Below are 113,440 nucleotides of genomic sequence, written 5' to 3'. Positions count from 1 at the left end.
CTCGAGGACGCTCTTGCCCTTCTCCAGCACGCGCTCGTAGCCGGGACGCAGCCGCAGCGACGACAGGTGGTCAGCGAGACCACCGATCGTCGGCGAGTACGAGCGGCCGTTGTCGTTGACGACGATCACGACCGGACGGTTCTTGTCCGCCGCGATGTTGTTCAACGCCTCCCAGCACATGCCGCCGGTGAGCGCGCCGTCGCCGACCACCGCGACCACGTGACCGTGGGCGCCGTTGATCTGCTTCGCCTTCGCCAGGCCGTCCGCGTAGGACAGCGCCGTCGAGGCGTGCGAGCTCTCCTGCACGTCGTGCTCGGACTCCGACCGCGACGGGTAGCCCGACATGCCGCCGCGCTGGCGGAGCTTGTCGAAGCCGTCGCGGCGGCCCGTGACGATCTTGTGAACGTACGACTGGTGACCGGTGTCGAACACGATCGGGTCCTGCGGCGAGTCGAAGACCCGGTGCAGTGCCACGGTCAGTTCGACGACACCCAGGTTCGGGCCCAGGTGCCCGCCCGTCTTGGACACCTTGTCGACCAGGAAACGCCGGATCTCCTCGCACAGCTGCGACAGCTGCGCCTCGTCCATCCGTTTCAGATCAGCTGGTCCGTGCACGGACTCCAGCAGGGTCACCACGCCCACCTCACTCCTGAAGACTTCGGCTCAGTCTACGGAGACGCGACTGAGACGCTGCCTCAGCTCGTCTCAGGCACGAGCAGGGCGATGCACTCCACGTGATGTGTCATCGGGAACGCGTCGAACGCCCGCAGCTCGGCGAGCCGGTACCCCTGAACTGTGAATTCGGCCAGGTCGCGGGCCAGTGCGGCGGGGTCGCAGGCGACGTAGACGACGCGCTGCGGACGGCGTCGTGCGACTTCAGCCACAACGACCTTGCCCGCACCCTTGCGAGGGGGGTCGAGCACCACGACGTGAGGGTCTTCCACGGGCAGCCGGCGCGTCACGGCGCGTTCGACCTTGTCGGCCACCCACTCGACCTGGGACATGCGGCGGAGGTTGCGCCGGCCGTCCTCCACGGCACCGGGGAAAGACTCCACGACCAGCACGGATCCGCCTTCGCCGACCTGCCGGCCGAGCACGGACGCGAAGAGCCCCGCGCCGCCGTAGAGGTCCCACGCGCGTTGCCCCGGCTCGGCCGCGGCCCACTCCCCCACGACGGACGCGAAGGTGTCCGCGGCGGCCGGGTGGACCTGCCAGAAACCCTCCGCGGAGATTCGCCACTTTCGGTGGGCGGCGGTCTCGACGGCCGTACCGGTCCCGGCGCGTCGCGCGGTGTGTCGGCCGCGCACCTCACCCACATGACGGTTGCCGTCACCGTCCTGGACGATCGTGAGCTCCTGGGCCCGCCACTTTCGGTCGGCCACCGCCTCGACCATGCCCGGCCGGCTGATCACGCAGTGGTCGATCGGGATCACATCGTGGGAACGCAGACCGCGGAAACCGGGCGTTCCGTCCCGGTCGACGGCCATCCGGATGCGGGTCCGCCACTCCAGCGGGCCGCCCGGCAGCGCCTCGACGACGACATCGCGTTCGATCTTGCCGAGCCTCGCCAGCTGCTCGTGCACGACCTGGGCCTTCAGCTCCCGTTGCGCGTCCCACGAGACGTGCTGGAAGTCGCAGCCGCCACACATCCCGGGTCCGCTGAACGGGCACGGCGCCTCGACCCGGTCGGGTGACGCCTGCAGGATCTCCACGGCGTCCGCACGGCAGAACGAGCCACCGTTGTCCTCGTACACCGACGCCACAACTCGTTCGCCCGGCAGCGCATGACGCACGAACAGAACGCGGCCCTCGTGCCGTGCGACGAAGTGCCCGCCGTGTGCGACGGGTCCCACCTCGACCTCGAACCTGCGTCCGGTCCAGTCTTCCTTGGTCGTGCTCATCGGTCGTCAAGTCCCCTTCGGACAGCGCCGGGCGCGATGACGTCCTTGTCCTTGACCTTCACCGAGGACTCCAGCTGCCACGGCACGCTGGTCACCATCACACCCGGCTGGAAAAGCAGCCTTCCCTTGAGCCGCAACGCGCTCTGGTTGTGCAGCAGCTGCTCCCACCAGTGGCCGACGACGTACTCGGGGATGAACACCGTAACAACGTCGCGCGGGTTGTCCGTCCTGACTCTCTTGACGTAGTCGAGAACGGGCTTGGTGATCTCCCGGTAGGGCGACTCGATCACCTTGAGCGGGATCTTGAAGTTCTCCTTCTCCCACTCCTGCACGAGCCTGCGGGTGTCGCCGTCGTCGACGTTGACCGTGACGGCCTCCAGCACGTCCGGGCGTGTGGCCTTCGCGTAGGACAACGCGCGCAGCGTCGGCATGTGCAGTTTGGACACCAGCACCATGCAGTGGTTGCGCGCCGGCATCGTGCGCACGCGCTCCTGCTTGCGCAGCTCCTCGGCGACGGTGTCGTAGTGCTTGCGGATCGCGGTCATCAACGCATAGATGGCGGCCATCGCGGCGATGGCGATCCACGCGCCCTTGGTGAACTTGGTGATCAGCACGATGATCAGCACGGTCGCGGTCAGCGCCAGGCCGAACGTGTTGATCGCCTGCGAGCGGCGCATCCTGGTGCGCGCCTGCGGGTCGGCCTCGGTCTTGAGCAGCCGCTGCCAGTGCTTGATCATGCCGAGCTGGCTGAGCGTGAACGACACGAACACGCCGACGATGTAGAGCTGGATCAGCCGGGTGACCTCGGCGTCGAACGCGATCACCAGCACGACCGCGAACCCGGCGAGGAACACGATGCCGTTCGAGAACGCCAGGCGGTCGCCGCGGGTGTGCAGCTGACGCGGCAGGTAACGGTCCTGGGCGAGGATCGAGCCGAGCACCGGGAAGCCGTTGAACGCGGTGTTCGCGGCGAGCACGAGGATCAGCGCGGTGACGCCGGCGATGAAGTAGAAGCCGGGCGGGAAGTTGTCGAACACGGCGTGCGCGATCTGCGCGACCATCGTCTTCTGCTCGTAGCCCTCGGGCGCGTTGGTGATCTGCTGCTTGGGGAACTCGGCCACCCGCACGTCGGTCAGCTGGGCGAGGACGATCAGGCCCATCAGCATGACCACGGAGATGCCGCCCATCAGCAGCAGCGTCGTCGCGGCGTTGCGGGACTTGGGCTTGCGGAACGCGGGCACGCCGTTGCTGATCGCTTCGACGCCCGTGAGCGCCGCACAGCCCGATGAGAACGCACGCAGCACCAGGAACACGAACGCGAGCCCCATCAGGTGGTCGGACTCGGCGTGGATCTCCAGGCCCGAGCTCTCGGCGCGCATGTCGTCGCCCATCACCAGGCCGCGGAACAGGCCGTAGCCGATCAGGCCGAAGACGCCGATCATGAACGCGTAGACGGGGACGGCGAACGCGCTGCCGGACTCGCGGATGCCGCGCAGGTTCACCGCCGTGAGCAGCACGATGGCCGCGACGGCGAACTCCGCCTTGTGGGTCGCGACGAACGGGATCGCGGAGCCGATGTTCGCCGCCGCCGCCGAGATCGACACCGCGACCGTGAGGATGTAGTCGACGAGCAGGGCGCTCGCCACGGTGAGCCCCGCTCTGCGCCCCAGGTTGACCGTCGCGACCTCGTAGTCGCCGCCGCCGGACGGGTAGGCGTGCACGTTCTGCCGGTAGCTGGCGACCACGGTGAGCATCACCACGACGACCGCGACCCCCACCCACGGCGCCATGGCGTAGGCGCTCAGGCCGGCCACCGACAGCATCAGGAAGATCTCCTCCGGCGCGTACGCGACCGACGACATGGCGTCGGAGGCGAACACGGGGAGGGCGATGCGTTTGGGCAGCAGGGTGTGCGCGAGGCGATCACTGCGGAACGGCCGTCCGACCAGGAGGCGTTTGGCAGCGGTGGCGAGCTTGGACACGGCCAGAGCGTAAGGGGTCCGCTCACCGGGACGGGCTAATGCTCGGTAGGTTCTGCGGAGAGTTCGCCTGAGGAGGCATGTCGTGCACGTGGTGATCATGGGGTGTGGCCGGGTGGGGGCGTCCCTGGCCAGGGCTCTGGAGCGACTCGACCACCAGGTCGCCGTGATCGACAAGGACCCGCAGTCGTTCCGCAGGCTGGGCAGCGACTTCCACGGACAGCAGGTCATCGGCAACGGTTTCGACCGCAACGTCCTGATCGAGGCCGGTGTCGAGCGCGCGGGCGCGTTCGCGGCGGTCTCCAGCGGCGACAACTCGAACATCATCTCGGCGCGGGTCGCGCGCGAGACGTTCGGCGTCGAGCACGTCGTCGCGCGGATCTACGACCACAAGCGCGCGGCGGTGTACGAGCGCCTGGGCATCCCGACCGTGGCGACGGTGCCGTGGTCGACGGACCGGTTCCTGCGGATGCTGTTGCCCGAAGGGGCGTCGACCGCGTGGCGCGACCCGTCCGGCACCGTGGCGGTGCTGCCGATCGAGGTCGACGAGGCCTGGGTCGGGCGGCCGGTGCGCGAGCTCGAGGAGGCGATCGGCGCGCGGGTGGCGTTCGTGATGCGCTTCGGCACGGGTGTGCTGCCGGAGCGTTCGACCGTCGTGCAGGCTGACGACACCATCTACGTGGCGGCGCTGTCCGGCACGATCACCGACGTCGCCGCGGCGGCGCTGCAGGCACCGGAGGAGAGCTGATGCGGGTCGCGATCGCTGGTGCGGGCGCGGTGGGGCGGTCCATCGCGCAGGAGCTCGTCTCGGACGGGCACCAGGTGATGCTGATCGAGCGGGACCGGGCGCACTTCGACCCGAACTCCGTCGAGCAGGCCGAGTGGGTGCAGGCCGACGCGTGCGAGCTGTCCTCTTTGGAGGACGCGGGCATGCAGCTGTGCGACGTGGTGATCGCCGCGACCGGTGACGACAAGGTCAACCTCGTGGTGTCGCTGCTCGCGAAGACGGAGTTCGCGGTCCGTCGCGTCATCGCGCGCGTGAACGACCCGACGAACGAATGGCTCTTCACCGAGTCGTGGGGTGTCGACGTGGCCGTGTCGACGCCACGGCTCCTCGCCGCGATGGTCGAGGAGTCCGTGACGATCGGCGACGTCGTGCGGCTGATGACGTTGCGGCAGGGGCAGGCGAACCTCGTGGAGATCACGCTCGACGAGTCGACGCCGTTCGCCGGCCGGGCGGTCTCGGAGCTGACGATGCCGCGCGACGCCGCCCTGGTGACGATCCTGCGCGGCGGGCGGGTCATCGTGCCGCAGCCGGACGACACGCTCGAGGGCGGCGACGAGCTCCTGTTCGTCACGACCGCCGCCGTCGAGCAGGACATCAAGAGCGCTCTCGGGTACTAGGGCACTCAGGCCCACCAGTACTGGTTGCCGCCTCCGTGGCAGTCCCACAGTTGCACGGAGGCGCCCTGCCACCAGTTGGCGCCCGCGATCTCGACGCATCTGTTGCCGCCGAGGAACGACCGGATCCTCCCGACCTCCTCGGGCCGGGAGGCGGGCCGGTAGAACATCTGGAAGGCGTGGCTGCCCGGCTGGCAGTCGAACAGCTGCAGGTGCGCGCCGTTGTCACCGTTGCCCCAGGCCGCGGTGAGGCATCGGCCGCCGTCCGCGTTGCGCAGCTTCAGCCCGTCCCAGTACCAGCGCTGGGTGAGGGCGTTCTGGCAGTCGACCATGATCACCCCGGCGCCGTTCTGCCCGGTCGAGGCGGTCATGCACCGGCCGTTGAACTTCGACTGGACGTAGATGGTGTTCTGCGCCTGCGCCACGGAGGACGTGACGAGGACGCCGCCGGCGACGAGGACCAGTGCTGCCAATACCGCTGTCTTGCGCTTGAAAAGGTTCATGGACATCCGACGCCTGTCGCCGACGTTCTGATACACGGCAGGCTCGGCCGGTCCCGTATCTGCGCAGCGGAGGCGAGCACTTACCAGCTGTGAGCGATCCGCTGCCCCTGGTCGGGCGCGAGGGAGAGCTGCGGACCGCGCTGAGGGCGTTGGCCGTGGACGGTGCGGTGTTGCTCTCCGGTCCTCCGGGCGTGGGGAAGACACGGCTGGCTATCGAGGCGCTCACCGCCGTGCCGCATCCGGTGGTGCGTTGTTGCGCCACGGTCGCCACCTCCCGAATTCCTTTCGGCGCGATCGCGCCACTCGTTCCCACCGGTCTGCCTGCCTCGCAGAGATCGATCCTGCCGTCGTCGTCCGTGCGCGCTGTCGCCGAGCATCTCTCTCGTGGCGGACGGCGAGTGTTGTCCGTCGATGACGCGCATCTGCTCGATGACGCGTCGTTGTTGGTGTTGCAGCACCTTGTGCGACACAGGCTGATGCGGGTCATGTGCACCGCACGGCCTGGGTGGGGCATGGAGGGGCTGACCGTCGTCGGGGTCGACGCGCTGGATCGGGAGCGCGCGGACACGGTGCTGGCGGTGGCTCTGGGCGGACCGGCCGATGCCTCGACGCGGCACCTGGCGTGGGCGAACGGCCGAGGAAACCCGCTGTACATCAAGGAACTCGTGGCGGTGGGCCGGCACTGCGGCGCGTTGACCGAGACCGTGGGCGGGTGGAACTGGAGCGGGCCGCTGGAGCTGCCCGGGCGGTTGGCCGAGCTCGTGGACATGACGCTGGAGCGGCTCGCGGAGCCGCAGCGGCGGGCACTGGAGCTGCTCGCGTACGGCGAACCGCTCGAATCGTCGTTGATGCCCGTGCCGCAGGACCTCGTGGACATGGGGTTCGCGTGCGTCGGTGACGACGGACGCGCGCGCGTTGCTCATCCGCTTTACAGCGCGCGCCTGCGGGCGACATGTCCGACGTTGCGCGCGCAGGCTCATCGCCGCGCGTTGGCCGATCGGCTGGAAGCGGAGGGCGCGTTGGATCGGCCCGGTGCCGCGATGCGGGTCGCGGCGTGGCGGCTCGACAGCGGGACGGCCGGGTCTCCGGACGTGCTGGCACGAGCCGCCGAGCAGGCGTTGTCCGCACAGGACTGGGAGTTCGCCGAACGTCTCTCGCGCGCTGCCGTGGCCCGTGGGGCGACATCGCGCGTGGGGCTCGTACTGGGACTTGTGCTGATGTACCAACGTCAGCACGTGGAGGCCGAGGAGGTGCTCGCCGAGACCTTGGCGGCGGGCGGCGACGTGCTGACGATGGTCCAGGTCGGTTGTACGCGCGCGTTCAACCTGTTCTTCGGCCTCGGTGACGAGGACGCCGCCGTGGCCGTGCTCGATCTCGTGACCGCTCGGGAGTTGCCGGCGGAGTTGGAACAGGCGGTGCTGTACTTCGCGTTGACGTTCGCGCTGGAGGCCTCGCCGTTGGGATTCGCGCGGCTCGGCGGTGAACTGCTGCTCGCGGAGGTCGGCTGGGCGGAGACCGCAGGACGGCAGGTGCTGGCGCTCGCGGACCAGTTCGCGGGCCGCTACCCCGAGGCCATCGCACGGATCGAGGACAACCATCAGGCCGTGCTGATGGCGGCGGGGCAGTTTCCGTCGTTGACGAGCGGGGCTCAGCGTGTGCGCAACGAGAGCATGCTGCGGTGCGGCGACCTGGTGGGTGCGGAGACGCGGGCAGCGCGGGCGCTGGCCGAGGTGATCGAGGAGGACCGCTGGCCGGTCACGCAGGTACCGCTGCGGGTGCTGTTGAGCCAGAGCGCGCGGTTGCGCGGGAAGGCCGCGGATGCCGTGCGGATCACGGCCGAGGGCGTGCCGGACCCGTCCACGCCGCCGATGATGTGGGACGTGCTGCTGCTGGCCGAGTTCGCGGCCGGGGCGGCGTTGCGGGGGCAGTCAGATCGTGCGTTCCGCGCCCTGGCCCGGGCCGAAGCCGGGTGGCGGCCCGCATGGCGCATCACGCAGTTCGCCGTGGGAGCCGCACGGTCGTGGGTGCTCGCAGGAGCTGGACGCGTCAACGAGGCGATGCGGACCGCTCTCGACAACGCAGCCCTGGCTCGTGCGCACGGCGCGAACTCTGAGGAGATCGTGTCGCTGCACGACGCCGCACGGTTCGGCGCGGACACCTCGCCTCGTCTGCTGGAGCTCGCGAAGTCGCGCAAGGATCCGCTCACGACCGCGTACGCCTCGCACGCCCAGGCGCGCGCGTTGCGTGACCCGGCGGGACTGGAGGAGGTGGCGACGGCGTTCACGGCGTGCGGTGCGACGTTGTACGCGGCCGAGGCGCTCGCGGAGGCCAGCAGGCTGTCGCGGTTGCACGACCGGCCTCGTGACGCGGATCGGCTGGAGCGGCAGGCGTCGGCACTCGCGGAGTCGTTCGACGGCGCGACCACACCCGGTCTGGTGGTGACGAGCACACTCATCGCGTTGACTCCGCGTCAGCTGGAAATCGCGCGCCTGGCTGTGGCCGGACTGACCAACGTGGAGATCGCTGAACGGCTGGCGATCGCCAAACGCACCGTGGACAACCACCTGCACACGACGTACGCGGCGGTGGGTGTGACGGGACGGGACGGCTTGCGCGCGTTGTTCGGCCACGGCGCGTGAATCGACCTTCGGCACCCTGGCCGGGTGGGAGAGGCCCGGCTCGCGGACGAGGTCACGGCCCGGCTGGAGCGACTCGGCGGTGACAACGCATCTCCCAGAGTTCCGGGCAACGCACAACGGCCGACGCCCCCAGGTGCACTGGAATCGCGTCGGCCGTGCGGTGGAACGGTCAGTCTCTGGACTTGTCGCGGGACTCGGCGTCGACGACGCGCTTGAGCTCGTCCATGTCCGGGGTGAGCAGGTCGTCGGCGGTGCGGGTGAGCACGGCCTCGGTCTCCGCTTCGACGGCTGCCGCGGCCTTGGCCTCGGCAGCCTCTTCCGCCGCCTTGAGGCGCTTGTCCGCGCGGCGGACCGCCCAGACCGTGGCGAGGAGCGCGACGGCCATCAGCGGGTAGCCCATGCCGAGGCGGGCGACGGCGAGCCAGCCGACCTGGTCCTCGTCGTAGAGCCAGCGCTGGACCGCGAAGCGGGCGAAGAACACCAGGGCCCACACGAAGGTCGCGATGTCGTAGTCGCGGACCGAGGCCTTGTCGTCGCGCCAGGAGCGGTCTCTGCCGTTGAGGAACGTCCAGAGCACGCCGGCGAGCGGCCAGCGCACGATGATCGACAGCAGGAACGCGCTGCCGTACACCACGCTCTGCCAGATGCCGAAGAGGAAGAAACCCTTGGCCTCGCCTGTCTTGTAGGCGATGAACGCCGCCACACCCACGCCGAGCACGGCGGAGATCGCGGGTTGGATCGTTCCCTTGCGCATGGCCAGGACGACGCCGATGACGACGGCGGCGGCGAGGGAGCTGATGATCGCGGCCATCAGGTTCTTGGTCGTGAAGTTGACGATCACGAAGACGAGGACGGGCAGCGACGAGTAGAGCATTCCGCTCACGCCGCCCATCTGCTCGAGGACGGTGGGCTGCTTTTCTTCGGTCTTGACTGAGGTCATGAAGCGTTCTGCAACTCGTAATAGGGGTTGTAGAGCACCTTGCGCCCGTCGCGCACGGCGATGCGGCCTCGGGCCTTGATCGTCCGACCAGGCTCGATTCCCGCGATGCGACGGCGGCCGAGCCAGACGAGGGTGACGCCCTCGGTGCCGTCGTAGAGCTCAGCTTCCAGGGTGGCCGCCGCGTCCCGCGGGCAGAGCTCCACACTGCGGAGCCTTCCGAGGACCGTGACCTCCTCACCGGACTTGCAGTCGCAGGCCTTCACCGCGCCGACGGCCTCCGCTTTTCGCGACAGGTCGTCCGCGTCGAGCTCGGTGACGTCGCTGGTCAAGCGACGCACCAAGCGGCGCCAATAGCCGCTCATCCCCGACTCCTGCATTGCTCAGGTGGCCCCGTGGTGTGGACCGTCTGACAGTGAGGGTACGCACGAGGACCGACAATCTCGGGCGTGCCTGCTCAGAGCGTGCTGCTGCTGCCCGGAACCGCCTCGGATGAGGTTTTCGTCCGTTCTGTGTTCACCGACCCGTTGTCGCAGGTGGGCGCCATTGTTGACGCTCCACGCGTGCGCACGCTGGGTGAACGGCTGGCGGCCCTCGACAGCGCCTGGACAGGCCACCCGATCGTGGTCGGCGGCGTCTCGCTCGGCGCGCACGTCGCCGCGCGGTGGGCCGTGCGGAACCCGGGCAGGTGCGCGGGCCTCGTGCTCGCCCTGCCCGCCTGGACCGGTGCGCCGGACGACGCACCCGCCGCACTGGCTGCCAAGGCCAGCGCGGAGATCGTTGCGGACCAAGGCATCGACGCCGCGATCGCCGGCACGACCGGCTGGTTGCACGACGAGCTGAAGCGGGCCTGGCACGGCTACGGCGACCTGCTGGCCCCCCACCTCGAAGAGGCGTCGGAGTCCGCGGCGCCGACCCTCGACGAGCTCGAGACCCTCGACGTGCCAACGGGAATCGTCGGGTGCACCGACGATCCGGTGCACCCGATCGAGATCGCCAGGCAGTGGGCGGACGCGATGCCGCGGGCCGTGCTCGAGACCATCACGCTCGACGCCTACCCGCACGCTCTGGGGCGTGCGGTGCAGGCGTGGCAGCGGGCTCGTTAGCCCTGCTGCTGGATGTGCCGGGCGATCGCTTCGGGCAGTTCGACCGGCAGCGGGGTGCGGGGCGGCATCGGCTGCTCGCCGCGCACGACCACGGTGCCGCGCAGCATCTCCCGCAGTGCCTGCGAGTTCTGCTCGAAGTGCTCCTCGGGGCCCGCCGCGACACCGCGCAACATCCAGCGCGGGCCGTCGACGCCGATGAAGAGGATCTGCACGCCCTGGTTGCGCGCGGTGATCTCCTCACCCCACTCGCCGTTCTCGCGGTTGATGCGGGCGCCGTCCTCCTTGAGGCCGTCGATCAGCTCGGCACCCACCTCGCGCCACAGGCCGCCCGACTTCGGCGCGGCGAACGCGCTGACCGTGAGCTGACCAACGGACGTGAGGACGTGCACGGCGCGCACGGAGCCGTCCTGCTGGTCCATCTCGACCTGCAGCTGGGCCTCGTCCGGCATCGGCAGCAGCACCGATCCCAGGTCGAGCCGCTCCACGCCGTCCTGGGGCGCGACCGTCGAGTCCCACGGGCCGTCGACGTCGTCGAAGACCTCGTCGTGCTCGGGACCGGTCTCGACCGCCCCCGAGGAGTGACGACCGCGCTTGCGGCGCCTTCCGAACATGCCCCTACCCCTCCGCCTTCATCCGGGCGAGCACCACGTGCCCGCCGGTCGAGCCATAGCCTGCCGCACCGCGTTCCGTTTCCGGCAACTCGGTGACCTCGCGGAACACCGCGTGCTCGACGCGTTGCACGACGAGCTGGGCGATCCGGTCGCCACGCGACAGCGCGATCGGCTCCCGGAGATCATGGTTCACGAGGCAAACGCGGATCTCACCGCGGTAGCCGGAGTCGATCGTGCCGGGTGTGTTCACGACGCTCAGCCCGACCCGCGCGGCCAGTCCCGACCTCGGGTGGACGAAGCCCGCGAACCCCTCCGGCAGCGCGATGGCGACACCGGTGCCGACGACGGCGCGCTCTCCTGGTGGAATGACCACGTCCGACGTGGTGACCAGATCCGCCCCCGCGTCGCCGTAGCGGGCGTAGGCGGGCACGGGAACCCCCGGATCGAGCCGGGTCAGCAACACCTCGACGCTGGACACGGCGGCCGAGATTACCCTGACGACGTGAGTGAGACTGCCGTGACCGCCACTACGACCTTCCGCGAACGCCTGTACGTGACGTGGTGGATCTGGCCGCTGCCGCTGCTAGCGGCCGCGCTGCTGGCCGCCGAGGTGCACATGGGCTTCCCCGGCGTCCGCTCGTGGCTGCCGTACGTGATCCTGCTGCCGCTGACGGTCGCGCTGATCGCGAAGATGGGCTCCACGAAGGTGGAGGTCGCCGGCGGCGAGCTGCGCGCGGGTGACGCGCACATCCCGCTGGAGCTGCTGGGCGCCGTCGAGATCATCGCCCCCGAGGACCGCCGCCGGACCATGGGCCGCGACCTCGACCCCGCCGCGTTCGTCGTGCACCGGGGCTGGGTCAAGCCGCTCGTGCGGGTGCACGTGACCGACCCGGATGACCCGACGCCGTACTGGGTGATCAGCACGCGGCACCCCGAGGAGCTCGCCGCCGCGATCAAGTCGTGAGAAACACAACTGGGCGCCACCCGTGAGGGTGAGCGCCCAGTTTTTCTCCGGCGGACTGGTGCTGATGCTGATCAGGCGCAGTCGCGGCAGATGTACGTGCCGCCGTTGTCCTCGGCGAGCCTGCTGCGGTGGTGCACCAGGAAGCACTTCGAGCACGTGAACTCGTCGGCCTGCTTGGGCAGGACCTTGAACGTGAGCTCCTCACCGGACAGGTCGGCACCCGGGAGCTCGAAGTTCTCCGCGCTCGCGTCCTCGTCGACGTCGACGACGCCGGACTGCGTCTCGTTCCGCCGGGCCTTCAACTCCTCGAGGGAGTCCTCAGCGAGTTCGTCCGCCTCGCTGCGACGCGGCGCGTCGTAGTCGGTCGCCATCTTCTTCACCCCTGCGGTCTACGGAGACTGTTCGTGTCGCTGGTTAACGCTCCAGCGACGTCATTTGTGCCCCACGTCAAGGTGACGTAGGTCTCCCACACCCGGCGGGCAAGCCAACCCCCTTGACGTGACCGTCGGCTTGATCGAAATGTGTGCGGAGCGCGCAGAGGGTAGCTCATTGCCCGAGTGCCTCCACATCGGGTTACCCCTTACCGACCGGACGGGTGACACAACCTTTCTACGCTGGACCGATACCCTGTGCGAGAGCACGCGTGCTCCGGCGTGCAACCTGACGCCGGGCCGGTACCGTCCTGACTGTGAGCAATCAGGACGGTGCAGCGGGTCACGCCCGTCAGGGCGCACATCAGCCGGGTTGGGCCTAGGCTGATCTCAGGGGACGGATCACGGGGAGGGCTTCGAACGTGGGATCCGGATCGGGAAGCTTGACGCCTTACAAGAGGCGTCGGCCCGTGCCCGCGCTCGTCCTGTTCGCGGTGCTGTTGGTCAGTTCCGTGTTCGTGTGGGTGAAGGTGCTCGGCAACGCGAGTGACGTGGACGCGGCGATCAGGTGCAACGCGCCCGGCAACGTGGCGGCGTCGGCGTCGGCCCCGGCCGATCCCGCGGCGCCCGCGACGCCGCCGCCCCCCGCGCTGGGCACCGTGCTGGAGCACGACGCGCTGGACCGCACGAACCCGGTGCCGGTCGGCGACGTGAACTTCAAGGCGATGAACGCCTCGACGCAGCGCAACCACGCCAAGGCCGTGGCGACGATGTTCACCGAGCTCGGCCTCAAGCAGGCCGCCGAGCCCGGCAACGACCCGATCTACCCGGCGGGCGACATGAACTGCCGCGGCCAGCTGCGCTTCGGCGCGCCCGGTGCGGCCGCCGCGAGGACGCTGTCGCTGCTGGAGCCGTGCCTGGAGCTCGTGCGCGACGACCGCCAGGACGCCACCGTCGACATCGCGATCGGCAAGAAGTTCGACGAGGTCAAGCCGAACAGCGACGCCCGCAAGGTGCTCGACCAGCTCAAGGAGTGGGCCGAGCAGCAGCCGGAGCAGCAGGGCGGCCAGGTCGCCGCTGCCACCCCGCCGACCCTCAACGCCGACAACCTGGCCGGCGCCCGCGAAGTGACCTGCTGACCTGCCGCCGCGTGCCCGCTAGCGTGGGCGCATGGGGGTTGATCTTCTTCCGGACGAGCACGTCCTCTGGCAGGGCGAGCCGGCCAGGCGCACGGTGTTCACGAGACCGGACCTGCGCTGGATCCGGTTCAGCCTGAAGTTCCACGCGGTCCTGTTCCTGCTCATCGTCGCGGTGGCCGGCGTCGTGCAAGGGTGGTCGGGCTACTTCGGTAGCTGGCCCGTCGTGTTCGTCATGTGCGCGGGCTTCGCGGTGCTCAATATCGCCGAGCCACTCATCTGGCGCCGGCTCACGCTGCACCGCACGACCTACTACGTCACCGACCAACGCGTCGTGTCCGTCCCCGGCCGGCGAGCGCGGTCCGTGCGACTCACCGAGATCGTCACCCTGTTGTTCACCGAGGAGCCCGACGGCTCCGGTCAGATCCGGCTCGACGGCCGGATGATGCCGGACGGTTTCGGCAACGGGTCGGTGGGCGAGTTGATCCACGTCCCGGCCGTCCGCGAGGTCGTCGCCCTGCTCTCGGAGCTGACCGGACAGCCTGCGAAGCAACGTTGATTCGTCAACATCGACGTTGACTGGTCAACCTCGAACCAGAGCCTTTATGCAAAAGACGTTTGCGGACGACCGCAAACGTCTTTTGCACAACTAATATATTAGCATCCTGACCTGCGGTTTCAGACCTTGCCGTAGCCGGACTCGACGAGAGCGTCGTACAGGGCGTCGGCGATGCCCGGCGTCGCGGCGAACGTCGCGTCCTCCCCCAGTTCGGGCGACGAACCCGGCAACCGCACGACCGCGCCGGCCTCCGCGGCGATCAGTCCGCCGGCCGCCCAGTCCCACCGGCCGAGGCCGTGTTCCGTGTAGGCGTCGAGCCGCCCGGCCGCCACCGAGCAGAGGTCCAGCGACGCCGCGCCGGCCCGGCGCAGGTCGCGCACCCGAGCCGACATCCGCGCCCAGGCGTCGGCCTGACGCTGACGCCGATCCGCCCGGTAGGCGAACCCGTAGCCCAGCAACGAGAGAGACAGGTCCGAAGTCGCGGACACGCGCAACGGGGTGCCGTCCAGGAACGAGCCGTGCCCGCGCGCTGCGGTCCACATGCGGCCGGTCGCGGGCTCGAACACCGCGCCGGCGACGGACTCACCGTCGAGCTGTGCCGCGATCGACACCGAGTACCAAGGAATTCCGTAGAGGTAGTTCACGGTGCCGTCGATGGGGTCGACGACCCAGGTCAGCCCTTCGGCACCGGCACGGCCGTCAGGGCTGCCCTCCTCCTCGCCGAGCACCGGTTCACCGGGGCGCAACTCGGACAGACGCGTCCGGACGAGTTGTTCTGAGGCACGGTCCGCGGCGGTCACCACGTCCGTCGAAGTGCTCTTGGTGTCGAACGAGACGACGGCGGAAGCACGCATGCGCTGAACAAGAGCGCCCGCTTCCCGTCCGACGGCTGTGGCGATGTCGACGAGCGGCCGGGGATCGAACACGACCGGTTCCCTCCTGCGTCACTAGCACGGGACTATCGGACAACGTCAGGCTAATGTCTGCGCACCACGGTTACTGAATCGAAGCCAGCAGGATCTAGTAGGAAGGACCACGGGGATGGGCATCACCCGCGGGTTCGGTGTGGACATCGGCGGCTCCGGCGTCAAGGGCGGCCTGGTCGACCTCGAAGCAGGAGCACTGGACGGCGAACGCATGCGGATCCCCACGCCCCAGCCTTCGACACCGGAGGCGGTGGCGGAGGTCGTCGCGGAGATCGTCGAGAAGTTCCAGTGGGACGGCCCGGTGGGCGTCACGCTGCCGTGCGTGGTCAAGCACGGTGTCGCCTTCAGCGCCGCGAACGTGGACAAGGGCTGGATCAACTGCGACGCCCAGAAGCTGTTCGCCGAGCGTCTCAAGCGCAGGCCCGAGGACATCGTCGTGATGAACGACGCGGACGCGGCGGGCATCGCGGAGATGTCGTTCGGCGCGGGCGTGGGCAAGAACGGCACCGTGGTCCTGCTGACGTTCGGCACGGGCATCGGCAGCGCGGTGTTCCTCGACGGCAAGCTCGTCCCGAACACCGAGTTCGGCCACCTGCAGGTCGACGGGCACGACGCCGAGTCGCGCGCGGCCGCCTCCGTGAAGGAGGAGAAGGATCTGTCCTGGGAGGAGTGGACGCCCAGGGTCTCGCGGTACGTCAACGTGCTCGAGGACCTCATCTGGCCGGACCTGGTCATCGCCGGGGGTGGCGTGAGCAAGAAGGCGCACAAGTGGCTGCCGTTGCTCGAGGTTCGCACTGAAGTCGTCGCGGCCGCGTTGAAGAACGACGCCGGCATCGTGGGCGCCGCATGGGCCGCCGCGCACGGCGTCAGGCCGTAGTGAGCGTTCGACATCGAAACGTGTCCGACTCGATCTAGCTGCGGGAACGCAGGTGAGAGCGCCCCGAAGCACCTCGGGGCGCAACACCGCGTCACCGACGTCGTTACAATGGAACGCACACCCGCCAAGCAAGATCGGCGGGGAGATCCCCTGAACTCTGGCGACCGAGGTTTCGCGCCCTCTGGTCCGCCTTTGAACGACCGTCGCGAAAGGGCGTACGTGGCAGCCGCAGAAACCGCAACCCGACGCTCCAGCTCCGCCGCGAGCGCCGCCAAGACGACCAAGGCGACGGCGGCCGGCGAGGCCGAGGAGAAGCCGAAGCGCAAGACGACCGCTGCGGCAGCGAAGAAGCCCGCCGCCGCCAAGGCCCCGCGCAAGACGGCCGGCAAGGCCGATCCTGCCGCGAAGGGCACCGCCAAGACCGGCGAGGACGCCGAGGACATCGAAGGCGCTCCGGGCGCCGAGGACCTGGAGGACGTCGAGATCGTCGACGAGCCGGTCGTCGACGAGCCCGAGCAGGCGGAGGACCCCAAGCAAGAGGGCGACTTCGTCTGGGACGAGGAGGAGTCCGAGGCCCTGCGCCAGGCGCGCAAGGACGCGGAGCTCACCGCCTCCGCCGACTCGGTCCGCGCCTACCTCAAGCAGATCGGCAAGGTCGCCCTCCTCAACGCCGAGGAGGAGGTCGAGCTCGCCAAGCGCATCGAGGCGGGTCTCTACGCCGCCGAGCGCGTGCGCCGTTCCGAGGAGGAAGCGGAGAAGCTCACGCCGCAGCTGCGCCGCGACCTGCGCTGGATCGTCCGCGACGGCGAGCGCGCCAAGAACCACCTGCTCGAGGCGAACCTCCGTCTCGTCGTGTCGCTGGCCAAGCGCTACACCGGCCGCGGCATGGCGTTCCTGGACCTGATCCAGGAGGGCAACCTGGGTCTGATCCGCGCGGTCGAGAAGTTCGACTACACCAAGGGCTACAAGTTCTCCACGTACGCCACCTGGTGGATCCGTCAGGCGATCACCCGCGCGATGGCCGACCAGGCCCGCACCATCCGCATCCCGGTGCACATGGTCGAGGTCATCAACAAGCTCGGTCGCATCCAGCGCGAACTGCTCCAGGACCTGGGCCGCGAGCCCACCCCGGAAGAGCTCGCGAAGGAAATGGACATCACGCCCGAGAAGGTGCTGGAGATCCAGCAGTACGCGCGTGAGCCCATCTCGCTGGACCAGACGATCGGTGACGAGGGCGACAGCCAGCTCGGCGACTTCATCGAGGACTCCGAAGCCGTCGTCGCGGTCGACGCCGTCTCGTTCACGTTGCTGCAGGACCAGCTGCAGTCCGTGCTCGCGACGCTGTCCGAGCGTGAGGCGGGCGTCGTCCGGCTGCGCTTCGGCCTCACCGACGGCCAGCCGCGCACCCTGGACGAGATCGGCCAGGTCTACGGCGTTACGCGTGAGCGCATCCGCCAGATCGAGTCGAAGACGATGTCGAAGCTGCGTCACCCGTCGCGGTCGCAGGTCCTGCGGGACTACCTCGACTAGGTCTTACCCAGTCATACGCACACAGCCCCGCACCGGTTCGGTGCGGGGCTGTCGTGTTTTCGAGAATTGAGCACCGCCGCACTCATGTCACGGCTTTGAGAGAGGCCTTGGGGCACGCTGCGCGAGCGTTCAGCGAGGCCCTCGGGAGCTGAATGATCACGGTCCCGCGTCCGAATCGTGGGACGTTCGTGACCTGTTCGCTGCGGGCGGACAAGGGCAACCGATATCACACTCCCGGTCGCACGCAACCGACCGGATGGCCGGAACACACTGCTCCACCAGCGGGTTTGCGGTTGCTCAGCGTGCGTGTCAAGACGGTGAACCGGTGGCGAACACGGGTGTAGTTCTGCTGCAGGCGGGTAAATCGCATAGTGACGCGAGTCGCCACGTACACGGGAACACTGACTAACGCCAAAACGTCTGTCAGAGTGGAGCCAGCGAGCACCGCGCACCGTCCAGGGGCGCTGTGGTCGCAGCTTGGTAAGAGGGCACCGGAACACTTCAGTTCCGTTGCCGGGACGGAGGGAGATTCATCATGACTGCAGCACTCACCCGCCCCGAGTTGACCGCTGCCGACCGCTGCGACCGCTGCGGGGCTGCTGCCCAGGTTCGCGCCTTGCTCCCGTCCGGGGGTGAGCTGCTGTTCTGCGGGCACCACGCTCGCGCGCACAGTGAGAAGTTGCGCGAACTCGCTGCTGAGATTCAGCAGGGCTGACTTCCACCCCACCTAGCCGCTCGGGGCGGAGATCCGGATGGATCTCCGCCCCCTTCGCTTTCCAGAGCGTTCTAGATGGCGTCCAGCACCGGCTCGAAGGCCAGTTCGGCGGCGCCGATGAGCTTCGCGTCGCGCCCCAGGGGTGACGTCACGACCTGGGTCCCGCCGACCGCGCGGGAGACCATGCTCCGCCGCTGCACGGCGGCGCTCACCGAGTCCACGACGGACGGCGGCAGCGCCGTGTAGAGGTCGCCGAGCACGACCAGCTCCGGGCCGAGGACGTTGACGATGTTCGCGAGCCCCAGTGCGAGCCAGCCGGCGAACTCGTCGAGCACCGACGGGTCGTCGAGCGCCCGCAGCGCCGCGACGACGGCACCGCGCGGGGCGTCGTCGGGCAGCCCCAGCGCCCGGCACAGCGCCGGTTCGCCGACCTCGGTCTCCCAGCAGCCGTCGCAGCCGCAGTAGCACCGCAGGCCGCGCGGGTTGACCACCATGTGCCCGAGTTCGCCGACGTAGCCCGCGGACCCGCGCAATGGCTGCCCGGACAGGATCACTCCCCCGCCGACGCCGACGTCCGCGGAGATGTAGACCATGTCCGAGGACGCACGGGCGGCGCCGCGCACGTGCTCGGCGAGAGCGCCGAGCTCCGCGTCGTTGCCGACCTGGACCGGCAGCTTCAGCACCGCCTCCAGGCGTTTGCCGAGGGCGACACCGGTCCAGTGCAGGTTGGGTGCCTCGTGGACGTGGCCGTCGGCGCGGCGCACGACGCCGGGCACCGAGACCCCGACTCCGACGGCGGTGGCGTCGAGGTCGTCGGCCATGAGGCGCGCCGACTCGACGATGTGCGTGATGACCTCCCCCGGATCACGCGTCCGGTGCAGGTTCCAGCTGTCCCGCCCGAGGATCTCCCCTCCGAGGCCGACGAACCCCATCGCCACGTGCTCGACGCGGACGTCGATCGCGATGACGACGGCGGCGTTCGGCTGGGGCAGTACCAGCAGCGACGGGCGACCCGCTCCGCTGCGCAGAGCGGGCACGCGTTCAGCGACCACACCGGCTTCGGCGAGGCCGTCCACCAGGGCCTTGATCGTGCTGCGGTTGAGGCCGAGCTCAGCCGCGAGCGACGCCCTGGTGGACGGTCCGTCGATGTGCAGGCGGCGCAGCAACGCCGTCCTGTTGTGCCTGCGGATCTCGTCGGGACGAGTGCCGGACGTAGGTCCTGTCACCGCGTCATCGAGCCGCGGTGGCCGCCCGGCGGCGGGACAACGCGTCGACGCTCGCGGCGAGCAGCAGGACGAGACCGGTCACCATGAACACGACAGCGGAGGGCTGCTTGAGCAGGCCCATGCCGTTCGCGATGACCGCCAGCACCGCACCACCGATGACGGCGTCACGCAGCCGGCCCTTGCCGCCGAACAGCGACGTGCCACCGATGACGGCCGCACCGACCGACATCAGCAGGGTGTTGCCGCCACCGGCGTTCGGGTCGACGGAGCCGACCTTGGAGGAGTAGACGATGGCGCCGATCGCGGCCGCCGAGGAGGCGATCACGAAGACGCTCATCCGGATCTTCTCCACGTTGATGCCGGCGCGGCGCGCGGCCTCCTTGTTGCCGCCGACCGCGTAGAGGTGGCGGCCGTAGCTGGTGCGGTCGAGCACGAACGTGCCGATCACCAGCAGCACGAGCACCAGCGGCACGACGTACGGCACGCCCGCGATCACCACGAGGGTGCTCTGCGACCGGTTCTGCGTCAGCGCGAACGTGGCGACCGCGGCGAGCAGTGCGAGACCGCCGATCTTGGCGAGGATCAGCGCCGTCGGCTGGGCCACGAGGCCCTTGCGCAGCCGGGTGAAGTGCCGGTTGAGCACGACGGCCGCGTAGCCGCCGACCGCCAGCACGCACAGGATCCACGACCCGGCGGTGCCGATGTTGCCGTTGGCGACCTGGAAGATCGTGTCGTCGCGCAGGCCGAGCGTGCCACCGGTGCCGATGAACTGCAGCACGACGCCGCTCCACACGAGGAACAGCGCCAGGGTCACGACGAACGACGGGATGCCGACCTTCGCGACCAGGTAGCCGGTGATGCAGCCGATCGACGCGCCGACGCAGACGGCCAGCAGCATGCCGATCCACGCGTTCGCCGGTACGCCGAGCAGAGCGATGACCAGCGCGATGCCGGACAGCACGGCGCCGGTCCACAGGCGCATCAGGAGCGAGAGTCCGACCGCCAGGACCAGCCAGCCGCAGAAGACGTAGAAGACGCCGTCGCCCATGCCGCCGAGCAGGTTGCCGCCGTGGATCAGGTCCAGCGCCATGACCGAGGCGGTCACGCCGGACGCGGTGCCGGCGGACAGGTCGATCTCGCCGAGCAGCAGCACGAACACCAGGCCCATCGCGATGATGGTGATGCTGGCGCCCTGCTGGAGCAGGTTGGCGAGGTTGCCGAGGGTGAAGAACGAGTCGGACAGCGAACTGAACACGATGAGCAGCACGATCAGTCCGAGCAGAGCGGGCAGTGAGCCGAGCTCGCCGCCGCGGACACTGGACCAGTAGTCCCGGATCGCTTCGCTGGTGGAGCGGGAGGTCGTGTCGATGCCGAAGTCGGAGATGGCGCCCTGCGGGGCCTCCGCCTCGTGCGTTTCGGTGGTGTCGGTCATGCTGCTCGCCTCTTCGGTACTCATCAGATCGTCGCCGCCTCGGCGCGCGCGATGCCCAGGTCGCCGGAACGGCCGGCGGTGATCAGCTCGACCACCTGTCCGTGCGTGACGTCCTTGGTCGACACGACGGCGGCCATGCGGCCCAGGTAGAGGCACGCGATCTTGTCGGCGACCTCGAACACGTCGTTCATGTTGTGGCTGATCAGGACGACGCCCAGGCCCTGCTCCGCGAGGCGGCGCACCAGGTCGAGGACCTGCCGCGTCTGCGCGACGCCGAGTGCGGCGGTGGGTTCGTCGAGCAGCACGACCTTGCTGTTCCACAGCACGGCCTTGGCGATCGCCACGGTCTGGCGCTGACCGCCGGACAGCGACGACACCGGCGTGCGCCACCGACTTGACCGTGCGCACCGACAGCGACGCGAGCGTCTTGCGCGCCGCCTGCTCCATGTCGGTCTCGTCGAGCAGGCCACCCTTGGTGCGCTCGCGGCCGAGGAACATGTTCTGGACGATGTCGAGGTTGTCGGCCAGCGCGAGGTCCTGGTAGACGACCTCGATCCCGAGTTCCGCGGCTTCGCGCGGGCCCTTGATGTGCACCGGCTGGCCCTCGAACAGGACCTCACCCGAGTCGGTCGGGTGGATGCCCGCGATGCACTTGACCAGCGTCGACTTGCCCGCGCCGTTGTCGCCGACGAGGGCCGTGACCTCGCCGGGGTTGACGTCGAGGTCGATGTCGTGCAGGACGTGCACGGGGCCGAAGCTCTTGTTGATGCCGCGCAGCTCGAGAATCGGCTCGCTCACTGGGTTTCCTCCGTGGTTACACGTGGCGAGAGGCGGGGTGCGACAGAAGCGCACCCCGCCTTCGTCACGAGCGGTCCTACTTGATGCCGAGCTCGGTGCAGGCGGCCTGGGTGGCGGCCACGCAGATCTCGGAGGCCTTGACGAAGCCGGCGTCCACGACGACCTTGACCTTGTCGCGGGTGATCAGCTGCGAGGTGAGGAGAACGGACTTCACGTCGCGGCTCGCCTTGGTGTCCTTGGTGACGCCGGAGGCCAGCTTGTCAGCGCCCGCGGTGTCGCCCTTGGCGAGGAAACCGGCCAGCTTGGCAGCCGCCTCGGCCTCTTCCTTGATCGGCTTGAAGACGGTCATGTACTGGTCCTTGAGCAGCACGGCCTGCAGGCCGTCCGGGGTCGCGTCCTGACCCGTGACCGGCACCTTGCCGTTGAGGCCGACCTTCTTCAGCACGGTGATGATCGCGCCGGCGAGGCCGTCGTTCGCGGCGACGACGCCGTCCACCTTGCCGCCGTTGCCGGTCAGGATCTGCTCGAAGACCTGACCACCCTTCTGGTTGTCCCAGTCGTCGATCGGCTGCGACTGGACGAGCTTGAGCTTGCCCGAGTCGTACAGCGGCTTGAGGATCTTCTTCTGGCCGTCCGCGAAGAGGGTCGCGTTGTTGTCCGTCGGCGCGCCCTCGATCTCGATGACGTTCGCGCCCTGCGGGGCGTCCTTGAGCGCGTCGGCCAGACCCTGGCCCTGCAGCTCGCCGACCTTCACGTTGTCGAACGACACGTAGTAGGACGAGGTGCCACCGGTGTTCAGGCGGTCGTAGTCGATGACCTGGATGCCCTGGGCCTGCGCCTTCTTGGCGACGGAGGCACCGACCTCGCTGTTGGGCGTGGCGATGATCAGGACCTTGACGCCGTTGTTGATCATGCCGTCGGCGAGGGTGCTGAACTTCTGGACGTCACCCTGGGCGTTCTGGATGTCGGGGTCGAGACCCTCGGCCTTCAGAGCGGCCTCGAGGAGGGGCTTGTCGAAGCTCTCCCAGCGGGCGGAGGTCTTGGTCTCGGGCAGGATCACGCCGACCTTCGCGCCCGTGCCGCTGCCAGTGCTCGTGTTGGTGCTGCCTCCGGTGTTGGAGGACGTGTTGGCGCCGCATGCCGAGACTGCCAGGGCGAGGCCCGCGGTCACGGCGATGGAAGCGAGAGTCTTGCTGCGCATCCGCCATCCCTTTCACTGCGCTGTGTCACAGAGAATGTTGTGGCGCACAACGTATGCCTGACATATGCGTGACCGGAACCACACTGGATCGATTAAGTCGCAACGATGCGGTAACCGTGGCGAAATTTAGTCACTGAGAGTCGTGAGAGCGTTACCACCGCGCTACGGATTACAGCGGCGACAGATCGGACATCGCCCGCGGCGAACACTCGACGGCTACCTGCTGGACACCCCTAGGTTGGGTGCATGACCGTGGACAAGGAAGCCGCCGAAAGGCTGGCGAACTCGTTCGGCGCGGAGGCCGCACGCTACGACCGCACTCGTCCGGCGTACCCGGAGGCGTTGATCCAGAAGCTCGTCGCCGCGAGCCCCGGCCCGCGGATCGCCGAGGTCGGGTGCGGCACCGGCGTGCTGTCGCGGCAGCTCCAGGCGGCGGGGCTGGACGTGCTCGGCGTCGAGCACGACGAGCGCATGGCGGAGTTCGCCCGTTCCACGGGAGTGCGCGTCGAGGTGTCGAAGTTCGAGGCCTGGGACCCGGCCGGCCGCGAGTTCGACGCCGTCGTCGCCGGGCAGGCGTGGCACTGGGTCGACCGCGAGGCGGGTCCGGCGCAGGTCGCGCGGGTGCTGCGGCCAGGCGGGGTGTTCGTGGCGCTCTGGCACGTGTTCGCGCCGCCGGACCCGATCGCCCAGGCCTTCGCCGACGCGTACCAGGAGGTGGAGCCGGACGCCCCGGTGCGCGTCGGCCACTCCCGTGACGAGGCGTTCGATTTCTACCGGGCCGGGTGCGTGAGCACGGACGAGGCGTTCGTCGGCACGGGCGCGTTCACCGACGCCCAGCCGTGGCAGGCGAGCTGGCAGCAGGACTACACGACCGCCGCGTACCTCGACCTGATCCTCACCACGGCGCCGATCTCACTGCTCGGCGCCGAGCAGACGACCGAGCTCCTCGCCCGCGTCGGCGGCGCGATCGACGCCCTCGGCGGCCGGTTCACCACGCACTACGACACGTTGGCCGTCGCCGTCACCCGCGACTGACCCGCCGCTCACCAGGAGCGCAGGGTCGCGATCCGTTCTTCGAGCTGCTCGATGGTGGCCATCGCGGTCGGCGGCCCGCCGCAGTACTCGCGCAACGAGTTGTGGATCTTGCCGTGCGGCTTCTTCGTGCGGTGGTGGTGCATCGCGACGAGGGTGTTGAGCTCCTTGCGCAGGGCGGTGAGGCGTTCCTGCACACCCACGGGCCTCGCCTCGCGCACGGCGACCTCGGGCTTGGGGCGTTTGGCGGCGATCGCCATCTGCTCCTCCTGCCGCTGCAGCAGCAGGGTCCGCACCTGGTCCGGCTCCAGCAGTCCCGGCAGTCCGAGGTACTCCTGCTCCTCCTCGGAGCCCGCGATGGTCGGGGCGCCGAACGACGAGCCGTCGAAGATCACCTGGTCGAGCTCGGCGGTGGTGCCCAGGGCCGTGAAGGCGCGTTCGTCCTCGCCTGGTTCGTCCTTGACCGCGTTGGCCGCGGCCATCAGCTCGTCGTCCCAGCCGTCCTTCTCGCGGTGCGGCTTGCCCAGGACGTGGTCGCGCTCGGCCTCCAGTTCGGACGCGAGCGCCAGCAGCACCGGCACCGACGGCAGGAACACCGAGGCGGTCTCACCGGGTTTCCGGTTGCGCACGAAGCGGCCGATGGCCTGGGCGAAGAACAGCGGGGTCGACGACGACGTCGCGTACACGCCGACGGCGAGCCGCGGCACGTCGACGCCCTCGGACACCATGCGGACGGCGATCATCCAGCGTTCGTTCGTCGCGGCGAACTCGGCGATCTTGCCTGACGCCTTCGGGTCGTCGGACAGGACGAGCGTGGGGATGTGGCCCGTGACGCGCTGGAGCACCTGCGCGTACGCCTTCGCGACGGTCTGGTCGGTGGCGATCACCAGGCCGCCCGCGTCGGGCAGGCCGTTCTCGCGCTTCTGCGTAAGCCTTTGATCGGCGGCGCGCAGGACGGACGCCACCCAGTCGCCGGCCGGATCCAGGGCGGTGCGCCACGCCCGCGCGGTCTGTTCCTGGGTCAACGGCTCGCCCAGGCGCGCGGTGAACTCCTCGCCCGCACTAGTGCGCCACGACGCCTCGCCCGAGTACGCCAGGAAGAGCACCGGCCGCACCACGCCGTCGCGCAGTGCGTCGGAATACCCGTACGTGTGATCGGCCTTGGACGTCTTGAAGCCGCCGGAACTTTCTTCGTACGTGACGAACGGGATCGGCGAGTCGTCCGAGCGGAACGGCGTGCCCGTGAGGCACAAACGACGCACCGCGGGCGTGAACGCCTCACGGATCGCATCACCCCACGACTTCGCGTCACCGCCGTGGTGCACCTCGTCGAGCAACACGAGCGTCTTGCGGTTCTCGGTGCGCACCCGGTGCAGCGTCGGGTGGGCGGCGACCTGCGCGTACGTGACGGCCACACCGTGGTAGTCGCGGGAGGTCATCGCGTTGGTGTTGCGGAAGTTCGAGTCGATGTGGATGCCCTGCTCGGCAGCCGCCTTCGCCCATTGGTGCTTGAGGTGCTCGGTGGGCGTCACGATCGTGACGGCCTCGATCGTCCGGTCGGCCAGCAGTTCGGCGGCAACGCGGAGCCCGAAGGTCGTCTTGCCCGCGCCCGGCGTCGCGACGGCGAGGAAGTCCTTGGGCTTGACGGCGAGGTACTTGGTCAGCGCGCGCCGCTGCCATGCCCGCAGCGGTCGCATTGCTGCTGTCGCTGTCACAGACGTGTTTCTCCTCATTTATGCAGGTCAAACATGGCAATACCCTCAGGCGGACCGTGGCCGAGGGCACTGCGACTCTACCTGTTCCGAGCGTCGATGCCGCGAAACGTGGCGGTATGCACCATGCTGGTCACTGCGATGGGTTCGCCTTCCGACAACGACGCACCACGCAGGTCCGGCCGCAAGGGGCCGCTGCGTCTACTCGCGCGCACGTTGTCGAAAGCGTGGCAGCACAACATCTTCTCAGAAGCCGCCGAGGCCGCGTTCTGGCAGACCCTGTCGTTCCCCCCGCTGCTGCTCGGCGTGCTGGGCTCGATGGGCTGGATCGGCACCTGGTTCGGTCCCGAGATCGTCCTCTCCGTGCAGGAGAAGATCATCGGGTTCACCCGGACGATCTTCAGCGCGGACGTCGTCAACGGCGTGATCGCGCCGACCGTCGCGGAGATCCTCTCGACCGGCAAGGGCGAGATCGTCTCCATCGGCTTCCTGATCTCGCTGTGGGCGGGCTCGTCGGCCATGTCGTCGTTCGTCGACGCGATCACGGTCGCCCACGGCCAGTACGGCGTGCGCAACGAGGTGTGGCAACGGTTCTTCGCGCTGCTGCTCTACCTGGTATCGCTGGTGGCACTGGTGATCGGCCTGCCGGTGCTGGCGCTGGGCCCGGACGTCCTGCCGCAGTTCTTCCCCACGTCCTGGCAGCCCTACATCGAGACATGGGTCGGCCGCTTCTACTACCCCGGCGTCGCGCTGCTGCTGGTGCTCTCGCTGTCGCTGCTCTACAAGGTCGCGCTGCCGCGAAGGCTGCCGTACCACCGCGTGCTGCCCGGCGCGGTCCTGGCGATGTTGTTCTTCATCCTGTCGTCGATCGGCCTGCGCCTGTACATCCAGTGGATCACCACTACCGGCTACACCTACGGCGCGCTGGCGACACCGATCGCGTTCCTGCTGTTCGTGTTCTTCATCGGCCTGGCCATCACGATCGGCGCGTACTTCAACAGCGCCGTCCAGGACATGTGGCCCGCGCGCATGACCCGCCGTCAGCGCCGCCGCTGGCGCAGGCTCGAGATGGAGCGCGCGGCGTCCCGCATCCGTTCCGAGGCCGCCGAGTCCAAGCAGGAGAACACGGAGAACGGCTACTCGGCACCCTCCCCGGCGGACACGCAGCTGACGTCGCCGCTGCCGGTCCAGAAGCAGTCACCGGAGACCGAGGACGAGAAGCAACGCGGCTAGGCCTGCCCGGGACAGCGCCGGCTCGAGACAGCGGCACCCGCCGTCCCGGGCCGGCCCGAGACGGCGGGTGCCGGAAAGCTCGCCGGTCTGACTACTCGTCGCCGCCGGGCGGCAGGCCCTCGTAGATCTTCTTGCAGTCCGGGCACACCGGCGAACCGGGCTTCGGCGACCGCGTGACCGGGAAGACCTCGCCGCACAGCGCGACCACGTGGGTGCCCATCACCGCGCTCTCGGCGATCTTCGCCTTGCGCACGTAGTGGAACATCTTCGGCGTGTCGTCCGAGGACTGGTCCGTCTCATCCGGCCGTACGTCGACCTCGGGGAGAGTCTGGGTGCTCACCCGCCCAGGGTACCTGGGATGATGTCCCCTCGTGACCACGCTGCAGATCGCTGATGAAGTTGCCACCGCGCTGGCCGAGAACCGGCCCGTCGTCGCTCTCGAGAGCACCATCCTGTCCCACGGCCTGCCCGCGCCGCGCAACCTGACGGTCGCCGCACGCCTGGAGAAGGTGGTGCGGGAGGCCGGTGCGGTCCCCGCGACGATCGCGGTGCTCGACGGCGTGCCGCGCGTCGGTCTGTCCTCCTCCGAGCTCGACCGCGTCTGCACCGCGGGCGACCTCGTGAAGCTCTCGCTGCGCGACCTCGGCCCGGCCTACGCGCTCGGCCGCAGCGGCGCGACGACCGTGGCCTCGACCACGGCGCTGGCCCACCAGGCCGGCATCCGCGTGTTCGGCACCGGCGGCCTCGGCGGCGTGCACCGCGGCGCGCGCGAGACGTGGGACGTGTCCGCCGACCTCGACGTGGTGGCCACGACGCCGGTGCTCATCGTCTGCTCGGGCGTGAAGTCGATCCTGGACATGGGCGCGACCCTGGAGGTCTTCGAGACCCGTTCGGTGCCGGTCGTCGGCTACCGGACCTCCCGCTTCCCGGCGTTCTACCGCCGCGAGTCGGAGTTCGACCTCTCGTGGCGCGTCGAGACCCCGGCCGAGGCCGCCGCCGTGTTCGCGGCGGGCGGTCGCGGCATGCTGCTCGCGAACCCGATCCCCGCCGCGTACGAGATGGACGCGGACCTGCACGACCGCCTGCTCGCCGAGGGCCTGCGGAAGCTCGTCGACCAGGACGTGCGCGGCAAGGACGTCACTCCCGTCCTGCTGGAGCACTTCCACACCGCGAGCGAGGGCGTCAGCCTCGACGCCAACGAGGAACTCGTCGTCAGCAACGTCTCAGTGGCCGCCGCCGTCGCCGTCGCGCTCTCCGGCGAGCAGTTCCAGTGAGGCCTGTGGTCGTCGTTGGTGACGCGGGCCTCGACGTGGTGGCCCGCCACACCGGCCCCATCGCCCACGGCGGCGACGTCCGCGCCAAGGTGACCATCGAACCGGGCGGCGCCGGCGCCAACACGGCCGTGTGGCTGGCCGCGTGCGGTGCCTCGCCGGTCCTGGTGGCCCGCGTGGGCGCCGACTCGGCGGGCCGCCAGGTCCACGCCGAACTGACCTCGGCGGGCGTCCAGTGCGCCTTCGCGGTGGACCCGGACCTCGCGACCTGCTGCGTGGTCGTCCTGGTCGACGAGCAGGGCCAGCGCTCGATGCTCCCCGACCGGGGCGCAAACGCTCGCTTCTCCCCCGCCGACCTCGACCCAGGCCTGCTCGCCGCACCCTCCGGCCACCTGCACCTCTCCGGCTACGTGCTGCTCGACGCAACCTCGCGCCCCGCCGGCCTGGCCGTGCTGGAGGCGGCTCGCGCGGCGGGCTGGACGACCTCCGTGGACCCCCAGGCCGCCGCCCTTATCCACTCGGCGGAGGCGTTTCTGGAGGACGTGCGCGGCGTCGACTTCCTGCTGCCCAACGCCGACGAGCTCCTCGCCCTCAGCGGTTCCTCGGAGCCGTCTGCGGCGAAGTCGCTGCTGTCCCATGTCGGCGCCGTGGTGATGACCTCGGGACCCGACGGCGCGACGTGGATCGATGCGGACGAGCTGGTCTCGGTCCCCGCTGAAGTCACCGAGTGCGTCGACTCGACGGGTGCCGGTGATGCTTTCGACGCGGGTTTCCTCGCGGCCTGGCTGTCGGGCGCGTCCAAGCACGACGCCCTCCTCGGCGGTGTCCGGGCGGGCTCTCGGGCGGTCAGCGTCGTGGGCGCTCAGCCGCCTCGCTAGCACGACGTGAACCGATATATCGGTCGAACTGATATATCGGTTTCGCTCGCCGCACGCCCACCTCATACATCGCTGCAGTTCAGGGCTGTTTGGCGGGGTCAACGGATGCAAAAAACGTTTGCGGACGAAGTCAAAAGACTCATTGCAAAGGCGAGACGGCGCGGGCCAGCCCTTGCAACGAGTCTTTTGCGGACGAAGTCCAAAGAGTCGTTGCAAAGGTGCGGACGGCGGTGGACGCCGGCCTGACTCGGGTGAGGTGCGGCGGTCAGCCGTCGATGACGGTGGTGCTCTTCTGGGCGATGGCGCGGCGCTCGACCTCGTACCGGCTGGCCTTCTCGGTCTTGCGCGGCGGCCGGTCGTTCGCGATCAGCACGGCCATCCACGGCAACGGCACGGACAGCACGATGAAGAACAGGGCGAGCCACCAGGTGTGAGCGAACAGAGCCGCGAGGATGAGGCACGGGAAGCGCAGGCTCATCATGATCGCGTACTTCTTGCGCCGGGCGGCGTGCTGTTCTTCGTAGGACGGGGCCGCCTCGGTGATCAACACCGGGGTGTCGTTCCGGTCGGGACTGCTCACGACACCACCTCCACGTGTCACATGGTCCCACGTCCGAGTGACGCCTGGGACAGCCGGTCGGCGGTTAACATCCGCGGGTGGTCGCCCTTGATCGCCTCGTGGACGTGCTCGGCAGTCTGGGCACGCATCTGGCCTGCGCACCGCGGGGACGCGACGCCGAACTCCGCGGGGTTGCCCTGAACGATCCGGCGGAAAACACGCCGGCGGCCGCGGGTGACGTACTTCTCGGGCTCGGGACGCCGTCGGTCGCCGCGGCGGTGCGTCTGGTGTCTTCGACCGTTGCTTCTGCGGTGGTGCTGCACGGCAGGCCGCCGCTCGACGAGCGGGTGATCGCCGCGGCCAAGAAGTCCGGTGCGGCCGTGTTGCTCGTGGATCCGTCCGTGCCGTGGAGTCAGCTGGCGAACGTCACGCAGACGCTGGTCAACGGTGGTACGCGGACCGGGGACCTGTTCGGGCTCGCCGACGTGATCGCGGGCGTGGTCGGCGGGCCGGTGACGATCGAGGACCAGCAGTCCCGCGTGCTCGCGTACTCCTACCGGCAGGAGGACGTCGACCCCGTGCGCGTGCAGACCATCCTCGGGCGGCGGGTGCCGGAGGAGGCCCGGCGGGCGCTGGACGAGTTCGGGGTGTTCACGCACCTGGCGTCGTCGGACGAGCCGATCTTCGTGCCCAAGCTGACCCCGCAGCTGGGCAACCGGCTCGTCGCCGCGGTGCGGGCCGGTCGTGAGCTCCTCGGATCGGTCTGGGTCGAGGTGACGGGGCCCGTGGACGCGGCTCGGAGTGCCGCGTTGGTCGACGGCGCGCGCACGGCGGCGTTGCACCTGTTGCGGTCGCGGGCGTCGACGGACCTCGAACGCCAGGCCGAGGCTGATCTGGTGATCAGGCTTCTCGACCAGCCCGAGTCCGCTGACGTCGCGCGCCTCGGCCTGCCGTCCGCCGACCTGCGGGTGATCGCGGTGCAGGCGCACGCGGGCGAGGGTGAGCACGGCGCGGCGGTGCTCGCGTTCCAGCGGGCCACCGCCGGCTTCGGCTGGTCGCGGCCTGGGCGCAGCGCACTGTTCGGCAACGTCCTCTACACCGTCATCCCGGCCGCCGACGACGCCGTCGCGTGGGTGCGTTCGCTGGTGCGAGAGCTTCCCGCCGAGGCGACGGTGCTGGCGGGCATCGGGGGTCCGGCCGAGGCGACTCAGTTGCCCCTGTCGCGGCAGGAAGCCGACGAATGCCTCGCGCTCTCGACCGGTGTACCGGTTGTATACGACGACGCGTGGGCGCAGGTACTGCTGCTTCGGCTCGCCGCCGTCGCCGAAGCCGGACGACTGCCCACCCGCGGACCGATATCCGACATATTGCGGCACGACGCCGACTTCGGGACGCAGTACGCGGCGACGTTGAGGGCGTGGCTCGCGGCTCAGGGCGACGCGCGGGCGGCGGCCAAGGCGCTCAACGTGCACCCGAACACGCTGCGGTACCGCATGCAGAAGATGTCCGAGGTGACGCCGCTCCCCCTCGACGATCCCGACCAACGGCTCGCGATGGCCATCGCCCTGCAGATCACCCTCCAGAACTCACGGTGAGTCCCGGGGCGTGAAAGCATCTCCACCCGTGCACCCCGATCTTTCTGTTGATCTCTGCGCTCGACTGCGTGAGGCCTTCCTCCACTCCGGCTACACCGCGGACGGCGTCGTCGACGCGCTCGGCCCGCAGGCCCACGCCGCACTCGGCCGCGGCGAACCGGAGCCCGCCCGCCGCGCGAGCAAGGACGCCGGGTCGCTCGGCACGCTGATCCGCCTGTTCCTGCTCGGCGACCAGGAGCCGGAGAAGGACGTCCGCAAGGCGCTCGACGGCGTCGACATCGACGACGCCGTCCAGAACGAGGTCCTGGCCGTCGACAAGACCGCAGGGGACTTCAGGGCCGGTCTCGACGTGCGGCCGTACGAGGACAACTGGTGGGTCATCGCCGACCTCGACTCCGACCTGCGCGGCGGAGCCGTCCCCGAGGACCACGTGCTCGGCGTCGGCCACGCGTCGATCAGCCTCGCCCGCGCGACCAAGCGCACGCCGGTCGGCACGCTGCTCGACCTCGGCACCGGCTGCGGCGTCCAGGCGCTGCACGCGAGCACGCACGCCCAGAAGATCACCGCGACCGACCTGTCCGAGCGGGCGCTGAGGCTCGCGCAGGGCACGTTCCGGATGAACGAGCTCGATGTCGAGACGCTGCAGGGCGAGTGGTTCGGGCCGGTCCGCAACCGGCGGTTCGACCACGTCGTGTGCAACCCGCCGTTCGTCGTCGGCCCGCCGCGCGTGGACTTCGTCTACCGCGACTCCGGTCTCGGCGGCGACGACGCGTCGGCGCTGGTCGTCCGGCAGCTGCCCGCGTTCCTGAACGAGGGCGGCGTCGGCCAGCTCCTCGCGTCGTGGGTGCACCGCAGGGGTGAGGACTGGGAGGAGCGCGTCTCCGGCTGGCTCCCGCGCGGCGGCATCGACGCGTGGTTCGTGCAGCGCGACATCGCCGAGCCCGCCCTGTACGTCGGCACGTGGCTCAAGGACGCGGGCGTCGATCCGCGCAGCCCCGAGGGCCGGCGGAAGGCCGCGGCGTGGCTGGACTGGTTCGAGGAGAACGACGTCCAGGGCGTCGGCTTCGGGTACGTGACGCTGCGGCGCACCGACGAGATGCACTCGCAGGTCATCTGCGAGGACCTGCGCCACGCCTACGACGACCCGCTGGGCCCGGAGGCGGCGCGCTGGCTCGACAACGTCGCGTGGCTCCGCGCGAACCCCGACCTGCTGGGGCAGCGGTTCCGGGTCGCCGACACCGTGCTGCTCGAGGAGGTCTCCGAACCGGGCGACGAGGGCTGGCGCAAGGTCGTCGCCCGGCTGCACCGCATCGACGGGCCCGGCTGGCAGCACGAGGTCGACGAGGCGACCGCCAAGCTCGTCGCCGGTTGCAACGGCGCGTTGCCGCTGGAAGACCTGCTCGCTCTGCTCGAGTTCGCTTACGGGGAAATCGATGCAGAAGCAGCGTTGCCGATCGTTCGTGATCTCATCCGGCACGGAATGCTGATTCCCGCGTGAAAGCAGTTGTGGCGCGCGTCACAGAAGCGAGTGTCGAAGTCGAAGGGGCGGTCGTCGGCGCGATCGACGAGCCCGGATTGCTGGTGCTGCTCGGCGTCCATCACGACGACACGGCCGAGCACGCGCGCAAAATGGCGCAGAAGCTGCACGGTCTGCGCATCCTCGACGACGAGCAGTCGTGTGAGTCGACGGGTGCTCCGCTGCTGGTCGTCAGCCAGTTCACGCTCTACGGGGACACGCGCAAGGGCCGCCGTCCGTCCTGGACGGCGGCCGCCCGGCCCGAGCACGCGGAGCCGTTGGTGAACGCGGTCGTGCAGGAACTACGCCAAAAGGGCGCGCGCGTCGAAACGGGACGATTCAGGGCCGAGATGAAGGTACGGAGCGTGAACGACGGTCCGTTCACGGTGATCGTCGAGCTCTGACTAAACGGTTCTCAGCCAATCCTCAGATTAGTCGCGCAACCGCTGTGACAGTGGTGACGTCTTCAGGTCATGGAAGTCGGGAACGAATTCGGAATCGTCTTCGTTACCCAGGTATCAGCCAGCTAGCGATGGGATCCCGAGCGGGCCCGCCGCAACCGGCAACCAGGGCGCAGCGCCGCGCCGCCTTGACCGCCACGCGCGACTGTTCGATCAGGAGATACAGGCCTGACCGACAGCAGCGTCGCCCGCACCAGGGGGAGGGAGATCCATGACCGTCACGAGGATCTCCGACCGTGAAGTCGGAGAGAACACGCCCGCCGTCGTCGAGCACGAACTCGACGCGCAAGGACCAGCAGCCGACCTCGTTCGAGTCTACCTGAACGGAATCGGCAAGACCGCGCTCCTCACCGCCGAAGAGGAGGTGGAGCTCGCCAAGCGCATCGAGGCAGGTGTGTTCGCGCAGCACGTCCTGGAGACGGCCAAGCGCCTCACGCCGACCCGCCGCGACGAGATGGGGGAACTCGTCCGCGACGGCCGCCGCGCCAAGGACCACTTGCTCAAGGCCAACCTGCGCCTCGTCGTGTCGCTGGCCAAGCGCTACACGGGCCGCGGCATGCCGCTGCTGGACCTGATCCAGGAGGGCAACCTGGGCCTGATCCGCGCGGTCGAGAAGTTCGACTACACCAAGGGCTTCAAGTTCTCGACGTACGCGACGTGGTGGATCCGCCAGGCGATCACGCGGGGCATGGCTGATCAGGGCCGCACCATCCGCCTCCCCGTCCACCTCGTCGAGCAGGTGAACAAGCTCGCGCGGATCAAGCGCGACCTGCACCAGACGCTCGGCCGCGAGGCGACGAACGAGGAGCTCGCGAAGGAGGCCGGCCTCAAGCCGGACAAGGTCGCGGACCTGCTCGACCACGCCCGTGACCCGGTATCGCTCGACATGCCGGTCGGCACGGAGGAGGACGCTCCCCTCGGTGACTTCATCGAGGACTCGGACGCGACCGACGCCGAGAGCGCCGTCATCTCCGGACTGCTGCAGGACGACCTGCGCCGCGTTCTCGCGACGCTGGAGCCGCGCGAGCAGGCCGTGATCCGGCTGCGCTACGGCCTCGAGGACGGCCAGCCGCGCACGCTCGACCAGATCGGCAAGCGGTTCGGCCTGTCGCGCGAGCGGGTGCGCCAGATCGAGCGCGAGGTCATGTCGAAGCTCCGCCAGGGCGAGCGCGCCGCGAAGCTGCGTGCCTACGCCTCGTAGTCCGGGGAGCGGTCACGGTCGGGTCTCACCCGACCGGCAGTATTGACTTGTGACTCAACTCACGGCACGGTCGGGCGTTACCAGAGCCACGCGACGCCCGTCGTGAGTCGGGTTAGCACGCGAAGGAAGGTCGGGACGGCCGGGGGCCGCCTCGGCCTTCCGCGTATGTGGGGCACGGAACAACGCCGTGGCCGGGGTACGTCGGTTCGATGGCGGTACGGTTTTCTGATCCGAACTGCACACCGTTGGAGTTGTGTACCCCGTGCCCACCACATTCGAGTACACCGACGTCCTCCCCCTCGCGAAGGACACCGAGACCGAGTACCGCCTCGTGACGTCCGACGGGGTCAAGCTCATCGAGGCCGGTGACCGCAAGTTCCTCGAGATCGCACCCGAGACGCTCACGCTGCTCGCGAAGGAAGCGATTCGGGACATCCAGCACCTGCTGCGCCCGTCGCACCTCGCCCAGCTGCGCAAGATCATCGACGACCCCGAGGCGTCCGGCAACGACCGCTTCGTCGCCATGGACCTGCTGCGCAACGCCGCCATCGCGTCCGGTGGTGTGCTGCCGATGTGCCAGGACACCGGCACGGCGATCATCATGGGCAAGCGCTCGGAGACCGTCCTGACCGGCGGTGACGACGAGCAGGCGCTGGCCCGCGGGGTCTACGAGGCCTACCAGGAGCTCAACCTGCGCTACTCGCAGATGGCCCCGGTGACGTTCTGGGACGAGAAGAACACCGGCACGAACCTGCCCGCGCAGATCGAGGTGTTCCACAAGCCCGGCCAGGAGCCCGTGTACGAGTTCCTGTTCATGGCCAAGGGCGGCGGTAGCGCGAACAAAACGTTCCTCTACCAGGAGACGAAGGCGGTGCTGAACCCGAAGCGCCTCGCGACGTTCCTGGACGAGAAGCTGCGTTCGCTCGGCACCGCGGCCTGCCCGCCGTACCACCTCGCGGTCGTCGTCGGTGGTCTGTCGGCCGAGCAGAACCTGAAGGTCGCGAAGCTCGCCTCCGCCCGCTACCTCGACACCCTGCCGTCGGAGGGGTCGGCGCTAGGCCACGCGTTCCGCGACACGGACCTCGAGCAGCAGGTCCTGGAACTGACGCGGAACTTCGGCATCGGCGCGCAGTTCGGCGGCAAGTACTTCTGCCACGACGTGCGCGTCATCCGCCTCCCCCGCCACGGCGCGTCCCTGCCGGTCGGCATCGCGGTGTCGTGCTCGGCCGACCGCCAGGCCAAGGCACGCATCACGGCCGAGGGCGTGTTCCTGGAGCAGATGGAGCGCGACCCGGCGCAGTTCCTGCCCGAGATCGAGGGCGAGGACCTGTCCGACGAGGTCGTGAACATCGACCTGACGCGCCCGATGCCGGAGATCCGCGACATCCTCACCAAGCTCCCGGTGAAGACCCGCGTATCTCTCACGGGTCCGCTGGTCGTGGCGCGCGACATCGCGCACGCCAAGATCAAGGAACGCCTCGACGCCGGCGAGGACATGCCGCAGTACATGAAGGACCACCCGGTCTACTACGCCGGCCCGGCCAAGACGCCCGAGGGGTACGCCTCCGGCTCGTTCGGCCCGACCACCGCCGGCCGCATGGACTCCTACGTGGAGCAGTTCCAGGCCGCGGGCGGCTCGCTGGTGATGCTCGCCAAGGGCAACCGCTCCAAGCAGGTCACCAACGCGTGCTCGTCGCACGGCGGCTTCTACCTGGGCTCGATCGGTGGCCCGGCGGCGCGGCTGGCGCAGGACTGCATCCGCAAGGTCGAGGTGCTCGAGTACCCCGAACTGGGCATGGAGGCGGTCTGGAAGATCGAGGTCGAGGACTTCCCTGCGTTCGTCGTGGTCGACGACAAGGGCAACGACTTCTTCGCGGAGACGTCGACCCCGACCCTGCAGATCAGCTTCCGCAAGTAGGTCACGTCAGCGGGGACGTCCCTGGCCCTGGGACGTCCCCGCCGTCGTCTTGGCCGGATCGGGTCGCGCCGAGCCGAGCACCACGTGCCAGCGGTCGTCCTCGACGGTCAGGGTCAGCCTCTCCTCGTACGTCCCGCTCGCCGTCCGGCCACGCAGCTGGGCGCTCGCGACGTCCGGGGCGACGTCGGACGAGATGGTCTTCTCCTCCAACTTGATGTCCTTGCCCCCGTGAGCGTCCATCCGCTGCTCGATGGCGGCGGCCGCGTCGTTGCCCGGTGTCGCCAGTTTCTCCAGCGCGGTGGTGTCGCTCGCGTTGAGAGCGATCACGTAGGCGTCGACGGCGGCGCCGGGCGACTCCGCCCCCCGTCTTCTCCCCGCCGCATCCGGCGAGCAGGCCGAAGCCGCCGAGGGCGACGATCACCCCTCGCAGGCTCCGGCCGGCGCGTGCGCGCATGGTCCTCGATTCTCAGGCGAATGTCAGCGAGGCCGGCTTCGTCGAATGGCGCCGGCGAAACGATGGTCAGCACGGCGGTCATCCGGTCTGGAAGCACGGCGGCGCACGCGAGGGCATGCGGTGCGCCGCCGGAACTCCCACGGCCGAGTGCTCACAGGTTCGGCGGCAATGGGTCAGCCGGTTTCCTCGCGGGCTTCCAGCACCAGGCGGCGGGCGCCCAGCGGCGCGTCCAGGCGGACGGTCAGCGGCACCTGGCGGACCTCCTGCGTGCACATGGTGCCGGGAGGCTGCTTGGTGATGGTGACCAGCGTGATCTGGACGACGTCGGCGGACTGGCCGGTGATCTCGGCGCGCGCCTCCTTGCAGCCGCCGCCGACGCCGAAGACCTCGATGTCGCGGCCGTCGCCGAAGACGTAGGCCTCGTCGCGGTAGGTGTCTGACAACGATGTCGTGTCGACCTTCTCCTTCGCCACGGGCGTGACGTTCGGCGGGACGACCGGCTTTTCCTCCGAGATCGAGACCGGGGGCTGGACGGGCGCGGTGGGGGTGGCGCCGGACGAGCCCGGGGTGCCGCTCGAGCCCGGCGCGGTGGTGCCCGTGGGCGCGCTGCCCGACGAACTGGAGCCGGGGGCGCTCGACTGCGTGCCGGACGAGCAGCCGACGAGCACGACGGCGAGAGCAACGGCTGCGACGGCGTTTCTCATGCGCTCCATCCTCGCAAACCGGGACAAGAAGTCCCTGTTAAATGTCCTGCGGCTTGTCCGGTCGAATGTTCCCGGACCCGCGGGTACCGAAGCGGAGATGCCCGGCCGGCGGGGCAGATGCCGGCCGGGCACCGTGGGGAGGAAGGTCTACTTCTGTTCCTGGCGCGACGTCAGCACGACCGTGCGCTCACCAAGGGGCTCGGACAGCTGCACCGTCAGCGGGGGGAAGCGGATGTCCATTGTGCACATCTGCTTGGTCAGCGGCAGCGTCTCGAGCAGCTCGATCTTCACCGTGGCAGCGTTCTGCTCCAGCACGGACGCGCTCGCCTTGCCGCATCCGCCCTCCTGGGCGATCACTCCGACGGTCTTCCCGTCGCCGACCGTCCACACCGTGCGCGGCTGGTCCGGCGGCAGGGCGTTCGTGTCGAGCTTGGTCACGGGTTTGCCGTCCGGCGGCATCTCACCGGGTGACGTGTTCGGGGGTACTTCGGAGGACGAGGTGGCGGTCGGCAGTTCCTGACCGCCACCTGCTCCGGTGCCCGCGTTCTGCGCACTGCCACAGGCCGAGATGACGAGTAGCAGGACGCCAGTGCCAACTACGGTTCCTATGTGCCTCATGGTGAGAGGACGGAACCACGGTCACAACGGGTTGCAGTGAGTTCTCTTCACAGTTACCGGCTAACGGCTGTTACAGCCTCTCGCAAAGCTTCCAACCGTGCAGCGGACGCGAGACCCCCGTGGTAGAGGTGGAACTCCTCCACACCGGCGTCGGCGTAGGCGAGCCACTCCTTCGACAACGCGGCACCGTCGGCCGGCTTCGGCGGCAACCCCAGCACGTACGCGGCGATCCGCGTGTCCGGAGCGGCGGCGCGAAGGGCCTCGATGCCGGGCACGGCGACGTCCGGGCCGGGCCAGCACATCGTCGTCAGCACGTCGACGTCGGCGCCGACTCCCCCGGCCACGGTCGCGAACGGGCCGGTGCCCCACGGATCGGCCGTCACGTGCATGCCGACCCGGACCGAGGGCGCGGCGGCACGGATCTCGCCGACCAGCCGCTGCCGCAACGACCGCACCACGCCGGTGCGCACGGCCTGAACGTCGTCCGCGAGCGCGCCCAACGCTTCCTCGACGCTGTGACTCTTCTTGGGCGCCCCGCGATCGACCCCGGCCCGGACCGCTTCACGCAGGGCATCCGGGTCGGCGTACAGGGCGGTGCAGGCGGAGCAGAAGCACAGCGACAACAGCTTCTGCTGCACCGCGTCCCAGTCCGTGCCGTCGGTCTTCTCGTGGTGCCCGCCGTGGAAGAACCCCAGCGGCCCGGCGGCCTCCAAGACGATCCCGTCCGGCGCGCCGAGCTCCAGCACCTCGGACACCAGCACCGACGTGTACTCGACGACGTCGGGCTGCGCGGTGCACAACGCGTACGGGTAGCGATCCCCGAACGCGTTCACCACGGTCACGTCCGGGTGCAGGTCGCCCAGCCGCGAGTTGTGCGTCAGCACGGTCCACGCGTACACGGGCAGCCCGGCGGCACGAACCAGGGCCGCCGCATCACCGAACGAGTCCGGACCGTCCACCCAGGACGGTTCGGCGGGCACCAGCCGGCCGTACTTCTCCGGGCGCACCGGCAGGTAGAACGCCGCGTGCCGCGCATCGACGAGACGATGCGACGGGTGGAGCGGCGTCGCGGCCCGCACGGTGTGGTACGACGCGGCCAGGGCGATCGCGCCGACCCCCAGGTCGCGGTACCGCGCGACGGCCTCGGGATCTCCGATCAGGTCCCACGGGTAGGCGTGGACAACCGACTTCACCACCGGGGACGCTTCCTCTCGTAGCTCGGGTCGAACTTCTGCATGTAGCCCGTGTCGTCGCGAGACGTGATGCCGCAACGGACGTAGTTCTCCGCCAGGCGTGCCAGCGCGTCACGGTCCAGCGACACACCGAGGCCAGGGCCCGAAGGCACCTGCAGAGCACCATCCACAAAGGACAGCACGCCCGGCTCCACGACCTCGTCGGCCGCGTTCCACGGGTAGTGCGTGTCGCAGGCGTAGTTCAGGTTCGGTGTCGCCGCGGCCAGGTGCGTCATCGCGGCCAGCGAGATGCCGAGGTGCGAGTTCGAGTGCATCGACAGGCCGATGCCGAACGTCTGGCAGATCATCCCCAGCTGACGTGACCGCTGCAGACCGCCCCAGTAGTGGTGGTCCGACAGCAAGACCTGCACGGCGTCCTGCTCGACCGACGGCCGCAGGTGCTCGAACGCGACCACGCACATGTTGGTGGCCAACGGCATCGGCGCCTTCGCGGCCACCTCCGCCATCCCGGGGATCTCCGGCGTCGGATCTTCCAGGTACTCCAGCACGCCGTCGAGCTCGGCCGCGACCTTCAGCGACGTCGCCGGCGACCAGGCCGCGTTCGGGTCGAGCCGCAGCGGGTGGTCCGGGAACGCCTCGCGCAGCGCCCGGATCGCGTCGATCTCCTGCTCCGGCGGGAAGACACCGCCCTTGAGCTTGATCGACCCGAACCCGTACCGCGAGATCATCTTCGTCGCCTGCGCGACGATGCCCGCGGGGTCGACCGCCTCGCCCCACTCGTCCGGCTCGGCGCCGGGGTGCCCGTCCCACTTGTAGAACAGGTAGGCGGAGTAGGGAACGGAGGAGCGAACGGCACCGCCCAGCAGGTCGTGCACCGGACGTCCGAGCGCCTTGCCCTGGATGTCCAGGCACGCCACCTCGAACGGCGAGTACACGCGGTCGACGGTGCTCTCCGCCGTGATCTTGCCGGTCAGGCCGTGCTTGTCCGGCCCCGCCTTGCCGCCGAGCACAGCGGCGACACGCGTGTGCATCTCGTTCAGCGCGAACACGTCGAGGCCGATCAAGGAGTCCACGACGGACCGCGAGCGCTCCAGGTGCCCGAGGTCGCCGTAGGTCTCCCCCAGCCCCGAGATGCCCTCGTCGGTGTGCACCTCGACGATCGTGCGCAACGCCCACGGCTCGTGCACGCCGGCCGAGTTGAGCAGCGGCGGGTCCCGGAACGCGATCGGTGTCAGGACAATCTCGGTGATCTTCATTCCGAACGCCCTCTCAGCTCAGCAGGGCCTTGCCCGCGGCGATGATCTCGTCCAGGGCGGCCAGGTGCTCGTCGGCCGGGTCCACCAGCGGCGGGCGCACGCCGCCGACATCGAGGCCGTTCGCGCGCACCGCGGCCTTCACCAGGGCCACCGCGTAGCCGGGCACCTGGTCCCGCAGCTCGACCAGGGGCTTGTAGAACTCGTACAGGTACCGGTTCACGAGCTTCGTGTCGCCGGACTGCACGGCGTTGTAGAAGCCGAGCGAGATCTCCGGCGCGAAGCAGAACACCGCCGACGAGTAGAGCTCGACGCCGATGGCCCGGTACGCGAGCTGCGTCATCTCCGCGGTCGGCAGGCCGTTGAAGAACTGGAACGGCTTGTCAACGTTGGCACGGACCGAGAGCACGACGCGCTGCATCTGGTCGAGGTCGCCGAGGCCGTCCTTCAGGCCGACGACGTTCGGGATCCGCGCCACCTCGACCGCGGTGTCCGGCGTGAACCGCGCGTTGTTGCGCTGGTACACGATGATCGGCAGTTCGGTGATGGCGGCGACCTCGGCCACGTACCGCACCAGACCGGCGGCCGGATTGGTCACCAGGTACGGCGGCAGCAGCAGGATGCCGTTGGCACCGGCGCGTTCCGCCGCCTGCACGAACTGCTTGGTCTGCGCGACCGAGCCGCCCGCGCCGGCGAACACCGGCACCTTGCCCGCGGTCGCCTCGACCGCGACCGCGACCACTCTCTCGAACTCGCCCAGCTCCAGCGCGTGGAACTCGCCGGTGCCGCAGGCCGCGAACACCGCGCCCGGCCCGGCGGAGACACCGTGCTTGACGTGCTCGGCGAGCACGTCGTACGCGACGTTCCCCTCGCTGTCGAACGGGGTCACCGGAAAGAACAGCACACCATCGAGTTGCATAACCAGACTCATCCCTTGATCGCTCCGGTGGTGATCCCACGCAGGAAGGACTTCTGCAGCGACAGGTACACGACCAGGCTCGGTACCAGCGCCAGCAACGCACCGGCCAGCACGATGCCCGTTCCGACCATGTCGTCGGACCGGAGCGCGAGAAGTGCGACCGTGAGCGTGTAATCGGAGGGGTCAGCGGCGACGATCAGGGGGAGCAGGTACTGCTCCCAAATCATGTTGAAGCCGAACACGGCGATGACGCCGAGGGCGGGCTTGCACAGCGGGAGGATGATCTGCGCGAAGAGGCGCAGCTCCCCGGCACCGTCCACTTTGGCCGCCTCCTCCAGTTCGTTGGGGATCTCCTTCATGAACTCCGTCATGACGAAGATGGAGAAACCCCAAGCCCCCAGCGGGAGGATGACGCCGAGCAGGGTGCCCTTCAGACTCACGTGCACCAGCGGTAGGTCTCCGATCACCAGCGAGAGCGGGATCGCGATGACCTCCTCCGGCAACATCATCGTGGCGAGGATGACCAACAGGGCGATGGCCTGACCGCGGAACTTCTTGCGCGCCAACGCGTACGCGGCGAAAACGCTCACCGACAGCTGCAACAGCAGCGCACCACCGGCGATGATCAACGAGTTCATCAGGTAGTGCCAGATCTGGTTCTCCGCCGCGACCTGGAAGTTGATCAGCGACGGGTTGGCCGGGATCACCGACAGCTTGGTCGGGTCCGGGTTGTGGTCGAACGCGCCGGAGAAGATGACCAGCAGCGGGCCGCAGAAAAGGATTACAGCGAGGGCGCTGAAAAGGAACCGGATGCCCTTGCTGACCCACGCGTCCGGACGGGCGGACCAGCCGATGGCGCTGTCGAAGCGGCTTGAGTTCACGGTGCTCATCGCGCTTCCCTTCTGCGGCGGTACCACTGCACGCTGACCGTCAGAATCAAGGTAACCAGGAACAACAGCACAGAACCAGCCGATGCGAGTCCGGCTTCGGACTGTTCGAACGCCGTGGTGTAGACGCGGGTCATCCAGACGTCGGTCGATCCGGCCGGACCACCTCCGGTGAGCACGTACACCTCGGTGAAGACGCGCAGGCCGCGGATCGCCGCCAGCGTCAGGAGGATCGTGATGACCGGGCGCAACGCGGGGAGCGTCACGTTCCAGATCCGTTGCGGCGTCGAGGCCCCGTCGATCGCGGCGGCCTCGTACTGCTGGCGGTCGATGCCGGCGAGCCCGGCGAGGATGAGCACCATGTCGTACGGCGCGTGCTTCCAGATGCCCACGAACATGACCGACACCAGCGAGGTGTCGGTGCTGTGGATGTACTCCCAGGGCCCGAGGCCGACCCACGAGATGAGCTCGTTGAGGAAGCCTTCCGGCGCCGGGTAGAAGAACAGCCGCCAGATCTCACCGATGACCGCGGTGGCCGCCACGACGGGCAGGAACACCGCGGACCGGACGAACCACAGCGACTTGGTGTGGCCTTCGAGCAGCAACGCGAGGAAGAAGCCGATCACCATCGCGCCGACCGTCTGACCGCCGGCCAGCACGAGGGTGTGCCAGCTGGCGGTCAGGAACTTCTCGTCCTGCAGGATCGTCGCGTAGTTCTTGAAACCGACGAAGATGTCCCCGAGAAAAGGCCGGACCTCGAACAACGAAAGCCGGATGCCCTCGGCCATCGGGATGAACTTGAAGACCAGGAAGATCAGCGCGGCGGGGAGCAGGAAGAGCCACGGCACGTAGGTGGCTCCCGTGAGGCGGCGCCGGCGGCGCCGCCTCACGGGGTGGGTTTCGACGGCACCGCCGCCACTAGCCGTCGAGCCCACGTCTCGGGTGTCGCCGAGTGATCGAACAGCGGTCACTTCGACGCCTTCTGGTTCTCGAGTTCCTTCTTGAGCGACTCCGCCAGCGCCTTCAGCTCGGCCGAGGAGTCAGCGGGGCACTTCGCGAAGATGGAGTTGAGGGTCTCCGAGGTCTTCTGCCGGAACGGCGCGAAGTTCGGGACGCTGGGGAACGGCCGCGCCTCGCTGGAGTACACGCCCGCCACCGTCGCCCAGCGCGGGTCCTTGTACGTCGCGTTGACGTCGACGGTCTTGTTGACGGGCAGGCGCACGACCGGCTGCGGGTCGCCCTTCATGCCGGCCTGCTGCGCCTCGGAGGTGATCAGGTACTCGGCGAGCTTCTTCTGGTCGGCGGTCTTCGCGGAGCCGGCCATCTGGTAGATGTTCTCGCCCTCACCGAGGACCGTGGCACCGGCCGGGCCCTTCGGCGACGCGATGACCTCGTACTTGTCCTTGCCGAGCGACTTGTCGAAGCGGCCGATCATGTACGGGCCGGTGAGGTAGATGCCGCTCTTGCCGGACTCGAACAGCGGGTGCGCGTCGTTCGTGCCGAGGGTCAGCGAGCCGGGCTGCATGACCTTGTCCTCGCAGAAGAGCTTGCGCAGCCGTTCGACGGCCCTGGTCGACTCCGGCGAGTCGATGCCGACGCGGAACTTGCCGTCGCCCTCGTCCTCGAGGATGTCGCCGCCGCCCTGCCAGATGTAGCTGGCCGCCCACCACCCGAGGTAGCCGCGGTCGGTCGTGCCCGGCACGAGCATGCCGTAGGTGTCGTTCTGCCCGTTGCCGTCGGGGTCGCCGGAGGTGAAGGCCTTCGCGAGGTCGTCGAGCTCCTCCCACGTGGTGGGGATCGGCTTGCCGAGCTTCTCGCGCCAGTCCTTGCGGACGAGCGTCACCATCGCCTGGGTGGAGTAGGGGATGGCGTAGAACTTGCCGTCCGCGCCCTTCCCGTTGTTCCACGCGCGGTCGACGACGTCGGCGCCGCCCGCGATGTCGTCGCGGTTGACCTCGGTCGTCCAGCCCTGCTTGACGAAGTTGCCGAGCGAGCCGGTGTCGGTGATGACGACGTCGGGGAGGTCCTTTGACGCGGCGCGCTGCTGCACCTGCTTGTCGAAGTCGTTGAAGATCGGCTTGTAGTCGACCTGCACGCCGGTCTTCTCGGTGAACGACTTGAAGATCTTCTCGTAGACCTTCGCGGTCGCCTCGGTGGAGCGGGTCCACACCTCCAGAGGCTTGTTCGGGTCCTTGCTCGACGTCGCCGTGCTGCCACTGCTGCCACAGCCCGCGAGCAGCGCGGCCACGCCCAGCGTGGCGAGTGTTGTGGCAGTTCTACGGCGCATCGTCGAAGCCCTTCGCGTTCAGATATATGAACCTGGGTCGTACTTGTGAACCTGGTGCAGGACTGTAAGAATCAGGACAGCAACGTGTCAAGGGCAAGTTGCTTACCTGTTTCGAGGAGGCCAGGTGGCGTCGCCGATCGACAAGGGCACAGCTCGTCCGGGCGCGGTGAAGTCAGCCGACCGCACGGTGGAGCTGCTCGAAGTGCTGTCCGCGTCAGACCGCAGACTGACGCTCACCGAGCTGCACCGCGAGCTCAGCTATCCGAAGTCCAGCCTCTACATGCTGTTGCAGACGCTGGTCGCGCGCGGCTGGGTGGAGGTCGACTCGGACCGGGGCACCTACGGCATCGGCGTGCGCGCGCTGCTCGTCGGTACGTCCTATTTGGACCACGACCCCGTGGTGCGGGCGGCCATCCGCGTGATGGAGCAGGTCCGCCAGGACATCAACGAGACCGTCCACCTTGCCCGTTTGGACGGCGGGGACGTCGTCTACCTGGCGAGCCGCGAGTCCGAGCACCATCTGCGCGTGGTGTCGCGCGTCGGCCGCCGGCTGCCCGCGCACTCCACGTCGCTGGGCAAGGCCGTGCTCTCGACGCGCACGCCGGAGGAGGTCGATCTGCTCCTCCCCGAGGTGCTGGCGCCGCTGACTCCCAACACCGTGGTCGAACGCCCCGCGCTGCACGAGCAGCTCGCTGGGTTCCGCAACGTCGGGTACGCCCACGAGCGCGAGGAGAACACTCCCGGCCTGGGTTGTTTCGCGGTGGCGCTGCCCTACCGCAACCCCGTTCTCGACGCCATGAGCTGCTCGGTCCCGCTGGGCAGGCTCACCCCGGAGCACGAGCGGCAGGTCATCTCCGCCCTGCTCGACGCCGCCAGGACCATCACCGAACTCCTCCGCCAGTTCGGTCGCTGAGTTCGTGCCGACACCTGTTCAAGATGGAAGGTTCCCACCCGTGACCGCACGCATCCTGATCACCGGCGCCGGTGGAGGGGTGGGAACGCTGATGCGTTCCCGTCTCGCCGCGGAAGGCCGCCTCCTGCGGCTGCTGGACATCGCGGAGCTCCCCGCGGCCGCCGACGGCGAGAACGTCGAGCTCGTCGAGGCGTCGGTGACCGACATGGCCGCGATGGAAGCGGCGTCGAAGGACGTCGACGCGGTGATCCACCTCGGTGGCCACAGCCTCGAGGAGTCGTGGGACAAGATCCTGCGCGTCAACATCGACGGCACGCACACGGTGCTGGAGGCCGCACGGCGCTCCGGCGTCCGCCGCGTGATCCTGGCCAGCTCGAACCACGCCGTCGGGTACCTCGAGCGCGCGGACGGCGAGGCCGGTGACTACGCGTTCCCCCGCCCGGACACCTACTACGGTGTGTCGAAGGTGGCGTTGGAGGCGCTCGGATCGCTGTACGCCGACCGCTACGGCATGGACGTGATCGCGATTCGCATCGGTTCGTGCTTCGAGAAGCCGAAGGACGTGCGGATGCTGTCGACGTGGATGTCGCCGGACGACGGCGCGCGCCTGTTCGAGGCGTGTCTTTCCGCCCCGTCACCGGGTTTCCGCGTGGTGTGGGGCGTTTCGGACAACAAGCGCGGCTGGTTCTCGCTCGACGAGGCCCGCGCTCTCGGTTACGAGCCGCAGGACGACTCCGAGGTGTACGCGGCCGCCGTGCTGGAGCAGCACGGCGAGCTCGACCCCTCGTCGCCCGCGGCGAGGTACGTGGGCGGGGTCTGGTGCGGCCCCGATTTCGACACGGCAGTCAAGGAGGCAGGGCGTTGAGCCACGGCGTGCAGGGCTACAACCCGCGGACCGGTGAGCCGTTCGGCGAACCGATCGCGAAGACCCCCGACAGCGAGGTGGACCGCATCGCGACCGCCGCGGCCATCGCGTTCTCGGCGTGGTCGGTCGTTCCGGCGGCGGATCGTGCCGTGGTGCTGGAGAAGGTGGCGGACGCGCTCGACGCCGAGTCGGCGTTGCTCGTCGAGACCGCCGACGGCGAGACGGCACTGGGCGTGCCGAGGCTGACGACCGAGCTCAAGCGCACGACGAACCAGCTGCGGCTGTTCGGCGAGGTGCTGCGCGAGGGCAGCTACGTCGAGGCCACTTTGGACACGGCGAATCCGGACATCATCCCACCTCGGCCGGTGCTGCGACGCGTGCTCCGTCCACTGGGGACGGTCGCGGTGTTCTCCGCGTCGAACTTCCCGTTCGCGTTCTCGGTGGCCGGTGGCGACACGGCGTCCGCGCTGGCGTCCGGGTGTTCCGTTGTGGTGAAGGCACATTCGGCGCACCCGTCGACGTCGCGCGAGACCGCGCGGGTCGTGATCGACGCGCTGCGTGAGGCCGGCGCGCCCGAGGGTGTCTTCGGGATCGTGTACGGCACCGAGTCCGGTGTCGCGCTGGTGAAGCACTCCGCGGTGCGCGCGGTCGGGTTCACCGGGTCCACCGGGGGCGGCCGGGCGCTGTTCGACCTGGCGCAGGGCCGGCCGGACCCGATCCCGTTCTACGGCGAGCTCGGCAGCGTGAACCCGACGGTGATCCTGCCCGGCGCGGCCACCCCGGACATCGCGGCCGGGTTCGCGCAGTCGCTGGTGATGGGCGTCGGGCAGTTCTGCACGAACCCCGGTCTGGTGTTCGCGCCGGAGTCGATCGTGCCCGCGCTGGGCGAGGCGGTCGCCGCGTCGTCGGGCGGCGCGATGCTGAACGAGCGGATGTGCGACTCCTACAAGGCGGGCACGGACGCGCTGGCGGCGTCGGACCTCGTCTCCGTCGTGTCGACGGGTACCCGCCCGGACGAGGCGTGGGCCGTGGCCCCGCTGCTGTTCAGCACGTCGGTGAAGGTGTTCGAGGAGAACCTCGAGAAGCTGACCGAGGAGCACTTCGGCCCGGCCGCGCTGGTCGTGACGTACTCGTCGCCGGCGGAGCTGCACTCGGTGCTGGCGAAGCTGCCGGGCACGCTGACCGGCACGGTGCACGCGGCCGAGTCGGACCACGCGGAGGCCGGTGAGGTCGCCGAGGTCCTGCGCCGCGTGGCGGGCCGGATCATCTTCAACGCCTGGCCGACCGGTGTCGCCGTGGCGTGGGGACAGCACCACGGTGGCCCGTGGCCGTCGACGACGAACCCGCTGCACACGTCCGTGGGTGCCACGTCGATCCGCCGCTGGATCGCGCCGGTGACGTACCAGTCGTGGCCGGACGCGTTGCTGCCCGCGGAGTTGCAGGACGCGAACCCGCTCGGCATCCCGCGCCGGATCGACGGAGTGCTGGGCGTGCACTGAGAGTTCTCGTGACGAGCGGGGCCGCTGACGTGATGTCGGCGGCCCCGTTCTTCGTCAGGCGACTTGGGCGGCGATGACCTTGGCGCACTCGACCGACTCGGCCTTCGCGGTGTCGACCTCGACGTCGTAGCTCATCCCGCGGTGCACCAGGTCGGCCTGCGCCTCGGCCATCCCGGCGATCCGGTCGCCACGGGCGAGTTCCCGGCCCGCGGCGACTTCGGCGTCGCACCGCACCCCGACCCACAGCACGGCGAGCCCGTCCAGCGCCCTCTCCCACCGCTGCCGCGACTCGGCCCCGCCGAGGAACACGTCGTCCACGATCACCCGTGCCCCGGCGCGCACCATCGCGGCGACGCCGGCCATCCACGCGTCCTCGAGCAGCTGGAACTCAGGCCCGACGCTGACGTCGCCGTCGGTGAAGCCGATCCCTTCGGACCCGAGCCGCAGCCGGGCGGGCATCACGTCGATCAGCGTGTCGACGCCTATCGCCAGCCACGCCTGCGGCAGCACCGCCTGCAGGCACCGGGCGATGCCCGACTTGCCGGAGCTGGACCCGCCGTTGAGGACGATCACCTGAGCGCTAGACGACACGCTCCGACCGTACCCACGCGCGCCGTTCCTGAAGCAACTCGCGCTGGTAGCCGAGGAAGTCGACCTCGAACGTGTGCCGCTTCGACCTCACGTACCTGCGCCGCAGCTTCTCCCGGTACGAGGTGATCTCCGCCTTCATCTCCGGGACCGGGGGCAGCGCGCCGCGCCCGGAGACCAGGTCCGCGATCCACTCGGCCTGGGCCTCGGCCAGCGGCATGATCGCCCCCAGGGGCTGGATCAGGCCGAGGAAGTACAGCCCGGGATGCGCCGGGTCCACGACCCGCCGGTACAGCGACACCTCGTTGTCCTCGGACGACACCGCCGGGAACTCCGCCGGATCCAGAAACGGGAATTCCACCTTGTAACCGGTGCAGTAGACGATGACGTCGACGTGTTCGCGGGACCCGTCCGCGAACACGACACCGGACCCGTCGAGCCGTTCGACGTTCGGTTTCACGGTGATGTCGCCGTGCCCGAGCCGCGTCAGCAGGTCGTCGGACACCGTCGGATGCGCGGCGAGGATGGCGTGCCCCGGTTCCGGCAGGCCGTAGCCGGTGAGCTTGCCGCGGGCCAGCCGCAGCATCACCCGCAGCGACAACGCCTGCAGCCACGCGGGCGCGAAGCGGGCGAGCGGTGAGGTCGTCAGGTGGTCGGTCGGCATGCCGAAGAGGTACTTGGGCATGATGTGCGCGCCTCGGCGCATCGCGAGGAACGTCCGCGCCGAGACGCGGGACGACTCGACGGCGATGTCGCAGGCGGAGTTGCCGATGCCGAGGACCAGCACCTTCTTGTCGGCGAACCGCTCGGGCGTCTTGTAGAAGTGCGCGTGCAGCTGTTCGCCGTCGAACGAGCCGGGGAACGCGGGCTCGGGCAGCCGCGGCGACCAGTGGTGCCCGTTCGCGACGATCACCGACCGGTAGACGTGCGACGTCTCCTCGCCCGTGTCGCGGTCGCGCGTCGTCACGGAGTACCCGCCCGGCGCGACGGACACGGAGGTGACCTCGGTCCGGAACCGGATGCGGTCGCGGAACCCGTGGTGCTTCACGAAGTCGTCGAAGTACTCGGCGATCTGGAAGTGCGACGGGTACGCGGGCAGGTGGGACGGCATCGGGAAGGACTTGAACTCCATCATCTGCCGCGAGGTGTTGATGTGCAGCGACCGGTAGGCCGAGGACATCCCGTTGTCGTTGAGGTAGCGCCAGTTGCCGCCGATCTCCGACCCGGTCTCGAAGCAGTCGAACTCGATGCCGCGGGCGCCGAGCACCTGACATGCGGCGATGCCGGACGACCCCGCCCCGATGACGCACACGCGCTCCATGCGCTGAAGTATTTTCACGTTAAGGGCGGCTGTCAATCGGCTTCGACCTGGAACGCCCGCTGGGTGGAACGGGGTGCGGCTGACCGGCCAGGCCCCATACGTTGTGCCCCATGCGAAGTCTTCTCGTGGCAGTCACGTCCGTACTGGCGTTCGCGGTCTCCACCGGCACGGCGGCGGGCGCGCCGCTGCCGTCCCCGGAGATCTTCGCGACGAACAACACCGCGATCATCACCGACCCCGCCGACCCCCGGCTGCGGGACCGGCTGGTGCGGTTCGACCGCGAGGTGCGCGGGATCGTGCGCGCCAACGGCGGCCACACGACCCGGTCGACGTTGCTCGACGGTGTCTTCTACTCGAGCGACCTGCGGCAGACGACGTTCGAGCGCTCCCGCAAGTTCGACGTCACCTTGAACGCCGAAAGCCTGCGCCACACCGCGTCCACGATCGCCAAGCAGTTCCGGCAGGAGGCGGTGCTCACGTTCCGCTTCCTCCCCGCGAACTCGCCCGCGGTCGACGCCGTGCAGGTCGAGGTCGACGGCATCACCGCCCAGCAGGTCCGCACCGGCCTGCTCAACGACGCGGTGGCGCGCGAGAAGCTCGGTGGCGGCAGCGTCACGTTGCAGGGCAAGGCGATCCTCATCGCGTCCGTCGGCGACCTGCCGACCGTGCGCGCGTTCGTCACCGGCATCGGCGGCGACCTGCGCAAGGCGAAGGTGCGCAAGGGGACGTGGGAGTTCGTTGGCGCGCAATAAACTCCTTTGTGGAGCACGGTGAACGCCGCCTAACCTCGTGGCATGGCAGCAACCGTGGTCCGCGGCCAGAACGTGGACATCCGACTGTGGACTCGACCGGACGAGGTCGAGGAGTTCGCCATGCGGCAGTTGCAGAACATCTCTTCGCTGCCGTGGGCGTTCAAGCACATCGCCGTCATGCCCGACGTGCACTACGGCAAGGGCGCCACGGTGGGTTCGGTGATCGCGTTGCGCGACGCCGTCTCCCCCGCGGCCGTCGGCGTGGACATCGGCTGCGGCATGACCGCCGTGCGCACCTCGCTCACGGCCAGCGACCTGCCGGCGACGCTGCGCGGGCTGCGGTCCCGCATGGAAGCCGTGGTCCCCGTCGGTTTCGGTCAGCACAAGGCGACCGCGTTCACCGAGAGGGACGCGTCCGACTGGGGCACGTTCTGGAGGAAGTTCGACGACCTCACGCCCGTCGTGAAGGCGCGCGCCGACAAGGCGATGCACCAGATGGGCACACTCGGGGGCGGCAACCACTTCCTCGAGGTCTGCCTGGACAGCGACCAGCGGGTGTGGGTCATGCTGCACTCCGGGTCGCGTGGCATCGGCAACGAGCTGGCGCAGCACCACATCGCGGTGGCGCGCACGCTCGCGCACAACGCCGAGCTGCCGGACCCGGACCTCGCCGTGTTCCTCTCGGGCACGCCCGAGATGGCGTCGTACCGTCACGACTTGTACTGGGCCCAGGACTACGCGCGACGCAACCGCGCGGTCATGCTGCGCCTGGTCTGCGACGTGCTGCGCGTGGAGTTCCCGCAGATCGCGTTCGAGGAGCCGATCTCGGCGCACCACAACTACGTCTCCGAGGAGAACCACTTCGGCGAGGACGTGCTGGTGACGCGCAAGGGCGCGATCCGCGCGGGTCGTGGCGAGCTGGGCATCATCCCGGGTTCCATGGGCACCGGTTCGTACATCGTGCGCGGGCTCGGGAACCCCGACTCGTTCGAGTCGGCGTCGCACGGCGCCGGCCGGAGGATGTCGCGCAACAAGGCCCGCAAGACGTTCACGACGCAGGATCTCGCCGCCCAGACAAGTGGTGTCGAGTGCCGCAAGGACTCCGGTGTCGTGGACGAGATTCCGGGCGCCTACAAGGACATCGACACCGTGATGGCGAACCAGTCCGACCTGGTCGAGGTGGTCGCCAAGCTCAAGCAGGTGGTTTGTATCAAGGGTTGATGTTTCCCTTGTGAGTGAACGGGAAAGCCTCCCGGACAGCCAGAGAGTTTGCCTGTCTTGGAGGTTTTTCCATGTCAACGGGCGCCATCATCGGCGTTGTGGTCGCGGTTCTCGTGGTGCTGGCGGTCCTCGTGCTCGTCTTGAGGCCGGCCATGCAGCGCAAGAAGCTGCGCGACCGCTTCGGCCCTGAATACGACCGCGCGGTCACGGACAGCGAGAGCAGAACGGCCGCAGAGAAGGAGCTCGCCGAGCGCGAGCACCGCCACAGCGAGTTCGACCTGAAGCCGCTTTCCCAGACGGCGCAGGACAGTTACCGCCGGCACTGGGCGAACGTGCAGGCGAAGTTCGTCGACTCGCCGGAGAGCGCCATCGCCGACGCCGACCGCCTCGTGACCGATCTGATGGCCGAGCGCGGATACCCCACCGAGGGTTACGAGGCGCAGCTGAGCGTTCTGTCCGTCGAGCACGCGAAGACGCTCGAGCACTACCGCAAGGCGCACGACATCTCGGAGCGCCAGGAGATCGGCGAGGCGAGCACCGAGGACCTGCGCACCGCGATGGTGCACTACCGCGAGTTGTTCACCGATCTGCTCGAACACGGTTCGGCAGGCAAGGACACCAGGGAAACCGTGCGGAAGGAGAAGACCGATGTCTGAGACACCGACTCACGCCGCTGGGGTTCCCACTCCGGCCCGGCCGCAGCAGACCCCGCAGCACACCGAACGCATGCCGCAGCAGTCGCAGCGAACGGACGAGGCGCAGCGTTCCGACTCTCAGCGGGCCGACGCCCAGCGTGTTGAGGCACAGCGGGTCGAGGCCCAGCGGACCGAAGCGCAGCGCACTGAAGCCCAGCGTGGTGACGGCCAGCATGCCGACGCACAGCGGACTGACGGTCAGCGTGCGGAAGCCCAGCGCACGGATGCTCAGCGCACTGACGGTCAGCGGGCTGAGCACCAGCGTTCCGACCACCAGCGTTCCGACCACCGCGGCTCCGACTCGGAGCGCACCGGCCACCAGCCGATCGGCAAGCTCGAGGACGAGTGGCAGGCCGTGCAGTACGAGTTCGTCGACGATCCGAAGGCCGCCGTCCGCAAGGCGGACGACCTCGTGACGCGCGCGATCGAGGAACTGAACACCAGGCACCGCTCCCTCACCAAGCAGCTCGAGGGAAACAGTGATCCACAGACCGAGGACCTGCGACTGGCTCTCCACCGCTATCGGGAACTCTTCAAGTCGCTGGTCGCCGTCAAATAACTGCTGGAAGCCCCGGCGCCGCGGCCGTAACAGGTGGCGGCGCCGGCAGGCGTGTCCGGATCAGCTGGGCAGTTCGCGGATCTCCATCTCGAGGACGTCGATCTCGTCGCTGATGGCCTCGTCCAGCATGTCGTCCAACAACTTGCGGCACTCCGCCGATCCGCATCGCGGCAGTCCCGCGCCGAACCTCGGCACCTGCTCCCACCACACCGCGGGGTTGTTCCAGAACGAGCCGGAACCCTGGTCGACACCTTCGAGGCAGCGCAGCCTCTGGTCGCTCGCCGGAAGGGCTCGCACGAACTCGACGAACAACGCCAGCGCATCGGGATTGCTCACCGGGACCGCGCCGTAGCCGCGCAGACAGTCCTCGAGCTCTGCGAGGAACTCCGCCTTGAAGGACACGGCACACCCCCGCTCCACCGCACCGTTGCGGACGTCCTGAAGTTCGTGCCAACAACAGTACCTCCGCGACTCCGGCGGGAAACGAGTGCGAACGGGCGGTATCTTCCTGTCCCCGCACGAGGTTCGGTGACCCGCAGTCACTTCACCCGCTGGACATGTTGCCTCGCGGAAGAGGTGGCTGGATGCCAGGAAACCGTTGTCCGGCTTGACGATCTGCCCCACGACCAGCCTGCCGGCCGGATGCGCCTCCCGCGCGGGCGCGGCCGAACGTCAGCCTCCCGGACGCGCCTGGGAAGTCACGCAAAGTGCGCAGGCGCGCGGAACGCGTCCGTTGGGGCCCGAAGGAATGCCCTGCGCGTGCTGGAGAACTGTTGCTCCGACCCGGGAATCGTTTGGTGTCTTCCAGATCTGCGAGCCCGGCTGGCGACAGGCGATGCGTCCGTCCATCTTGGACACGAGTGCGGCGTCGGGCGAACCGGGTCAGCGGTCGGCGTGCAGCCTCGCGACGAAGCTGAACCGATCACCCCGGTAGAGCGACCGGGCGCGTTCGATCGGGTGCCCGTCGACGTCGTAGGAGACGCGGTGCAGCAACAGCATGGGCAGTGCCGGGTTCGTGCCGATCAGCAACGCCTCGCGCGGCGTGGCGAGCACCGTCTCGACGCGCTCCTCGGCCTCGGCGAAACGCACGCCGAGACGTTCGGTGAGGCACGCGTAGAGCGATCCGGCGGGGTCGAGCTTCTCCAGCAGGTCCGGGAAGCGGCCGAGGCTCAGGTACGTCGACTCGAGACCGATGCGTTCGTCGTCGGCGAGCAGGACGCGTTCGAGGTGCACGATCGGGTCGCCGGGTTCGAGCACCAGGTCGCGGGCCAGGCCCTCGTCGGCGCCGAGCTCCTCGACCGTGATCACCGTGCGGTTCGGCTCGACGCCCTGCCTTCGCATGCCCTCGGTGTAGCTGACCAGCGACAACGGCTGGACGAGCTTCGGCGGGGCGACGAACGTGCCGCTGCCCTGGCGACGGAGGAGCTTGCCTTCGAGCACGAGCTCGCTGACGGCCTGGCGGAGCGTGACGCGCGACACGGAGAACCGTTCGGCGAGTTCGCGTTCGGACGGCAGGACGGTGCCTTCGCCGAGGTTCTCGACCAGGTCGAACAGCTCGGCCTTGACCGCGTAGTAGCGCGGGACTCGGCCGTGTTCTGGGATGCCCGCGCGAACGGGTCGATCAGCGCGGTGCGGCGGGACGCGGTTCACGTGGCGTGAGCCTACGTCACGCCGCGTGTGATCACGGGGCCAGCTTCGGCGGGTCGGGGATCTTGTAGCCGGAAGATCCGATGTTCTGCTCCAGCGACTTGCGCCAGGCGCCCGTGTCGATCATCTTCTGCATCGCGGCCTGGACCTTGGCCTTGCTGCCCGGGTCGTCGCGGTGCAGGCCGACGCCGTACTCCTCCTTGCTGAACGGGTCGCCGACGACCCGCAGCAGTTCGGGGTTCTGGGCGGCGTACCCCGCGAGCAGCACGTCGTCGGTGGTGACGGCGTCGACGTTCTCCGCGAGCAGCGCCGTGACGCAGTCGCTGAACTTGGCGTACTCGACCATCTTCACGTCCTTCGCGAACTGGTCGCGGACGTACTCGGCGGACGTGGAGCCGGCGGTGGAGCACAGGCGAAGGTTGGCGTTGAGCGACTTCGGGCCGTCGATGCGGCTCTCGTTCATGCGCACCAGCAGGTCCTGGCCGGCGACGAAGTACGGGCCGACGAAGTCGACGATCTGCTTGCGCTTGTCCGTGATCGAGTAGGTGGAGACGACCATGTCGGCCTCACCGCTGGTCAGGAGCGTCTCCCGGTTGCCCGGCTGCGCTTCCTTCCAGGTGATGTCCTGCTCGGCGATGCCCAGTTCGTTCGCGATGTACTTGGCGACGTCGACGTCGAACCCGCGGTAGCTGCCGTCGAGCCTGCGCACGGACAGTCCCGGCTGGTCGTACGACACGGCGATGACCATGCGGTCGCTCGAACTGACCTTGGCTGCCATGCCCGACCCGCCGCCACCCGCACACGAGGCGAGCAGGAGCACGGCCGCACATGTTGCCGCGACCAGGCGGAGAAGTGCTCTCGGCGTCATTCAGTCCCTCTTACAGCGGTCATCCACCACAGCGTTATTCCACGGGCATGCGCCTGCCCATGATGGTCGGCGATGCCCGGTGATGCCGGAAACCTAAGCGGCGAAAGGACGCATGTCCATACTTCTACGCGAATGAAACATCGGAATCGTTGCGGTAACTCACCAGTCCGGCGGTCACCGCAGACGGCGTGGACCGGCGTCGTGCAGGGACGGAGGCGGGCCGATGACGATGCGGGCGCTGCTCACGAAAGCCCCTGCGGCAGAAGCAAGAACGGGTTCGAGCTTGAGCGAGCGCACCTCCGGAAGGTCCTCGGCCAGTGCCGCCAAACGGAGTACCAGTTCCTGAAGTGCTTTCAGGTCCGCAGGTTCGTCGCCCCGGTATCCGGTGAGCAGGGGCGCCGCTTTCGGCGCGGCAACGAGTTCCGCCGCGTCGGTGTCGGTGAGGGGTACCGCCCGGTAGGCCCGGTCGCCGAGGAGGTCGCTGACGAGTCCCGACAGTCCGAACCAGACCAGCGTGCCGAAGCTCGGGTCGTCCTGCAGGCCCAGCACGCAGCTGACTCCCTTGGGCGCCATGCGTTGCACGTACACGCCCGGTTTGCCGGAGAGCGCGGCGAGGTCGTGGTAGGCGGCCTTGACCGATTCGCGCTGGGCGATGTCGAGGCGGACGCCGACGAGGTCGGTGCGGTGGCGCAGGCGTTCGCTGGTGGCCTTCATCGCGACGGGGTAGCCGAGTTCGTCCGCCGCCTCGACGGCCTCCTCCGCACTGTGGGCGATGCGGAACGGGACGACGTCGATGCCGTAGCACTCCAGCAGTTCGACGGCCGAGCGGTCGTCGAGGCGGACCTCGCTCGCCACGTTGTCCACAATGGACCTCGCCCGGTCGAGGTCGATGCCCTCCGGCCGCACGAAGGTGCCCTTCGCAGCGGCGCGCCAGCGGGCGTAGCGGACGGCGCGGGCCAGGGCGAGCACAGCGCGTTCGGGACTGGCGTAGCTGGGAATGGAGCCCTTCCCGGGCATCTTCAGCTCGTCCGGGATGCCCTCGACCGCGAGGAACGTGGAGACGATCGGTTTCGTGCGGTGCGCGCCCTCCTTGAGCGCGCGGGCGTACGCGGCGCCGGGGACCGCGATCGGAGGCACGAACACGACGACGAGGGCGTCGGTGTCGTCGCGGTCCAAGGCCTGCTGGACGGCCTTCGCGAACTCCTCCGGGGTGGCCTGGGCGCCGACGTCCACGGGGTCGCACGCGAGGTCCAGGTCCTGGGCCAGCAGGGTGTCGGCGGCGAGCAGGCCGATCGCGGTGGAGTTGCCGACGACCGCGACGCGCTTGCCCTGGGGCAGCGGCTGGTGGGCGAGCAGGAGCGCGGTGTCGAACAACTGGGCCAGCGAGTCGACCCGGATCACCCCGGCCTGCTCGAACAGGGCCTGGACGCTCGCCTCGTCGACCTTCGCGCCGGTGGCGGCGAGGCCGGGGACGACGGCGTGGCGGCCGGACTTCACGGCGACGATGGGCTTGGTGCGGCCGAGCCTTCTCGCGAGCCGCGCGAACTTGCGCGGGTTGCCGAAAGACTCCAGGTAGAGCAGGACGACGTCCGTGGCCGGGTCGGTCTCCCAGTACTGCAGCATGTCGTTGCCGGAGACGTCGGCGCGGTTGCCGGCCGAGACGAACGTGGACAGGCCGAGGCCCCAGCCGGCCGCGTTGGCGAGGATGGCCGTGCCGAGGGCGCCGGACTGGCAGAAGAAGCCCGCACGGCCCCGTTGCGGCAGCTTGGGGGCGAGGCTCGCGTTGAGGCGGACCTTCGGGTCGAGGTTGAGCACGCCCAGTGCGTTGGGACCGACGACGCGCATGCCGTGCGCTCTCGCCTCCGCCGCGAGTCTGCGTTCGGCCGACAGCCCGTCAGGTCCCGTCTCGCCGTAGCCCGAGCTGACGACGACGAGCGCCTTCACACCCTTGGCGAGGCACCCGTCCATGACCTCGTCGACGCTGGCCGCGGGCACGGCGACGACGGCGAGGTCGACGTCGTCGGGGATGTCGAGCACGGTCGGGTAGGCCCGGACTCCCCGGACGGCCCGGTGCTCGGCGTTGACGGGGTAGACGGGCCCGTTGAAGTCGGCTTCGAGGAGGTTCTTGAGGACCGCGTGCCCGATCTTGGTCGGGTCGGTGGACGCGCCGATGACCGCCACCGACCTAGGGTGCAGCAGGTTGTGCACGCTGCGGGCCTCGGCGGCCTGCTCGCGGGCCCTGGCGACGGCGACGGACTCGTCCGTGGGGTCGATCGCGAACTCCAGGTGCAGCACGCCGTCCTCGAACGCCCTGCTGACCTGGTAGCCGGCGTCGCGGAACACCCGGACCATCTGCCCGTTCTCGGCGAGCACCTCGGCCTCGAACCGCGCCAGCCCGACCTCCCTGGCCGCGGCGGCGAGGTGTTCGAGCAGGATGCTGCCCAGCCCGCGCCCCTGGTGCCCGTCCTCGACGACGAACGCCACCTCCGCGCTGTCCCCCCGATGCCCCTCGCCGAGGAGCCGGTCGAACCGGCCGACCGCGACGATCTCGTCGCCGAGGACTGCGATGAGCGCGACCCGGTCTTGGTGGTCGACGGTGCTGAAGCGCTCGAGGTCGCGCTGGGGGATCCGCGGGTACGGCCCGAAGTACCGGAAGTACCGCGTCCGTTCCGACAGCCGCCCGTGGAACTCCCGCAGCTCGTCGGCGTCGTCCGGCGTGATCGGGCGCAGGTGGACGGTGCCGCCGTCGCTCAGGACGACGTCGGCCTCCCAGCTCCTCGGGAAGTCGAACGGATCCCTTTGCGTGGTGTTTCCGACGGTGTCCGTCACTTCTGTCAGTCCCTGGGGTCGTCGGGATCGAGTCCGTGCAACGGGAAGACCGCACGCCGGGTCTCACGGATCGCCTTGTCGACCGGCTCCTGCGCGTCCCCACCCCACGGTTGGTACCCAGCGTCGCACTCATCAGTCATGGACGCGGGCAAAGGCCAGTTCGGTGCGATCCGTGTCGCATGGGCGACCCAGTCCGCCGGCAACGGCCGGTTCGGGTCGACGTCGCGGTCCAGCACGGTGGCCAGCAGGTGCGTCCACGACCGCGGCACCACCCTGAGCAGCTCGTACCCGCCGCCACCGAGCGCGAGCCACTTGTACCCGTGCTCGTCGACCAGGTCCCGGAACGCCTGGTAGATCGCCCGATGCCCGTCCACGCTCAACGACAGGTCCGCGAGCGGGTCCTCCTTGTGCGTGTCGACACCGCACTGCGTGACCAGCACCTGCGGCCGGAACGCCCGCAACAACGCCGGCACCGTCGCCTGGAACGCCCGCATCCACCCGCCGTCCCGCGTCCCGGCGGGCAACGGCACGTTGACCGCACTCCCCTCTGCCCCGGCGCCACCGACCTCACCGGCCCACCCGGTACCGGGCCACAGGCTCATCGGATGCTGGTGCAACGAGATCGTCAGCACCCGCGGGTCGTCCCAGAACGCCGTTTGCACCCCGTCCCCGTGATGCACGTCGACATCGACATACGCGATGCGCTCCACCCCGCTGCGCAACAACCACTCGATGGCCACCGCACAGTCGTTGTAGACGCAGAACCCCGCCGCACTGTCCGGCATCGCGTGGTGCAACCCACCGGCGATGTTGACGGCCCGATCCGCCTCCCCCGACGTAATGGCCCGAGCCGCCGCCAGCGACCCCCCGACCACCAGCGCCGAAGCCTCGTGCATCCGCTCGAACACGGGGTTGTCCGCGGTCCCGAGCCCGTGCCCGACGTCCCACCCGGCCGTGGGCGCCGCCTGCACAGCACTCAGATACCCGGGCTTGTGCACCAGCTCGATCTCTTCGTCACTGGCCGGTTCGGGCGCCCGCAGTTCCACGCCGTCCAGCACCCCGAGCGCCGTGGCGAGCCGCACGGTCAGGTCGAGCCGGACCGGATTCAGCGGATGGTCGCCACCGAGGTCGTACCCGAGGAAGGACCTGTCCCAGACAACAGCGGCTGGCTTACCCATGCCCAGCAACCTACAGTCGCGGGCCCGGAACCGATCTCACCGAACAGGGGTCAGAGGCGACATGCACCTGAGACCAGCGGCCATCCTCCTCGCACTGGGCCTGACCCTCGCCGCCGTCTCGGGCTGCGCCGACCAGGTCAGGGGCACCGCGACAGCAGACGCTGCCGCGGTCCAAGAACCCGCCGACCCCACCACGACCTCGAAGAAACCGCCCACCAGCACCGAGGCCTCCAAGCCGGCCAGCCCCACCACCGCCCAGAAACAGGGCGACGTGAAGATCGCCACCAAGAAGAAGGCCGCCGGCCTCGAGACCTGCGGCGTCCTCAAGGCCTCGGACATCGAGGCGGCCACCGGCGGCAAGTCCTCGGCGGATGGCGGCTGCATCCACACCACCACCGGCCCGTCCGCCGTCATCACCCAGATGGTCACGGTGCCGGACGTGGCGGACCAGGAGGCCGAGAAGAAGCAGATCGAGATCGGTGGCAACACCGCGTGGCAGGTCAGCCCCGCCAAGGACGACTGCCAGGTCACCGTCATGCTGACCGACGACCCGACCGCCATCACCACGGCCTTCTCGGTGAGCGTCCTCGCCATCGAGGAACTGGACACCTGCGGCATCGCCCTCAAGCTGGCCACCGAGGGCTTCAACCGCATCCCCGGCGCCTGACACCCGCCGGACCGGATCAGCCGCCGGTGGCGACCTCCCGGTCCAACGCACACCAGTTGGACCAGGACCCGGCGTACAACGCCGCCGGCTTCTCGGCCGACGTGATCCCCGCGACCTCCAGCGCGAGCACCACCGACGAGGCGGTCACCCCCGACCCGCAGTACGCGCCGACAGCCACACCACCCGACACCCCGAGCCCGGCGAACCGCGCGGCCAACTCCTGCGGACCGAGCCACCGGCCATCCGCTCCGACGTGCCCGGTGGCCGGCGCGTTGAGCGCACCCGGGATGTGCCCGGCCTTGGGGTCCACCGGCTCGGTCTCCCCGCGGTACCGAGGGGCGGCCCGAGCGTCGAGCAGCACCCCCTCCGAGGCGAGCGCCGCCGCCTCGTCCGCATCAAGCACGGGCATCTGCCCAGGCCGCACCACCACGTCGCCGGCGGCATCACCCGTCAGCGCCTCCGGCACCTCCGCGGACACCGGCAGCCCGGCGGCCTCCCACGCGGCGAACCCGCCGTCCAGCACCGCGACCTCAGCGAACCCGGCCCACCGCAGCAGCCACCACACCCGCGCGGCGACCGACCCGTCCCCCGCGTCGTACGCCACGACCTGGGCACCCTCGCGCACCCCGGCACGGCGCAGCACCTCCTGCAACCGCTCCGGATCCGGCAGCGGATGACGGCCCCCGGCGCCGGGCGCAGCGGACAGCTCCGTGTCCAGATCCACGTACACCGCGCCGGGCACGTGGCTGACCTCGTAGTCTTGGCGTCCGGGTGGTCCACCGAGACGCCACCGGACGTCCAGCACGACGGTGGCCGGACGCGCACTCAGCGCGTCGGCGAGGGCCTCAGGAGTGATCAAGGGATGCACGGCTCACATCCTGCACCCGCGCGGACACCTGTGTCCCCCGGCACGACTACCATCGACACCATACGAAGGGGAGCGGGTGTGAACGACCTCATCGACACCACGGAGATGTATCTCCGCACGATCTACGAGCTCGAGGAAGAGGGCGTGGTGCCTCTGCGCGCCCGCATCGCCGAGCGCCTGGGCCAAAGTGGACCGACGGTGAGCCAGACCGTCGGCCGCATGGAACGCGACGGCCTGGTGGTCGTGGCGGAGGACCGCCACCTCGAGCTCACCGAGCAGGGCCGCAACCTCGCGATCGCCGTCATGCGCAAGCACCGGCTCGCCGAGCGCCTCCTCGTGGACATCATCGGGCTCGAGTGGGAGCACGTGCACAGCGAGGCATGCCGCTGGGAGCACGTCATGAGCGAGGCTGTCGAGCGCAAGCTCATCAAGCTGCTCGGCAACCCCACCACCTCGCCCTACGGCAACCCGATCCCCGGCCTCGACAAGCTGGGCGACGGCGAGCCGGCCCCGCCCGCCGAGGCGGACCTGGTGCGCGTGGACGAGGTGGCCCGCCGAGGCGGTGGCCGCGTCGAGGTGCGCCGCATCGCGGAGCACGTCCAGCTCGACCCGGACCTCATGGCCGAGCTCAAGGACGCCGGCGTCGTGCCGGGCGGCACCGTGGAGGTCGAGGCGCTCGGTGGCGCCAAGGTCATCCAGGTGCGCGGCGGCAACGGCAACACGGCAGAGCTCGACCCCGCGGTCGCCCACGCCGTCCTGGTGCTCGCCCGGTGACCCAGGCGACGACACCGGCGGAGAAGGCCGCGGAGGCGTTCGAGCGCCAGCACGGACGCGCTCCCGAGGGGGTCTGGTCGGCGCCTGGCCGCGTCAACCTCATCGGCGAGCACACCGACTACAACGACGGCTACGTGCTGCCGTTCGCGTTGCCCCACCGCATCGCGGTCGCGGCGTCGCCCCGTACCGACGGCGTGATGACCGTCAGCACGATGGGCGACGACGGCGGGGTACAGGTGGCGGACCCGGTCGTGGTCGCCGACCTAGCCCCCGGCACCATCAAGGGGTGGGCCGCGTACCCCGGTGGCGTCGCCTGGGCCCTGCGCGAGCAGGGGATCCCCGTCACCGGCGGGGCGGACCTCGTCATCGCGGGCGACGTGCCCGCGGGGGCCGGTCTGTCCTCCTCGCACGCGCTGGAATGCGCTGTCGCGCTCGCGTTGCTCGGCCTCGCCGGCGTCGACGCCGAGCGGCCGGACATCGCGCGCTGGGTGCAGCACTCCGAGAACGACTTCGTGGGCGCACCGACCGGCATCCTGGACCAGACGGCATCGCTGTGCTGCATCGAAGCGCACGCCCTGTTTTACGACGTGCGCTCCGGCAAGCCGGAGCAGGTCGCGTTCGACGCGGCTGCCAGCGGGCTCGAGGTCCTCGTCATCGACACCCGTGCCAGCCACGCGCTCGTCGACGGTGGCTACGGCGCCCGGAGGGCAGGCTGTGAGCGTGCGGCCGGCATCCTCGGCGTCCCCGCGCTGCGCGACGTCGACATCGCCGAGCTCGACCAGACGCTCGTCCGGCTGCCCGAAGAGCTGCGTCCGCTGGTGCGGCACGTCGTGACCGAGAACGACAGGGTCCTGCGCACCGTCGAGCTGCTCCGCACGGGCCGGCTCGCCGAGGTCGGGCCTCTCCTGTCCGGCTCCCACACGAGCCTTCGGGACGACTACCGGGTCTCGTGCCTCGAGCTCGACGTCGCCGTCGACTCCGCGATGGCGGCCGGCGCCCTGGGCGCCCGGATGGTCGGCGGCGGTTTCGGTGGCTCGGCCATCGCCCTCGTGCCCGTCGAACGGCACGACGAGGTCGAGCGGTCCGTGCTCGCCGGCTTCGCCTCGCGCTCGCTGACGCGGCCGAGGCTCTTCACGGCGGTTCCGTCCGCGGGCGCGGGCAGGGACCGGTAGCCAAGAACGATCCTGATCAGGAATGCGAGGACTGTGGTGAAGCTGCTCGTCACGGGCGGGGCCGGATACGTCGGCAGCGTGAACGCTGCCAGGTTGCTCGAAGCCGGGCACGAGGTGGTCGTCCTCGACGACCTCTCGACCGGGCACGAGGACGCCGTCCCCGCGGGAGCGCGCTTCATCCGGGGCGACATCGCCGAGGTGATCGGCGATGTCCTCGCGGAAGGGTTCGACGGCGTTCTGCACTTCGCGGCGAAGTCCCTCGTGGGCGAATCCATGCAGGACCCAGGCAAGTATTGGACGGGCAACGTCCTTACCGCGATTCGCCTGCTCGATGCGATGAAGGAACACGGCACGCCGAAGCTCGTCTTCTCCTCGACTGCCGCGACGTACGGCGAGCCGCGGGAGGTGCCGATCCCCGAGACGGCCCCCACCGCGCCGACCAACACCTACGGCGCCACCAAGCTGGCCATCGACCACGCGATCACGTCGTACGCCGCCGCGCACGGCCTGGCGGCGACGAGCTTGCGGTACTTCAACGTCGCCGGCGCCTACGGCAGCATCGGCGAGCGGCACGCGACCGAGACCCACCTCATCCCGCTCGTGCTGCAGGTCGCGCTCGGGCAGCGCGACCACATCTCGATCTACGGCGAGGACTGGCCCACCGAGGACGGCACCTGCGTCCGCGACTACATCCACGTCCTGGACCTCGCGGACGCCCACCTCCTCGCGCTCGAGAACGCCACCGCCGGCGAGCACCGGATCTACAACCTGGGCAACGGCACCGGCTTCTCGGTCAAGCAGGTCATCGACACCTGCCGCGAGGTCACCGGCCACCCGATCCCCGCCGTCGTCGCCCCGAGGCGCGCCGGTGACCCGGCCGTCCTGGTCGCCTCCGCCGAGCGGGCCCGCGCCGACCTCGGCTGGAAGCCCGAGCGCGCCGACATCACCGGCATCGTCCGCGACGCGTGGGAGTTCACCCGCGCCCGGCACGGGGCCTGAGCCGGGATGACCGACTTCGCCTCCTTCGAGAGCTACAACGCCACCGCGCGGCTCGCGTCGCTCGCGCTGTCCCCGGACGGCACAAGGCTCGTCACGGTCGTGTCCACGCTCGCGCCGGACGGTAAGACGTGGCAGGGCGCTCTCTGGGAGGTCGATCCGACCGGGGAGCGGGAGGCCGTCAGGCTCACCCGCTCCGCCAAGGGCGACTCCTCCCCCGTGTTCGCGCCGGACGGGTCGCTGCTCTTCCTCTCGGCCCGCCCGGACCCGCTCGCGAAGCCGGGCGAGTCCAAGGAGAAGAAGGCGCTGTGGCGGCTTCCGATCCGAGGCGAGGCCGCCGAGGTGCTGCGGCCGGGCGGCGGAGTCGGTCAGCTGCGTGCCGCCGGCGAGACGGTGCTGTTCACGTCGTCGGCGTACCGCTTCACGGAGTTCGGCGACGAGGACGACGCCAAGCGCAAGGCCCGCGAGGACGCCGGCGTGACAGCGATCCTGCACGAGTCGTACCCGATCCGGTACTGGGACGCCGATCTCGGCCCGGCCTACCCGCGCTTGTTCGCGACCCCGCTCGCCGGCACCGGCGCCGAGGCGGTCACCGCACTCAGCGAAGACTCCGCGAGCAGGCTCAGCGACGAGGACGTCGAGCTGAGCCCAGACGGGAAGTGGGCGGTCCACGGCCACGCCGTGGACGTCAGCGCCGCCTACGGCCGCCGGACCGAACTGCGGGTCGTGGCCACCAGCGGCGGCGAGCCCCGGGTCATCGCCTCCGAAGACGGGTTCTCCTTCCACGGCGCCACTTTCACCCCGGACTCGTCCGCCGTGATCGCGATCCGCGTGCGTGAGGCCACTCTGGACTCGCCATTCCGGCGCGACCTGGTGCGCGTGGAGCTTTCGGGCGACTCGATCACGCCACTGACACCCGACTTCCCAGAGGCGCCGGACCACCCGGTGGTGAGCCCGGACGGGACGGCGGTCTTCTTCACCGCGAGCCACCTCGGCCACCAGCCCCTGTGGCGGCTCGACCTCGCGACCGGCGAGATCACGAAGCTGACGGTCTCCGGCTACTACAGCGATCTGGTCGTGAGCCCGGACAGCAAGACGCTGTACGCGCTCCGCAACTCGGTCGACCACCCGCCTCAGCCGGTGCGGCTCGCCGCCACCGGTGCCGACCAGGATCCCGAACGGCTGCGTGCGCCCGGCGCGATCCCGTCGGTGCCCGGCACGCTCACCGAGATCTCCACGGTCGTCGCCGACGGCCGGACCGTCCGCTCGTGGCTCGTGCTGCCGGAGGGCGCCTCCGCCGACTCCCCCGCTCCGCTGCTCCTGTGGGTGCACGGTGGCCCGGTCATGAGCTGGAACGGCTGGACCTGGCGTTGGAACCCGTGGCTCATGGCCGCTCGCGGCTACGCCGTCCTGCTGCCCGACCCCGCCCTGTCGACCGGGTACGGGCCCGGCTTCATCAAGGCCGGCTGGGGTCGCTGGGGTGCTGAGCCCTACACCGACCTCATGGCCATCACGGACGTCGCGGTCGAGCGGGCCGACATCGACGCCTCCCGGACCGCCGCGATGGGCGGGTCGTTCGGTGGCTACATGGCCAACTGGATCGCCACCCAGACCGACCGGTTCCGCGCGATCGTCACCCACGCGTCGCTGTGGCACCTCGACGCCTTCTCCGGCGGTACGGACAGCTCCTACTTCTGGATGCGGGAGATGGGCGATCCTCTCACGCACCCGGAACGGGTCCTGGCCAACTCCCCGCACCTGCGGGTGGCTGACATCAAGACCCCGATGCTCGTCATCCACGGGGACAAGGACTACCGGGTTCCCATCGGTGAAGGGCATCGCCTGTACTTCGACCTCGTCCGTCACGGGGTCAATGCGAAATACCTTTACTTCCCAACGGAAAACCACTGGATTCTCACCCCCGGCAACTCTCGGGTCTGGTACGAGACGGTGTGGGCGTTCCTGGCCGAGCACGTCCTGGATCAGGACTGGGAGCGGCCAGAACTGCTCTGAGCGCGGCCGAGCAGCTCACGGGCGCTGTCCAGGTATTTCACGGACAGCGCCCGCACCTCTGACGGCGGGAACGCGGCACTGACGGCGGCTCGGACGAGTTTGCTCAGCGCGTGGCCGGGACAGGCCTCCTCGGCGACGTCGAGCGCGACGGACGCGATCCCTCCGTCGCCGCGCTGGTAGGCGTAGAACGCGAGCAGACACGCGGGTTCCGCTCGTTCCGGTGCCGGGCAGGCCCTGGTGAGCTCGAGCCACAGGCGTTCGGCGAGCCTGGACCTGGGCTGCACCGCGAACCCCATGCTCGCGTCGCGCACCTCGGCGTCAGCCAGCGCCCTCGCCAGAGCGACGATCTCGCTGTCCGGCAAGGGTCCCGCCCGGTGCTCCACGGCGTCGATCGCATCGCTCACCCGGCGTAGTTCGGCCTCGGGGTCGGCATCGCCCGAAGCCGTGATGAGCTGGTCCAGCAAGGTGGATCTGCGTTCCAGTGCCTCGGGCGGATCCAGCGTGAGGATCGCGGCCATGGCCGCGCGCGACTCGAATGTCACGTTGCCCTCGTGTGCCGACGCGGCTGCCACAGCGGACAACTGGGGATCCGGCAACGTCCCGGAGCAGTCGATGTCGAGATAGCACAGCCATTGCGCGTCCTTCTGGCACGACGGCAGCCACACGGCCTCGACGACGTCGATGCCCACGCCGCCCAACTGGTGTCTGAGGACTTTGACCAGTGGCTCGTGCGGCAGTTCCTCAGGCATGTGCTCCGACGGCGGGCACACGACGACGAGGATCACCTCGGACGCGTCTTGTTCTTGCAGCGGACCTTCCAGCTGGGCCGCTAGCTGGCCTCGATGTCGTGGTCGTGGAAGGTCGACGCGCATGGTCATGCTGACCAGATGGTCCTTCAGCACCAGCACGACCAGCGAGTCGGCCGGGTGGAACCCCATCAGGTGCGGGATGGCGGCGTAGAGATCGCCGGCGTCGCGAACTCGGATCGGTTTCGAGAGGGTTGAGGGCATGGGCTCACTGTGGGCGGTGGGGCCGGGTGGTGAGCCGGGTAGGGCGTGAGGTTGTGGACAACTCAGCGGTTGTGGACAGGTTGAGATCTTGAGGTGCCGGGGAGCGGGGTTTTGTCGGGGGTGGGTGCTAGGTTGCCGCGCTTCGGTCCCGGGAGACCGAAGCGCGGCATCACGTCAGAAGGACTGGAACACGGTGCGCCAGCCGCCGACGACCGGCAGTTCCACCGACGTCCGGGTGAGGTCCAGCGACAGGCCGGCACCCGGCTTCGGGCGCAGCGTGTAGTCGTAGTCGCTGGAGATCACGACGAACTCGAGCCGGTGACCGGCCTGCAGGACGTAGTCGTCCGGCACGATCGGCACCTCGACGTCGTAGAACTTGCCGGGCTTGATCGGCGATGTCCTGTCGGGGCGCTCCCGGTTCTGCGGGTCGGTCGAGCCGCGCGTGATGACGTGCGACCTGCCGTCCGCCGCACGGTCGACGAGCAACGTCGTCACGTTCGCCGCGGGCCGGTCGAACGCGACACGCAGGTTCGCCGTCGACTTGCCCGACAACCGCACCGGCTTCTTCGCCGGCCCCGAGGTGTACGAGAGGCGGTTCGGCGAGGTCGCGAGGTCGATCAGCGACTCGGCCGTCTTCGTCGCGTCGTCGGTCAGCTGTTCGACGCCGCGACCGGGCAGGATGCCGAGGCCGCCCTTGGTGGATCCACCCGCGGACAGCCGCAGCCGCACGTCGGACGTGCCGGGAGCCGGCCAGTCCTTCTCGTCGACCCACGTCTTGTCCTCACGCTGCAGCGTCGCCTTCGGCTCCTTGTCGATGCCGTTGCGGTGACCCCACAGGTACTGGGTGAACCAGCGGTTGAGCGTGCGCCGCCACTCGGCCGAACGCAGCGTGTCGGCGTCCGTGTGCCCGGACTGGTGCAGCCAGATCTTGTGCGGCGCACCGACCTTCTTCAACGCCGAGTACCACTGCTCGACGTGCGTCATCTTGACGTTCCAGTCGTTGAGCCCGTGCACCGCCAGCACGGCCGCACGGACCTTGCGGACGTCGTTCATGTAGTTGCGCTCGTCCCAGAACCGGCTGTAGTCACCGGTGATGCGGTCCTGGTCCTTCGCGATCTCGGCGATGATCGGCTTGCAGATCTCCCGGTCCGCACGCGTGTAGACGTACTCCGCGAGCACGTCGGCGTCCTCGCCCTGGAACGTGCCGGGTGCGACGACGGCGCCGTCCGCCCGGTAGTAGTCGTACCAGCTGGAGATGGCGGCGATCGGCACGATGGCTTCGAGGCCGCGCACGCCGGTCGAGGCGACGGCGTTGGGCAGTGTCCCGTTGTAGGAGACGCCCATCATGCCGGTCTTGCCGGTGGACCAAGTCGCCTTGATGGCTTCGCCCGTGGCGGTGCGTGCGGTCGCACGGCCGTTGAGCCAGTCGACGACGACACGCGCGCCGATCGTCTCGTTGACGTCACCAGTCGTCGGGCAGCCCGTGGACTTGCCGGTGCCGAGCGACTCGGCGTAGACGACGGCATATCCACGCGCGATGAAGTAGGCCTCGTAGCGGCCCGACGTGATCGGGTTCGGGCCGAGGGCGGCGGTGATGCGTCCGTCGGAGGAGGACTTCAGCAAACGGCCGTTGCGCTTGTCCGGCACGTACAGCTCGACGTCGACGTTGTGGTTGGCAACGTCGTTACCGCCCGAGAAGTACGGGCTGACCATGTAGACGACGGGGACCTTGAGACCGCGCTCGGTGGCGCGTGGCCGGACGACCTCGGTGTAGACCTCGTCGTCCTTGCCGTCGCGGTCGCTGTCGACCGGTGCCCGGACCCAGAGGCTCTCCTTCACCACGTCCTTCGGATCGAAGACGGGTTGCGCCTCGCCGTCCTTGAACACCGGCCCTTCGGCGGCTTGGGCCGTCACGGGCAGGAATGGCAGAACCAGCACCGCTGTCAGCAGTGCAACTCTTCGTGCGCCCCTCACGAGGCACCCCCAATGCGGAAGCCAGAGACAGGGATCGCCCTGCACCCTCTCCTTTGACTGCAAGACATGTCACCCGTCGAACGGCCCTTGACCTGAGAGCATGGACCGTGCACATTTCCGACTTCGTCCACGCGTTGCCGAAGGCCGAGCTGCACGTCCACCTCGTGGGCGCGGCCTCCGTCGACACCGTCCTCGCGCTCGCGCGCAACCACCCCGGCGGGCGAGTGCCGACCGACGAGGCCGCTCTGCGGAAGTTCTACGAGTTCAGGGACTTCCGGCACTTCATCAACGTCTACGGCATCGTCAACGACCTCGTCACCACCGGGGAGGACGTCCGCACGCTCATCGTCGGATACGCACGTGACGCCGCACGGACCAACATCCGCTATGCGGAGCTGACGATCAGCGCGACCAGTCACCTGCGGGCGGGCATCGCACCCGACGAACTCGTCGAGGCGTTGAAGGCGGGCCGGGACGAGGCGCTCGCGGAGCACGGTGTCGCGTTGCAGTGGATCTTCGACGTTCCCGGCACCTGGGATCGCGACTGGGGCATGACGAGTGCGCGGTTCGCGGCCGAGTACCGGCCCGAGGGACTGGTCGGGTTCGGGCTGGGCGGGTTCGAGTCGGACTCGCCGAGGGCGATGTTCCGCGAGGCGTTCGCGATGGCGCGCGACGCCGGACTGCACATGGTGCCGCACGCCGGTGAGACGACGCCGCCCAGCGAGATCTGGGCCGCGCTGCGCGATCTGCGCGCCGAACGGATCGGGCACGGCGTCAGTGCGGTGCAAGATCCCGAGTTGATGCGGCATCTCGCTGACGAGGGCGTCGTCGTCGAGGTGTGTCCGACGTCGAACATCCGCACGGGTGCGGTGACGTCGCTGGACGAGCATCCGTTGCCACGGCTCGTGGAGGCCGGTGTGCCCGTGACGATCAGCACGGACGACCCCGGCATGTTCCACACCGATCTCGACCGCGAGTACCTGCTGTGCCACGAGCGGTTCGGTTTCGGCCGCGACGAACTCGCCGGCCTCGCCCGAGCCGCGGTGCGGGCGTCGTACGCGCCTGCCGAACTGAAGGACCAGTTGCTGAAGGAGATCGACGCCCTGTGAGTGTGAGCGTGGTGACGACGACCGTTGGCTCCGAGGACGCCGCGGAGTCGCTGGCGAAGGGCATCGTCGGGGCGCGGCTTGGCGCGTGTGTGCAGATCGTGCCGATCCGCAGCATCTACCGGTGGGACGGCGAGGTGCGCGTCGACGCGGAATGGCAGTGCGTCGTGAAGACGTCCACCACCCGCGTCGACGAACTCGTCGCGCACATCAAGGCGCACCACACCTACGACGTGCCGGAGGTCGTCGTCACCCCTGTGACCGGGGGCAGCGACGACTACCTCGCGTGGGTGTCAGAGGAGACCTCTTAGGTGACGCGGCAACGGCTCGGTGTGCAGAACTCCGAGCCGTTGCGTCGCCCTCGTCAACGCCACGTACAGCTCGCTGGGCGACATGCGGTGCGGTTCGACGACGAGGACGACGTCGAACTCCAGCCCTTTCGACGCACGCGGCGGCATCCAGCCTCCGCCGATGACGGCGATCGTGCGTTCGTCGTGTGCATCCGCGTGCGCGTCGAGTTCGTCGCGCACGGCCGCCGATATGTCAGTTACGCGGCGAGCCCATGGACGTACACCTGCCGCGCGCACTGACACCGGCACCGACGCGTCGGGGTCCACAAGCTCGAGGACCGGGATGGCGACGGCCATGATCTCGCCGGGTGTGCGGTAGTTGACCTCCAGCCGGCGGTAGGTGAACCGGTCGAACACAGCACCCCAGCTCCGGACGCCGCTCGCCGACTGGCGCTGGGCCAGGTCGCCGACGACGGTCATGGACTTGTTCGGGCATCGGCGCAGGAGCACGCGCCAGTCCATCGCGGACAGCTCCTGCGCTTCGTCCACGACTACGTGGCCGTAGGTCCAGGTGCGGTCGGCGGCGGCTCCTTCGGCGAGAGTGCGCTGGTCACGGACCTCGTGCCGGGGAGCCAGCACTTCGGCGTTGACGAAGTCCGTGACGATGTACTCGTCGGAGTCCGCGCGCTTGTCGATCGACAGGACGTCCATGACACCACGCGCGTATTCGAGCTGTTCCTCCTCTTCCCGTCTCGCCGCGCGCTCCGCGGCTCCGTCGGAGCCGAGCAGGTCGGCGAGTTCGTCGAGCAACGGCACGTCGGTCACCGTCCACGCCTCGCCGTCGGGCCGGTACAGCTCCGGTGCGCCGATCCGGAAGCAGCGGCCCTCGTACAGGTCGGCGAGCAACTGTTCTGGTGTGAGCAGAGGCCACAGCCTGTCGACGGCGTCGTGCAACGCGGAGCTGTTCCGGAGTTCGTGGCGGACGTCCTCCTCGATCTCCGGCCAGTCGACACCGATCAACCGCAACGCCGGTGCGACGAGTTCCTCGGCGAGCGCGAGGAAGAAGTACTTGCGCGCGGCGTTGTGCGGGAGCCCGTAGTAGCGCGTCTTCTCCCGCGCGACGGCGGCGACGTGCGCGTCGAGCGGGACGACGACATCCTCCAGCTCGATCTCGACGGGCTCGTCGGGAAGCTCCTGCCTGTCGGCGACGGCGACGGCCAGCAGGTCCAGAACTGATATATCGCCTTTCAGCCGTTGCAACGACGGGGTGTCCTCGACGTCGGTCACGACGCCGGGGTACAGCTCGCCGGGTGTCGCGAACACGACGTCGGTCTCCCCCAGCGACGGCAGGACGTCGCCGACGTAGTGGAGGAAGCCGGTGTTCGGGCCGACGATCAGCACTCCGTGGCGCGACAGGCGTTCACGACGCGTATACAGCAGGTATGCCACGCGGTGCAGGGCCACGGCGGTCTTGCCGGTGCCAGGGCCACCTTCGATCACCAGCACGCTGGGGCCCGAGAACCGGATGATCTCGTCCTGCTCGGCCTGGATGGTCGAGACGATGTCGCGCATCGTCGCGGTCCGCGGCGCGTTGAGGGCGTCGAGCAGTGCGGTCGTGTCGGTCAGCAGTTCGTCGTCGTGGAAGTCGCACAGCTCCCGGCCACGAACACGGAAGTGCCGCCGCAGCACGACACCCTCCGGGTTCGCGGCGGTCGCCGTGTAGAACGGCCGCGACGCCGGGGCGCGCCAGTCCAGCAGCAACGGTTCGAAATCGTCGTCGAACAGCCCGACGCGTCCGATGTAGGTGCAGTCGCCGTTCTCCGAGTCGATGCGGCCGAAGCACAGCCCCGCCTCCGCCGCGCGGTACTTGCCCAGTTCTCTGGTCAGCACCTCGACGTGGGCCTCCCGGTCCAGCCGTTGGGTGAGCGTGTCCCGCAGCGCGACCACAAGGTCGGCGGCCGCTTTGTTCCGTTCTTTGTCGAGCTTTTCATACAGAGAGGTGATCCGTGCCTGTTCGCTCGCCAACACCTTGCCCCCTGTGATACAATCTTCGTATCTTCCCGGAAAATTCATTCCGAAAATCCAAAGCCATTCTTTCTATCACACTTTGGTCGTGCGCGGCACCCTTGCGAGAGCCCGCGATGAAGGTGATCTGGCTGGTCAGCACCTCAGAGGGCAGGGCTCAGGTTTTTCCGGCACCCGGCAGCGTTCCGCTACCCAGCATCCACTGATTCGCCGTCGACCACACCTGGAAATGTAGGATCCGACGAAGCGGTCGATGTTGCCGAAGAGCCGGAATGGACGTGGTCGGAGCATGAAGCTGGTCATCCTGGGCGGCGGTGGTTTCCGCGTACCTCTCATCTATCGCGCGTTGCTCACCGACCGTTCGCCCGGCCGCGTGACCGAGGTCGTGCTGCACGACCTGGACGCCGCGCGGCTCTCCGCGATCGGCGGCGTTCTCGCCGAGCTCGCGACCGATGTGCTGGACGCGCCGACGGTGACGACGTCGACGGACCTCGACGGGGCGTTGCGCGGGGCGGACTTCGTTTTCTCCGCGATCCGCGTCGGCGGACTCGACGGGCGTGCGGCGGACGAGAGCGTCGCGGCAGGTTGCGGCGTGCTCGGGCAGGAGACAGTCGGTGCCGGCGGACTCGCATACGGCCTGCGTACCGTGCCCGTGGCGCTCGACATCGCACGCCGTATATCGGTGCACGCGCCGGACGCGTGGGTCATCAACTTCACCAATCCCGCCGGCATGGTCACGGAGGCGATGTCAGCGCACCTCGGAAGTCGCGTCATCGGTATCTGCGACTCTCCTGTCGGGCTCGGCAAGCGGGTCGCGCGGGCGGTCGGCGCCGATCTCGAAGACGTCTGGCTCGACTACGCCGGTCTCAACCACCTCGGTTGGCTGCGAGGCGTCCATGTGGGTGGGCGTGATGTGTTGCCGGACCTGCTCGCGGACACCGGGCGGCTCGAGTCGTTCGAGGAGGGCAAGCTCTTCGGCTCGGAGTGGCTGCGGACGTTGGGCGCGATTCCGAACGAGTACCTGCACTACTACTACTTCACGCGTGAGGCGGTGGAGTCCGGCGCGTCACGCGGAGCGTTCCTGCTGGAGCAGCAGAAGAAGTTCTACGCGGCGCCTTCGTGGGACAGCTGGGAGCGGACTCGGCTCGAGCGCGAGCAGACGTACATGGCCGAGACCCGCGACGACGAACGCGACAGCGACGACCTCGACGGCGGCGGCTATGAGCGGGTGGCCCTCGATCTGATGCACGCCATCGCGTCCGACAAGCAAGCCACCTTGATCCTCAACGTGCCGAACAGGACGACGTTGGCGTGTCTCGACGCGGACGCCATCGTCGAGGTGCCGAGCCTCGTCGACGCGAGCGGCGCGCGGCCGGTCTCGGTCAGCCAGGTGCCGGACGAGGGTGTCGGACTCGTCACCGCACTCAAGGTCGTCGAACGCGCCACCATCAAGGCGGCCATCAGCGGTGAGCGCGCGCATGCCGTGAAGGCGTTGGCACTACATCCGCTCGTTGACTCCGTGACCATCGCACGGAAGATCGTCGACACGCATCCGCTCCTGTCCGGTGTCTTCCGCGCTGACTTCTGAGGTCGTGGACTCCGACCTGTTGCGGCAGCTCGGTGAACGTGCCATGCCGGTTCGTCGAGCGCATCGCGAAGGACGACGTCGCTAGCGAGCGCGACATCTTCCGGCTCGTGTCGACGCGTGCGGACGGCGACGGGCGCACGTTCCATGGTCGCTTCCACACATACTCGCGGCGCACGGGACGGACGATGGCGCATGTGCGTTGACTACGACACGGACGAGCGATCAGCGACGCTGGAGGAGGAGTCGCACGCGGCGATCAACGTTGACGACGTCGACGCGTTCAGCGAGTGACCAGGGTCTGATGCCGAGTGGTGGAGTTCTTAACTACGCTCGTCCGCAAATGGACACCACCACCTCTCGCCGCGTGCCACTCGTCATGGGCATCGCCGTGCTCGTGCTGCTGCTGGACCAGGCCACGAAGTTCTGGGCCGAGAGCGCGCTGACCGGCCGCGCGCCCATTCCCGTGATCGGGGAGTTCCTGCAGCTCAGGCTCCTCTACAACCCCGGTGCCGCGTTCTCGATCGGTGCAGGGTCGACGTGGGTCTTCACCATCGTCGCGGCCGTCGCCGTCGTGATGCTCGCGCGGTACGGCATGCAGCCGCAGACGAAGCTGCGTGCGGCCGCGCTCGCGTTGATGCTGGGCGGCGCCACGACGCACCTGCTCGACCGGCTGTTCCGGCCGCCGGGCTTCGCGCGCGGGCACGTCGTCGACTTCCTCGACTACAACGGCTGGTTCGTCGGCAACGTCGCGGACATCGCGCTGGTCTGCGGCGCGATCCTGCTCGTGCTGCTGAGCTTCACCCCGACGAAGCAACCTGCCGAGTGAGGGTGTCGGCGCGGCGGGTCGTCTCGGGCAGCCGGTAGCGCGGGGCCAGACGCAGCACTTCGGTGCACGCCCGGTCCAGGTCGATCTTGTGACCGACCGACACGAAGACGGGTTTGACGCCGTCCTGGGTTCGCAGGGCTCGGCCAACGACCTCGTTGCCGTCGTCGCCGTCCATGACGAGGTTGCTCATGGACCCGCGGGCGTGACCAGGCTGCTCGAACGTGCCCATCGCGTTCTTCGCGACGCCGATGCTCGGGATGCCTGTGTGCACACCGAGATGACACGCCAGGCCGAACCGGCGCGGGTGTGCGAGGCCCTGACCGTCCGCGACCAACAGGTCTGGAGCGACGGTCACCTGATCGAGGGCGCGCAGCAGGACCGGCATCTCGCGGAACGCGAAGAGCCCAGGGATGTACGGGAATTCCGTCGTGTCCTCGACGACGACCTCGTCGAGGACGACCAGCGTCTTTGCATCGAACACCACGCAGACGCCCGCAACTGAGTCGTTGCTACGGTAGCCGACGTCCAGGCCCGCAACGGTTTCTATGCGCAGGTCAGAAGCACTTGTAGTGATCACTTGGGTGCGCAGGCGCTCTTGCATTGCGACGGCGTCGTCAACCGTTCTGGGCCATTCCACGGACGACAGTGTGCCGTGACTCGTCGTAGTGAGCGGCGAGCAGGTCGTCGCCGAAGTCACCTGAATGGCGACGCCAGACCGTGTGGACGTGGTTGGCCTCGTTGGCCGTGTTGTCGTATTCGATGAGCAGTTCCGGGCCCTGGACGCGGTAGTAGTGGCCTTCGCCCCGGCGCAGCGAGCCCTCCCAGGAGAAGTGCAGGCGTTCCGGGTCGATCTGGGCGAATTCCTCGTCGGCCAGTTCGTAGGAGAGCCGGTCGAGGTAGAAGCGGACGATGTCGACGAGCAGCTCCGCCGCGGGTTTGCCGAGTTGGGCCGGCGTCACGCCGATCGGTTCCGACGGGCTGATCCTCGGCGAGTTTCCCGTGCGGATGTCTTGGGGAGCGCTGTCCGAGACGACGGCCAGACGACGGGCGGTCGGGCCCATGCGGTCCAGGAGTTCGCGGGCGAGTTCTTCTTCCAGGTGAAGGGGCTGGCCGACGACGCGGCCGCGATAGGTGACGCGGGCCGGGTTCGCACCGAGGAAGAACGGTGTGGCCGAGACGCGGCCGTCGGCGACGACGACGTTCACCGACAGGTGGTGTCCTTCGATGCGCCATCCCCAGGGGTCGTCGCCGCCTGGGGTGCCGAAGAGCACTGTCCAGAAGTCGCCGCTGTGCCGATCGCGGTGCCCGCCTTCGCGGTGGTCGAGAACGTCTTCCAACGCCATCACCGCAGCGGCTTGTGCATAGGCGTGTGGGCTGAGCACGGTCGCGAGCATGCCGTGCACTGCCTTGCGTTGGTCTCGCCGAAGTTCGCCCAAGGCGAGTCCGGGGCGTATACCGGGCGTGTACGCCCAGCGACGCCTCAGGTCGTCGGTGACCTCGCGTATCGCATGTTCGCGCTGGTCAGCGGCGAGCAAACTAATATATCGGTGCGTGGCGTCAGCGACGTCGTGCAGCATGCTTCGAACTTATAGGCCGTGAGGTCAGCGGACTGGCAGCCGTTCCGCTGAAGTCTTGCGGTTGCTCCGAAGCTCGACACGTGCGTCGAAGGGTGTTAAAAATCTTACGTAATGAAGTTGCCACATGATGACGATGCCATCTGGCGCGCCCTCGCGAACCCCCTGAGGCGCGCGATTCTCGACGTTCTGCGCAAGGGCCCGCGCACCACGGGCGAGCTGGTCGAGGAGTTGGAGACCAGCCGGCATGTCGTCATGCAGCACCTCGGTGTGCTCCGCGAAGCCGATCTGGTGCTCGTGGAGCCGCGGGGCCGGAAGCGGGTCAACCACCTGAATCCCGTGCCCATCCAGCAGATCCATCAGCGGTGGGTCGCGCACTACGAGCAGAACTGGGCAGAGGCGCTGGTCGGCTTGAAGCTCACGGTCGAGAGCGCCGAACGGGAGGATGAGGACGTTGGCTGAACCCGGCATCGAGCTGTTGCACAGCATCGTGATCGCCGCGCCCATCGAGAAGGTGTGGGCGGAGATCACCAAACTCGATGGCAAGCAGCGCGCCATGATGGACGCGGTGCTCGACTCCGCGCTCGAACCGGGCGCGCCGCTGTACTACCGGTCGACCGATGGCAAGCGGGTCTTCGTCGTCGGCCGCGTCGTCGAGGTCGATCCGCCCCGGCTGCTCTCCCACACGCAACGGCTCACCATGCGCGACGATCCGTGGACCGTCGTCTCGTGGGAGTTCGAAGAGGTCGACGGCGGCACGCGGGTAACACTGCGCAACTCCGGTTGGCCTGAGGGCGTCAAGCGGCTCGACAAGGTCGACACGACTTGGAAGGGCATCCTCGCCGCGCTCAAGCAGGTCGTGGAGTCCGGCGATGTCGGCGCCGGCCTGAGGTTCCAGTACGTGATGATGCGCGCCTTCATGTGGGCGATGCCGGCAGGCACCAAGACCGAGAACGTGCCCGAACCGCCCGGTATCGACCGCGCCGTCTGAAACGTGAAACCTGGTTTTGCAACGACTCGTTTGACGTCGAAGTCCAAAGAGTCATTGCTAAGCGGCAGGTGAGAGCGGGGTGACGGGCAATATATTAGTTGCGTCAGCGCGGGGCGGTCGGAGCAATCGCGAAGCTCCGTCATGTCTGTCCAGACGTGAGAAGTTCGAGAGTTCGGCCTCCGGCACGGCGGGAAGCGCGACACCTGCGCGACGCGGACGGTTTCGTCGGGGACTTACCAGAGGTGGGAAGACGACGCCGGCTCTGCGGTAGCGGGCCATGATCGCCATTCGGCGTCCGACGCGCTTGAACTCGAAGTGCTGGCAGGTAGCCGTCGACGCTGCCCTTGGTAAGGAACCGCTGTGCTACCGCGAAGTCCCAAGAGCCGGGCACGCCGACGCCACCGAGGCGAGCGACGCGTGGTTGCGTGCCTCGGTGGCGTCGGTGTCCGCGTGGGCCAGCGTGTCGTCCGTGACGACGACGCCGCTGGTGCGGCATCAATGAGCTCTGGGACGAGCCAGGCAGGTGAAGGTTTCACCCGATCCGGCGAAGTGAGGAGTCCGGTGCCGGTCAGCCTTGGGCGATGTAGGCCTGCAGTTGGTCGTGCGATTGTTCGAGCTGGCCGATTCGGCTCTTCACCACGTCGCCGATGCTGACGATCCCGACCAGTTGCCCGTCGGACAGCACGGGCACGTGGCGGAAGCGCCGCTCGGTCATCACGATCGTGAGGCTGTCCACCGTGTCCGACGGCGAACAGGTGAAGACGTCGGCGGTCATGATCGCCGACACGGGGGAAGACAGCAGGTCGACTCCCACTTCGTGCAGTCGGCGGACCACGTCGCGTTCCGACACGATCCCCGCCACGCCGGACGAGCCGACGACGACGATCGCGCCGATGTTGTGTTCGGCGAGTGCTCTCAGCAGTTCGGACACTGGGACGTCCGGGGCGATTGTCGCGACCGCCGATCCCTTGGTGCGCAAAACGTCAGCGATCCTCATCTGGCGCCTCCGATCCTGTCGGTCCGGTAGCAACTCAGGCTAGATCGGATTCGGACAGAACGGGAGATCGAGCCCACGAAGGGAGCAGGGGACGTGGCCGATCGGTCACGTCCCCTGCTGGTGTCGCGCCTGGTTCGGCGTCGGCTACGCGGATCCTCCGCGGCGACGGGTCGCGAACTGGCGCGGCTGGACCACCGGCACCCGCTGCTGCGGCAGCTGGAAGTGCGTGTTCTGGTCCTGCTTTCCCCGCTTCTGCGCTCGTCGGGCGGCGCGGTTGCCCGGCCCTGCCTGGGGTTCGGGCTGGGATTGGGGCTGGGATTCGGGCTGGGGTTGGCTGGTGGCAGGCATGCGAAAGCCTCCTCGCGAAGAGGGCGTGCAAAGGGCACGGCGAAAGACGGCCGTGAGAGATGGACCCGCGCATGGGTCACCGAAGAAAGCGGGCGACGTCGAGGTCGCGAGGGCAGCGTCGAGAGCGCTGCGGGCTTCATCAGATGGACAGCATGCCCGCAACGCTAGCGACGCCGCCGCCTGGTGCCAACCGAATTAACCGCGGGTTCGAGCGGCGGCCGCGCCGGCGCCGAGCATCACGAGGATGACGGTGACCATCGCCCACTTGCGGGACTTGGTCATCGGCGTCGTCTCGGGGTCGAGTGGAAGATCCTTGCGGGGTTCGGGCTTCTGGCGCGCGGCGCGCGCCGGCACCGGCTGTTGCTGCGCGGCGGGAGGTGGTGGGGGCGTGGCGGCTGGGGGCTGCCGCACGACCGGGACGGGTGCGGGCGGCGCCGGCGTGGTCGTGGCGGGCGGGGCCGGAGGCGGCGGGGGCGGCGGCACCTCGGGGCGGGGTGCGGGAGGTTCGACGCGCGGCGGCATCGGGTTCGGCAGGCAGCCCGCCGCGTCGATCATGCCCATCCGCGGGCCGGTCGAGAGTTCTTGCGCGGTGCCGCCGGTGATGCGGTAGAAGCGGCTGCGGCCGTGGTGGCCGTTGTTGATGGCGTACACGGTGCCGGCCGAGTCGATCAGCACGGCGCCGTACGTGGACTTGCCGGGCAGACCGGCGATCTCCGTCCTGTCCAGCACGCGGCCGGACACCGGGTCGAACGTCACGACCTCGCCCGGTCCCACGCCCGCGGCCGAGACGCCGGTCAGCTTCCCGCTCGCCGGGTCGACGGTGAAGTCGTCGAGCGCGAGGGCGGGCCAGCCCAGCACGACGGTGCGCACGATCTCGAGGTACGACGGGCTGTCCGGGTCGATGTCGATGGCGTGCAGCCTCGCGTTGTCGCGCACGTAAAACGTGGTGCCGACGACCGCGCCCGCCGAGACGTCGTCGGTGCGGAACCAGTGCGCGTCAACGGGTCCGAGGTCGTTGACCACACCCTTGGTGTCGATCAGCACTACGTGCGACGGGTTCTTCCACCAACGGTGGCCCTTGGAGGTGAGACCGACCAGACGGCCCAGCCTCTGCGAATACCCCAGTGCATTCAGCGCGTAGTCCAGGCGGGCTACTTCCGTCACCCCACCGGATGAAACGTCCACTTTCGTGAACATCGAGAAGTCGCCACGATGGGATGAACGCACTTGATAAGCGTCACAGTTCGGCGCCGCCGCCTGAGCAACGGCGCTGGTGAAGGGCGCGGAAAGCACCAATAGCGACGAGACCGCGCCCAACGCGAGCGAATCACGCCGCCACCGGTATGGAGTAGCCCAATACGACAACCGGGTATTTCTGCCGCTGCCGCGCATTCCCACCTGACCATTACTCGTCAACCCCACCGTGCTGTACCGGTCACAGTAGACCGTGGTCTAATCCCACACCAAGAAAGGAGCCGAATTGAGCATTTACCTCAGTGGCACGCTCTGGGTTCTCGGTGCCGCCGCCATCTCCGCCGTTCTCGTCGTCATCACCCGCCGGTTCGGCTCGGAGGAAGTGGGCGAGAAGAACCTCGGGGCGGGCGGTTCGGTGTTCAGCATCGTCGCCGGCCTGCACGCGGTGCTCGCCGCGTTCATCCTCATCTCCCTGTTCGACTCGGCCAACGGCGCCGAGGAACAGGTGCAGAAGGAGGCGAACGCGCTCGTCGCCGTCGACTGGGCCTCGGACTCGCTGCCGGATCCCGCGAAGACGAAGGTCGACCAGCTGATCCGCGACTACGTGTCGACCGTCGTCGACGACGAGTGGCCGCGCATGCGCGACGGCGAGGAGGTCGGCAACCAGGGCTGGGCCACGTTGAACCAGCTCAGGGACACGATCTCGACCGCGGCGCCGGACGGCGGCTGGCAGGAGGACCGCAAGGCCGAGGCCGCGAACCAGCTGTGGGAGGTCTACCAGGCCAGGCAGGAACGTCTGGACGCGGCGGACAACGGCGTCAACCCGGTCGTGTGGCTCGCGCTGCTGATCGGCACCGGGCTCTCGCTGCTGTTCCCGTACCTGTTCCGCGGGCCGACCCTGACCTCGCAGCTGCTGATCACGATCACGCTGAGCTCGACGCTGGTCCTGCTGCTGTTCGCGATCTACCAGTTGCAGAACCCGTTCAGCGGTGGCGTCCTCATCCCGCCGGACGCGTTCAGCTCCGCACTGGACAGGCTCAGTTAGCGCGAATCGGCCGTTCCGCCCGCTTCCTCGATCTCCACGGACAGCACCTCGCCGTCGATGACCTTCGGCAACACGTCCGTGCGAGCGAAGTAGCGATTGGCGAATGCGCCGACCGCTCTGGTAGAGGCGGCGTCGACGCCACCACCGATGACGCCGCCCAGCAGCGGAACGCCCTTCGCCACGACGGTCCCGAGTTTCTTTGTACCGTATTTTGTGATGAGTGCCGACGCGGCCTTCTTCGTGAACTGCTTGATGCCGACCTTTTTGAACAGCTCGGTTCCGGCATTCCCGAGCAGGCACAGCAGGATCGCCATCTGCACCTCCTCGCTGTCCACGTCGTGGCCGCGCAACGACGCGATGGACGCGATGAGGTGCGTCTGGATGACGTACGTGGCCGCGATGTTGGACGGCAGCGAGACCGGCAGCGTGATCAGGCCACCGAGGTTCGTGACGAAGCCCTGCGCGCCCGCCAGCGCGACGTGCTTGCGGATGAGGTACTTGATCGCGTCGGTCTCGTCGCCCTTCTTGGCGAGCGCCTCGGACGCGGACTCGCGGGCACTCTTGAACGGCCCGAAGCCGTCCACGCCGGCGCGCAGCAGGTAGTCGGCGATGCCCTGCTGGACCTTGTTCAGCTCACCTTTGGACTCAGCCACATTCCCGACATTACGCGTCCGGACGGCATCACGAGACTTCAACAGGCGGTTCCAGCGTGATCACCGCGCCAGTGCTGCCGTCGACGGTGATGCGCTCACCGGTCCTGATCCGCGTCACGGCCTGACGCACGCCCACGACCGCCGGAATGCCGTACTCACGCGCCACGACCGCGCCGTGCGAGTTCGCCCCGCCCATCTCCATCACGAGGCCGCCCGCCGTCAGGAACAGCGGCGTCCACCCCGGATCCGTCGACGGCGCCACGAGGATCTCGCCGGGTTCGAGGTGCGCGCCGACCGGGTCCATGACGACGCGTGCGATGCCGGTGATCGTGCCCGCCGACGCCGGGGTGCCGACGAGGTCGCCCTCCACCGGGCCGCCGTGGTGCACCGCCTCGGGTTCCGTGCCGTCCGACAGCAACACGCGCGGGATGTGCCTGCGTCGCATCTCGCGGTCGTAGACCTCACGGCGCTCAGCCACCAGCGTGCGCAGATCTCCTTGTACGGAGCGCATTTCCTCGAAGTTCAGGAAGAAGACGTCGTCACGGGCGTCGAGGCGATCAGCCGCGACGAGCTCGGCTCCCAGGTCGGCGACGCGCTTCCGCAGCACGCCGAACAACGTGATGATCAGGTACTTCGGGTACTCCCGCAGGCCGGCGAGCACCCTGGTGCGGCGCAACGCGAAGCGCACGAACCAGCCACGTCCCCAGGCCCGCCCGGCCAGCGTCTCGATCATCGCCTCGGCTTCGGCGGCGCCTCGTGCGAAGACCGCGTCGGGGTGGGCCTGGTCGTCTTCGAGGCGCAGGAAGTTCTCGACGACGCCGATGACGTGCGCCGGGTCGTCGGACCACCGGGGCAGGCCGAGGTCGATCTCGGCGACGGCGCGGTGCCCCCACCGCGCGAGGAAGCGGTCGAGCGCGGCGGGGCGTTCGCCGTCGCGGAACTGCCGCAGCGCCTCGGGATCGTGGCGGATCTCCTGCGCCAGGTCCCACATCGCCATGTCCATCTCGGTGGTGATGTTGTTGGGCAGGCCGCGCAGGACCGTCTGCAGCTCCCCCGGCTTGGTCCTCACGACCTTGCCGACGAGGCCGAGCATCGCGAACCCGACCAGCGCGGTGGGTGCGAGCCTGGGCAGCACCGGCACGGTGCACCGCTGCAACGCCTGCTCGATCGAGAGGCTCGCGGCCTTCTCCAGCACCTCGCGTTCCATCAGCAACGCGGTGCGCACGGCCTTCTCGGGGTTCACCAGCGCCTTCACGGCGGTCACCGGCAGCCGGAACCGGCGGGCCAGCCTGAGCACGCGCTTCACCGCGGGCGTCGGGGAGGAGTTCCTGATCGCGAACCTCGGGTCGACGAACAGGCCTCGCAGCACCTCGGAGGAACGCGCCTCCATGACGCCGAGCAGACGCGTGATGAACTCGCGGCCGACCTTGCTCTGCAACACCTTGGTGACGTCGAAGAAGATGCGCTCGCCGGTCTCCACATAGGACTTGCTCTTCGGGTCGCCGATGACGATCTCGAAGGCGGCCTTGGAGATCTCCCGGAACACCGCGCGCCCCATCGGCGTGATCGGGCGTTCGAGCCCCTGCGCGAGGCTGAAGCAGAAGTAGACGTGCGCGCCGCCGTCCGCGTTGTCCGGCAACGGGAACAGCGTCGTGATCGGCCGCGCCTGGGTGAGGTGCAGGTCGCCGTCGTCGTCGATCGCCCACTCGGTGTCCTGCGGCGACCCGTAGTGCTGCTGCACCTTGCGGCCGAGAACGGCGAGCGCGTGGATCTGCCCGTCGGTGAGGCACTGGTCGTCGCTTTCGCCGGCCTCGACGTGCTCGGTGCCGCCGCCCGGTAGCGAGCGGATGACGAACTTCTTGTCCCCCAGCCGCTTCTCGACGATCTCACGGCCGTCGACGACGAAGTGGTCGGGGTTGACCGCGCCGGACACGACCGCCTCGCCGAGACCGGGGCTCGCGTCGATGACGATCTGTTCGCGCGTGCCGGTGACGGGGTTGGCCGTGAACATCACGCCGGACACCGCGGACTGCACCATCCGTTGCACGACAACGGCCAGGTAGGTGGTGGTGTGGTCGATGCCGTTCGTCTCGCGGTAGCTGACCGCGCGGTCCGTCCACAGCGATGCCCAGCACCGGCGCACCGCGTCGACCACCGCGTCCTCGCCGACGACGTTGAGGAACGTGTCCTGCTGACCCGCGAAGCTCGCGAACGGCAGGTCCTCGGCGGTGGCACTGGACCGGACAGCCACGGGCACGTCGTCGCCGAGCTTGCGGTATTCAGTGACGATCGCGTCCCGGATCTCCTGCGGCACAGCGGTGTCCAGCAACGTTCTGCGGGCATGCTCCGGAGTGGTGTCCGCCAGTTCGCCGGCTCGTGCGACGGCGCGGTAGGCGTCCGTGGTGACGCAGAAGCCGTGCGGCACCGGCAGGCCGGCCCTGGTGAGCTCACCGAGGTTCGCGGCCTTGCCGCCCACAGTGGCGAGCATCGTGCCGTCGATGGACTTGAAGTCGATGGTGAGCGCCATGGGTACCCCTCCAGGTTCCGCCTGAAGAGGAGGTTACGAGCGTTCAGCCGAAAACTCAACACGTGATGAATAAATCACCACTCCCGCGCAGGATGGTGAAGCCCCGCGCCATGTCCGCGGTGTGCAGAACTATGCGCATCACCTGCGGTTTCATCGGTGTGACCTAGGCTTGGGCACATGGATCTGGACCTGCGGAAGCTCCGGTACTTCGTGGCGGTCGCAGAGCAGCTGAACTTCGGCCGCGCCGCCGAGTCGTTGCACATCGCGCAGCCGGTGCTGTCGCGGCAGATCCGCGCGCTGGAGACGGAACTGAAGGTCCAGCTGTTCGACCGTTCGCCGAAGGGGACAGCGCTGACTCAGGCGGGCTCGCAACTGCTGGCCGACGCACGCCCGTTGCTCGCGCAGGCTTCCGCGTTGCTGCGGCGCGTCGGTGTGGCGGACACGTTCACGGTCGGGTTCATGCCCGGCCTGATCGTCACTTCCGCGCTGCGGCTGCTGGCGTCACGGCATCCCGGCCTGCGGATCGAGGTCGTGCGCACGACGTGGGAGGACCAGGTCGAGGTGATCCAGGACGGCCGCGTCGACGCCGGTTACGTGCGGCTGCCGGTGCCGATGGACGGGCTCCGCGTCGTGCCGCTGTTCACCGAACCGCGCGTCGCCGTGATCCCGGCGACGCATCGGCTGGCGGGCAAGGAAAGCGTGCTGGAGGCGGACCTGTCCGGCGAACGGCGCGTGACGCACACCGGCACTCCGGGCATCCGGACCGTCGAGGAGAAGCTGGAGCACGTCGCGATGCACGGCGGGGTGGCGATCCTGCCGTTGTCGACGGCGGTGTTCTACTCGCGCGAGGACTTGGTGCACGTGCCGATAGAGGACATCGCGCCGAACGAGGTCGCACTGGCGTGGGCGGAGCACCGGCAGACGCCGCTGCTCACCGAGTTCATCGCGATAGCCCAGCAGGTGTGAAGACGAAGCTGTCGCGGAAGCCTCCTTCGCCGCGCCTCGTCGCCATCAACCGCATCTCCGGCATGAAGTGGAAGAACACCAGCGACCCGGACCGGTCCGGGTAGCCGAGCGTCTTCGAGTACTTGGGATTCGTGCCGCCCAGCCACAACGGCGGCTCGCCGTACTCGGCGATCACGTCGTCGAGCAGGCAGTCCCGCTCCCCCAGCACACCGGGGATGCGGCTGTCGGCGTCGAGGCTCAGCCAGCCCTGCCGGTGCGCGAGATCCGCGTACACCGACGCCATGACGTCCTCGCTGCGGTGCCCGAGCGCCTCGTGCACCGCGCCGCTGACCATCGCCGCGTTCGCCGCACCGCGCTTGACCAACGCCTCGAGCTCGATCTGCCACCGGTCCGTGCGGTCGTCGGCGAACGCCAGCGCGTCGAGCAGGGTGAGGATCACCGCCTCACCGCCGTACATGCCGGGTCGCCGGACAGCGGCGTTGAGCTGACCGAGCAGGTACCGGCGTAAGTCGTCGAACGAAGGCATCTCTCCCCCTTAATGCGAGATGTTCTATCAGTTGCGGGTGGGCGAAACGGAATCGCCTTCACGACCGACAGGGGAGGCAACGACTGGGGAAGGATCACATGAGCACCAGCAACCAGCAGATCGTCGCGTACTGGGTCGAGCACGAGGTCGACCTCGTCATCGACTGGAGCACTGCTCACGAACGGTGCTGGCGCTGCGGTTACAGGTCCTCACTGGAGCAACACCTCGTAGTTCCCGCGTCAATGGGTGGCAGTCGCACCACGGACAACGTCGTGCTGCTGTGCGGGCGGTGCGTCAGCGAGTCGCCGAGCCACGTGGACCCGCGGTACCTGTGGCGGTGGCTGCGCGCGACGTCCGCGTCGTCGTTCGACACGTACTGGACGCTCCGGGGCTGGGAGGAGTTCGAGGTCATCTTCGGCCGCAAGCCGCTGGAGTGCTTCAAGGAGGCCGCGGTCAACCACCGTTCGCTGAACGCCGAGTGCCGGGCGCTCGCGGCGGACGAGTTCGCGCGGACCGTGGTGCGGTTCGGGGAGGGACGGCTCAACCCGTCGACGATCGCGTGCGTGATCGCGGAGGTGGAGAAGAAGCTGGCGGACCGGCACGGCATCACCTTGCCGTGACGCCAAGCCTCTCGTCGGTGATGTCGATCAGGAGGGCGGGCACCCAGAAGAACACCTTCGGGTCGCCCAACCCGGACTCCGTGAGCCACGCCGCGGCCCGGCGTGCCTCACGCTCGTCCTCGATCAACCCCCACGGTCCAGGCCGGATGCCCGTCGCTTGCCGGACGTCCCCGACGAGTCCGCCGAGACAGGTCCACGTGTGCCAGATCCCGGTGTCGAAGCCGACCAGCTCGTAGCCACGCACCGGACCGGAGTGCTCACCGGGGTAGGCCTCCCCGCGAGCCAGGCGGGCCGCCACACCGCCGTGCTCCGGGCGCACACCTGTCTCGGCGATGTCCTCGAGCAGAGCCGGAGCATCCGCCGCGGCGAAGCCCACGGCGAGTACGCGCAGGTCCGCGCGGGTGCATGACCGTGCGGCCGAGACGGCGTCGTCGAACCACTCGTCCCAGCCATCGCGCTCGGCCGGCACCACGTCAGCGACGCACCCGCTCATCGAGACCAGGTCACCGCCCGACAGTCCCGCGTCCTGCCAGTCCTCCCTGGCACCGCGCGCGGCCACCAGATATCCCGCCAGCAGCTGATCCACCAGAACCCCCCAGTCATGGCAGAGCCGGGACGACCAGCGGTCGCCCCGGCTCTGATCACCTACTTCCCATCAGCTGCAGCCGGAGGTGCTGCCGCAGCCCTCGCACAGGTAGCACGAGCCGGCCGGACGCATCTTCGTGCCACACGTCATGCACAGCGGCGCGTCCGCGGCCTTGCCCAGGTGCAGCTCCAGCAGCTCGGTCGAGCTGCCGACCTGCTTCGGCGCCTCGACGGCGGCCTCGACCTGCTTCGGAGCGGCCTCGACCGAGCCGCGCAGACCCTCGAGGTCCACATCGGACGACGCGGGCGCACCGTACTCGCCGGCCACCTGCGCCGAGCGCTCGTCGGCGGTGAAGATGCCGAGCTGCGCGCGCTTGTCGTAGGGCAGGTAGTCCAGCGCCAGGCGGCGGAACAGGTAGTCCAGCACCGACGTCGCGATGCGCACGTCCGGGTCGTCCGTCATGCCCGCCGGCTCGAAGCGCAGGTTCTGGAACTTCGAGACGTAGAACTCGAGCGGGATGCCGTACTGCAGGCCCACCGAGATGGACATCGAGAACGCGTCCATCACGCCGGCGAGCGTGGAGCCCTGCTTGCCCAGCTTGACGAAGATCTCGCCGAGGCCGTTGTCCGGGTAGGAACCGGCGTGCAGGTAGCCCTCGGCGCCACCGACCGTGAACGACACGGTCTGCGACGGGCGCTTCTTCGGCAGGCGCTTGCGGACCGGGCGGTACTCGACGACCGTCTCGGCCGCCTTGGCCTCGGCGCCCTTGTTCGCGCCCTTGCCGGCGGACAGCGGCTGGCCGACCTTGCAGTTGTCGCGGTAGATCGCGAGCGCCTTCAGGCCGAGCTTCCAGCCCTGGTAGTAGATCTCCTCGACCTCGGCGATCGTGGCCGTCTCCGGCATGTTGACGGTCTTGGAGATCGCGCCGGACAGGAACGGCTGCGTGGCCGCCATCATCCGCACGTGGCCCATGGGCGCGATGGAACGCTCGCCCATGGCGCAGTCGAAGACCTCGTAGTGCTCGCGGCGCAGGCCCGGCGCGTCGACGACGTGGCCGTGCTCGCCGATGAACTCGACGATCGCCTCGACCTGCTCGTCCAGGTAACCGAGGGCCTTGAGGGCGCGCGGCACCGTCTGGTTGACGATCTGCATCGAGCCGCCGCCGACGAGCTTCTTGAACTTGACCAGGGCCAGGTCCGGCTCGATACCGGTGGTGTCGCAGTCCATCATCAGGCCGATGGTGCCGGTGGGGGCCAGCACGGACGCCTGGGCGTTGCGCCAGCCGTTCTTCGCGCCGATCTCCAGCGCCTGCTGCCACGCCTCGGTCGCGACCTTGTGGGTGGCCGAGTCGTTGGCGCTGTAGGTGCGGATCAGGTCGTTCGCGGCGGCGTGCTTGCGCATGACGCGCTGGTGCGCCGTGGCGTTGCGCTTGTAGCCGTCGTACGCGCCGACCATGCCCGCGAGCTCGGCGGAACGGCGGTACGAGACACCGGTCATCAGCGAGGTGATGGTCGCGGCGAGCGCGCGGCCGCCTTCGGAGTCGTACGCGTGACCGGTCGCCATCAGCAGCGCGCCGAGGTTGGCGTAGCCGATGCCGAGCTGGCGGAACTTGCGGGTGGTGTCCGCGATCGGCTCGGTCGGGAAGTCCGCGAAGCAGATCGAGATGTCCATCGCGGTGATGATCAGCTCGACGGCCTTGGCGAACGTGACGGCGTCGAAACGGCCGTCGTCACCGAGGAACTTCATGAGGTTCAGCGACGCGAGGTTGCAGCTCGAGTTGTCGAGGTGCATGTACTCGGAGCACGGGTTGGACGCGGTGATGCGGCCCGACTCGGGGCAGGTGTGCCAGTCGTTGATCGTGTCGTCGTACTGGATGCCGGGGTCGGCGCACTCCCACGCGGCCTTGGCGAGCTTGCCGAACAGCTCCTTGGCGTCGACGCGCTCGATGACCTCGCCGGTCTGACGGCCGCGCAGGCCGAAGTCGTTGCCCGCCTCGTAGGCGTGCATGAACTCGTCCGACACGCGGATCGAGTTGTTCGCGTTCTGGTACTGCACCGACACGATGTCCGCGCCACCGAGGTCCATGTCGAACCCGGCGTCGCGCAGCGCGCGGATCTTGTCCTCTTCCCGCGCCTTGGTCTCGATGAACTCGACGACGTCCGGGTGGTCGACGTCGAGGACGACCATCTTGGCCGCGCGGCGGGTGGCGCCACCGGACTTGATGGTGCCCGCGGACGCGTCGGCGCCACGCATGAACGACACCGGGCCCGACGCGGTGCCGCCGGAGGACAGCAGCTCCTTCGACGAACGGATGCGCGAGAGGTTCAGGCCGGCACCGGAGCCGCCCTTGAAGATCAGGCCCTCCTCGCGGTACCAGTTGAGGATCGACTCCATCGTGTCGTCGACCGCGAGGATGAAGCACGCGCTGACCTGCTGCGGCGAGCTCGTGCCGACGTTGAACCACACCGGCGAGTTGAAGCTGAACACCTGGTGCAGAAGCATGTAGGTGAGCTCGTGCTCGAAGATCTCGGCGTCGTGCTCGCCCGTGAAGTAGCCGTGGTCCTTGCCCGCGCCCACGTAGGTCTTCACGACGCGGTCGATCAGCTGGCGCAGCGACTGCTCGCGCACCTCGCTGCCGACGGCCCCGCGGAAGTACTTGCTGGTGACGATGTTGGTGGCGTTCACCGACCACGACTCGGGGAACTCGACACCGCGCTGCTCGAAGTTCACCGAACCGTCGCGCCAGTTCGTCATGACGACGTCGCGGCGCTCCCACGTGACCTCGTCATAGGGGTGGCGGCCTTCGGTGGTGTAGACGCGCTGGATCTTCAGCGCGGCAGGCTTCGCAGCCGCCCGTGCGGCTGTCTTCTTGGCTGAGCCGCCGACGGTCTCGGTCACGGTGGATCTCCCTAGTGCAGGTGCTCGGAAAAGATGGTCGTCTCACGCGCTTTGGTGCGCGCGGATCACTGCTCGGCCGGTGCTTCCTCGGCTCTGGCAGTGCGAAGATCAAGAATTTCCTTCTCGAAGTCCTCGACGGACGAGAAGGACCTGTAAACGCTCGCGAAGCGCAGATATGCGACCTCGTCGAGCTCACGCAGGGGGCCGAGAATGGCGAGCCCCACCTCGTGGCTGGCGATTTCCGCGCATCCCGTCGACCGGATCGACTCTTCCACCTGCTGTGCCAGCACCTGGAACGCGTCCTCGTCGACCGGGCGGCCCTGGCACGCCCTGCGCACGCCCACGACGACCTTGTCGCGGCTGAAAGGCTCCGTCACGCCGGAGCGCTTGACCACGGCGAGAACCGCTTCTTCGACCGTGGTGAACCTGCGGCTGCAGCTGTTGCAGGAGCGCCGACGACGGATCACCTGACCCTCGTCGACCTCGCGGGAGTCGACCACCCGCGAGTCCGAATGGCGGCAGAACGGACACCGCACGCCACCTCACCCCTTCCCCCGCGCAGCACCCACCGCAGCAGCCTCACTGGTCGGGTTACCCACAACCTGTGGACTACTTACGTCGGTGCAACCACTAGATGTAGGGGTAGAACCTAGATCGCAACCCAACCCCCGCGCAACTCGACACGACGCATCGCGTGTCACCCTGTTGGGCGAACCGCCGACGATCAGCGGTGATTACGCAAAAAAGCCCGCCGGTGACGGAGAGTTCACGTCACGGCGGGCGTCGGAACACAAGATGTGGGGGCAGGACTACGGGGTGACCCCCGCCTGCTGTAGGTAAAGCACACCGAGCGCGACGACCGTCAGAGCGCTCAGGACACCGACGGCGACGAGTTCGAACAGCGACTCGCGCTTCGGCCGGACCTCACACGAGCTCGACTCGCGCCTGGCGGGCACCACGACCGGATGCGGCTTCGTCGCCGGGCGGCGCGGCATGACCCTGGGACCCGAACGGAGTGGACGTCCCGCTGCGACATCCGCGTCCTCGACAATGCGCAACCGCTTCTCGACGAGCACCGCCATCACGACCTCCATCGCAGGTCAAACACCTTGATCGAACAGGGGTTCGATCGAACGTCCGTGCGAATTTCTACCAGACCCGCTCTCCGAACGCCACAACACGCGCCCAAATACCTCGAACAGGTGTTTGATCTGTGCAGCAAACACGACTACCGTCGAGCACGAAGATCGACGGAGGCCGGAATCCCATTCGAACTGGGGGCGGCGAGGAGGACAGCGACCGTGGCAGGCAAGACGATCGACCCGGCTCTTGTGGAGACACAGATGAATGAGATCGCGGGGAACGCCGGCCTGACCCTGCGTCAGCGCAAGGTGCTCGACGTGATCCGCGATTGGGTCGACCGTTTCGGTTACCCGCCGAGCGTGCGCGAGATCGGCGAGGCCGTGGGCCTCACGTCGACCTCGTCCGTCGCGTACCAGTTGCGCGCGCTGGAGCGGAAGGGCTTCCTGCGCCGCGACCCGAACCGCCCGCGCGCGGTCGGGATGTTGCCGAACGAGATCGACGCCGGTCTCGACCCGATGTCCAAGCCGACGCCCGCGTACGTGCCGATGCTCGGCCGGATCGCTGCCGGTGGCCCGATCCTGGCCGAGGAGTCGATCGAGGACGTGTTCCCGCTGCCGCGTGAGATCGTCGGCGAGGGTGAGCTGTTCCTGCTGCGCGTCGTCGGCGACTCGATGGTCGACGCCGCGATCACCGACGGCGACTGGGTCGTGATCCGCAAGCAGCCCACGGCCGACCAGGGCGAGATCGTCGCCGCCATGATCGACGGCGAGGCGACCGTGAAGACGTTCAAGCGCAAGGACGGCCACGTGTGGCTGATGCCGCACAACACGGCCTACCAGCCGATCAACGGCGACGAGGCCACCATCCTCGGCAAGGTCGTGACGGTGCTCAGGCGCCTTCCGTAGCTTCTCCGCGGGCCCGTTTCTTCTTGCCGAAGAAGTCGAGCCACTTCTCGCGCGTGGCGTCCATGTCGACGACGACGAACGCGAAGAACTGCCCCATGTCCTTGAGGCGGGCACCGACCGGTGTGTCGAGACCGAAGATCTCGGCACCGTCCAGTCCGGTGTCCGCCCAGGTCGCGTTGCGCTGGCCGCTGGACAACCACGCCTGGTACCAGAGGTCGTCGCCCAGGAAGTAGCGCACGCGTTTGCCGTCGCGCTCGCTGTGCAGCAGGTCGATCTCCTGCAGGTAGGCCGTGGACCGCGAGACCGTCGCCGGGCTGACCGACAGCCGCAGCACGAGCTCGGTCGCGGTCAGGCTGCCCTTGTCGGTCATGAAGATCTCGGCGAGGATCCGCGCCGCCGTGCGCGACAGCCCGGTCTGGCGGAAGACCGCGAGCAGCCTCAGGTGGAACTCCTGCACCTTCACCGGGCTGCGGTCGAACGAGTACGCCTCCTCGTCGATGTCGAGGTCGTCGACGGACGGCATCCGGCGCATCGCCCGCTCGCTCGCCGCACGGTGCGCGGCGCCCGGCCGGTAGTTGTTGTGGCCACCGTTGCGGGTCACTTCGCGCTGGATCGTCGAGGCCGGCCTTTGCAACCGCCTCCCGATTTCGGAGTACCCCAGCCCGTCCCAGAGGAACTGGGCGATGAGCTGCCGTTCTTCTTCGTCTAGTCGCTTACCAGGCACAACATCATGGTGCCTTGCGCTCCAGGCCATTGCAATGAGTCTTTTGACTTCGTCCGCAAACGTTTTTAGCTTGCAAGGAGGGGAAACGACCTCGTTGCAAGGGGGAGCAATGCCACTGAGTCCGATGACGTTCCCGGATGGGCACGCCGGCTGGCGGGCGCACGACCACGCGACGGTGCGCGCGGTGCTCGCGGACGGCCGGTTCAGCATCCGGCCGGACCTGATGCACAACCCGTTCGGACCGGGAAGCCCCGGGGACGCGCCGCCGTCGCCGCCCGGTGCGTTCACCGACCACGACCCGCCGGACCACACGCGGTACCGGAGCAGGCTGACCGGTCAGTTCACGGTGCGGCGGATGCGGTTGCTCGCCGAGCGGCTCGAGGTGATCACCAGTGAGCACCTCGACGCGCTGGCCGCGCAGGGGTCGCCCGCCGACCTGGTCGAGCACTTCGCGGTGCCCGTGCCGGGGCTGATGATCTGCGAGCTGCTCGGGGTGCCGTACGGGCGGCGGACGGAGTTCCAGCAGGACGCGATGCTGCTCACCGGGGCCAGCGGCGCGGAGGCCGACGAGGCCGTCGCGATGTTCGCCGCGTTCGAGCGGCTGCAGCTGTTCATGCTGGAGATGGTCGCGGCCAAACGAGCGCGGCCGACGGACGACCTGCTCAGCGACCTGGTCCATGCGGACCACGATCTGAGTGACGACGAGATGGCCGCGATGGGCATGGCGTTGCTCGGCGGCGGGCTCGACACGACCACGAACATGTTGTCGCTCGGGACGCTGGAGCTGCTGCGCGAGCCGGCTCGGGTGCGGGCGATGCTCGCTGATCCCGGGGCGGCCGTCGAGGAGCTGCTGCGGTACATCAGTTTGACGCCCGCGACGGCGCGGACGGCGTTGGAGGACGTCGAGATCGACGGTGTCGTCGTGCGCGCGGGTGACACCGTGTTCGTCGAGCTGGGCTCGGCCAACCGTGATCCGGCTCGCTACGCCGATCCCGACGTTCTGGACCTGGCGCGGGGGACGGCGGGGCATCTCGCGTTCGGTCACGGCATCCACCAGTGCATCGGGCAGCACCTGGCGCGGATCGAGTTGAAGATCGCCTATCCCGGGCTGTTCACGCGGTTCCCGAAGTTGCGGCTCGCCGTCGGCGAGGGCGAGCTGCCGCACCGGGCGAGCCTGGTGATCGGCGGGCTCGAGCGGATGCCGGTCGCCTGGGACTGATCAGGCGCGGCGGCGGAAGCGCAGGCCGATGACGAGGGCTACGACGAGCACGAGGCCGCCCAGGCTCAGCGCCAGGGGCCAGTTCTGCCACGCGCCGCCCGACGAGTCCGGCGGCGCGGCCTCCGGCTGGTCAGCGGCCGGGGGTGGCGTCGTGGTCGTCGTCGGCGGGGCTGGCTGGGCCAGGGCCGCGGCGCCCGCGACGGCGCGGATCGGGGTGCCCGCGCCTTCGGAAGCGGAGAGCAGGGTGCCGTCCGGGTCGAAGGCGATGGCCTCGCCCTGGGGCTCGTTCGGCAGCGGGACGCGGACCGGGTCGCCGGACAGGGCCTTGACGACGTCACCGTCGGGGACCGGGTACAGGTACGCGTCGGTGTAGGTGCGCAGGGCGATGACGGAGCCGTCGGCCATGGAGGCCGCTCCGGTCACCAGGCGCGAGTCGAGAGTGCCCTCCAGCGGGCCGCCGGGGGTGTCCGTCGTCGACAGCGACACGCGGGTGACCTGCTCCAACGGCACCGACGCATCAGTTCGGAGCGGGGCAGTCGGGCGGTACACCAGCGCGGAGCCGAGGGGTTCCTTGGTGATGATGTACGGCGTACCGGACTTGTCGATGAGCAGCGCCTCGGCGTCGTGCTTGCCGTCCGGGTACGTGACGCGGAACCGCTCCACGGCACCCGAAGGCGACACCTTGTGCAGGGCGACCGTGGAGCGGGACTTGCCGTTGTCGCCGGTGTCGGACGCCCAGAGGGTGCCGTCCGGCGTCATCGCCAGGTCTTCGACGTCGTACGGGTCGACGGGCGCAGTGATCGTGCGCTTCACGACGCAGTCGCGGCCCATGACCTGGATGCGCAGCGTCCCGTTGTCGCTGTCGCTGACGGCGAAGAACTGCTTGCCGTCGGACGTGAGCCCGGAGAGCTCCTGCATGGCTACCGGGCACACGTCCACCGGTGGGGGCGGGAGGATCAAGCAGGCGTCCCGTTCGTCGCGAACTCCTCGAGCACGCCGGCGAGGTCCGGACGCACGCGGGCGCTGAGCAGCGTGCCCGACTCCGTGTGCTTCTCGGACAGCACCTCGCCGTCGCGGTGCACGCGGGCGACGACCTCGCCGCGCGCGTACGGCACGAGGGCCTCGACCACGACCTCGGGCCGGGGCATCAGCTCGGCGATGCGGACCCGCAGCTCCTCGATGCCGAGGCCCGAGTGCGCCGACACGAACTCGGCGTCCGGGAACAGGTGCCGCAGCCGGGCCATGCCCAGATCGCCCACGGCGTCGATCTTGTTCACGACGAGCAGCTCGCGCGGCATCGGCGTGCCGGACTCGTCGTTGATCTCGGCGAGGACCTCGCGCACGGCCTTGACCTGCTTCTCCGGCATGCCGTCGGAGCCGTCGACCACGTGCACGAGCAGGTCGGACTGGCCGACCTCCTCCAGCGTGGAGCGGAACGCCTCGACCAGCTGGTGGGGCAGGTGCCGGACGAAGCCGACCGTGTCCGTCAGCGTGTACGGCAGGCCTTCGGGCGTCAGCGCGCGGCGCGTCGTCGGGTCGAGGGTGGCGAACAGCGCGTCCTCCACCAGGACACCGGCGCCCGTCAGGGCGTTGAGCAGCGACGACTTGCCCGCGTTCGTGTACCCCGCGATCGCGATGCTCGGGATCTCGTTCGCCGTGCGGCGACCCCGCTTGGTCTCGCGGACGACGCCGATCGCGGCGATCTCGCGGCGCAGCTTGGCGATGCGCGCGCGGATCCTGCGGCGGTCGGTCTCGATCTTGGTCTCACCGGGACCGCGCAGACCCACGCCACCGTTGCCACCGCCGGCACGACCACCGGCCTGGCGCGACAGCGACTCACCCCAGCCGCGCAGCCGCGGCATCAGGTACTGCAGCTGGGCCAGCTCGACCTGCGCCTTGCCCTCCTTGGACTGCGCGTGCTGCGCGAAGATGTCCAGGATGAGCGCGGTGCGGTCGATGACCTTGACCTTGAGCTTCTCCTCCAGCTGACGCAGCTGGCCGGGCGAGAGCTCACCGTCGCAGATCACCGTGTCCGCGCCGGTCGACTGCACGACGTCCCGCAGCTCCGAGACCTTGCCGGAGCCGATGTACGTCGCCGCGTCCGGCTTGTCACGGCGCTGTACGACGCCTTCGAGCACCTCGGAGCCCGCAGTCTCGGCGAGGCGGGCGAGTTCGGCCATCGACGCGTCGGAGTCGGCTGCCGTGCCCTCGGTCCACACCCCGACGAGCACGACCCGCTCCAGGCGAAGCTGGCGGTACTCGACCTCGGTGACGTCCTCGAGCTCGGTGGAGAGCCCCGCGACACGGCGCAGCGCGGCACGCTCGACGCGTTCGAAGTCACCGGTGGAGAGTTCTTCCTCTTCCCAGGTGGTGTCGAACTCGGGGTCGAACTCTGTGCTCTGGATGTTTTCCGTCATTTGCCCTTCATCGTCCCACGGACAGTTAGTCCCCCGGATACACCGCGAGGTAGATCGCCACACGGGGAACATCCGGATCGACCGGTTGCGCGGCCAGCTCATCCATCAACGACGCGAGCCGCTGCTTTAGTTCCTCGGGGTCGACGGTGACGACCAGACGGCTCTGATCCACGTCACTGAGCCCGATGTCGGCGACCTCGCCGAGGAAAGCGTGCAGCATCGCCTCGCCGACGGCGACCGCATTTTCGCTGTTGTCGAGCTGCCACGACAGCCCTGTCGACCGGTACGGGATCTCTTTCGCGCCCCGGTTGCCCGCACGGGACGGCATCGCCTGCAGAAATCCGGCGGCGACGAGCTTGCGCACGTGGTGCAGCGTCGTGGCCGGGTCCTTGCCGAGGCGCTGCGCCAGCTCCTTGTTGGTGAGCGGGCGCTCGAACGTCATGCGGATCATCCGCAGCCGCAGGTCAGAGCTCAGCGCCGCGGCCTCCTCGCTCGTCGCGGGACGTCGCTTCCGGGAGAGTGGCACGCGCCCAGTGTAAGTGAGTGATTGACAGTTTCCAATCACTCAGCGCAGACTTCCCGGCATGGCGCTTTGGGGGCATCACGACTTCCGCCGGCTGTGGATCGGCGACACGATCAGCCAGTTCGGTGTGAGCATCGGCATCACCGTCATCCCGCTGCTCGCGGCCGGCGCGCTGCACGCGACACCGTTCGAGATGGGGCTGCTCGCCGCGGCCAGCACGGCGGCGTTCCTGCTGATCGGCCTGCCCGCGGGCGTCTGGGTCGACCGGATGCGCCGCAAACCGCTCATGATCGCGATGGACGTCGCCCGCGCCACGCTGATGCTGAGCGTGCCCGTCGCGGGGTGGATGGGCGTCCTCGACCTGCCACAACTGATCCTCGTGAGCCTCGTGATCGGCGTGTGCACGGTCTTCTTCGACGTCGCCTACCAGTCGTACCTGCCGTCGCTCGTGGGGCGCGGCCAACTCGTCGAGGGCAACTCGAAACTGCAGGCCAGCATGTCCGTGGCGGATGTGTCAGGACCGGCGATCGGCGGGTACGTGGCGCAGTTCCTCGGCGCGGCCAACGGCGTGCTCGCGACGGGGCTCGGCTACCTGAGCTCGGCGTTCTTCCTGGCCCGGATCAAGACGGCGGAGACCACTCCGGAACGCCACCCCGACCCGCACCTGCGGCGCGAGATCGTGGAAGGGCTCCGGTTCGTCTTCGGCAACGCCACTCTGCGCAAGATCGTGGCCTGCACCGGCACCTCGAACTTCTTCCACGGCATCCAGAACGCCGTCAGCGTGCTGTTCCTGCTGCGGGTCGCCGGGCTGAGCGAGGGCACGGCCGGCCTGGTCTTCAGCGCGAGCGGCGTCGGCGGCGTGCTCGGCGCGATGGTCGCGCACCGGCTGGGCGTGCTGATCGGGCAGGCTCGGCTGATCTGGCTCGTACCGCTGCTGACCTGGCCGTTCGTTCTACTGATGCCGTTCACGAAACCGGGCTGGGGCATCACGTTCGCGATGGCGGGGCTCGCGATCAGCTCTTTCGGCGTCGTCGTCTACAACGTCGGCCAGGTGAGCTACCGGCAGGCGATCTGCCCCGACCACCTGCTGGGCCGCATGAACGCCTCGATCCGCTGGGTCGTGTGGGGCGCGACGCCGCTGGGCGCGTTGCTCGGCGGCGGGCTCGGGTCCTGGATCGGGATCGTGCCGACGCTGTGGGTGTCGCTGGTCGGCTCGGTGGCCGGCATGGTGTGGGTGCTGTTCTCGCCGTTGCGGTCTATGCGGGACCTGCCGGCCGCGTCTAGCGTCGAGGCCCATGGCTGACACGAGGGTTGTGCGGGAAGGTCTCCACTTCGGCGAGGGACCGCGACGCGGCCCCGACGGCCGCCTCTACTACTCCGACTTCTACGCGGGCGAAGTCCACGCACTCGACCTGACGACAGGGGACGACGAGGTCGTCGTGGCCTTCGACGGCCAGCCCTCCGGTCTCGGCTGGCTGCCCGACGGACGCCTGCTCGTCGTCTCGATGCTCGACCGCACGGTCCGCCGTCTCGAGGGCGGTGACCTCGTCCTGCACGCTGATATATCGGATATCGCGACCTTCCACGCCAACGACATGCTCGTCGACGGCGAGGGTCGCGCGTACGTCGGCAACTTCGGCTTCGACCTGCACGGCCTGATCGACGAGGTCGGCATTCCGCGGCTGCTCGAACCGGACTTCGACCCGCAGGGCGCCGCGCTCGCCCTCGTGCAGCCCGACGGGTCTGTCAGCGTCGTCGCCGAGGACCTGAAGTTCCCGAACGGCATGGCGCTGCTGCCCGATCCGACCGGCGAGTCGGAGAGCGGCACCATCCTCGTCGTCGCCGAGACCGTTGCATTCCACCTCACTTCGTTTTCGGTCGACCGAAACGGATCGTTGCAAAACCGCAGGGTGTGGGCCGATGTGAAGGAGTTCGGCATCGCGCCGGACGGGATCGCGGGTGACGGGGACGGCGTGTGGGTGGCGCCGGCGTTGCAGCCCGCGGCGTTCCGGGTGACCGAGGGCGGCAAGATCACGCACCGGGTCGAGACGACGCAGACGGTGTTCGCCGTCGCCGTCGTCGACGACCACCTCGTGTGCCTGACGGCGCCGGACTCGAACCCGTCCGTGGTCAAGCCCGAGCGGCTCGGGAAGATCGAGGTCTACAAGCTCTGACCGGGTGCCGACGGGCTGGTTAGACCCTCTAACTCAGGCGAGGGCGTCCCACCAGGACTTGTCGAGCTCGCCGCGCGCGACGAGCACGGCAGGTCCGGTGAGGGTCGACGTCGTCGGCTCGATGGTCACGACGACCTGGCCGCCGAGGACGTCGACGGTCGCCGAGCCGGTGGTGCGCCCCTGGCCCGCGAGCCAGGAGGCGACGGACGCGACGGTGCCGGTGCCGCACGAGCGGGTCTCCCCCACGCCGCGCTCGTAGACGCGCATGCGCAACGCGTCGGCGCCGATCACGTTGATGAGCTCGACGTTGACGCCGTGCGGGAACATCACCGGGTCGTAGCCGGGCGGCACGGTGAGGTCGAAGCCCTCGACCGGGACGTCGGTGACGCACGCCAGGTGCGGGTTGCCGACGTCGACCGCGAACCCGCCGATGCCGGCGCCGTCGACCGCGGCGATGGACGTGCCGGTGACGCGCGCGGGGCCCATGTCGTTCGTGACGGAGCCGTCCGGGTGCGTCGTCACCGTCCGGTCGCCGGCGCGCGTCCCCACCACGAACTCGCCCTGCGGCTGGTGGCCCGCGTCGACGAGGTAGCGGGCGAAGACGCGCAGGCCGTTGCCGCACATCTCGGCGATGGAGCCGTCGGCGTTGCGGTAGTCCATGAACCACTTGCCGCTGGAAGTGCCGTCAGAAGTGCCACCGGAACGCACGACGCGCAGCACGCCGTCCGCGCCCAGGCCGCGCTGCCGGTCGCACAGCGCCTGCACGCGCGCGACGGTCAGGTCCAGCTGGTCATCGAGGTCGGGCAGGATGACGAAGTCGTTCTCCGTGCCGTGCCCCTTCACGAACTCCACGGGACCAGGTTACCGGCGGCGTCCACGAGATCAGGGCGAGCACCGTCGAGCCAGGTGATGCGCTGGTCACGCCGGAACCACGAGCGCTGGCGCCGCACGAACCGGCGGGTGGCGCGTTTGGTCTCCTCGGCGGCGAAGTCGATCGTGCAGGCTCCGTCCATTGCGGACAGCACCTGCTGGTAGCCGAGGGCCCGGGACGCGGTCTTGCCGTCGCGCAGGCCGATCCGGACGAGGGCGCGCACCTCGGCCTCCAGGCCGGACGCGAACATCTGGTCCACCCTCAGGTCGACCCGGGAGTCCAGTTCGGACACCTCGCGGTCGACGCCGATCTGGACGGTGCCGTACCGGGCGGGGCCGGGTTTGGGGAGGTTCGCCGAGAACGGCCGCCCCGTCAGCTCGATGACCTCCAGCGCGCGCACGACGCGGCGGCCGTTGGACGGCAGGATCGCGATCGCGGCGGCCGGATCGAGCTCCTTCAGGCGCTGGTGCAACGCCTCGGAACCGAGAGAGGCCAGCTCGGCCTCGAAGCGCAGGCGCACGGCGTCGTCGGTGCCGGGGAACTTCAGGTCGTCCAGCACCGCTTGCACGTAGAGGCCCGAACCACCGACGAGGACCGGGGTGCGGCCCGCGGCGAGCAGGTCCTCGACGACGGCCCGCGTCTCGCGCTGGTAGGCGGCCACGGACGCGGTCTCGGTGACGGACAGGACGTCGAACAGGTGGTGCGGCACTCCCCGGCGTTCGGAGACGGGCATCTTGGCCGTCCCGATGTCCATGCCGCGGTAGAGCTGCATGGCGTCGGCGTTGACGACCTCTCCCCCGAACCGTTCCGCGAGCGCGACGGCCAGGTCGGACTTGCCGGTCGCGGTGGGTCCGACGACTGCGATGGGGGTGATCACGGGCGCTCCCAGACAGCGACGTGGTAGCCCACGCCGAACGGTGCGAAGAACTCGGCGGAAGAGCACCGCCACGGTCCGGGCACGCCGGCGAGGACCTGCCACGCCGCACGGCCCTGCGCGCCCAGTTCGCGGGCGAGTTCGAGGCCGAGGCCGAGCAGGCCGTCCACGTCGGCGGTGGCCAGCAGAGTGTGGACCGAAGAGTCGAAAGGTCCCGAACGCTCGTCGTCCGAGCCGGGCGAGCGGGGGCCGTGCCGGGTCGAGCCGTCGCCCAGGACCAGGAGGCCGGCGTCCTCGGACGCGAGTTGTTGTCCAAACGAGACACAGTCGGAGACGGGCAGGTCAGGCGGGACGAGTTCGACGCGTGACACCTCGACTGCGCAGCGTTCACGAAGCCACGCGGTGATGAGCACGGGCAACGGGATCCGGGCGTCCGGAGCCAGGTCACCGCCGAGTGACACGGGCAGATCGACCCCATAACCGAGGAAACTTCCCGACATCGGTGGCACGTACGTCGCACGACCGCCGTCGTCCACCGCCACCGCGACCCACGGACCGGGCAGTTTTCCTGCCGCGGCAAGGGTTGCGGCGCGCACGGACTCGGTTTCGGCGGCGGCTCCCGCGACCAGTTCTGGCACCAGGAGAGGTGGGTGCGGCACCACCACAGCGCGGGTGATCACAACGAACCAGGCTACCTATCGTGGACTCCCAGTACCGAGTCGAGCTCTGACCTGTTTGAATGCGCGCGGGGAACTGGGGACGGGAGACCCTCCAGCGCCCGTATTGCATCGGCCCCGCTTCTGGCGGGGCGCCCGTGGCAGGCACGGGCGTCAGATGGGAGGAACCGGCGATGTCGGAGCAGGACAGCACACCGGAGGCCGTGGCCGAGACCGCTCCAGTGGCGGTCGCAGCCGAGGGTGGGGTCGAGGAAACGCCGAAGGAGACCCCGCCGCAGGCGTCGCCTCCGGCCGTCCCCGTGGCGTCGGACCACCCTGACCGCTGGGGGCGCGTGGACGCCGACGGCACCGTGTACGTGAAGACCGAGGACGGCGAACGCGCTGTCGGGTCGTGGCAGGCCGGTGAGCCGGTCGAGGGTCTCGCGCACTTCGCGCGGCGCTTCGACGACCTGCGCACCGAGGTCGAGCTGCTCGTGTCGCGGCTCAAGACCGGCGCCGGCGACCCCAAGCACGCCCTGACCAGCGCGAAGCACGTCAAGGAGCAGCTCGCCGAGGCCGCCGTCGTCGGCGACCTGAAGGCGCTGGCCGCCCGCGTCGAGCACGTGCTGGTGCAGGCCGAGGCCGGCATGGAGAAGGCGAAGGAGGCCAAGGAGGCCGCCCGAGCCCAGTCCGTGGCGCGCAAGCAGGCGCTCGTCGACGAGGCCGAGTCGATCGCGAACGAGTCGACGCAGTGGAAGGTCGCGGGCGACCGGCTGCGTCAGATCCTCGACGAGTGGAAGACCATCCGCGGCGTCGACCGCAAGACCGACGAGCAGCTGTGGCGCCGGTTCTCGAAGGCCCGTGACGCGTTCAACCGCCGTCGCGGCTCGCACTTCGCGGACCTCGACCGCCAGCGTTCGGTCGCGAAGGGCTCCAAGCAGGCGCTCGTCGACGAGGCCGAGAAGCTCGTCGACTCCGACGACTGGGGCCCCACGGCCGGTCGTTACAAGGAGCTCATGGTCGAGTGGAAGGCCGCCGGGCGTGCGCCCAAGGAGGCCGACGACGCGCTGTGGCAGCGGTTCCGGGCGGCACAGGACGCGTTCTTCCAGAAGCGTTCCGAGGCGTTCAGCGAGCGGGACGCCGAGTTCTCGGCCAACGCGAAGCTGAAGGAGGAGCTGCTCGCCGAGGCCGAGGGCATCGACCCGTCGGGCGATCTCGAAGCGGCGCGCAACGCTCTCTACAAGATCCAGGAACGCTGGGACGCCATCGGCAAGGTGCCGCGTGAGCGCATCCGCGACCTCGAGGGCAAGCTCCGCGCCATCGAGGAGCGGGTCCGCGGCGCGGTCGACGCCCAGTGGCGCCGGTCCGACCCCGAGGCCGAGGCCCGCGTGGCCCAGTTCCGCGAGCGCGTGGAGCAGTTCGAGGCGCAGGCCGCGAAGGCCCGTGCCGCGGGCGACAAGCGCCGCACCGAGCAGGCCGAGGCACAGGCCGCGCAGTGGCGTGAGTGGCTCGCCGCCGCTGAGCAGGCCCTGGCGACCCGCTAGAGGTTCTGACGTCTTCTCGAAGATGTGACTGAAGGCCCCTTTCCCGTTCGGGAGAGGGGCCTTCAGTCGTTACAGGTTCTAACGGGCGATGCGCCACTTCTGGTCGTCGCGGCCCGTGCACAGCGACACGATCAACCAGGTGCCGTCGGCGTACGACCCGTCGTTCGCCGTTCCGAGGCAACGGCCGGACGTCACGTGCGCGAGCTGGTGGGTGTTCACGACCTGCCACAGCTGGGCGTCGTTGCCCCACGAGCACGCGTTCGCCTTGATGTGCTCGCCGAAGTTCTCCTGGTGCACCCGCTCCATGCAGAGGTTGCCCCGCTGGTTGCGGATGCGGAACACACCGTGGTCCGCGTCCGAGAACTCCCGCGCCCAGAACGGCTGGTAGCTCGTGCCGTCGCTCGCCGGGTGCCGCTCCCACATCACAACGTCGTTCCAGCTGTTCTGGTAGAAGTCCGCGGCCCTCTGGTCGTTGCCGGCGGGCACGAGGTAGCCCGGCCCGTCGGTCGCGGGCTTCACCGGCCCGGGCCCCGGCGCGGGAGGAGGGGGCGGCGGCACCGCCAGGGTCGTAGGTGCCGGCACCGGCTTCACGGTCGGCCGATCGGTCCGCACCGGGACCACGACCACCGCGGAGGTGGCCGTCGCCGACGACGAACTCCGTGCCGTGGTGGCGGTGGAGAGCAACGGCGGAGTGGACGCAGGCGGGTCAGTGGCGGCCTGCTGGCCGGCGTCCTGCTTCAGGTACACGGCGACAACGACCGACACGGCCAGTACGACCACGACGCCGATGACGATGGCGGCGCGAGCCAACGGCGGCAGCTTCTTCCGGCCGCCCAGGTACACCGAGTGCGCCTGCACGATGGTGCCGCTGTTGTCACCGTGCGTGGTGTTCGCGTTGCCGTCGACCGCATCCGTCACGCCCAGCGAATCGAGGGCGCGCGGTGATTCATCACCGCCGTCACGTCACAGCTGGGGCGGGCGCGAGGCCGCGATCTTCACCCACTTGACCAGCAGGACGATCACGGCGATCACCGCGATGATCAGCCCGATGCCGGGCCCGGGACCGATCGTCTTGTTGCTGGTCGTCGTCTGCTGCGTCCAGATCGACAGCACACCGATGATCGACCCCGCGAACAACCCCAGCGAGCACACCCACGTGAGTCCCCAGCGCCGCACCGCGAGCGTGACGCCGGAACCGACCACGCCGATGCCGAGAGCGAGGTACGAGAACAGCTTCGGGAGGAACAGCGCCGACTCGCCCAGCACGACCTGCAGGCCCGTGTACTCGCCGATCCACGGCAGGACCAGCGACACCAGGATCGCGAGCACCGCGATCGAGATCGTCAGCGCGCCCGTGCCGGGGTCGATGCGCTTTGCGGCCTCGTGCTCCACCGAGTCGATTTCCTTGCGCAAGAAGTCGTCCGATTCTCTTGGGTCGCTCACTGGGCCGCGCACCCCGAGACAGCGGGCAGCGGCGCGGGCGCTCCGAACGAGGGCAGGCCCAGGCCGATGCCCGCGGTCTTGGGCTTGATGCCGGCCTCGGAACGGTCACCGGCCTTGGTGCGGCGCCACGTCAACGGTTCGCCGTCCGCGACGAGGTAGTGCGGGGCCGCGTACGTCACGACGGTCTCGACGACGTCGCCGGGACGCGGGACGGTCGCACCGGGCGTGAAGTGCACGAGACGGCCATCGCGCGCGCGGCCGCTCATGCGCTGCGTCGCGGCGTCGCGCTTGCCCTCGCCGGTCGCGACGAGGACCTCGACCGTGCGGCCGACCTGCTCGATGTTCAACGAGTGCGTCATCTCGTTCTGCAGCGCCACGAGCCGGTCGAAGCGCTCCTGCACGACGGCCTTGGGCAGCTGGTCCGGCAGGTCGGCGGCCGGGGTCCCCGGGCGCTTCGAGTACTGGAACGTGAACGCCGACGAGAAACGGGCCTGGCGCACCACGTCGAGCGTGCCCTGGAAGTCCTCCTCGGTCTCACCGGGGAAGCCGACGATGATGTCCGTGGTGATCGCGGCGTCCGGCATGGCGGCACGGACCTTCTCGATGATCCCCAGGTACTTCTCGGTGCGGTACGAGCGGCGCATCGCCTTGAGCAGGCGGTCCGAACCGGACTGCAGCGGCATGTGCAGGCTGTGGCACACGGCGGGCGTCTCGGCCATGGCGGCGATGACGTCGTCGGTGAAGTCCTTGGGGTGCGGGGAGGTGAAGCGCACGCGCTCCAGCCCGTCGATCTCGCCGCAGGCGCGCAGCAGCTTGCCGAACGCCAGCCTGTCGCCGAACTCGACGCCGTAGGAGTTGACGTTCTGGCCCAGCAATGTCACCTCCAGCACACCCTCGTCGACGAGCGTCTGCACCTCGGCGAGCACGTCGCCGGGACGGCGGTCCTTCTCCTTGCCGCGCAACGAGGGCACGATGCAGAACGTGCAGGTGTTGTTGCAGCCCACCGAGATCGACACCCAGCCCGAGTAGGCGGAGTCGCGCGCGGCCGGCAGCGCCGACGGGAACGTCTCGAGCGAGTCGAGGATCTCGACCTGCGCCTCGGAGTTGTGGCGGGCGCGTTCGAGCAGCACCGGCAGCGACCCGATGTTGTGCGTGCCGAACACGACGTCCACCCACGGCGCGCGCCGGACGATCTCGCTGCGGTCCTTCTGCGCGAGGCAGCCGCCGACGGCGATCTGCATGCCGGGCTTCGCCGCCTTCTGCGGGGCGAGGTGGCCGAGCGTGCCGTACAGCTTGTTGTCCGCGTTCTCGCGGACCGCGCAGGTGTTGAAGACGACGACGTCCGCCTGCTCGTCCTCGGTGGCACGCGCGTAGCCCGCGTCTTCCAGCAGACCGGCGAGACGCTCGGAGTCGTGCACGTTCATCTGACACCCGAACGTGCGGATCTGGAAGCTTTTGCGAACTTGCGCGGTACTCACACGAACACGATAACTCCTGGTCACACGCCCGAGTCTCGCGGACCGGGCAAAGGCGGCCCCATCCGCGCGTTGACCAGGCAGGACCTTCGTCGGGTGCAGGCCCCGCCCGCCCCCGTGGCACGATGCGCTGGTGTTCGGACGAGTGCATGTCGCCGTGAGCCTGCTGACCGCCGCAACGGTCCTGACGGGCTGTAGCAGCTCGGTGTCGAACATCAAGATCACGATGGCGACGGGCAGCGAGACCGGCGTCTACTACGCGCTCGGCAGCGGTCTCGCGGACATCTGGAGCGGCCGTCTCGGCATCGCGCGGCCCCAGGTCGTCCGGACCGACGGGTCGAAGGACAACGTCACCCGGCTCGTCACCGGCCAGGCCGAGGTCGGCTTCTCGCAGGCCGACGCCGTCGAGGGCATGGAAGGCGCCTCGAAGCTGCGCGCCCTGGCCCGCATGCACGACGACTACCTGCAGGTCATCGTCCGCGCCGACCTGCCGGTGACGAAGCTCGGCGAGCTGTCGGGGCTGCGCGTGTCGATCGGCGCGACGGGCTCGGGCGTCGAGATCATCGCGAGCCGGCTGCTGCGGGCCCGCAACGTCACGCCCCAGGCCGTCAACCTCGGTCTCGACGACTCGGCGCAGGCCATGCAGGAGGGCAGGATCGACGCGTTCTTCTGGTCGGGCGGCCTGCCGACGAGCCGGATCACCGACCTCACCAAGGGTCTCGGCGTGCGGATGCTCGACCTGAAGGACGAGCTGCCCGCGTTCCGCCAGCAGTACCCCGTGTACGGGTCGGCGACGCTGCCCGCCTCGATCTACAACCTGCGCTCCGGCCCGGTCATCACGCTGGTGGTGCGCAACTTCCTGCTCGTCACCGAGTCGATGCCCGACGACGTGGCCGAGGCGCTGGTGCGGCAGCTGTTCGACGGGCAGCCCGACCTCGTGAAGGCGCACTCGGCGGCACGCACGATCGAGCAGAGGTCCGCGATCGAGACGTCGCCGGTGCCGCTGCACAACGGCGCCATGCGCTACTACCGCGAGGCCAAGGTCTGATCAGACCGCCGGAAGTGTGATCACGACCTTCAGGCCGCCGTCCGCGGGGGACTCGAGGTCGACGGTGCCGTCGACGCGTTCGACGAGCAGCCGCACGATCGAGAGCCCCAGCCCGGAGCCCGGCACGTTCTGGTGGGCCGGGCTGCGCCAGAACCGGTCGGTGGCCCGTTCGAGCTCGTCGGCCTGCAGGCCGGGCCCGTGGTCGGCGACGGAGAGCCGGACCATCCCGCCGGTCTTGCGGGCGTCGACCACGATCAGCGTGCCCTCCGCGGTGAACTTCAGCGCGTTGTCGAGCAGCGCGTCCAGGATCGTCTCGACCCCGCGCGGCGGGACGAGGGCCATGCCGACCCGTTCCCCGTCGAGCACGAGGTGGACCTCCTTCGCCGCCGCGGCCGACGACCACGCCGAGAGCCGTGCCGCCACGGACTTGTCGACGTCGACCGGGACCGGGTCCACGGAGCTCGACTCGGCGCGTGCCATGGCGAGGAGCTCGTCGAGGATGCGGTTGAGGCGGTCGGTCTCGCTCAGCGCCTCGACCTGGTGCACCTCCGCCTCCGCGTCGACGTGACCCTCCAGGTTGGACAGCCGGAGTTTCAGCGCCGTCAACGGGTTGCGCAGCTGGTGCGAGGCGTCGGCGACGAAGGCCCGTTGCGCGGCAAGCACATCGCTCACGTTCGCGGCCATCTGGTCGAACGACCGCGAGAGCTGGCGCAGTTCCGGCGGACCGGACTCCGCGCCCACCGGGGGCACCGGCCGGCCCGACACCACCGCCGCGAGGAGCTTCCCCGTCGCGTCGTCGAGCGCCTGCACCGGCCGCAGCGTCCAGCGCACCACCGGCAGCGCCAGCAGCACCGCGAGCGCCAGCACCAGCAGGCTCGCCGCGAGCAGCAACGCCCACCAGGCGAGCACCTCGAACCGGGTCTTGGCCGTCGGCGAGAACGTGATCACCGCGCCGCGCACCTCACCGTCGACCAGCACCGGCTCGGCGAGCACGACCGAGGTGTCGCTCCACGGCATGAACAGCGGCGGGGCGACCGGCAGGCGCCCGGCCAGCGCCTTGCTGACCAGGTCCTGCACGGCGTTGTCACCGAGCGCGAGGTCGTTGCGCGACGCCACCACCGGCACGGTCGGCGCGTCGCGGGCCACCACGGCCACGCCGATGTCGTACAGCTCGTCGTAGCGCTCCAGTTCCGGCCTCAGCAGGTGCGGGCTGTCGTCGATCAACGGCCGTTGCGCGAGCGACGCGAACCGGCTGGTGTCGGTGAGCCGGTCGAGGAACATCTCCTGCTGCTCCGCGGCCGCCACACCGCGGCCCAGCGGCACGCCCAGGCCCACCAGGACGAGCACGATCAGCGCGAGCACCACGCCCAGCAGCCGAGACCTCACAGCCCGTCACCCCACCCGATCGCGACACGCCGACGGAACAAGATCACCCAATCGAGATCACACCTGCCCCAGCCGATAGCCGACGCCCCGCACGGTCTCCAGCAACGCGGGCCTGCCGAGCTTCGTCCGCAGCGTGGCGACGTGCACGTCGAGCGTCCGGTTCGCACCGGACCACGTGCGGCCCCACACCTCGGCGAGGATCCGCTCCCGCGTGCACACCGCGCCACCCGCGGCCATCACGAGCGCGAGCACCTGGAACTCCTTGCGGGACAGCGCGACCGACTGCCCCGCGACCGTGACCTCGTGACGCCCCAGGTCGACCCGCACGTCGCCGGTCTCGAACACCTCTGTGGACACCGCGCCCACACCGACCGGGTCGGCACCGCGGCGCCGCCTCACGGCGTGCACCCGCGCGACGAGTTCTCCCACGTCATAAGGCTTGACGAGGTAGTCGTCGGCCCCGGCGTGCAGGCCGAGGATCCGGTCGTCGATCTCCCCTCTCGCGGACACCACGATGATCGCGACGTCCGACGCGGCCCTGATGGCACGGCACAGCGTCACACCGTCCATGTCGGGCAGGCCGAGGTCGAGCAGCACCACGTCGACGCCGGTGAGGCGGTCGAGCGTGCCGCGGCCCGTGGCCTGCCGGTCCACGTGGAAACCCCGTCTGGTCAGGGCTGGGACCAAGGCCTCGGCGACCCTGTCGTCGTCCTCGACGAGCAGCACGCGCACTTTCGCTACCTCCCGGGCAACCGATGTCTGCCTGTGACAGAGTTGAGACCCTAAGTCTTGCTCAATGTCCTGGACTGGTGTGGTGGCGGACACCTAGGTTTCCGCCAACGCCGACGACCCCAAATGGAGGACTGGATGACTGCCGCCTCTGCCCCGCCGATGATTCGTGTGGCGGGTGTGGACAAGTTCTTCGGCCCGTTGCACGTGCTCAAGAACGTGCAGCTGGAAGTGCCGAAGGGGCAGGTCGTGGTCGTGCTGGGGCCGTCGGGTTCCGGTAAGTCGACCCTGTGCCGGACCATCAACCGCCTCGAGCCGATCGATTCGGGCGTCATCGAGGTCGACGGGCAACCACTTCCCGCCGAAGGAAAAGAACTGGCCCGCCTTCGTGCCGATGTCGGCATGGTGTTCCAGTCCTTCAACCTTTTCGCGCACAAGACCATCGGCGAGAACGTGATGCTCGCGCCGATGAAGGTTCGCAAGACGCCGGCCGCCGACGCCCGCAAGACCGCGATGGAACTGCTGGAGCGGGTCGGGATCGCCAACCAGGCCGACAAGTTCCCCGCTCAGCTCTCCGGTGGGCAGCAGCAGCGCGCGGCGATCGCCCGCGCGCTCGCGATGAAGCCCAAGGTGATGCTGTTCGACGAGCCGACGTCCGCGCTCGACCCCGAGATGGTCCAGGAGGTCCTGGACGTCATGACGGGCCTGGCCAAGGACGGGATGACCATGCTGGTCGTCACCCACGAGATGGGCTTCGCCCGCAAGGCCGCGGACCGGGTGATCTTCATGTCCGACGGTGAGGTCGTCGAGGACTCCACCCCGGAAGAGTTCTTCTCGGCCCCGAAGTCCAACCGCGCGAAGGACTTCCTTGGCAAGATCCTGACTCACTAGTAGTCAGCCCACTTTCGAACGAATGGCAGGAGAAGGACGATGAGGGTTCGCACCCTTGCGGCGGTGCTGCTCACGGGCGCACTGGCCCTGACCGCGTGTGGCAAGGAAGGTGGCCCCGGCGAGACGCCGGCGCCCGCCGGCGTGTTCGACGTCGCGAAGGACGTCAAGGTCGAGGGTTCGCCGACGTTCGAGAAGATCAAGACGCGCGGCTCGCTGATCGTCGGGGTCAAGGAGGACCAGCCGGGTCTGGGCTACAAGGACCCGACGACGAACAAGTACAGCGGCTTCGACATCGACATCGCGCGACTGGTCTCGGCGAAGCTCGGCTTCGACCCCGAGAAGATCCAGTTCAAGACGATCCAGTCGGCCGCTCGCGAGCAGGCGCTGATCAACGGTGACGTCGACTACTACGTCGGCACCTACACGATCAACGCCGGTCGCAAGGAGAAGGTCGCGTTCGCGGGCCCGTACTTCGTCGCCGGCCAGGACCTGCTGGTGAAGAAGGACGACTCCTCGATCACCGGCCCGGAGACCCTCAAGGGCAAGAAGGTCTGCTCGGTCACCGGCTCGACGCCGATCAAGACGATCCGCGAGAAGGGCTACACCGAGCCCGAGAACATCCAGGAGTTCCAGGGTTACTCGCAGTGCGTCACCAAGCTGCTCAACGGTGAGGTCGACGCGGTCACCACGGACGACGCGATCCTCAAGGGCTACGCCTCCGCCGAGGAGGGCAAGCTGAAGGTCGTCGGCAAGACCTTCTCCAAGGAGCCCTACGGCATCGGCCTGCCCAAGGGCGACGACGCCCTGCGCGGCAAGGTGAACGACATCCTGCAGGCCGCGCTGGACGGTGGCGACTGGCAGAAGATCTACGACGGCACGCTCGGCAAGTCCGGTTCCTCGGCGCAGAAGCCGACGATCGACCGCTACTGACGCGCTAGTCACGTGGCCGGTGGATCCCACGTGGATCCACCGGCCGTTCCTTTGAAGGCGGACGGACGGCAAGGAAACCGATGAGCGTCCTCACCAACAACCTAGAACTCTTCCTGCGCCTGTTTGGCCAGACCCTCCAGCTCTTCGCGATCTCGGCGGTGCTGTCGCTGGTGCTGGGCACGCTGCTGGCCGCGCTGAGGGTCAGCCCCGTCCCGGTCTTCCGGGCCATCGGCGCGACCTACGTGACGGTGCTGCGCAACACGCCGCTGACGCTGGTGTTCGTGTTCTTCCTCTTCGCGTACCCGCTCCTCGAGATCCTGAGGATCGAGCCCTACACCGCGGCCGTCGTCGCGTTGACGCTCTACACCGCGGCTTTCGTCTGCGAGGTGGTGCGGTCGGGCATCAACACGGTGCCGGTCGGGCAGGCGGAGGCGTCGCGCGCGCTCGGTCTCACGTTCACGCAGATGCTCGGCAACGTCGTGCTGCCGCAGGCGTTGCGCTCCGTCGTGCCGCCGATGACGAGCACCATGATCGCGTTGCTGAAGAACACGACGGTCGCCTCGGGCTTCGCCGTCCCCCAGGCGGGCTCGATCCGCGACGCGCTGTCGGAGCAGGGTGACAACGTCCTGTTCGGACTCATCTGGGTGGCGATCGGGTTCGTCGTCCTGGTGATGCCGCTGACGTACGTCCAGCAGGTCTTCGAGAAGCGGTGGAGCGTGGCCCGATGAGCATGGTGCTGTTCGACGTTCCCGGCCCGAAGGCCCGCGTGCGTCACAAGATCCTGGCCGTCGCCGGCATCGCGGTGGCGCTCGCGGCGGTCGCGTACGTCGTCATGCGTTTCATCGCCACCGAGCAGTTCACCGCCCGCCGGCTCGACTGGATCAACTACAAGCAGATCCAGCTGTCGCTGCTCGAGGCGATCGGCAACACGCTGTCCGCGTTCGCCATCGGCGCGGTGCTGGCGCTCGTGTTCGGTGCGCTCTTCGCGGCGGCACGGCTGTCCGACCACGCCTGGGTGCGCACTCCCGCGGCGGTGATCGTCGAGATCTTCCGCGCGATCCCGCTCGTGATCATGATGTTCTTCTTCTACTACGGCCTGCCCTCGACCGGCATCAAGATGTCGGCGTTCACGGCGGTCGTGGTCAGTCTGATGCTGTACAACGGCTCGGTGCTCGCGGAGATCTTCCGCGCCGGCATCAACTCGCTGCCCAAGGGGCAGTCCGAGGCCGCGTACGCGCTGGGCATGCGCAAGACGCAGGTGATGACGTTCGTGCTGCTGCCGCAGGCGTTGCGGGCGATGCTGCCGACCATCATCAGCCAGCTCGTCGTGCTGCTGAAGGACACCGCGCTCGGCTTCCTCATCACGTTCGAGGAACTGCTGCGGTGGGGCACGCTCATCGGTGGTGACGCGGTGAACTTCGGCCGCCCGATGATCTCGGTGATGATCGTGGTCGCCCTGATCTACATCGGGATGTGCCTGCTGCTGACGTGGCTCGCCACGTACCTGGAGAAGCGCAACCGCCGCAACAAGAAGGTCATCAAGACCGACAACGACGACGCCGGGCAGGTCCAGCTCGGCAACGCCTCCGCCGCGGTCGGCGGTGTCACCGTCTGACCTCCGCACGAGCGGAACGGGGCGTGTCCACATCGGACACGCCCCGTTCGTCGTCTCGCCGGGAGATCAGACGTTCCAGTCGACGACACCGCACCAGTCCCCCGCCTCCCCCACGACGTCGAGGCAGAACGTGGTGCCGGCGCGGAAGTTCGTGCCGAGCAGCCGGCGCGACCGGTCCCCGGCGCGGAACAGCACGGGGCTGCCCGCCACCCGGAGGTCGCCTTCGCGGGACCACCGGATCGCGAGGTCGACGGGACTGGCCGTGACCCGGAGGTAGACGTCCGAGCCGTCGACGGTGATCGTGCGGACGGCGAGCAGGTCGGCCGATGCGGTGCGCATGCGCCGGAACGTATCGACGGGAGCGGAACCCGGTCGTCGCACGAAGAGTGGATCTCCCGTCAACTTTCGCGGTACGCTCGTGGTGGGGGATCTACCGCGGTGACGTCACATGAGTGAGGGGCATTGTGGCGCGCGTCCTTGTCGTCGACGACCAGCCGTTGTTCCGTGCGGGCCTGGTCGCTTTGCTGAACGCTTCACCAGATCTGACCGTCGTCGGCGAGGCCGGGGACGGTGCCACCGCGTCCGCGCTGGCCGAGTCGGTGAGACCGGACGTGATCCTGCTCGACATCCGCCTGCCGGGGCTGGCCGCGCTCAAACGCGTCGCGGCGTCCGCGCGGGTGCTGGTGCTGACCACGTTCGATCTCGACGAGCACGTCCACGAGGCGTTGCGGCTGGGTGCGGCGGGGTTCGTGCTGAAGGAGTCCGAACCGGCCCGCCTGATCGCCGCCATCACCGCTGTGGCCTCAGGTGAGATGCAGTTCGGCCCGACCGTGATGCGCAGGCTCGTGGCGGCCTACCTGAAGGGCGACACGGGTGCTTCGCCGGGGAGTGCGATCGGGCTGGAAGAGCTGACGGACCGCGAACGCGAGGTGCTCCGGCTCGTCGGCACGGGACTGACGAACACGGCGATCGCGGGCAAGCTGACGGTCACGGAGGGCACGGTGAAGACGCACCTCAACCGCGTGATGACGAAGCTGCGGCTGACCAGCCGGGCTCAGGCCGTGGTGATGGCGTACGAGTCCGGGCTGGTCATACCGCAGGCTCTCGCTAGGACCGCCTGAACAGCTTGTTGCCGAGCCAGACGATCGGGTCGTACTTGCGGTCGGCGACGCGCTCCTTCATCGGGATGAGCGCGTTGTCGGTGATGTGGATGTGCTCGGGGCACACCTCGCTGCAGCACTTGGTGATGTTGCACAGCCCG

The 113,440-nt window shown here is 69.0% G+C and carries 114 protein-coding genes and 1 pseudogene (2 of these 115 running past the window's edge); 52 read left to right on the top strand and 63 right to left on the bottom strand.

Annotation, left to right across the window (positions count from 1 at the left end):
- The 3 genes from dxs to IEY88_RS36520 all read right to left on the bottom strand — a co-directional run.
- On the bottom strand, positions 1-633 hold the 5' portion of the coding sequence (dxs, locus tag IEY88_RS36530) for a 1-deoxy-D-xylulose-5-phosphate synthase (RefSeq protein WP_189159481.1). It extends 1,272 nt beyond the left edge of the window; the window shows 633 of its 1,905 coding nt (coding positions 1-633); the start codon lies at positions 631-633; its stop codon lies beyond the left edge, outside the window.
- A gap of 62 nt (positions 634-695) precedes the next feature.
- Positions 696-1,901 (bottom strand): class I SAM-dependent RNA methyltransferase, encoded by a 1,206-nt coding sequence (locus tag IEY88_RS36525; RefSeq protein WP_189159480.1) that lies wholly within the window; start codon positions 1,899-1,901, stop codon positions 696-698.
- Positions 1,898-3,883, bottom strand: coding sequence for an APC family permease (locus IEY88_RS36520; protein ID WP_189159479.1), 1,986 nt, complete (start codon positions 3,881-3,883; stop codon positions 1,898-1,900). Before IEY88_RS36520 ends, IEY88_RS36525 begins: the two co-directional genes overlap by 4 nt.
- A gap of 82 nt (positions 3,884-3,965) precedes the next feature.
- Between IEY88_RS36520 and IEY88_RS36515 the strand changes: the two genes are divergently transcribed.
- Positions 3,966-4,628 (top strand): potassium channel family protein, encoded by a 663-nt coding sequence (locus IEY88_RS36515; protein ID WP_189159478.1) that lies wholly within the window; start codon positions 3,966-3,968, stop codon positions 4,626-4,628.
- Positions 4,628-5,284 carry a potassium channel family protein gene (locus IEY88_RS36510; RefSeq protein WP_189159477.1) on the top strand — a complete coding sequence of 219 codons (657 nt, stop codon included), beginning with the start codon at positions 4,628-4,630 and terminating at the stop codon, positions 5,282-5,284. The genes IEY88_RS36515 and IEY88_RS36510 overlap by 1 nt, the downstream gene beginning before the upstream one ends.
- A gap of 5 nt (positions 5,285-5,289) precedes the next feature.
- Here the strand turns inward: IEY88_RS36510 and IEY88_RS36505 are convergent, their stop codons facing one another.
- Positions 5,290-5,784 carry an RICIN domain-containing protein gene (locus tag IEY88_RS36505; RefSeq protein ID WP_189159476.1) on the bottom strand — a complete coding sequence of 165 codons (495 nt, stop codon included), beginning with the start codon at positions 5,782-5,784 and terminating at the stop codon, positions 5,290-5,292.
- An 89-nt stretch (positions 5,785-5,873) separates the two neighbouring features.
- Between IEY88_RS36505 and IEY88_RS36500 the strand changes: the two genes are divergently transcribed.
- Positions 5,874-8,423: an AAA family ATPase gene (locus IEY88_RS36500; protein WP_189159475.1), complete on the top strand. Its 2,550-nt coding sequence runs from the start codon at positions 5,874-5,876 to the stop codon at positions 8,421-8,423.
- A 169-nt stretch (positions 8,424-8,592) separates the two neighbouring features.
- Here IEY88_RS36500 and IEY88_RS36495 read toward each other — a convergent pair whose 3' ends face one another.
- Together IEY88_RS36495 and IEY88_RS36490 are read right to left on the bottom strand one after the other, a co-directional pair.
- Entirely contained in the window at positions 8,593-9,363 is a 771-nt protein-coding gene (locus tag IEY88_RS36495; RefSeq protein WP_189159474.1) for a DUF3159 domain-containing protein, read from the bottom strand.
- Complete coding sequence (locus IEY88_RS36490; protein ID WP_030474780.1) at positions 9,360-9,740, bottom strand: OB-fold nucleic acid binding domain-containing protein; 381 nt, start codon at positions 9,738-9,740, stop codon at positions 9,360-9,362. Before IEY88_RS36490 ends, IEY88_RS36495 begins: the two co-directional genes overlap by 4 nt.
- A gap of 69 nt (positions 9,741-9,809) precedes the next feature.
- On the opposite strand from IEY88_RS36490, the gene IEY88_RS36485 reads away from it, so the two are divergent.
- Entirely contained in the window at positions 9,810-10,466 is a 657-nt protein-coding gene (locus IEY88_RS36485; protein ID WP_229694087.1) for an alpha/beta fold hydrolase, read from the top strand.
- Here the strand turns inward: IEY88_RS36485 and IEY88_RS36480 are convergent.
- Positions 10,463-11,077, bottom strand: coding sequence for a DUF3710 domain-containing protein (locus IEY88_RS36480; protein WP_189159473.1), 615 nt, complete (start codon positions 11,075-11,077; stop codon positions 10,463-10,465). The two genes, IEY88_RS36485 and IEY88_RS36480, sit on opposite strands and share 4 nt — an antisense overlap.
- A gap of 4 nt (positions 11,078-11,081) precedes the next feature.
- Complete coding sequence (gene dut / locus IEY88_RS36475; protein WP_189159472.1) at positions 11,082-11,555, bottom strand: dUTP diphosphatase; 474 nt, start codon at positions 11,553-11,555, stop codon at positions 11,082-11,084.
- Positions 11,556-11,579: 24 nt separating this feature from the next.
- On the opposite strand from dut, the gene IEY88_RS36470 reads away from it, so the two are divergent.
- Positions 11,580-12,041, top strand: coding sequence for a DUF3093 domain-containing protein (locus tag IEY88_RS36470; protein WP_229694086.1), 462 nt, complete (start codon positions 11,580-11,582; stop codon positions 12,039-12,041).
- Between the two features lie 71 nt (positions 12,042-12,112).
- Here the strand turns inward: IEY88_RS36470 and IEY88_RS36465 are convergent, their stop codons facing one another.
- Positions 12,113-12,412: a DUF4193 domain-containing protein gene (locus IEY88_RS36465; RefSeq protein WP_030474775.1), complete on the bottom strand. Its 300-nt coding sequence runs from the start codon at positions 12,410-12,412 to the stop codon at positions 12,113-12,115.
- A 422-nt stretch (positions 12,413-12,834) separates the two neighbouring features.
- Between IEY88_RS36465 and cei the strand changes: the two genes are divergently transcribed.
- Positions 12,835-13,551, top strand: a complete 717-nt coding sequence (gene cei / locus IEY88_RS36460) for an envelope integrity protein Cei (RefSeq protein WP_268241284.1) — start codon at positions 12,835-12,837, stop codon at positions 13,549-13,551.
- A 31-nt stretch (positions 13,552-13,582) separates the two neighbouring features.
- The gene (locus IEY88_RS36455; RefSeq protein WP_189159471.1) at positions 13,583-14,107 is read left to right on the top strand and encodes a YdbT family protein; all 525 of its coding nucleotides are present in this window, start codon (positions 13,583-13,585) and stop codon (positions 14,105-14,107) included.
- A 119-nt stretch (positions 14,108-14,226) separates the two neighbouring features.
- On the opposite strand, the gene IEY88_RS36450 is transcribed toward IEY88_RS36455, so the two are convergent.
- Positions 14,227-15,033 carry an inositol monophosphatase family protein gene (locus IEY88_RS36450; protein WP_189159470.1) on the bottom strand — a complete coding sequence of 269 codons (807 nt, stop codon included), beginning with the start codon at positions 15,031-15,033 and terminating at the stop codon, positions 14,227-14,229.
- A gap of 115 nt (positions 15,034-15,148) precedes the next feature.
- On the opposite strand from IEY88_RS36450, the gene ppgK reads away from it, so the two are divergent.
- The 3 genes from ppgK to IEY88_RS36435 all read left to right on the top strand — a co-directional run bounded on the left by ppgK (position 15,149) and on the right by IEY88_RS36435 (position 18,155).
- A complete protein-coding gene (gene ppgK, locus IEY88_RS36445; protein WP_189159469.1) occupies positions 15,149-15,910 on the top strand; it encodes a polyphosphate--glucose phosphotransferase in 762 nt (253 codons plus the stop codon).
- Positions 15,911-16,129: 219 nt separating this feature from the next.
- A complete protein-coding gene (locus IEY88_RS36440) occupies positions 16,130-17,440 on the top strand; it encodes an RNA polymerase sigma factor (protein WP_308426040.1) in 1,311 nt (436 codons plus the stop codon).
- Positions 17,441-17,975: 535 nt separating this feature from the next.
- Positions 17,976-18,155 (top strand): DUF7455 domain-containing protein, encoded by a 180-nt coding sequence (locus tag IEY88_RS36435; protein ID WP_231642793.1) that lies wholly within the window; start codon positions 17,976-17,978, stop codon positions 18,153-18,155.
- Between the two features lie 71 nt (positions 18,156-18,226).
- On the opposite strand, the gene IEY88_RS36430 is transcribed toward IEY88_RS36435, so the two are convergent.
- From IEY88_RS36430 to IEY88_RS36415, 4 genes and pseudogenes are all read right to left on the bottom strand, one after another.
- Positions 18,227-19,381, bottom strand: a complete 1,155-nt coding sequence (locus IEY88_RS36430) for an ROK family transcriptional regulator (protein WP_189159467.1) — start codon at positions 19,379-19,381, stop codon at positions 18,227-18,229.
- Positions 19,382-19,385: 4 nt separating this feature from the next.
- Entirely contained in the window at positions 19,386-20,813 is a 1,428-nt protein-coding gene (locus IEY88_RS36425) for a sugar ABC transporter permease (RefSeq protein ID WP_189159496.1), read from the bottom strand.
- A gap of 23 nt (positions 20,814-20,836) precedes the next feature.
- Positions 20,837-21,611, bottom strand: a pseudogene (locus IEY88_RS36420) (ATP-binding cassette domain-containing protein).
- A gap of 76 nt (positions 21,612-21,687) precedes the next feature.
- On the bottom strand, positions 21,688-22,812 hold the full coding sequence (locus IEY88_RS36415) for a sugar ABC transporter substrate-binding protein (RefSeq protein ID WP_189159466.1): 1,125 nt from the start codon (positions 22,810-22,812) through the stop codon (positions 21,688-21,690).
- Between the two features lie 246 nt (positions 22,813-23,058).
- On the opposite strand from IEY88_RS36415, the gene IEY88_RS36410 reads away from it, so the two are divergent.
- The gene (locus tag IEY88_RS36410; protein ID WP_189159465.1) at positions 23,059-23,847 is read left to right on the top strand and encodes a class I SAM-dependent methyltransferase; all 789 of its coding nucleotides are present in this window, start codon (positions 23,059-23,061) and stop codon (positions 23,845-23,847) included.
- An 8-nt stretch (positions 23,848-23,855) separates the two neighbouring features.
- Here IEY88_RS36410 and IEY88_RS36405 read toward each other — a convergent pair whose 3' ends face one another.
- Positions 23,856-25,541 (bottom strand): DEAD/DEAH box helicase, encoded by a 1,686-nt coding sequence (locus IEY88_RS36405; protein ID WP_229694094.1) that lies wholly within the window; start codon positions 25,539-25,541, stop codon positions 23,856-23,858.
- A 141-nt stretch (positions 25,542-25,682) separates the two neighbouring features.
- On the opposite strand from IEY88_RS36405, the gene IEY88_RS36400 reads away from it, so the two are divergent.
- On the top strand, positions 25,683-26,789 hold the full coding sequence (locus IEY88_RS36400) for a YihY/virulence factor BrkB family protein (RefSeq protein ID WP_189159463.1): 1,107 nt from the start codon (positions 25,683-25,685) through the stop codon (positions 26,787-26,789).
- 91 nt (positions 26,790-26,880) lie between these two features.
- On the opposite strand, the gene IEY88_RS36395 is transcribed toward IEY88_RS36400, so the two are convergent.
- The gene (locus IEY88_RS36395; protein ID WP_189159462.1) at positions 26,881-27,129 is read right to left on the bottom strand and encodes a DUF3039 domain-containing protein; all 249 of its coding nucleotides are present in this window, start codon (positions 27,127-27,129) and stop codon (positions 26,881-26,883) included.
- Positions 27,130-27,160: 31 nt separating this feature from the next.
- Between IEY88_RS36395 and IEY88_RS36390 the strand changes: the two genes are divergently transcribed.
- Entirely contained in the window at positions 27,161-28,063 is a 903-nt protein-coding gene (locus IEY88_RS36390) for a pseudouridine-5'-phosphate glycosidase (RefSeq protein ID WP_189159461.1), read from the top strand.
- Complete coding sequence (locus IEY88_RS36385) at positions 28,060-28,938, top strand: carbohydrate kinase family protein (RefSeq protein ID WP_189159460.1); 879 nt, start codon at positions 28,060-28,062, stop codon at positions 28,936-28,938. The genes IEY88_RS36390 and IEY88_RS36385 overlap by 4 nt, the downstream gene beginning before the upstream one ends.
- 265 nt (positions 28,939-29,203) lie before the next feature.
- Here IEY88_RS36385 and IEY88_RS36380 read toward each other — a convergent pair whose 3' ends face one another.
- Positions 29,204-29,518: a DUF3099 domain-containing protein gene (locus tag IEY88_RS36380; protein ID WP_189159459.1), complete on the bottom strand. Its 315-nt coding sequence runs from the start codon at positions 29,516-29,518 to the stop codon at positions 29,204-29,206.
- A gap of 77 nt (positions 29,519-29,595) precedes the next feature.
- Between IEY88_RS36380 and IEY88_RS36375 the strand changes: the two genes are divergently transcribed.
- The 5 genes from IEY88_RS36375 to IEY88_RS36355 all read left to right on the top strand — a co-directional run bounded on the left by IEY88_RS36375 (position 29,596) and on the right by IEY88_RS36355 (position 36,188).
- Positions 29,596-31,092 carry a PucR family transcriptional regulator gene (locus IEY88_RS36375; RefSeq protein WP_189159458.1) on the top strand — a complete coding sequence of 499 codons (1,497 nt, stop codon included), beginning with the start codon at positions 29,596-29,598 and terminating at the stop codon, positions 31,090-31,092.
- 28 nt (positions 31,093-31,120) lie between these two features.
- On the top strand, positions 31,121-32,590 hold the full coding sequence (locus IEY88_RS36370; protein WP_189159457.1) for a DUF7782 domain-containing protein: 1,470 nt from the start codon (positions 31,121-31,123) through the stop codon (positions 32,588-32,590).
- Positions 32,587-33,012, top strand: coding sequence for a D-aminoacyl-tRNA deacylase (dtd, locus tag IEY88_RS36365; protein WP_189159456.1), 426 nt, complete (start codon positions 32,587-32,589; stop codon positions 33,010-33,012). The genes IEY88_RS36370 and dtd overlap by 4 nt, the downstream gene beginning before the upstream one ends.
- A gap of 268 nt (positions 33,013-33,280) precedes the next feature.
- Positions 33,281-34,270, top strand: coding sequence for a sigma-70 family RNA polymerase sigma factor (locus IEY88_RS36360; RefSeq protein ID WP_189159455.1), 990 nt, complete (start codon positions 33,281-33,283; stop codon positions 34,268-34,270).
- 253 nt (positions 34,271-34,523) lie between these two features.
- Complete coding sequence (locus IEY88_RS36355; protein ID WP_373294257.1) at positions 34,524-36,188, top strand: fumarate hydratase; 1,665 nt, start codon at positions 34,524-34,526, stop codon at positions 36,186-36,188.
- A gap of 6 nt (positions 36,189-36,194) precedes the next feature.
- On the opposite strand, the gene IEY88_RS36350 is transcribed toward IEY88_RS36355, so the two are convergent.
- The 9 genes from IEY88_RS36350 to IEY88_RS36310 form a co-directional block, all read right to left on the bottom strand.
- The gene (locus IEY88_RS36350) at positions 36,195-36,515 is read right to left on the bottom strand and encodes a hypothetical protein (protein WP_189159453.1); all 321 of its coding nucleotides are present in this window, start codon (positions 36,513-36,515) and stop codon (positions 36,195-36,197) included.
- Positions 36,516-36,815: 300 nt separating this feature from the next.
- Positions 36,816-37,346: a hypothetical protein gene (locus IEY88_RS36345; protein ID WP_189159452.1), complete on the bottom strand. Its 531-nt coding sequence runs from the start codon at positions 37,344-37,346 to the stop codon at positions 36,816-36,818.
- 147 nt (positions 37,347-37,493) lie between these two features.
- Positions 37,494-37,964 carry a hypothetical protein gene (locus IEY88_RS36340; protein WP_189159451.1) on the bottom strand — a complete coding sequence of 157 codons (471 nt, stop codon included), beginning with the start codon at positions 37,962-37,964 and terminating at the stop codon, positions 37,494-37,496.
- Between the two features lie 53 nt (positions 37,965-38,017).
- Positions 38,018-39,157: a hypothetical protein gene (locus tag IEY88_RS36335; RefSeq protein WP_229694084.1), complete on the bottom strand. Its 1,140-nt coding sequence runs from the start codon at positions 39,155-39,157 to the stop codon at positions 38,018-38,020.
- Positions 39,154-40,413: a glucarate dehydratase family protein gene (locus IEY88_RS36330; protein ID WP_189159449.1), complete on the bottom strand. Its 1,260-nt coding sequence runs from the start codon at positions 40,411-40,413 to the stop codon at positions 39,154-39,156. Before IEY88_RS36330 ends, IEY88_RS36335 begins: the two co-directional genes overlap by 4 nt.
- Before the next feature lie 13 nt (positions 40,414-40,426).
- The gene (locus IEY88_RS36325; RefSeq protein WP_189159448.1) at positions 40,427-41,329 is read right to left on the bottom strand and encodes a 5-dehydro-4-deoxyglucarate dehydratase; all 903 of its coding nucleotides are present in this window, start codon (positions 41,327-41,329) and stop codon (positions 40,427-40,429) included.
- Positions 41,330-41,337: 8 nt separating this feature from the next.
- Complete coding sequence (locus tag IEY88_RS36320) at positions 41,338-42,219, bottom strand: carbohydrate ABC transporter permease (RefSeq protein ID WP_189159447.1); 882 nt, start codon at positions 42,217-42,219, stop codon at positions 41,338-41,340.
- Positions 42,216-43,187 (bottom strand): carbohydrate ABC transporter permease, encoded by a 972-nt coding sequence (locus IEY88_RS36315; protein WP_229694083.1) that lies wholly within the window; start codon positions 43,185-43,187, stop codon positions 42,216-42,218. The genes IEY88_RS36320 and IEY88_RS36315 overlap by 4 nt, the downstream gene beginning before the upstream one ends.
- Entirely contained in the window at positions 43,184-44,503 is a 1,320-nt protein-coding gene (locus tag IEY88_RS36310) for a sugar ABC transporter substrate-binding protein (protein WP_189159446.1), read from the bottom strand. Before IEY88_RS36310 ends, IEY88_RS36315 begins: the two co-directional genes overlap by 4 nt.
- A 124-nt stretch (positions 44,504-44,627) precedes the next feature.
- On the opposite strand from IEY88_RS36310, the gene IEY88_RS36305 reads away from it, so the two are divergent.
- From IEY88_RS36305 to IEY88_RS36295, 3 genes are read left to right on the top strand one after another with little or no spacing between them, the layout of a single operon-like run.
- Positions 44,628-45,416 (top strand): IclR family transcriptional regulator, encoded by a 789-nt coding sequence (locus tag IEY88_RS36305; protein ID WP_229694082.1) that lies wholly within the window; start codon positions 44,628-44,630, stop codon positions 45,414-45,416.
- A gap of 40 nt (positions 45,417-45,456) precedes the next feature.
- Complete coding sequence (locus IEY88_RS36300; protein ID WP_189159445.1) at positions 45,457-46,281, top strand: NAD-dependent epimerase/dehydratase family protein; 825 nt, start codon at positions 45,457-45,459, stop codon at positions 46,279-46,281.
- The gene (locus IEY88_RS36295; protein ID WP_189159444.1) at positions 46,278-47,780 is read left to right on the top strand and encodes an aldehyde dehydrogenase (NADP(+)); all 1,503 of its coding nucleotides are present in this window, start codon (positions 46,278-46,280) and stop codon (positions 47,778-47,780) included. Before IEY88_RS36300 ends, IEY88_RS36295 begins: the two co-directional genes overlap by 4 nt.
- Positions 47,781-47,834: 54 nt before the next feature.
- Here the strand turns inward: IEY88_RS36295 and cpt are convergent, their stop codons facing one another.
- Positions 47,835-48,371 carry a chloramphenicol phosphotransferase CPT gene (cpt, locus tag IEY88_RS36290; protein WP_229694081.1) on the bottom strand — a complete coding sequence of 179 codons (537 nt, stop codon included), beginning with the start codon at positions 48,369-48,371 and terminating at the stop codon, positions 47,835-47,837.
- Positions 48,361-49,689, bottom strand: coding sequence for an NAD(P)-binding domain-containing protein (locus IEY88_RS36285; RefSeq protein ID WP_189159443.1), 1,329 nt, complete (start codon positions 49,687-49,689; stop codon positions 48,361-48,363). The genes cpt and IEY88_RS36285 overlap by 11 nt, the downstream gene beginning before the upstream one ends.
- A 110-nt stretch (positions 49,690-49,799) precedes the next feature.
- On the opposite strand from IEY88_RS36285, the gene IEY88_RS36280 reads away from it, so the two are divergent.
- The 4 genes from IEY88_RS36280 to IEY88_RS36265 all read left to right on the top strand — a co-directional run bounded on the left by IEY88_RS36280 (position 49,800) and on the right by IEY88_RS36265 (position 52,916).
- Positions 49,800-50,441, top strand: a complete 642-nt coding sequence (locus IEY88_RS36280) for a hypothetical protein (protein WP_189159442.1) — start codon at positions 49,800-49,802, stop codon at positions 50,439-50,441.
- 42 nt (positions 50,442-50,483) lie between these two features.
- Positions 50,484-51,662: an RtcB family protein gene (locus tag IEY88_RS36275; RefSeq protein WP_189159441.1), complete on the top strand. Its 1,179-nt coding sequence runs from the start codon at positions 50,484-50,486 to the stop codon at positions 51,660-51,662.
- A gap of 71 nt (positions 51,663-51,733) precedes the next feature.
- A complete protein-coding gene (locus IEY88_RS36270) occupies positions 51,734-52,318 on the top strand; it encodes a hypothetical protein (protein ID WP_189159440.1) in 585 nt (194 codons plus the stop codon).
- Positions 52,311-52,916 carry a hypothetical protein gene (locus IEY88_RS36265; protein ID WP_189159439.1) on the top strand — a complete coding sequence of 202 codons (606 nt, stop codon included), beginning with the start codon at positions 52,311-52,313 and terminating at the stop codon, positions 52,914-52,916. Before IEY88_RS36270 ends, IEY88_RS36265 begins: the two co-directional genes overlap by 8 nt.
- A gap of 60 nt (positions 52,917-52,976) precedes the next feature.
- Here IEY88_RS36265 and IEY88_RS36260 read toward each other — a convergent pair whose 3' ends face one another.
- The 5 genes from IEY88_RS36260 to IEY88_RS36240 all read right to left on the bottom strand — a co-directional run bounded on the left by IEY88_RS36260 (position 52,977) and on the right by IEY88_RS36240 (position 59,438).
- The gene (locus tag IEY88_RS36260; protein WP_189159438.1) at positions 52,977-53,318 is read right to left on the bottom strand and encodes a hypothetical protein; all 342 of its coding nucleotides are present in this window, start codon (positions 53,316-53,318) and stop codon (positions 52,977-52,979) included.
- A 480-nt stretch (positions 53,319-53,798) separates the two neighbouring features.
- Positions 53,799-54,566 carry a GntR family transcriptional regulator gene (locus tag IEY88_RS36255; protein WP_189159437.1) on the bottom strand — a complete coding sequence of 256 codons (768 nt, stop codon included), beginning with the start codon at positions 54,564-54,566 and terminating at the stop codon, positions 53,799-53,801.
- Between the two features lie 31 nt (positions 54,567-54,597).
- Positions 54,598-55,431 (bottom strand): glutamate ABC transporter substrate-binding protein, encoded by an 834-nt coding sequence (locus IEY88_RS36250; protein WP_189159436.1) that lies wholly within the window; start codon positions 55,429-55,431, stop codon positions 54,598-54,600.
- Between the two features lie 174 nt (positions 55,432-55,605).
- Positions 55,606-58,260: a bifunctional acetate--CoA ligase family protein/GNAT family N-acetyltransferase gene (locus IEY88_RS36245; RefSeq protein ID WP_189159435.1), complete on the bottom strand. Its 2,655-nt coding sequence runs from the start codon at positions 58,258-58,260 to the stop codon at positions 55,606-55,608.
- A 5-nt stretch (positions 58,261-58,265) separates the two neighbouring features.
- Positions 58,266-59,438 carry an acetoin utilization protein AcuC gene (locus IEY88_RS36240; RefSeq protein ID WP_189159434.1) on the bottom strand — a complete coding sequence of 391 codons (1,173 nt, stop codon included), beginning with the start codon at positions 59,436-59,438 and terminating at the stop codon, positions 58,266-58,268.
- 61 nt (positions 59,439-59,499) lie between these two features.
- Here IEY88_RS36240 and IEY88_RS36235 point away from each other — a divergent pair, with 61 nt between their 5' ends.
- Complete coding sequence (locus IEY88_RS36235) at positions 59,500-60,105, top strand: DUF3558 domain-containing protein (protein ID WP_189159433.1); 606 nt, start codon at positions 59,500-59,502, stop codon at positions 60,103-60,105.
- 16 nt (positions 60,106-60,121) lie between these two features.
- On the opposite strand, the gene IEY88_RS36230 is transcribed toward IEY88_RS36235, so the two are convergent.
- Entirely contained in the window at positions 60,122-60,973 is an 852-nt protein-coding gene (locus tag IEY88_RS36230) for a sulfurtransferase (RefSeq protein ID WP_189159432.1), read from the bottom strand.
- A gap of 78 nt (positions 60,974-61,051) precedes the next feature.
- On the opposite strand from IEY88_RS36230, the gene IEY88_RS36225 reads away from it, so the two are divergent.
- The 4 genes from IEY88_RS36225 to IEY88_RS36210 are packed head-to-tail and all read left to right on the top strand — an operon-like array spanning position 61,052 to position 65,928.
- The gene (locus tag IEY88_RS36225; protein WP_189159431.1) at positions 61,052-61,747 is read left to right on the top strand and encodes an iron-dependent transcriptional repressor DtxR; all 696 of its coding nucleotides are present in this window, start codon (positions 61,052-61,054) and stop codon (positions 61,745-61,747) included.
- On the top strand, positions 61,744-62,919 hold the full coding sequence (galK, locus tag IEY88_RS36220; RefSeq protein ID WP_189159430.1) for a galactokinase: 1,176 nt from the start codon (positions 61,744-61,746) through the stop codon (positions 62,917-62,919). The genes IEY88_RS36225 and galK overlap by 4 nt, the downstream gene beginning before the upstream one ends.
- A gap of 36 nt (positions 62,920-62,955) precedes the next feature.
- A complete protein-coding gene (gene galE / locus IEY88_RS36215) occupies positions 62,956-63,918 on the top strand; it encodes a UDP-glucose 4-epimerase GalE (RefSeq protein WP_189159429.1) in 963 nt (320 codons plus the stop codon).
- 6 nt (positions 63,919-63,924) lie between these two features.
- Positions 63,925-65,928, top strand: a complete 2,004-nt coding sequence (locus IEY88_RS36210; RefSeq protein ID WP_189159428.1) for a S9 family peptidase — start codon at positions 63,925-63,927, stop codon at positions 65,926-65,928.
- Here IEY88_RS36210 and IEY88_RS36205 read toward each other — a convergent pair.
- On the bottom strand, positions 65,898-66,938 hold the full coding sequence (locus tag IEY88_RS36205) for a DUF4192 domain-containing protein (protein ID WP_189159427.1): 1,041 nt from the start codon (positions 66,936-66,938) through the stop codon (positions 65,898-65,900). The two genes, IEY88_RS36210 and IEY88_RS36205, sit on opposite strands and share 31 nt — an antisense overlap.
- 174 nt (positions 66,939-67,112) lie before the next feature.
- Complete coding sequence (locus IEY88_RS36200) at positions 67,113-68,912, bottom strand: Xaa-Pro dipeptidyl-peptidase (protein WP_189159426.1); 1,800 nt, start codon at positions 68,910-68,912, stop codon at positions 67,113-67,115.
- A 107-nt stretch (positions 68,913-69,019) separates the two neighbouring features.
- Between IEY88_RS36200 and add the strand changes: the two genes are divergently transcribed.
- Both add and cutA read left to right on the top strand, forming a co-directional pair.
- Entirely contained in the window at positions 69,020-70,021 is a 1,002-nt protein-coding gene (add, locus tag IEY88_RS36195) for an adenosine deaminase (protein WP_229694079.1), read from the top strand.
- Between the two features lie 11 nt (positions 70,022-70,032).
- Entirely contained in the window at positions 70,033-70,329 is a 297-nt protein-coding gene (gene cutA, locus IEY88_RS36190; protein ID WP_189159424.1) for a divalent-cation tolerance protein CutA, read from the top strand.
- On the opposite strand, the gene IEY88_RS36185 is transcribed toward cutA, so the two are convergent.
- Positions 70,312-72,333, bottom strand: coding sequence for a helicase (locus tag IEY88_RS36185; protein ID WP_189159423.1), 2,022 nt, complete (start codon positions 72,331-72,333; stop codon positions 70,312-70,314). The genes cutA and IEY88_RS36185 overlap by 18 nt on opposite strands.
- A gap of 289 nt (positions 72,334-72,622) precedes the next feature.
- Here IEY88_RS36185 and IEY88_RS36180 point away from each other — a divergent pair, with 289 nt between their 5' ends.
- Together IEY88_RS36180 and lspA are read left to right on the top strand one after the other, a co-directional pair.
- Positions 72,623-73,921, top strand: coding sequence for a 6-phospho-beta-glucosidase (locus IEY88_RS36180; RefSeq protein ID WP_189159422.1), 1,299 nt, complete (start codon positions 72,623-72,625; stop codon positions 73,919-73,921).
- A gap of 340 nt (positions 73,922-74,261) precedes the next feature.
- Positions 74,262-74,747 (top strand): signal peptidase II, encoded by a 486-nt coding sequence (gene lspA / locus IEY88_RS36175; protein ID WP_189159421.1) that lies wholly within the window; start codon positions 74,262-74,264, stop codon positions 74,745-74,747.
- On the opposite strand, the gene IEY88_RS36170 is transcribed toward lspA, so the two are convergent.
- On the bottom strand, positions 74,719-75,348 hold the full coding sequence (locus IEY88_RS36170; protein WP_189159492.1) for an endonuclease V: 630 nt from the start codon (positions 75,346-75,348) through the stop codon (positions 74,719-74,721). The two genes, lspA and IEY88_RS36170, sit on opposite strands and share 29 nt — an antisense overlap.
- 13 nt (positions 75,349-75,361) lie before the next feature.
- Positions 75,362-76,324 carry a DUF3500 domain-containing protein gene (locus IEY88_RS36165; protein ID WP_189159420.1) on the bottom strand — a complete coding sequence of 321 codons (963 nt, stop codon included), beginning with the start codon at positions 76,322-76,324 and terminating at the stop codon, positions 75,362-75,364.
- A gap of 111 nt (positions 76,325-76,435) precedes the next feature.
- Between IEY88_RS36165 and IEY88_RS36160 the strand changes: the two genes are divergently transcribed.
- From IEY88_RS36160 to IEY88_RS36150, 3 genes are all read left to right on the top strand, one after another.
- Positions 76,436-76,783 carry an ArsR/SmtB family transcription factor gene (locus IEY88_RS36160; protein WP_189159419.1) on the top strand — a complete coding sequence of 116 codons (348 nt, stop codon included), beginning with the start codon at positions 76,436-76,438 and terminating at the stop codon, positions 76,781-76,783.
- Positions 76,776-77,312, top strand: a complete 537-nt coding sequence (locus tag IEY88_RS36155; protein WP_189159418.1) for an SRPBCC domain-containing protein — start codon at positions 76,776-76,778, stop codon at positions 77,310-77,312. The genes IEY88_RS36160 and IEY88_RS36155 overlap by 8 nt, the downstream gene beginning before the upstream one ends.
- Before the next feature lie 277 nt (positions 77,313-77,589).
- Entirely contained in the window at positions 77,590-77,814 is a 225-nt protein-coding gene (locus IEY88_RS36150) for a hypothetical protein (protein WP_189159417.1), read from the top strand.
- A gap of 66 nt (positions 77,815-77,880) precedes the next feature.
- On the opposite strand, the gene IEY88_RS36145 is transcribed toward IEY88_RS36150, so the two are convergent.
- The 3 genes from IEY88_RS36145 to IEY88_RS36135 all read right to left on the bottom strand — a co-directional run bounded on the left by IEY88_RS36145 (position 77,881) and on the right by IEY88_RS36135 (position 79,821).
- Positions 77,881-78,309, bottom strand: coding sequence for a CBS domain-containing protein (locus IEY88_RS36145; protein ID WP_189159416.1), 429 nt, complete (start codon positions 78,307-78,309; stop codon positions 77,881-77,883).
- 144 nt (positions 78,310-78,453) lie between these two features.
- Positions 78,454-78,657, bottom strand: a complete 204-nt coding sequence (locus IEY88_RS36140; RefSeq protein WP_189159415.1) for a hypothetical protein — start codon at positions 78,655-78,657, stop codon at positions 78,454-78,456.
- 195 nt (positions 78,658-78,852) lie between these two features.
- On the bottom strand, positions 78,853-79,821 hold the full coding sequence (locus IEY88_RS36135) for a DUF6923 family protein (protein ID WP_189159414.1): 969 nt from the start codon (positions 79,819-79,821) through the stop codon (positions 78,853-78,855).
- 316 nt (positions 79,822-80,137) lie between these two features.
- Here IEY88_RS36135 and IEY88_RS36130 point away from each other — a divergent pair, with 316 nt between their 5' ends.
- On the top strand, positions 80,138-80,896 hold the full coding sequence (locus IEY88_RS36130; RefSeq protein WP_189159413.1) for a bestrophin-like domain: 759 nt from the start codon (positions 80,138-80,140) through the stop codon (positions 80,894-80,896).
- Here IEY88_RS36130 and IEY88_RS36125 read toward each other — a convergent pair.
- Positions 80,893-81,549, bottom strand: a complete 657-nt coding sequence (locus tag IEY88_RS36125) for an EcsC family protein (RefSeq protein ID WP_189159412.1) — start codon at positions 81,547-81,549, stop codon at positions 80,893-80,895. The two genes, IEY88_RS36130 and IEY88_RS36125, sit on opposite strands and share 4 nt — an antisense overlap.
- A gap of 28 nt (positions 81,550-81,577) precedes the next feature.
- Positions 81,578-84,076 (bottom strand): PEP/pyruvate-binding domain-containing protein, encoded by a 2,499-nt coding sequence (locus IEY88_RS36120; protein ID WP_189159411.1) that lies wholly within the window; start codon positions 84,074-84,076, stop codon positions 81,578-81,580.
- 177 nt (positions 84,077-84,253) lie between these two features.
- On the opposite strand from IEY88_RS36120, the gene IEY88_RS36115 reads away from it, so the two are divergent.
- Positions 84,254-85,042, top strand: a complete 789-nt coding sequence (locus IEY88_RS36115) for a LysR family transcriptional regulator (RefSeq protein WP_189159410.1) — start codon at positions 84,254-84,256, stop codon at positions 85,040-85,042.
- Here IEY88_RS36115 and IEY88_RS36110 read toward each other — a convergent pair.
- The gene (locus IEY88_RS36110; RefSeq protein ID WP_189159409.1) at positions 85,017-85,568 is read right to left on the bottom strand and encodes a hypothetical protein; all 552 of its coding nucleotides are present in this window, start codon (positions 85,566-85,568) and stop codon (positions 85,017-85,019) included. The two genes, IEY88_RS36115 and IEY88_RS36110, sit on opposite strands and share 26 nt — an antisense overlap.
- Before the next feature lie 98 nt (positions 85,569-85,666).
- Here IEY88_RS36110 and IEY88_RS36105 point away from each other — a divergent pair, with 98 nt between their 5' ends.
- Positions 85,667-86,188, top strand: coding sequence for an HNH endonuclease (locus tag IEY88_RS36105; RefSeq protein WP_189159408.1), 522 nt, complete (start codon positions 85,667-85,669; stop codon positions 86,186-86,188).
- Here IEY88_RS36105 and IEY88_RS36100 read toward each other — a convergent pair.
- The 4 genes from IEY88_RS36100 to IEY88_RS36085 form a co-directional block, all read right to left on the bottom strand.
- Entirely contained in the window at positions 86,175-86,774 is a 600-nt protein-coding gene (locus IEY88_RS36100) for a hypothetical protein (protein ID WP_189159407.1), read from the bottom strand. The two genes, IEY88_RS36105 and IEY88_RS36100, sit on opposite strands and share 14 nt — an antisense overlap.
- 69 nt (positions 86,775-86,843) lie before the next feature.
- On the bottom strand, positions 86,844-89,672 hold the full coding sequence (locus IEY88_RS36095) for a vitamin B12-dependent ribonucleotide reductase (protein WP_189159406.1): 2,829 nt from the start codon (positions 89,670-89,672) through the stop codon (positions 86,844-86,846).
- 65 nt (positions 89,673-89,737) lie between these two features.
- Entirely contained in the window at positions 89,738-90,208 is a 471-nt protein-coding gene (gene nrdR, locus IEY88_RS36090) for a transcriptional regulator NrdR (RefSeq protein ID WP_089924179.1), read from the bottom strand.
- A 273-nt stretch (positions 90,209-90,481) separates the two neighbouring features.
- A complete protein-coding gene (locus IEY88_RS36085) occupies positions 90,482-90,766 on the bottom strand; it encodes a hypothetical protein (protein ID WP_189159405.1) in 285 nt (94 codons plus the stop codon).
- Positions 90,767-91,015: 249 nt separating this feature from the next.
- On the opposite strand from IEY88_RS36085, the gene lexA reads away from it, so the two are divergent.
- On the top strand, positions 91,016-91,660 hold the full coding sequence (gene lexA, locus IEY88_RS36080; RefSeq protein WP_189159404.1) for a transcriptional repressor LexA: 645 nt from the start codon (positions 91,016-91,018) through the stop codon (positions 91,658-91,660).
- Here lexA and IEY88_RS36075 read toward each other — a convergent pair.
- Positions 91,644-92,384: a GbsR/MarR family transcriptional regulator gene (locus tag IEY88_RS36075; protein ID WP_189159403.1), complete on the bottom strand. Its 741-nt coding sequence runs from the start codon at positions 92,382-92,384 to the stop codon at positions 91,644-91,646. The genes lexA and IEY88_RS36075 overlap by 17 nt on opposite strands.
- Before the next feature lie 124 nt (positions 92,385-92,508).
- Here IEY88_RS36075 and IEY88_RS36070 point away from each other — a divergent pair, with 124 nt between their 5' ends.
- Entirely contained in the window at positions 92,509-93,603 is a 1,095-nt protein-coding gene (locus tag IEY88_RS36070) for a cytochrome P450 (RefSeq protein WP_189159402.1), read from the top strand.
- Here the strand turns inward: IEY88_RS36070 and IEY88_RS36065 are convergent, their stop codons facing one another.
- From IEY88_RS36065 to IEY88_RS36055, 3 genes are read right to left on the bottom strand one after another with little or no spacing between them, the layout of a single operon-like run.
- On the bottom strand, positions 93,604-94,563 hold the full coding sequence (locus IEY88_RS36065; RefSeq protein ID WP_189159401.1) for an SdiA-regulated/phytase-like domain-containing protein: 960 nt from the start codon (positions 94,561-94,563) through the stop codon (positions 93,604-93,606).
- The gene (gene hflX, locus IEY88_RS36060; protein WP_189159400.1) at positions 94,560-96,020 is read right to left on the bottom strand and encodes a GTPase HflX; all 1,461 of its coding nucleotides are present in this window, start codon (positions 96,018-96,020) and stop codon (positions 94,560-94,562) included. The genes IEY88_RS36065 and hflX overlap by 4 nt, the downstream gene beginning before the upstream one ends.
- 25 nt (positions 96,021-96,045) lie before the next feature.
- Positions 96,046-96,546, bottom strand: a complete 501-nt coding sequence (locus IEY88_RS36055; RefSeq protein WP_268241282.1) for an ArsR/SmtB family transcription factor — start codon at positions 96,544-96,546, stop codon at positions 96,046-96,048.
- A gap of 58 nt (positions 96,547-96,604) precedes the next feature.
- On the opposite strand from IEY88_RS36055, the gene IEY88_RS36050 reads away from it, so the two are divergent.
- Complete coding sequence (locus IEY88_RS36050) at positions 96,605-97,846, top strand: MFS transporter (RefSeq protein ID WP_189159399.1); 1,242 nt, start codon at positions 96,605-96,607, stop codon at positions 97,844-97,846.
- Positions 97,839-98,717, top strand: a complete 879-nt coding sequence (locus IEY88_RS36045; protein ID WP_189159398.1) for an SMP-30/gluconolactonase/LRE family protein — start codon at positions 97,839-97,841, stop codon at positions 98,715-98,717. The genes IEY88_RS36050 and IEY88_RS36045 overlap by 8 nt, the downstream gene beginning before the upstream one ends.
- 33 nt (positions 98,718-98,750) lie before the next feature.
- Here IEY88_RS36045 and dapF read toward each other — a convergent pair whose 3' ends face one another.
- Genes dapF through IEY88_RS36030 form a run of 3 tightly spaced genes read right to left on the bottom strand, consistent with a single transcriptional unit; the run spans position 98,751 to position 101,142 of the window.
- Entirely contained in the window at positions 98,751-99,569 is an 819-nt protein-coding gene (gene dapF / locus IEY88_RS36040) for a diaminopimelate epimerase (RefSeq protein WP_189159397.1), read from the bottom strand.
- A complete protein-coding gene (gene miaA / locus IEY88_RS36035; protein ID WP_189159396.1) occupies positions 99,557-100,465 on the bottom strand; it encodes a tRNA (adenosine(37)-N6)-dimethylallyltransferase MiaA in 909 nt (302 codons plus the stop codon). The genes dapF and miaA overlap by 13 nt, the downstream gene beginning before the upstream one ends.
- The gene (locus IEY88_RS36030) at positions 100,462-101,142 is read right to left on the bottom strand and encodes a class III extradiol ring-cleavage dioxygenase family protein (RefSeq protein ID WP_189159395.1); all 681 of its coding nucleotides are present in this window, start codon (positions 101,140-101,142) and stop codon (positions 100,462-100,464) included. Before IEY88_RS36030 ends, miaA begins: the two co-directional genes overlap by 4 nt.
- Positions 101,143-101,312: 170 nt before the next feature.
- Between IEY88_RS36030 and IEY88_RS36025 the strand changes: the two genes are divergently transcribed.
- Entirely contained in the window at positions 101,313-102,662 is a 1,350-nt protein-coding gene (locus IEY88_RS36025; protein WP_189159394.1) for a DUF349 domain-containing protein, read from the top strand.
- 78 nt (positions 102,663-102,740) lie between these two features.
- Here the strand turns inward: IEY88_RS36025 and IEY88_RS36020 are convergent, their stop codons facing one another.
- Genes IEY88_RS36020 through miaB form a run of 3 tightly spaced genes read right to left on the bottom strand, consistent with a single transcriptional unit; the run spans position 102,741 to position 105,583 of the window.
- Positions 102,741-103,580 (bottom strand): RICIN domain-containing protein, encoded by an 840-nt coding sequence (locus tag IEY88_RS36020; protein WP_189159393.1) that lies wholly within the window; start codon positions 103,578-103,580, stop codon positions 102,741-102,743.
- Positions 103,581-103,625: 45 nt separating this feature from the next.
- Entirely contained in the window at positions 103,626-104,075 is a 450-nt protein-coding gene (locus IEY88_RS36015) for an Rv2732c family membrane protein (protein WP_229694078.1), read from the bottom strand.
- Between the two features lie 26 nt (positions 104,076-104,101).
- On the bottom strand, positions 104,102-105,583 hold the full coding sequence (miaB, locus tag IEY88_RS36010) for a tRNA (N6-isopentenyl adenosine(37)-C2)-methylthiotransferase MiaB (RefSeq protein ID WP_189159391.1): 1,482 nt from the start codon (positions 105,581-105,583) through the stop codon (positions 104,102-104,104).
- 130 nt (positions 105,584-105,713) lie between these two features.
- On the opposite strand from miaB, the gene IEY88_RS36005 reads away from it, so the two are divergent.
- Positions 105,714-106,628, top strand: a complete 915-nt coding sequence (locus IEY88_RS36005; protein ID WP_229694077.1) for a TAXI family TRAP transporter solute-binding subunit — start codon at positions 105,714-105,716, stop codon at positions 106,626-106,628.
- Here the strand turns inward: IEY88_RS36005 and IEY88_RS36000 are convergent, their stop codons facing one another.
- On the bottom strand, positions 106,629-108,014 hold the full coding sequence (locus tag IEY88_RS36000; RefSeq protein WP_189159390.1) for a sensor histidine kinase: 1,386 nt from the start codon (positions 108,012-108,014) through the stop codon (positions 106,629-106,631).
- Between the two features lie 57 nt (positions 108,015-108,071).
- Complete coding sequence (locus IEY88_RS35995) at positions 108,072-108,746, bottom strand: response regulator transcription factor (protein WP_189159389.1); 675 nt, start codon at positions 108,744-108,746, stop codon at positions 108,072-108,074.
- Between the two features lie 159 nt (positions 108,747-108,905).
- Between IEY88_RS35995 and IEY88_RS35990 the strand changes: the two genes are divergently transcribed.
- From IEY88_RS35990 to IEY88_RS35975, 4 genes are all read left to right on the top strand, one after another.
- The gene (locus tag IEY88_RS35990; protein ID WP_189159489.1) at positions 108,906-109,634 is read left to right on the top strand and encodes an amino acid ABC transporter ATP-binding protein; all 729 of its coding nucleotides are present in this window, start codon (positions 108,906-108,908) and stop codon (positions 109,632-109,634) included.
- A gap of 39 nt (positions 109,635-109,673) precedes the next feature.
- Positions 109,674-110,564: a glutamate ABC transporter substrate-binding protein gene (locus IEY88_RS35985; RefSeq protein ID WP_189159388.1), complete on the top strand. Its 891-nt coding sequence runs from the start codon at positions 109,674-109,676 to the stop codon at positions 110,562-110,564.
- Between the two features lie 80 nt (positions 110,565-110,644).
- Complete coding sequence (locus IEY88_RS35980) at positions 110,645-111,292, top strand: amino acid ABC transporter permease (RefSeq protein WP_189159387.1); 648 nt, start codon at positions 110,645-110,647, stop codon at positions 111,290-111,292.
- Positions 111,289-112,179 (top strand): amino acid ABC transporter permease, encoded by an 891-nt coding sequence (locus IEY88_RS35975; protein WP_189159386.1) that lies wholly within the window; start codon positions 111,289-111,291, stop codon positions 112,177-112,179. Before IEY88_RS35980 ends, IEY88_RS35975 begins: the two co-directional genes overlap by 4 nt.
- A gap of 66 nt (positions 112,180-112,245) precedes the next feature.
- Here IEY88_RS35975 and IEY88_RS35970 read toward each other — a convergent pair whose 3' ends face one another.
- Positions 112,246-112,518: a hypothetical protein gene (locus IEY88_RS35970; protein WP_189159385.1), complete on the bottom strand. Its 273-nt coding sequence runs from the start codon at positions 112,516-112,518 to the stop codon at positions 112,246-112,248.
- Between the two features lie 125 nt (positions 112,519-112,643).
- Here IEY88_RS35970 and IEY88_RS35965 point away from each other — a divergent pair, with 125 nt between their 5' ends.
- Positions 112,644-113,300, top strand: a complete 657-nt coding sequence (locus tag IEY88_RS35965; protein ID WP_189159488.1) for a response regulator — start codon at positions 112,644-112,646, stop codon at positions 113,298-113,300.
- Here IEY88_RS35965 and IEY88_RS35960 read toward each other — a convergent pair.
- Positions 113,287-113,440, bottom strand: the end of a protein-coding gene (locus IEY88_RS35960) for a succinate dehydrogenase/fumarate reductase iron-sulfur subunit (protein WP_189159384.1). It continues 596 nt past the right edge of the window; the window shows 154 of its 750 coding nt (coding positions 597-750); its start codon lies off the right edge, out of view; the stop codon is at positions 113,287-113,289. The genes IEY88_RS35965 and IEY88_RS35960 overlap by 14 nt on opposite strands.

Origin of the sequence: Lentzea pudingi (assembly GCF_014646255.1) — a bacterium.
In the GTDB taxonomy this organism is placed as follows: domain Bacteria; phylum Actinomycetota; class Actinomycetes; order Mycobacteriales; family Pseudonocardiaceae; genus Lentzea; species Lentzea pudingi.
This window is presented reverse-complemented; position numbering and strand designations above follow the sequence as displayed.

Bases quoted from the DNA above. Each gene is read 5' to 3' on its own strand.
- IEY88_RS36525 (WP_189159480.1), bottom strand. From the start codon at position 1,901: ATGAGCACGACCAAGGAAGACTGGACCGGACGCAGGTTCGAGGTCGAG.
- IEY88_RS36510 (WP_189159477.1), top strand. From the start codon at position 4,628: ATGCGGGTCGCGATCGCTGGTGCGGGCGCGGTGGGGCGGTCCATCGCG.
- IEY88_RS36505 (WP_189159476.1), bottom strand. From the start codon at position 5,784: ATGAACCTTTTCAAGCGCAAGACAGCGGTATTGGCAGCACTGGTCCTC.
- IEY88_RS36495 (WP_189159474.1), bottom strand. From the start codon at position 9,363: ATGACCTCAGTCAAGACCGAAGAAAAGCAGCCCACCGTCCTCGAGCAG.
- IEY88_RS36490 (WP_030474780.1), bottom strand. From the start codon at position 9,740: ATGCAGGAGTCGGGGATGAGCGGCTATTGGCGCCGCTTGGTGCGTCGC.
- IEY88_RS36480 (WP_189159473.1), bottom strand. From the start codon at position 11,077: ATGTTCGGAAGGCGCCGCAAGCGCGGTCGTCACTCCTCGGGGGCGGTC.
- IEY88_RS36465 (WP_030474775.1), bottom strand. From the start codon at position 12,412: ATGGCGACCGACTACGACGCGCCGCGTCGCAGCGAGGCGGACGAACTC.
- IEY88_RS36455 (WP_189159471.1), top strand. From the start codon at position 13,583: ATGGGGGTTGATCTTCTTCCGGACGAGCACGTCCTCTGGCAGGGCGAG.
- ppgK (WP_189159469.1), top strand. From the start codon at position 15,149: ATGGGCATCACCCGCGGGTTCGGTGTGGACATCGGCGGCTCCGGCGTC.
- IEY88_RS36435 (WP_231642793.1), top strand. From the start codon at position 17,976: ATGACTGCAGCACTCACCCGCCCCGAGTTGACCGCTGCCGACCGCTGC.
- IEY88_RS36425 (WP_189159496.1), bottom strand. From the start codon at position 20,813: ATGACCGACACCACCGAAACGCACGAGGCGGAGGCCCCGCAGGGCGCC.
- IEY88_RS36415 (WP_189159466.1), bottom strand. From the start codon at position 22,812: ATGCGCAGCAAGACTCTCGCTTCCATCGCCGTGACCGCGGGCCTCGCC.
- IEY88_RS36410 (WP_189159465.1), top strand. From the start codon at position 23,059: ATGACCGTGGACAAGGAAGCCGCCGAAAGGCTGGCGAACTCGTTCGGC.
- IEY88_RS36405 (WP_229694094.1), bottom strand. From the start codon at position 25,541: ATGCGACCGCTGCGGGCATGGCAGCGGCGCGCGCTGACCAAGTACCTC.
- IEY88_RS36400 (WP_189159463.1), top strand. From the start codon at position 25,683: ATGCTGGTCACTGCGATGGGTTCGCCTTCCGACAACGACGCACCACGC.
- IEY88_RS36360 (WP_189159455.1), top strand. From the start codon at position 33,281: ATGACCGTCACGAGGATCTCCGACCGTGAAGTCGGAGAGAACACGCCC.
- IEY88_RS36345 (WP_189159452.1), bottom strand. From the start codon at position 37,346: ATGAGAAACGCCGTCGCAGCCGTTGCTCTCGCCGTCGTGCTCGTCGGC.
- IEY88_RS36340 (WP_189159451.1), bottom strand. From the start codon at position 37,964: ATGAGGCACATAGGAACCGTAGTTGGCACTGGCGTCCTGCTACTCGTC.
- IEY88_RS36330 (WP_189159449.1), bottom strand. From the start codon at position 40,413: ATGAAGATCACCGAGATTGTCCTGACACCGATCGCGTTCCGGGACCCG.
- IEY88_RS36325 (WP_189159448.1), bottom strand. From the start codon at position 41,329: ATGCAACTCGATGGTGTGCTGTTCTTTCCGGTGACCCCGTTCGACAGC.
- IEY88_RS36320 (WP_189159447.1), bottom strand. From the start codon at position 42,219: ATGAGCACCGTGAACTCAAGCCGCTTCGACAGCGCCATCGGCTGGTCC.
- IEY88_RS36310 (WP_189159446.1), bottom strand. From the start codon at position 44,503: ATGCGCCGTAGAACTGCCACAACACTCGCCACGCTGGGCGTGGCCGCG.
- IEY88_RS36285 (WP_189159443.1), bottom strand. From the start codon at position 49,689: ATGGAGCGCGTGTGCGTCATCGGGGCGGGGTCGTCCGGCATCGCCGCA.
- IEY88_RS36280 (WP_189159442.1), top strand. From the start codon at position 49,800: ATGCGAAGTCTTCTCGTGGCAGTCACGTCCGTACTGGCGTTCGCGGTC.
- IEY88_RS36275 (WP_189159441.1), top strand. From the start codon at position 50,484: ATGGCAGCAACCGTGGTCCGCGGCCAGAACGTGGACATCCGACTGTGG.
- IEY88_RS36270 (WP_189159440.1), top strand. From the start codon at position 51,734: ATGTCAACGGGCGCCATCATCGGCGTTGTGGTCGCGGTTCTCGTGGTG.
- IEY88_RS36265 (WP_189159439.1), top strand. From the start codon at position 52,311: ATGTCTGAGACACCGACTCACGCCGCTGGGGTTCCCACTCCGGCCCGG.
- IEY88_RS36250 (WP_189159436.1), bottom strand. From the start codon at position 55,431: ATGACGCCGAGAGCACTTCTCCGCCTGGTCGCGGCAACATGTGCGGCC.
- IEY88_RS36240 (WP_189159434.1), bottom strand. From the start codon at position 59,438: ATGGGTAAGCCAGCCGCTGTTGTCTGGGACAGGTCCTTCCTCGGGTAC.
- IEY88_RS36235 (WP_189159433.1), top strand. From the start codon at position 59,500: ATGCACCTGAGACCAGCGGCCATCCTCCTCGCACTGGGCCTGACCCTC.
- IEY88_RS36210 (WP_189159428.1), top strand. From the start codon at position 63,925: ATGACCGACTTCGCCTCCTTCGAGAGCTACAACGCCACCGCGCGGCTC.
- IEY88_RS36205 (WP_189159427.1), bottom strand. From the start codon at position 66,938: ATGCCCTCAACCCTCTCGAAACCGATCCGAGTTCGCGACGCCGGCGAT.
- IEY88_RS36180 (WP_189159422.1), top strand. From the start codon at position 72,623: ATGAAGCTGGTCATCCTGGGCGGCGGTGGTTTCCGCGTACCTCTCATC.
- lspA (WP_189159421.1), top strand. From the start codon at position 74,262: ATGGACACCACCACCTCTCGCCGCGTGCCACTCGTCATGGGCATCGCC.
- IEY88_RS36170 (WP_189159492.1), bottom strand. From the start codon at position 75,348: ATGCAAGAGCGCCTGCGCACCCAAGTGATCACTACAAGTGCTTCTGAC.
- IEY88_RS36165 (WP_189159420.1), bottom strand. From the start codon at position 76,324: ATGCTGCACGACGTCGCTGACGCCACGCACCGATATATTAGTTTGCTC.
- IEY88_RS36160 (WP_189159419.1), top strand. From the start codon at position 76,436: ATGAAGTTGCCACATGATGACGATGCCATCTGGCGCGCCCTCGCGAAC.
- IEY88_RS36150 (WP_189159417.1), top strand. From the start codon at position 77,590: ATGATCGCCATTCGGCGTCCGACGCGCTTGAACTCGAAGTGCTGGCAG.
- IEY88_RS36145 (WP_189159416.1), bottom strand. From the start codon at position 78,309: ATGAGGATCGCTGACGTTTTGCGCACCAAGGGATCGGCGGTCGCGACA.
- IEY88_RS36140 (WP_189159415.1), bottom strand. From the start codon at position 78,657: ATGCCTGCCACCAGCCAACCCCAGCCCGAATCCCAGCCCCAATCCCAG.
- IEY88_RS36120 (WP_189159411.1), bottom strand. From the start codon at position 84,076: ATGGCGCTCACCATCGACTTCAAGTCCATCGACGGCACGATGCTCGCC.
- IEY88_RS36115 (WP_189159410.1), top strand. From the start codon at position 84,254: ATGGATCTGGACCTGCGGAAGCTCCGGTACTTCGTGGCGGTCGCAGAG.
- IEY88_RS36110 (WP_189159409.1), bottom strand. From the start codon at position 85,568: ATGCCTTCGTTCGACGACTTACGCCGGTACCTGCTCGGTCAGCTCAAC.
- IEY88_RS36105 (WP_189159408.1), top strand. From the start codon at position 85,667: ATGAGCACCAGCAACCAGCAGATCGTCGCGTACTGGGTCGAGCACGAG.
- IEY88_RS36085 (WP_189159405.1), bottom strand. From the start codon at position 90,766: ATGGAGGTCGTGATGGCGGTGCTCGTCGAGAAGCGGTTGCGCATTGTC.
- lexA (WP_189159404.1), top strand. From the start codon at position 91,016: ATGAATGAGATCGCGGGGAACGCCGGCCTGACCCTGCGTCAGCGCAAG.
- IEY88_RS36070 (WP_189159402.1), top strand. From the start codon at position 92,509: ATGACGTTCCCGGATGGGCACGCCGGCTGGCGGGCGCACGACCACGCG.
- hflX (WP_189159400.1), bottom strand. From the start codon at position 96,020: ATGACGGAAAACATCCAGAGCACAGAGTTCGACCCCGAGTTCGACACC.
- IEY88_RS36050 (WP_189159399.1), top strand. From the start codon at position 96,605: ATGGCGCTTTGGGGGCATCACGACTTCCGCCGGCTGTGGATCGGCGAC.
- IEY88_RS36045 (WP_189159398.1), top strand. From the start codon at position 97,839: ATGGCTGACACGAGGGTTGTGCGGGAAGGTCTCCACTTCGGCGAGGGA.
- IEY88_RS36025 (WP_189159394.1), top strand. From the start codon at position 101,313: ATGTCGGAGCAGGACAGCACACCGGAGGCCGTGGCCGAGACCGCTCCA.
- IEY88_RS35990 (WP_189159489.1), top strand. From the start codon at position 108,906: ATGATTCGTGTGGCGGGTGTGGACAAGTTCTTCGGCCCGTTGCACGTG.
- IEY88_RS35985 (WP_189159388.1), top strand. From the start codon at position 109,674: ATGAGGGTTCGCACCCTTGCGGCGGTGCTGCTCACGGGCGCACTGGCC.
- IEY88_RS35980 (WP_189159387.1), top strand. From the start codon at position 110,645: ATGAGCGTCCTCACCAACAACCTAGAACTCTTCCTGCGCCTGTTTGGC.
- IEY88_RS35975 (WP_189159386.1), top strand. From the start codon at position 111,289: ATGAGCATGGTGCTGTTCGACGTTCCCGGCCCGAAGGCCCGCGTGCGT.
- IEY88_RS35970 (WP_189159385.1), bottom strand. From the start codon at position 112,518: ATGCGCACCGCATCGGCCGACCTGCTCGCCGTCCGCACGATCACCGTC.